Origin of the sequence: Aquirufa rosea (assembly GCF_004118285.1) — a bacterium.
GTDB classification, from domain to species: Bacteria; Bacteroidota; Bacteroidia; order Cytophagales; family Spirosomataceae; genus Aquirufa; species Aquirufa rosea.
Window position 1 is genome coordinate 1 of sequence record NZ_SDHY01000003.1, and the last position, 115,343, is coordinate 115,343.

101 protein-coding genes and 1 tRNA gene (1 of these 102 running past the window's edge) are annotated in these 115,343 nt (G+C 38.5%); 49 read left to right on the plus strand and 53 right to left on the minus strand.

All coding sequences use genetic code 11. The annotated features are described in order from the left end of the window. Nucleotides 1-855: 855 nt before the first annotated feature. Nucleotides 856-2,301, plus strand: a complete 1,446-nt coding sequence (locus tag ESB04_RS05205; RefSeq protein WP_129026673.1) for a Kelch repeat-containing protein — start codon at nucleotides 856-858, stop codon at nucleotides 2,299-2,301. On the opposite strand, the gene ESB04_RS05210 is transcribed toward ESB04_RS05205, so the two are convergent. The 4 genes from ESB04_RS05210 to ESB04_RS05225 are packed head-to-tail and all read right to left on the minus strand — an operon-like array spanning nucleotide 2,298 to nucleotide 8,197. After that, complete coding sequence (locus ESB04_RS05210) at nucleotides 2,298-2,726, minus strand: Fur family transcriptional regulator (RefSeq protein ID WP_129026674.1); 429 nt, start codon at nucleotides 2,724-2,726, stop codon at nucleotides 2,298-2,300. The two genes, ESB04_RS05205 and ESB04_RS05210, sit on opposite strands and share 4 nt — an antisense overlap. 4 nt (nucleotides 2,727-2,730) lie before the next feature. After that, complete coding sequence (locus ESB04_RS05215) at nucleotides 2,731-4,530, minus strand: ABC transporter ATP-binding protein (protein WP_129026675.1); 1,800 nt, start codon at nucleotides 4,528-4,530, stop codon at nucleotides 2,731-2,733. Between the two features lie 4 nt (nucleotides 4,531-4,534). Next, nucleotides 4,535-5,572 (minus strand): gliding motility protein GldB-related protein, encoded by a 1,038-nt coding sequence (locus ESB04_RS05220; RefSeq protein ID WP_129026676.1) that lies wholly within the window; start codon nucleotides 5,570-5,572, stop codon nucleotides 4,535-4,537. Further along, nucleotides 5,573-8,197 carry a valine--tRNA ligase gene (locus ESB04_RS05225; RefSeq protein ID WP_129026677.1) on the minus strand — a complete coding sequence of 875 codons (2,625 nt, stop codon included), beginning with the start codon at nucleotides 8,195-8,197 and terminating at the stop codon, nucleotides 5,573-5,575. Between the two features lie 130 nt (nucleotides 8,198-8,327). Between ESB04_RS05225 and ESB04_RS05230 the strand changes: the two genes are divergently transcribed. Continuing rightward, a complete protein-coding gene (locus tag ESB04_RS05230) occupies nucleotides 8,328-8,759 on the plus strand; it encodes a sterol desaturase family protein (protein WP_235832177.1) in 432 nt (143 codons plus the stop codon). A 2-nt stretch (nucleotides 8,760-8,761) separates the two neighbouring features. Here the strand turns inward: ESB04_RS05230 and ESB04_RS05235 are convergent, their stop codons facing one another. The 3 genes from ESB04_RS05235 to ESB04_RS05245 are packed head-to-tail and all read right to left on the minus strand — an operon-like array spanning nucleotide 8,762 to nucleotide 11,659. Next, nucleotides 8,762-10,012, minus strand: coding sequence for a sulfate adenylyltransferase subunit 1 (locus ESB04_RS05235; RefSeq protein ID WP_129026678.1), 1,251 nt, complete (start codon nucleotides 10,010-10,012; stop codon nucleotides 8,762-8,764). A gap of 17 nt (nucleotides 10,013-10,029) precedes the next feature. Next, nucleotides 10,030-10,950 carry a sulfate adenylyltransferase subunit CysD gene (cysD, locus tag ESB04_RS05240; protein ID WP_129027032.1) on the minus strand — a complete coding sequence of 307 codons (921 nt, stop codon included), beginning with the start codon at nucleotides 10,948-10,950 and terminating at the stop codon, nucleotides 10,030-10,032. Between the two features lie 16 nt (nucleotides 10,951-10,966). Further along, nucleotides 10,967-11,659: a phosphoadenylyl-sulfate reductase gene (locus ESB04_RS05245; protein WP_129026679.1), complete on the minus strand. Its 693-nt coding sequence runs from the start codon at nucleotides 11,657-11,659 to the stop codon at nucleotides 10,967-10,969. 126 nt (nucleotides 11,660-11,785) lie between these two features. Here ESB04_RS05245 and ESB04_RS05250 point away from each other — a divergent pair, with 126 nt between their 5' ends. The 5 genes from ESB04_RS05250 to ESB04_RS05270 all read left to right on the plus strand — a co-directional run bounded on the left by ESB04_RS05250 (nucleotide 11,786) and on the right by ESB04_RS05270 (nucleotide 17,440). Further along, nucleotides 11,786-12,481 carry an AlbA family DNA-binding domain-containing protein gene (locus tag ESB04_RS05250; protein ID WP_129026680.1) on the plus strand — a complete coding sequence of 232 codons (696 nt, stop codon included), beginning with the start codon at nucleotides 11,786-11,788 and terminating at the stop codon, nucleotides 12,479-12,481. Further along, nucleotides 12,478-13,851 carry a monooxygenase gene (locus ESB04_RS05255; protein WP_129026681.1) on the plus strand — a complete coding sequence of 458 codons (1,374 nt, stop codon included), beginning with the start codon at nucleotides 12,478-12,480 and terminating at the stop codon, nucleotides 13,849-13,851. Before ESB04_RS05250 ends, ESB04_RS05255 begins: the two co-directional genes overlap by 4 nt. Nucleotides 13,852-13,895: 44 nt before the next feature. Continuing rightward, a complete protein-coding gene (locus ESB04_RS05260; protein ID WP_129026682.1) occupies nucleotides 13,896-14,756 on the plus strand; it encodes a dienelactone hydrolase family protein in 861 nt (286 codons plus the stop codon). 328 nt (nucleotides 14,757-15,084) lie between these two features. After that, nucleotides 15,085-17,046, plus strand: coding sequence for a KUP/HAK/KT family potassium transporter (locus ESB04_RS05265; RefSeq protein WP_235832178.1), 1,962 nt, complete (start codon nucleotides 15,085-15,087; stop codon nucleotides 17,044-17,046). A gap of 1 nt (nucleotide 17,047) precedes the next feature. Then, complete coding sequence (locus ESB04_RS05270) at nucleotides 17,048-17,440, plus strand: HIT family protein (RefSeq protein WP_129026684.1); 393 nt, start codon at nucleotides 17,048-17,050, stop codon at nucleotides 17,438-17,440. Here ESB04_RS05270 and ESB04_RS05275 read toward each other — a convergent pair whose 3' ends face one another. From ESB04_RS05275 to ESB04_RS05290, 4 genes are read right to left on the minus strand one after another with little or no spacing between them, the layout of a single operon-like run. Next, nucleotides 17,441-18,466 carry an NAD(P)H-dependent glycerol-3-phosphate dehydrogenase gene (locus ESB04_RS05275; RefSeq protein ID WP_129026685.1) on the minus strand — a complete coding sequence of 342 codons (1,026 nt, stop codon included), beginning with the start codon at nucleotides 18,464-18,466 and terminating at the stop codon, nucleotides 17,441-17,443. A gap of 33 nt (nucleotides 18,467-18,499) precedes the next feature. Then, a complete protein-coding gene (locus tag ESB04_RS05280) occupies nucleotides 18,500-20,179 on the minus strand; it encodes a hypothetical protein (RefSeq protein WP_129026686.1) in 1,680 nt (559 codons plus the stop codon). Further along, the gene (locus ESB04_RS05285; protein WP_129026687.1) at nucleotides 20,180-23,473 is read right to left on the minus strand and encodes a tetratricopeptide repeat protein; all 3,294 of its coding nucleotides are present in this window, start codon (nucleotides 23,471-23,473) and stop codon (nucleotides 20,180-20,182) included. Between the two features lie 21 nt (nucleotides 23,474-23,494). Continuing rightward, nucleotides 23,495-24,256, minus strand: coding sequence for a hypothetical protein (locus tag ESB04_RS05290; RefSeq protein ID WP_129026688.1), 762 nt, complete (start codon nucleotides 24,254-24,256; stop codon nucleotides 23,495-23,497). A gap of 443 nt (nucleotides 24,257-24,699) precedes the next feature. On the opposite strand from ESB04_RS05290, the gene ESB04_RS05295 reads away from it, so the two are divergent. Next, nucleotides 24,700-25,137 carry an Lcl domain-containing protein gene (locus ESB04_RS05295; RefSeq protein WP_129026689.1) on the plus strand — a complete coding sequence of 146 codons (438 nt, stop codon included), beginning with the start codon at nucleotides 24,700-24,702 and terminating at the stop codon, nucleotides 25,135-25,137. A gap of 1 nt (nucleotide 25,138) precedes the next feature. On the opposite strand, the gene ESB04_RS05300 is transcribed toward ESB04_RS05295, so the two are convergent. The 4 genes from ESB04_RS05300 to ettA all read right to left on the minus strand — a co-directional run bounded on the left by ESB04_RS05300 (nucleotide 25,139) and on the right by ettA (nucleotide 28,764). After that, nucleotides 25,139-25,597 carry a DUF1569 domain-containing protein gene (locus ESB04_RS05300; protein WP_129026690.1) on the minus strand — a complete coding sequence of 153 codons (459 nt, stop codon included), beginning with the start codon at nucleotides 25,595-25,597 and terminating at the stop codon, nucleotides 25,139-25,141. A gap of 137 nt (nucleotides 25,598-25,734) precedes the next feature. Further along, on the minus strand, nucleotides 25,735-26,694 hold the full coding sequence (locus ESB04_RS05305; RefSeq protein ID WP_129026691.1) for an AAA family ATPase: 960 nt from the start codon (nucleotides 26,692-26,694) through the stop codon (nucleotides 25,735-25,737). Between the two features lie 30 nt (nucleotides 26,695-26,724). Further along, a complete protein-coding gene (locus ESB04_RS05310) occupies nucleotides 26,725-27,096 on the minus strand; it encodes a DMT family protein (RefSeq protein ID WP_129026692.1) in 372 nt (123 codons plus the stop codon). Then, entirely contained in the window at nucleotides 27,097-28,764 is a 1,668-nt protein-coding gene (gene ettA / locus ESB04_RS05315) for an energy-dependent translational throttle protein EttA (RefSeq protein ID WP_129026693.1), read from the minus strand. It abuts the gene before it with no gap. Nucleotides 28,765-28,984: 220 nt separating this feature from the next. Here ettA and ESB04_RS05320 point away from each other — a divergent pair, with 220 nt between their 5' ends. Continuing rightward, nucleotides 28,985-30,259 carry a DUF349 domain-containing protein gene (locus ESB04_RS05320; RefSeq protein WP_129026694.1) on the plus strand — a complete coding sequence of 425 codons (1,275 nt, stop codon included), beginning with the start codon at nucleotides 28,985-28,987 and terminating at the stop codon, nucleotides 30,257-30,259. Here the strand turns inward: ESB04_RS05320 and ESB04_RS05325 are convergent. After that, nucleotides 30,245-31,615 carry a UDP-N-acetylmuramate--L-alanine ligase gene (locus ESB04_RS05325; protein WP_129026695.1) on the minus strand — a complete coding sequence of 457 codons (1,371 nt, stop codon included), beginning with the start codon at nucleotides 31,613-31,615 and terminating at the stop codon, nucleotides 30,245-30,247. The two genes, ESB04_RS05320 and ESB04_RS05325, sit on opposite strands and share 15 nt — an antisense overlap. Before the next feature lie 101 nt (nucleotides 31,616-31,716). On the opposite strand from ESB04_RS05325, the gene ESB04_RS05330 reads away from it, so the two are divergent. After that, nucleotides 31,717-33,198, plus strand: coding sequence for a type III PLP-dependent enzyme domain-containing protein (locus ESB04_RS05330; protein WP_129026696.1), 1,482 nt, complete (start codon nucleotides 31,717-31,719; stop codon nucleotides 33,196-33,198). Between the two features lie 10 nt (nucleotides 33,199-33,208). After that, complete coding sequence (locus tag ESB04_RS12645; RefSeq protein WP_262707678.1) at nucleotides 33,209-33,331, plus strand: hypothetical protein; 123 nt, start codon at nucleotides 33,209-33,211, stop codon at nucleotides 33,329-33,331. On the opposite strand, the gene glpK is transcribed toward ESB04_RS12645, so the two are convergent. Continuing rightward, the gene (glpK, locus tag ESB04_RS05335; RefSeq protein WP_129026697.1) at nucleotides 33,328-34,818 is read right to left on the minus strand and encodes a glycerol kinase GlpK; all 1,491 of its coding nucleotides are present in this window, start codon (nucleotides 34,816-34,818) and stop codon (nucleotides 33,328-33,330) included. The genes ESB04_RS12645 and glpK overlap by 4 nt on opposite strands. 4 nt (nucleotides 34,819-34,822) lie before the next feature. Beyond that, entirely contained in the window at nucleotides 34,823-35,527 is a 705-nt protein-coding gene (locus tag ESB04_RS05340; protein ID WP_129026698.1) for an MIP/aquaporin family protein, read from the minus strand. A gap of 162 nt (nucleotides 35,528-35,689) precedes the next feature. On the opposite strand from ESB04_RS05340, the gene ruvB reads away from it, so the two are divergent. Then, nucleotides 35,690-36,715: a Holliday junction branch migration DNA helicase RuvB gene (ruvB, locus tag ESB04_RS05345; RefSeq protein ID WP_129026699.1), complete on the plus strand. Its 1,026-nt coding sequence runs from the start codon at nucleotides 35,690-35,692 to the stop codon at nucleotides 36,713-36,715. Between the two features lie 250 nt (nucleotides 36,716-36,965). Here the strand turns inward: ruvB and ESB04_RS05350 are convergent, their stop codons facing one another. After that, nucleotides 36,966-37,772 (minus strand): T9SS type A sorting domain-containing protein, encoded by an 807-nt coding sequence (locus ESB04_RS05350; RefSeq protein WP_129026700.1) that lies wholly within the window; start codon nucleotides 37,770-37,772, stop codon nucleotides 36,966-36,968. A 137-nt stretch (nucleotides 37,773-37,909) separates the two neighbouring features. Between ESB04_RS05350 and ESB04_RS05355 the strand changes: the two genes are divergently transcribed. Together ESB04_RS05355 and ESB04_RS05360 are read left to right on the plus strand one after the other, a co-directional pair. After that, a complete protein-coding gene (locus ESB04_RS05355; protein WP_129026701.1) occupies nucleotides 37,910-39,805 on the plus strand; it encodes an ATP-binding protein in 1,896 nt (631 codons plus the stop codon). Nucleotides 39,806-39,817: 12 nt separating this feature from the next. Further along, nucleotides 39,818-40,528: a response regulator transcription factor gene (locus tag ESB04_RS05360; protein ID WP_129026702.1), complete on the plus strand. Its 711-nt coding sequence runs from the start codon at nucleotides 39,818-39,820 to the stop codon at nucleotides 40,526-40,528. Here ESB04_RS05360 and serS read toward each other — a convergent pair. The 4 genes from serS to ESB04_RS05380 all read right to left on the minus strand — a co-directional run bounded on the left by serS (nucleotide 40,521) and on the right by ESB04_RS05380 (nucleotide 44,371). Beyond that, nucleotides 40,521-41,792, minus strand: coding sequence for a serine--tRNA ligase (gene serS, locus ESB04_RS05365; protein WP_129026703.1), 1,272 nt, complete (start codon nucleotides 41,790-41,792; stop codon nucleotides 40,521-40,523). The two genes, ESB04_RS05360 and serS, sit on opposite strands and share 8 nt — an antisense overlap. A 10-nt stretch (nucleotides 41,793-41,802) precedes the next feature. Further along, on the minus strand, nucleotides 41,803-43,125 hold the full coding sequence (locus ESB04_RS05370; RefSeq protein WP_129026704.1) for an aspartate kinase: 1,323 nt from the start codon (nucleotides 43,123-43,125) through the stop codon (nucleotides 41,803-41,805). Between the two features lie 19 nt (nucleotides 43,126-43,144). After that, nucleotides 43,145-43,621, minus strand: coding sequence for a 6,7-dimethyl-8-ribityllumazine synthase (ribH, locus tag ESB04_RS05375; protein WP_129026705.1), 477 nt, complete (start codon nucleotides 43,619-43,621; stop codon nucleotides 43,145-43,147). Between the two features lie 72 nt (nucleotides 43,622-43,693). Then, nucleotides 43,694-44,371 carry a tetratricopeptide repeat protein gene (locus ESB04_RS05380; RefSeq protein ID WP_129026706.1) on the minus strand — a complete coding sequence of 226 codons (678 nt, stop codon included), beginning with the start codon at nucleotides 44,369-44,371 and terminating at the stop codon, nucleotides 43,694-43,696. A gap of 187 nt (nucleotides 44,372-44,558) precedes the next feature. Between ESB04_RS05380 and ESB04_RS05385 the strand changes: the two genes are divergently transcribed. Continuing rightward, nucleotides 44,559-46,142, plus strand: a complete 1,584-nt coding sequence (locus ESB04_RS05385; protein ID WP_129026707.1) for a glycerol-3-phosphate dehydrogenase/oxidase — start codon at nucleotides 44,559-44,561, stop codon at nucleotides 46,140-46,142. Here ESB04_RS05385 and ESB04_RS05390 read toward each other — a convergent pair. Then, nucleotides 46,139-46,360, minus strand: a complete 222-nt coding sequence (locus ESB04_RS05390) for a DUF2795 domain-containing protein (RefSeq protein ID WP_109324052.1) — start codon at nucleotides 46,358-46,360, stop codon at nucleotides 46,139-46,141. The two genes, ESB04_RS05385 and ESB04_RS05390, sit on opposite strands and share 4 nt — an antisense overlap. 177 nt (nucleotides 46,361-46,537) lie before the next feature. Here ESB04_RS05390 and ESB04_RS05395 point away from each other — a divergent pair, with 177 nt between their 5' ends. After that, complete coding sequence (locus ESB04_RS05395) at nucleotides 46,538-47,296, plus strand: copper homeostasis protein CutC (protein WP_129026708.1); 759 nt, start codon at nucleotides 46,538-46,540, stop codon at nucleotides 47,294-47,296. Here ESB04_RS05395 and ftsZ read toward each other — a convergent pair. The 5 genes from ftsZ to ESB04_RS05420 form a co-directional block, all read right to left on the minus strand. After that, nucleotides 47,293-48,579 carry a cell division protein FtsZ gene (gene ftsZ / locus ESB04_RS05400; protein ID WP_129026709.1) on the minus strand — a complete coding sequence of 429 codons (1,287 nt, stop codon included), beginning with the start codon at nucleotides 48,577-48,579 and terminating at the stop codon, nucleotides 47,293-47,295. The two genes, ESB04_RS05395 and ftsZ, sit on opposite strands and share 4 nt — an antisense overlap. A 54-nt stretch (nucleotides 48,580-48,633) precedes the next feature. Continuing rightward, nucleotides 48,634-50,124 carry a M20/M25/M40 family metallo-hydrolase gene (locus tag ESB04_RS05405; protein WP_129026710.1) on the minus strand — a complete coding sequence of 497 codons (1,491 nt, stop codon included), beginning with the start codon at nucleotides 50,122-50,124 and terminating at the stop codon, nucleotides 48,634-48,636. A 99-nt stretch (nucleotides 50,125-50,223) separates the two neighbouring features. Then, nucleotides 50,224-51,237 carry a thioredoxin domain-containing protein gene (locus ESB04_RS05410; RefSeq protein ID WP_129026711.1) on the minus strand — a complete coding sequence of 338 codons (1,014 nt, stop codon included), beginning with the start codon at nucleotides 51,235-51,237 and terminating at the stop codon, nucleotides 50,224-50,226. A 24-nt stretch (nucleotides 51,238-51,261) separates the two neighbouring features. Further along, on the minus strand, nucleotides 51,262-52,800 hold the full coding sequence (locus ESB04_RS05415; RefSeq protein ID WP_129026712.1) for a YifB family Mg chelatase-like AAA ATPase: 1,539 nt from the start codon (nucleotides 52,798-52,800) through the stop codon (nucleotides 51,262-51,264). A gap of 38 nt (nucleotides 52,801-52,838) precedes the next feature. Then, nucleotides 52,839-53,735 carry a S66 peptidase family protein gene (locus ESB04_RS05420; protein WP_129026713.1) on the minus strand — a complete coding sequence of 299 codons (897 nt, stop codon included), beginning with the start codon at nucleotides 53,733-53,735 and terminating at the stop codon, nucleotides 52,839-52,841. 190 nt (nucleotides 53,736-53,925) lie between these two features. Between ESB04_RS05420 and ESB04_RS05425 the strand changes: the two genes are divergently transcribed. From ESB04_RS05425 to ESB04_RS05435, 3 genes are read left to right on the plus strand one after another with little or no spacing between them, the layout of a single operon-like run. Then, the gene (locus tag ESB04_RS05425) at nucleotides 53,926-54,567 is read left to right on the plus strand and encodes a glycosyltransferase (RefSeq protein WP_129026714.1); all 642 of its coding nucleotides are present in this window, start codon (nucleotides 53,926-53,928) and stop codon (nucleotides 54,565-54,567) included. Beyond that, nucleotides 54,564-55,355 (plus strand): polysaccharide deacetylase family protein, encoded by a 792-nt coding sequence (locus ESB04_RS05430; protein WP_129026715.1) that lies wholly within the window; start codon nucleotides 54,564-54,566, stop codon nucleotides 55,353-55,355. The genes ESB04_RS05425 and ESB04_RS05430 overlap by 4 nt, the downstream gene beginning before the upstream one ends. Continuing rightward, entirely contained in the window at nucleotides 55,345-56,514 is a 1,170-nt protein-coding gene (locus tag ESB04_RS05435; RefSeq protein WP_129026716.1) for a glycosyltransferase family 87 protein, read from the plus strand. Before ESB04_RS05430 ends, ESB04_RS05435 begins: the two co-directional genes overlap by 11 nt. Here the strand turns inward: ESB04_RS05435 and ESB04_RS05440 are convergent. Further along, nucleotides 56,492-56,821, minus strand: coding sequence for a DUF721 domain-containing protein (locus tag ESB04_RS05440; protein WP_129026717.1), 330 nt, complete (start codon nucleotides 56,819-56,821; stop codon nucleotides 56,492-56,494). The two genes, ESB04_RS05435 and ESB04_RS05440, sit on opposite strands and share 23 nt — an antisense overlap. A gap of 355 nt (nucleotides 56,822-57,176) precedes the next feature. Here ESB04_RS05440 and ESB04_RS05445 point away from each other — a divergent pair, with 355 nt between their 5' ends. The 8 genes from ESB04_RS05445 to ESB04_RS05480 all read left to right on the plus strand — a co-directional run bounded on the left by ESB04_RS05445 (nucleotide 57,177) and on the right by ESB04_RS05480 (nucleotide 64,049). After that, the gene (locus ESB04_RS05445; protein WP_129026718.1) at nucleotides 57,177-58,013 is read left to right on the plus strand and encodes a MotA/TolQ/ExbB proton channel family protein; all 837 of its coding nucleotides are present in this window, start codon (nucleotides 57,177-57,179) and stop codon (nucleotides 58,011-58,013) included. Between the two features lie 71 nt (nucleotides 58,014-58,084). Further along, complete coding sequence (locus ESB04_RS05450; protein WP_129026719.1) at nucleotides 58,085-58,690, plus strand: ExbD/TolR family protein; 606 nt, start codon at nucleotides 58,085-58,087, stop codon at nucleotides 58,688-58,690. Nucleotides 58,691-58,714: 24 nt separating this feature from the next. Next, nucleotides 58,715-59,230 carry an ExbD/TolR family protein gene (locus tag ESB04_RS05455; RefSeq protein WP_129026720.1) on the plus strand — a complete coding sequence of 172 codons (516 nt, stop codon included), beginning with the start codon at nucleotides 58,715-58,717 and terminating at the stop codon, nucleotides 59,228-59,230. Between the two features lie 44 nt (nucleotides 59,231-59,274). Next, entirely contained in the window at nucleotides 59,275-60,096 is an 822-nt protein-coding gene (locus tag ESB04_RS05460; protein ID WP_129026721.1) for an energy transducer TonB, read from the plus strand. 80 nt (nucleotides 60,097-60,176) lie between these two features. Then, nucleotides 60,177-60,419 (plus strand): hypothetical protein, encoded by a 243-nt coding sequence (locus tag ESB04_RS05465; RefSeq protein WP_129026722.1) that lies wholly within the window; start codon nucleotides 60,177-60,179, stop codon nucleotides 60,417-60,419. Continuing rightward, nucleotides 60,409-61,353 (plus strand): PstS family phosphate ABC transporter substrate-binding protein, encoded by a 945-nt coding sequence (locus ESB04_RS05470; RefSeq protein ID WP_164969600.1) that lies wholly within the window; start codon nucleotides 60,409-60,411, stop codon nucleotides 61,351-61,353. The genes ESB04_RS05465 and ESB04_RS05470 overlap by 11 nt, the downstream gene beginning before the upstream one ends. A 150-nt stretch (nucleotides 61,354-61,503) precedes the next feature. Further along, on the plus strand, nucleotides 61,504-63,210 hold the full coding sequence (locus tag ESB04_RS05475) for a tetratricopeptide repeat protein (RefSeq protein WP_129026724.1): 1,707 nt from the start codon (nucleotides 61,504-61,506) through the stop codon (nucleotides 63,208-63,210). Nucleotides 63,211-63,275: 65 nt separating this feature from the next. Next, nucleotides 63,276-64,049, plus strand: coding sequence for an SDR family NAD(P)-dependent oxidoreductase (locus ESB04_RS05480; protein ID WP_129026725.1), 774 nt, complete (start codon nucleotides 63,276-63,278; stop codon nucleotides 64,047-64,049). A 95-nt stretch (nucleotides 64,050-64,144) separates the two neighbouring features. Here the strand turns inward: ESB04_RS05480 and ESB04_RS05485 are convergent, their stop codons facing one another. The 6 genes from ESB04_RS05485 to ESB04_RS05510 form a co-directional block, all read right to left on the minus strand. Then, nucleotides 64,145-67,375, minus strand: coding sequence for a T9SS type A sorting domain-containing protein (locus tag ESB04_RS05485; protein WP_129026726.1), 3,231 nt, complete (start codon nucleotides 67,373-67,375; stop codon nucleotides 64,145-64,147). Between the two features lie 153 nt (nucleotides 67,376-67,528). Next, nucleotides 67,529-68,425: a hydroxypyruvate isomerase family protein gene (locus ESB04_RS05490; protein WP_129026727.1), complete on the minus strand. Its 897-nt coding sequence runs from the start codon at nucleotides 68,423-68,425 to the stop codon at nucleotides 67,529-67,531. A gap of 24 nt (nucleotides 68,426-68,449) precedes the next feature. Further along, nucleotides 68,450-68,809, minus strand: coding sequence for a TM2 domain-containing protein (locus ESB04_RS05495; RefSeq protein WP_129026728.1), 360 nt, complete (start codon nucleotides 68,807-68,809; stop codon nucleotides 68,450-68,452). 10 nt (nucleotides 68,810-68,819) lie between these two features. After that, complete coding sequence (locus tag ESB04_RS05500; RefSeq protein ID WP_129026729.1) at nucleotides 68,820-70,478, minus strand: complex I subunit 4 family protein; 1,659 nt, start codon at nucleotides 70,476-70,478, stop codon at nucleotides 68,820-68,822. A 22-nt stretch (nucleotides 70,479-70,500) separates the two neighbouring features. Next, nucleotides 70,501-72,396: an NADH-quinone oxidoreductase subunit 5 family protein gene (locus ESB04_RS05505; protein WP_129026730.1), complete on the minus strand. Its 1,896-nt coding sequence runs from the start codon at nucleotides 72,394-72,396 to the stop codon at nucleotides 70,501-70,503. Nucleotides 72,397-72,440: 44 nt separating this feature from the next. Beyond that, entirely contained in the window at nucleotides 72,441-72,686 is a 246-nt protein-coding gene (locus ESB04_RS05510; protein WP_129026731.1) for a MoaD/ThiS family protein, read from the minus strand. A gap of 80 nt (nucleotides 72,687-72,766) precedes the next feature. Between ESB04_RS05510 and moaA the strand changes: the two genes are divergently transcribed. Further along, nucleotides 72,767-73,747 (plus strand): GTP 3',8-cyclase MoaA, encoded by a 981-nt coding sequence (gene moaA / locus ESB04_RS05515; protein WP_129027033.1) that lies wholly within the window; start codon nucleotides 72,767-72,769, stop codon nucleotides 73,745-73,747. 2 nt (nucleotides 73,748-73,749) lie between these two features. Beyond that, nucleotides 73,750-74,733: a bifunctional heptose 7-phosphate kinase/heptose 1-phosphate adenyltransferase gene (locus ESB04_RS05520; protein ID WP_129026732.1), complete on the plus strand. Its 984-nt coding sequence runs from the start codon at nucleotides 73,750-73,752 to the stop codon at nucleotides 74,731-74,733. 92 nt (nucleotides 74,734-74,825) lie between these two features. Here the strand turns inward: ESB04_RS05520 and ESB04_RS05525 are convergent, their stop codons facing one another. The 3 genes from ESB04_RS05525 to ESB04_RS05535 are packed head-to-tail and all read right to left on the minus strand — an operon-like array spanning nucleotide 74,826 to nucleotide 78,094. Beyond that, entirely contained in the window at nucleotides 74,826-75,215 is a 390-nt protein-coding gene (locus ESB04_RS05525; RefSeq protein ID WP_129026733.1) for a RidA family protein, read from the minus strand. Beyond that, entirely contained in the window at nucleotides 75,205-76,002 is a 798-nt protein-coding gene (gene cobA, locus ESB04_RS05530; protein WP_129026734.1) for a uroporphyrinogen-III C-methyltransferase, read from the minus strand. Before cobA ends, ESB04_RS05525 begins: the two co-directional genes overlap by 11 nt. 1 nt (nucleotide 76,003) lies before the next feature. Then, the gene (locus tag ESB04_RS05535; RefSeq protein WP_129026735.1) at nucleotides 76,004-78,094 is read right to left on the minus strand and encodes a HEPN domain-containing protein; all 2,091 of its coding nucleotides are present in this window, start codon (nucleotides 78,092-78,094) and stop codon (nucleotides 76,004-76,006) included. A gap of 250 nt (nucleotides 78,095-78,344) precedes the next feature. Between ESB04_RS05535 and ESB04_RS05540 the strand changes: the two genes are divergently transcribed. The 10 genes from ESB04_RS05540 to ESB04_RS05585 all read left to right on the plus strand — a co-directional run bounded on the left by ESB04_RS05540 (nucleotide 78,345) and on the right by ESB04_RS05585 (nucleotide 90,118). Continuing rightward, a tRNA-Ser gene (locus ESB04_RS05540) sits at nucleotides 78,345-78,432 on the plus strand. Nucleotides 78,433-78,531: 99 nt separating this feature from the next. Continuing rightward, nucleotides 78,532-79,152 (plus strand): FMN-binding negative transcriptional regulator, encoded by a 621-nt coding sequence (locus ESB04_RS05545; protein WP_129026736.1) that lies wholly within the window; start codon nucleotides 78,532-78,534, stop codon nucleotides 79,150-79,152. A gap of 27 nt (nucleotides 79,153-79,179) precedes the next feature. Further along, entirely contained in the window at nucleotides 79,180-79,881 is a 702-nt protein-coding gene (locus ESB04_RS05550) for a response regulator transcription factor (RefSeq protein WP_235832179.1), read from the plus strand. Continuing rightward, a complete protein-coding gene (locus tag ESB04_RS05555; RefSeq protein WP_129026737.1) occupies nucleotides 79,871-81,244 on the plus strand; it encodes a sensor histidine kinase in 1,374 nt (457 codons plus the stop codon). Before ESB04_RS05550 ends, ESB04_RS05555 begins: the two co-directional genes overlap by 11 nt. 133 nt (nucleotides 81,245-81,377) lie before the next feature. Next, the gene (locus tag ESB04_RS05560) at nucleotides 81,378-82,595 is read left to right on the plus strand and encodes a TolC family protein (RefSeq protein ID WP_205749476.1); all 1,218 of its coding nucleotides are present in this window, start codon (nucleotides 81,378-81,380) and stop codon (nucleotides 82,593-82,595) included. Between the two features lie 2 nt (nucleotides 82,596-82,597). Beyond that, the gene (locus tag ESB04_RS05565; RefSeq protein ID WP_129026739.1) at nucleotides 82,598-83,680 is read left to right on the plus strand and encodes an efflux RND transporter periplasmic adaptor subunit; all 1,083 of its coding nucleotides are present in this window, start codon (nucleotides 82,598-82,600) and stop codon (nucleotides 83,678-83,680) included. A gap of 14 nt (nucleotides 83,681-83,694) precedes the next feature. Then, on the plus strand, nucleotides 83,695-84,951 hold the full coding sequence (locus ESB04_RS05570) for a carbohydrate porin (RefSeq protein ID WP_129026740.1): 1,257 nt from the start codon (nucleotides 83,695-83,697) through the stop codon (nucleotides 84,949-84,951). Nucleotides 84,952-84,961: 10 nt separating this feature from the next. Beyond that, complete coding sequence (locus tag ESB04_RS05575; protein ID WP_129026741.1) at nucleotides 84,962-88,078, plus strand: efflux RND transporter permease subunit; 3,117 nt, start codon at nucleotides 84,962-84,964, stop codon at nucleotides 88,076-88,078. Between the two features lie 81 nt (nucleotides 88,079-88,159). Then, on the plus strand, nucleotides 88,160-89,482 hold the full coding sequence (locus ESB04_RS05580; protein ID WP_129026742.1) for a Gfo/Idh/MocA family protein: 1,323 nt from the start codon (nucleotides 88,160-88,162) through the stop codon (nucleotides 89,480-89,482). A gap of 3 nt (nucleotides 89,483-89,485) precedes the next feature. After that, nucleotides 89,486-90,118 (plus strand): 3-keto-disaccharide hydrolase, encoded by a 633-nt coding sequence (locus ESB04_RS05585; protein WP_235832180.1) that lies wholly within the window; start codon nucleotides 89,486-89,488, stop codon nucleotides 90,116-90,118. Here the strand turns inward: ESB04_RS05585 and lpdA are convergent. After that, nucleotides 90,113-91,507, minus strand: coding sequence for a dihydrolipoyl dehydrogenase (lpdA, locus tag ESB04_RS05590; protein ID WP_129026744.1), 1,395 nt, complete (start codon nucleotides 91,505-91,507; stop codon nucleotides 90,113-90,115). The genes ESB04_RS05585 and lpdA overlap by 6 nt on opposite strands. Before the next feature lie 80 nt (nucleotides 91,508-91,587). Between lpdA and prfB the strand changes: the two genes are divergently transcribed. Then, nucleotides 91,588-92,662 (plus strand): peptide chain release factor 2 gene (gene prfB / locus ESB04_RS05595; RefSeq protein WP_129026745.1). Its coding sequence is split into 2 segments (ribosomal slippage): nucleotides 91,588-91,647 and nucleotides 91,649-92,662, totalling 1,074 coding nucleotides; the frame shifts between segments, so codons are not numbered across the junction. Between the two features lie 102 nt (nucleotides 92,663-92,764). Here the strand turns inward: prfB and ESB04_RS05600 are convergent. From ESB04_RS05600 to ESB04_RS05630, 7 genes are all read right to left on the minus strand, one after another. Then, nucleotides 92,765-93,115 (minus strand): hypothetical protein, encoded by a 351-nt coding sequence (locus ESB04_RS05600; RefSeq protein WP_129026746.1) that lies wholly within the window; start codon nucleotides 93,113-93,115, stop codon nucleotides 92,765-92,767. Next, a complete protein-coding gene (locus ESB04_RS05605) occupies nucleotides 93,112-93,465 on the minus strand; it encodes a phage holin family protein (protein WP_129026747.1) in 354 nt (117 codons plus the stop codon). The genes ESB04_RS05600 and ESB04_RS05605 overlap by 4 nt, the downstream gene beginning before the upstream one ends. Further along, nucleotides 93,466-93,849: a TraR/DksA family transcriptional regulator gene (locus ESB04_RS05610; protein ID WP_129026748.1), complete on the minus strand. Its 384-nt coding sequence runs from the start codon at nucleotides 93,847-93,849 to the stop codon at nucleotides 93,466-93,468. Nucleotides 93,850-94,004: 155 nt separating this feature from the next. Beyond that, nucleotides 94,005-94,577, minus strand: coding sequence for a nicotinamide riboside transporter PnuC (gene pnuC / locus ESB04_RS05615; protein ID WP_129026749.1), 573 nt, complete (start codon nucleotides 94,575-94,577; stop codon nucleotides 94,005-94,007). Continuing rightward, a complete protein-coding gene (gene nth, locus ESB04_RS05620) occupies nucleotides 94,574-95,224 on the minus strand; it encodes an endonuclease III (RefSeq protein ID WP_129026750.1) in 651 nt (216 codons plus the stop codon). The genes pnuC and nth overlap by 4 nt, the downstream gene beginning before the upstream one ends. 48 nt (nucleotides 95,225-95,272) lie before the next feature. Further along, entirely contained in the window at nucleotides 95,273-95,485 is a 213-nt protein-coding gene (locus ESB04_RS05625; protein WP_164969602.1) for a hypothetical protein, read from the minus strand. Further along, nucleotides 95,460-96,059, minus strand: coding sequence for an RNA polymerase sigma factor (locus ESB04_RS05630; RefSeq protein WP_129026752.1), 600 nt, complete (start codon nucleotides 96,057-96,059; stop codon nucleotides 95,460-95,462). The genes ESB04_RS05625 and ESB04_RS05630 overlap by 26 nt, the downstream gene beginning before the upstream one ends. Before the next feature lie 226 nt (nucleotides 96,060-96,285). Here ESB04_RS05630 and ESB04_RS05635 point away from each other — a divergent pair, with 226 nt between their 5' ends. Next, nucleotides 96,286-96,897, plus strand: a complete 612-nt coding sequence (locus ESB04_RS05635; protein ID WP_129026753.1) for a DUF3471 domain-containing protein — start codon at nucleotides 96,286-96,288, stop codon at nucleotides 96,895-96,897. 336 nt (nucleotides 96,898-97,233) lie between these two features. Here the strand turns inward: ESB04_RS05635 and ESB04_RS05640 are convergent, their stop codons facing one another. The 4 genes from ESB04_RS05640 to ESB04_RS05655 form a co-directional block, all read right to left on the minus strand. Then, nucleotides 97,234-97,950 (minus strand): pyridoxine 5'-phosphate synthase, encoded by a 717-nt coding sequence (locus ESB04_RS05640; RefSeq protein ID WP_129026754.1) that lies wholly within the window; start codon nucleotides 97,948-97,950, stop codon nucleotides 97,234-97,236. A 40-nt stretch (nucleotides 97,951-97,990) separates the two neighbouring features. After that, the gene (locus ESB04_RS05645; RefSeq protein ID WP_129026755.1) at nucleotides 97,991-98,983 is read right to left on the minus strand and encodes an aspartate-semialdehyde dehydrogenase; all 993 of its coding nucleotides are present in this window, start codon (nucleotides 98,981-98,983) and stop codon (nucleotides 97,991-97,993) included. Between the two features lie 10 nt (nucleotides 98,984-98,993). Next, nucleotides 98,994-99,500: a hypothetical protein gene (locus tag ESB04_RS05650; RefSeq protein WP_129026756.1), complete on the minus strand. Its 507-nt coding sequence runs from the start codon at nucleotides 99,498-99,500 to the stop codon at nucleotides 98,994-98,996. A gap of 72 nt (nucleotides 99,501-99,572) precedes the next feature. Continuing rightward, the gene (locus ESB04_RS05655; protein ID WP_129026757.1) at nucleotides 99,573-100,151 is read right to left on the minus strand and encodes a 5-formyltetrahydrofolate cyclo-ligase; all 579 of its coding nucleotides are present in this window, start codon (nucleotides 100,149-100,151) and stop codon (nucleotides 99,573-99,575) included. Nucleotides 100,152-100,320: 169 nt separating this feature from the next. On the opposite strand from ESB04_RS05655, the gene ileS reads away from it, so the two are divergent. Genes ileS through ESB04_RS05670 form a run of 3 tightly spaced genes read left to right on the plus strand, consistent with a single transcriptional unit; the run spans nucleotide 100,321 to nucleotide 106,219 of the window. Then, nucleotides 100,321-103,722 (plus strand): isoleucine--tRNA ligase, encoded by a 3,402-nt coding sequence (ileS, locus tag ESB04_RS05660; protein WP_129026758.1) that lies wholly within the window; start codon nucleotides 100,321-100,323, stop codon nucleotides 103,720-103,722. A gap of 21 nt (nucleotides 103,723-103,743) precedes the next feature. Further along, entirely contained in the window at nucleotides 103,744-105,135 is a 1,392-nt protein-coding gene (locus ESB04_RS05665) for an MBOAT family O-acyltransferase (protein WP_317127020.1), read from the plus strand. Nucleotide 105,136: 1 nt separating this feature from the next. Beyond that, nucleotides 105,137-106,219 carry a hypothetical protein gene (locus tag ESB04_RS05670; protein WP_129026760.1) on the plus strand — a complete coding sequence of 361 codons (1,083 nt, stop codon included), beginning with the start codon at nucleotides 105,137-105,139 and terminating at the stop codon, nucleotides 106,217-106,219. Here ESB04_RS05670 and ESB04_RS05675 read toward each other — a convergent pair. Further along, nucleotides 106,216-107,328 (minus strand): amidohydrolase family protein, encoded by a 1,113-nt coding sequence (locus ESB04_RS05675; RefSeq protein WP_129026761.1) that lies wholly within the window; start codon nucleotides 107,326-107,328, stop codon nucleotides 106,216-106,218. The genes ESB04_RS05670 and ESB04_RS05675 overlap by 4 nt on opposite strands. Nucleotides 107,329-107,432: 104 nt before the next feature. On the opposite strand from ESB04_RS05675, the gene ESB04_RS05680 reads away from it, so the two are divergent. Genes ESB04_RS05680 through ESB04_RS05690 form a run of 3 tightly spaced genes read left to right on the plus strand, consistent with a single transcriptional unit; the run spans nucleotide 107,433 to nucleotide 111,446 of the window. After that, entirely contained in the window at nucleotides 107,433-109,154 is a 1,722-nt protein-coding gene (locus ESB04_RS05680) for a tetratricopeptide repeat protein (RefSeq protein WP_129026762.1), read from the plus strand. Between the two features lie 28 nt (nucleotides 109,155-109,182). After that, nucleotides 109,183-110,025, plus strand: a complete 843-nt coding sequence (locus ESB04_RS05685) for a DUF4292 domain-containing protein (RefSeq protein ID WP_129026763.1) — start codon at nucleotides 109,183-109,185, stop codon at nucleotides 110,023-110,025. Between the two features lie 11 nt (nucleotides 110,026-110,036). After that, complete coding sequence (locus ESB04_RS05690) at nucleotides 110,037-111,446, plus strand: murein hydrolase activator EnvC family protein (protein WP_129026764.1); 1,410 nt, start codon at nucleotides 110,037-110,039, stop codon at nucleotides 111,444-111,446. Nucleotide 111,447: 1 nt separating this feature from the next. On the opposite strand, the gene ESB04_RS05695 is transcribed toward ESB04_RS05690, so the two are convergent. Beyond that, nucleotides 111,448-113,781, minus strand: coding sequence for a TonB-dependent receptor (locus ESB04_RS05695; RefSeq protein ID WP_164969603.1), 2,334 nt, complete (start codon nucleotides 113,779-113,781; stop codon nucleotides 111,448-111,450). Between the two features lie 196 nt (nucleotides 113,782-113,977). Here ESB04_RS05695 and ESB04_RS05700 point away from each other — a divergent pair, with 196 nt between their 5' ends. After that, the gene (locus tag ESB04_RS05700; protein ID WP_129026766.1) at nucleotides 113,978-114,481 is read left to right on the plus strand and encodes an RNA polymerase sigma factor; all 504 of its coding nucleotides are present in this window, start codon (nucleotides 113,978-113,980) and stop codon (nucleotides 114,479-114,481) included. 135 nt (nucleotides 114,482-114,616) lie between these two features. After that, on the plus strand, nucleotides 114,617-115,343 hold the 5' portion of the coding sequence (locus ESB04_RS05705; RefSeq protein WP_129026767.1) for a phytoene desaturase family protein. 749 nt of this gene lie beyond the right edge of the window; the window shows 727 of its 1,476 coding nt (coding positions 1-727); its start codon is at nucleotides 114,617-114,619; its stop codon lies off the right edge, out of view.

A 115,343-nucleotide genomic window follows, 5' to 3' on the forward strand; every position in this document is an offset into this window, starting at 1 on the left:
CTTTTTTTATGCCCTAATGGAATGGAGATTTCCATCAAACAATTATCGTTTAAAATCTGCTGTTGGACATGTTCCGTAGGGTCATGTCGAATGACAGATAATTGGAATTTGTAATTCCATTAAATGACTTATTATTTTAGAATAACATCACTTCATAGCTCTTCTTTAGGTATTTCTTTTTTGGGAGAAAAAAGAAACAAAAAACTTATTTTAATACAGTTAATCCAACACAAATTCCGCGTTGCGGAACCGATGTTCACTCCGCATACGGCTTTAATTTTTGACGCTTGGCTAAGTCCAGCGCAGGGGTCAAAAATGCGCCTGCCGCTTCGCTCATGCTCCGTTGCCATCTTTCGTCGGGATTAACCGCTGGTAGCAGATACACTCATGTAAATATATCCTAATTTATCATTGGTTAACGTATTTTAATAAAGCTGTTCGACATGTTCCGTAGGGTCACATGTCGAATGACAGATAATTGGAATTTTTAATTCCAACAAATGACTTATTGTTTTAGACTAACATCACTTCAAAGCACTTCTTTAGGTATTTCTTTTTTTGCTAAAAAAAGAAAATTCTAGGTACTGGATGAAAAGAAAAGTTAGAGGCTAAAAATTTTAATTATTCTGAGTATTTAAATCTTATGGCATTTCTTTTTTTGTTAAAAAAAGAAAATCCTAGATAATAGCTGAAAAGAATTGTTTGAGGGAAAGGATTTTAATTTTCCTGTGTTTTTTTTAAAAGGAAACCATATTCGAATTATTTCTAGATTTTAACTAGTTTATTTTTTTTAAATCCACACCTATTGCACCCTTACTTCCCATGCAATTACTCTTATTTTAATACTTTTACTGTATGAAAGTTGCTGGGTTCATTTTATCTTTCCTATTATTACCACTTTTGCTTTGGGCAAATCAATATGTATACTATCTGAATCCAAAGGATAAGAAAGCCTATCGAATTGATTTAATAAAAAAAGAAATTGCTCGCCTTGATTCTAATTCTAATTGGGTTTATTATCATAGCCTGTTAGCTGATTCCTCTTATCATCCTGATTTAATGAAAACAGGAGAGTTTACTATTATTCAAAAAAAGAATACTAATCGCTTACATATTTTTCAAGAATGTACTAATCAGATATATGTTGTAGACCTTACTAGTTTTCAATTAAAACGTCAGGATGAGACCTATTACCGAGGTGATAATTGTTCTTCATATCGATTCTTTAGAGGAGATTTGGTTTATTCCATTGGTGGATATGGCTTTTGGAGAACCAATAACCACTTGATATATTTTGATAAGAAAACCAAAGAATGGGAAGCCGTAAATTCTTATGGAGAATCTCCTGAAGGGATATATCATGGTTTTGTTAGTTTTATTCCCGAAAAAGATGTGCTTGTAACTTTTTCTAATTACCACACGGATGTAAATCATGAATATGGTAAATTGAAACTTGACAACTCAATATATCAGTTTTCTTTTTTTACTAAATCATGGAAAAAATTAGGAGAAGTAACACATCCTGAAATTTCTAAAATACTCGAGGAGTATAGTTATGAAGATAGACAATATCTTTTTTTTACTGGGAAGTATTTTGTATTTGAATCTCCCAATAATACAAATGGAATTCATAAATACTATTTTATTAATCCCAGGACTTTAGAGGTATTTTCTTATGATGATTTAGAGCTGAAATATTCAAGAATAGATTTGCGCTCTATTCAAGTAACTAATACCACTGTTTTCAAAAATGGCCCTTGGGTACTCACTGTTCTACAAAATCAGAATACGAATTCCTCTAACAGCTTTATATTAATTAATTTTGATGACCTCGCAAAAAATGCCAGGTTTATCGGTTTTTTAAATGATTTACCTTGGTATAAAACGGATTGGTTTTATGGCTTAATCCTTTTTAGTCTTGTCGCATTGCTTTTAATTTTTACGAAAAACTTGAAACTGAGTAAGGGAAAAAAAGAACCGAGGTATACTGCTTTACAAGAATCAAAGCTTGAGTTGGAAAATTCTTCACTGCTATTGTTAAAGTCTATAATGGATAGCCAACAATCAGGAGGTATGGCCATTGAGGAGGTGAACCGAATATTAGAAATTGATAATTTGGCATTTGATACGCAACGTTATCGTCGAAGTGCCATCATCAATCAAATTAATCAAACGCTTACTTTATTGACGGGGGAAAAAAACACCATTGTTAGGATCAACTCAGAGGATGACCGAAGGCAGAAACGCTACAAAATAAACTCTAACTGTCTAGAAATATTACGTAAGAAATTAAAGGATTAAGAAGGATTATTACAAAGATTACAAATTCCCTGAATAAGTAAATTGCTTTCTTTCTTGATGAAATTCTTCGGTAAATTGATGGCTGGTATATGTACCAATTCCAAACAAGTAGTTTGACCACATTGGTCACATTTGAAGTGAACGTGGTCATGCTGATGTACATGACCACCTTGGTGGCATAATTCTTTACAGAGAGCGTATTTAGTGCCACCTATATCATCCAATACTTTATGAATTAATCCCTGATTTAAAAAGGTCTTTAAAGTTCTATATACCGTAACTCGATCAAACTGACTACTTAATTCTTGTTCAATATCACTTTGACTCAAAGCGTATTCATGGGATTGTAATAAACTAAGTACTTCCCGCCTACATGGAGTGGGACGGAGATCAAAGTCGGATAAACTGAGTGATGACTGCTCCATGTATTTAAATTAGATCTGATTGCAATTTGACCATTTTTTGATAAATTCCATCCTTCCGATTCATCAATTCCTCGTGATTTCCAGTTTCCACAATTTGCCCCTCTTGCATCACCAATATTTTATCAGCCGTGCGAATAGTGGAAAGTCGATGTGCTATAATCAAGCTAGTTCTATTTTTCATCAATTCCTCCAAAGCAGATTGCACCCATTTTTCCGATTCAGAATCTAAGGCACTAGTAGCCTCGTCTAGCAGTAAAAACTTTGGGTTCTTCAAGATAGCTCGAGCAATGGCAATTCGCTGCCTTTGACCTCCAGATAATTTTACTCCTCTTTCTCCCACCAAAGTATCCCATTTTTCAGGGAAGGATTCTATGAATTGTTTGGCAAAGGCCAATTCCGCGGCCTTAGAAATTTCCTCAAAAGTGGCATCTGGTTTACCGTATGCAATGTTTTCCCGAATGCTTCCTCCAAATAATAAAACTTCTTGAGGTACTAATGCCACCAACTTTCTCCAATCACTTACATCATAAGATTGAATATCAGTTTCTCCCAATAAAATTTTACCTGAATTTGGTTCATAAAAACGCATAAATAACTGCACTAATGTAGATTTACCTGTCCCAGAACTCCCTACTATTGCTACTTTTTCCCCAGGTTCAATCGTGAAATTAATTCCTTTCAAAATAGGAACATTGGGTCTACTTGGATAAGTGAAATGCACATCTTTTATCTCTATTTTGCCAAATGGAATATCCATCTTTTGTTCATGTTGGATATTAATCTCAGATGGGTCATCCATGATTTCTAATATCCTCTCTGAAGCCCCAATCGTTTTTTGCAATTGTGCATAAATATCTCCTAAGCCCCCTACAGAGCCTCCAATAAAGGCAGTATAAAAAATAAAGGTCAATAACTCTGCCAAAATCAAATCACCTGATGCCACTAGTTGAGCACCGTACCAAACCACCCCCACAATGCCGCCAAACAAGGCAAATATGATGAAACTGACAAAACCTCCACGGAAGGTTGCCGCCTTTAATGATTGTTCCACCACCCGATTGAGAGAATTCACATAGCGATTGACTTCCCATTTTTCATTGGTAAACGATTTTACCGCTTGAATGGATTGGAATGTTTCTTCTACGATGATATTGGTGGATGCCAACTCGTCTTGGGATTTTTTGGACACCTTACGGATAAATCGACCAAAAACCAATGCAGCAATTACTAATACCGGGAATGTGGCCAACATGAACAAGGTCAATTTCCAGGATAAATACGTGATTAATGCGATACCACCAACCAAGGTGAATATTTGCCTAAAGAATTCAGCTAATGTGATGGAAAGTACATCTTGAAGTTGGGTGATATCCGAAGTAATCCTACTCATCATTTCACCTACACGTCTTTTTTCAAATTGAAATATGGGTAATGTGATGATTTTAGAATAAAGGTTCAATCGCACATCTCTCATGGCTTTCTCTGATACTTGTGCAAAAGTGTAGATTCGGAAAAAGGATAAAATGGCTTGAATTACCAAGATCAAAAAGAAAAAGATTGTAACCTGGTTGATTGTGAAGTTAGATTTCCCTTCCATCACTTTGGTCATTTCACCAATCAACAAGGGGAAACTTAAAGTGGTCAAATTGGAAAAAAACAAAAAAAACATTCCTGTTATAAATGTCCATTTGTATGGGAGAATGAATTTGTAAATTCTTAATGCTTTACGAATACCCTCTTTGTTAATTTTTCTAGCATCTTTGGGGTCAGCACCTTCACCAAATTTCTCGTGTCTCTTGGCCATATATTTATTCTTTCGCTTTGCCTCTATATCCTGAGGCCTGGAATAATTGGTTGGCATCTGGTTTTGCCATTACCTCTGCCAAACTTTCATTCGGGTGATTTGTTTGATAGGCTTCAATGATTTTCCATCCTAACCAGCGACCAATGGACCCTGGACATGCCGGTCCTATTTCAATGGTCTTAGGTCTCTCTCCCAGATATTTAGCTTTGGTAAATTCATCCTGTTTGTACAACAAGGATTGATCAATGAAATGTTCCCAAATTTCTTGTTGAAACATCTCTGACTCGGTTAATTCTTTGTTGGTATAGCCAAAGAGCAAAGTGTCAGCAAGTGCTGGAGCCATTTTTTTAGCAAAGGCATAACTTTTTCCATACCAAATCATATCACTCAACATGGTGGCGTTTTGTGCGACATGTCGGTTAAAAAAATTGGAATACAACAGTAAAACTTGCCCAATTAGAGCACGAGGTTCTAATCTCCTCAACTGATAATCATAGGCATCTTGGGGTAAATACATACCTTTTTTTCCCATGAAATAATCTAAACCAATCACAATTAAGCTATCACTGACAATGACATGTTGACTTTTAAATTTACCAATGGCACCAAAGCCTGTAAAAACGGTGCGAACTTTCGGGATTTTAGCTTGAGGAAATTCATTCTTTACCTCTTGAAAAGCAGCTTGCAATTCTTTTTCTAAAACCTGACTTCCAAAAAAGGTTTCTTGTTGACTTTGTTCATAAAACTTACGCAAAGCTGGATTTTGAAATAGTATATACAAGTTTTTTGCAAGTTCCGGAGAGCGTTTTACAGAAGCCCCGAAATACGCTTCCATCACTTCAGGGTATTTTTGGAGGATACTATCAATCTGCTTTTCATTTCGACAATCCGCAATGCTTCGATCTAGTCGTTGAATGTCTAAACTAATCTTAGTTAACACCTTAGGAGCTGCGGCTTTTTCTTCCTTTGAATCGCAGGAACCCAAAGAAAAAAGTAGAATGATTATTCCTACATATCCACAAATACTTCGAAAGTTATTCATTTAGCTTAAGCGGGCTAACAATTCTTTTAAGGACTTAATTTTATTCTCAGCATCAGCCAATTTTTGCCTTTCTCTTTCTACTAAATCGGCTTTAGCATTTTGAACAAATTTTTCATTGGCTAATTTAGCTTCTACAGATTTTTTGAATCCTTCTAAATAAGAAAGCTCTTTTTCAGATTCTGCTCGCAATACAGCCGGATCCTCATTGCTTTCTAATGGAACAAAATATTGGTCTGATTTTACCACAAATGATTGTGCCTCTGCCATTGGCTCCTGAATAAACTGAATAGACTCCAAATTGGCCAGTTTTACCAAAATAGCCTGTATAGCTACATAAGCCGAAGGCTGCTCAGTTTTGATGCAAAGAGTCAAGGCTAATTTCGGAGATAATTGCTTGCTGTTTCTGATTTCTCTGATCTTCGTAATGATTTCAAATAACACATCAAATTGTGCAACCAAAGAAGAGTCTATACTTTTTGCTTGTGGAAATTCAGATCGACATATACTGATTCCCTCAGCTCTATTCTCCATATTTTGCCAAATTTCTTCAGTGATAAATGGCATATATGGATGTAACAAACGCATCAACTGATCAAAGAGACTCAAGGCAGACGACAAAGTATCTGATTCAATGGGACTTTGATAAGGCGGTTTGATGATTTCTAAGTATTTCCCACAATAATCATCCCACACTAAATTGTAAATACTTAATAGGGCATCTGAAATTCTGAATTTAGAAAAGTGATCCTGAACGTCAATGATGGTTTGAGATAATTTGGATTCAAACCACTGAGTAGCTAGTTGATGTTCTGGCAAGGAAGCTGCCTGAATAAGATCCAGTCCTTTCAAAAGGCGAAACGCATTCCATATTTTATTGGAGAAGTTTCTTCCTTGTTCACAAAGTTTTTCATCAAACAATAAATCGTTACCCGCAGGTGCAGAAAATAAAAGACCTGAACGCACCCCATCGGCACCAAACTTTTCAATTAAGTCCAAAGGATCCGGAGAGTTCCCTAATGATTTAGACATTTTTCTTCCCTGCTTATCCCTAACGATACCTGTTAAATAAACATTTTTAAAGGGTAACTCACCTCTCCATTCATAACCAGCCATGATCATTCGAGCGACCCAAAAGAATAAAATATCCGGACCCGTTACCAAATCATTGGTTGGGTAGTAATATTTAATGTCTTCATTTTCAGGGTTTTCTATTCCGTCAAATACCGAAATTGGCCATAGCCATGATGAGAACCAGGTGTCCAGAACATCAGGATCTTGGCTTAAATCATCCTCCACCAAAGCAAATAATTGGTATTTGTCCCGAGCAATTCTCAAGGCTTCTTTTTTATCTTTGGCCACAATCAAGGTGCCGTCTTGTAGATAAAATGCAGGGATTTGTTGACCCCACCATAACTGACGAGAAATACACCAATCGTGCACATTTTCCATCCAAGAACGGTACGTGTTTTTGAATTTGGCAGGATGCAGCTGTATGTTGTCATTCATGACATTTTCTAAAGCTGGTTTCGCCATTTCCTCCATTTTCAAGAACCACTGTAAGGATAATTTAGGTTCTATTACAGCACCTGTTCTCTCGGAAGTACCTACCGTAGATTTATATTCTTCTGTATGTACTAAATAGCCTTCTTCTGTCAATTGTTTAACAATACGTTTTCTAGCTTCAAAACGATCTAGCCCAACGAATAATACGGCTTTTTCGTTTAGGCTTCCATTGTCATCAATGATGTCAATGACAGGTAATTTGTGCTTGATACCCAGTTCGTAATCATTCAAATCATGGGCTGGTGTTACTTTTAGACAACCTGTTCCAAAGTCTGTGCTTACATAATCATCCGGAATAATACTGATTTCTCGATTGATCAATGGAATAAACACTTTTTTGCCATGCAGGGATAGGTAACGCTCATCCGATGGATTCACGCAGATAGCAGCATCGGCCATGATGGTTTCCGGACGAGTCGTGGCAATAGTTACATGCCCTGTTCCATCCACTAAAGGGTATTGGATATGGTATAATTTTGCCTGAACATCCTTATAAATAACTTCCTCATCAGATAGGGCGGTTTTGCCCTGAGGATCCCAATTGACCATTCTTACGCCACGGTAAATTAAACCCTTATTGTATAAACGCACAAAAGTATCAATGACCGCCTCATATAATTTAGGCTCCATGGTGAATCTTGTACGATCCCAATCACAGGAAGCTCCTAATTTTTTTAACTGATCTAGTATGATTCCACCATATTTATCCTTCCATTCAAAGGCATATTTCAGGAATTCCTCTCGACTAATATCTTTCTTTTCTATTCCTTTTTCTTTGAGCATTGCCACAACTTTTGCTTCCGTGGCAATGGAGGCATGGTCCGTTCCCGGAACCCAACATGCCTCTTTTCCCTCCATTCGTGCTTTTCTAATCAAGACATCTTGGATGGTGTTATTTAACATATGACCCATGTGCAAAACTCCCGTAACATTGGGAGGAGGAATGACGATGGTATAAGCCTCCTTGTTGGGATCAGGTTTGGAAGCAAAAAGCTTATTTTCCAACCAATAGGCATACCATTTTTGTTCTATTTCTTGCGGGGCGTAATTTTTGTCAATCATAAACGAATGGGGATTCCGTTTTCTGTACGGATTTATTATAGCCTACAAAGATAATTGATTTAGCTTAAAGAGGAAGGTGGTATTTTAAAACAATTCAATGTAATTTGGGTTTCGATTTAAAAGAAAAAGTATGGAAATTTTGCTTTGGCTTGGGACATTTATTTTGATGGAAGCCCTGGCTTGGTTTACGCACAAATACATCATGCATGGTTGGATGTGGACCTGGCATCAGTCGCACCATGTGCATCATAAAAATGTCTTAGAAAAGAATGATTTATTTTCGGTAATTTTTGGAATATTATCCACCCTAACCATCATCCTGGGTGCCGAAATTGAAGAATATCGGGCCTTGCTTTGGATTGGATTAGGTATTGCAACTTATGGATTATGTTATTTTGTTTTTCATGACGTAATCGTTCACCGACGAATAAAAATCAAGTTCAAAGCTCAAAATCGCTATTTAAAACGCCTGATAAAAGCACATTATGTGCATCATGAAGTACATGAAAAAGAAGGCGCAGAAGCTTTTGGATTCTTGTACGCCCCTAAAAAATACGAATAGCTTTATTTAATAAAACCCACTCCAACGGTTGAGTTCGAAAATTCATCAATCAAAATAAAGGCTCCATTGGCAGGGTTTTCTGCATAGGCATCTGCCACAATAGCTTGGGCAGTTCTCAACTGAATACCACCAATTTCATTTAATTTCAAGGAATCTACTTCATGTGTGGAAGTTTGTGCTACCACGTCTAATTTCTCCGTGATTTGTGAAATTTTGGCTTTTGTCTGATGTACTCCGTGTTGTAATAGGTAGGTTTTTCCGGGACTTAATGCCTGATGGTCGAGCCAACAAATATGAGCAGCAAAATCTTTTAAGAGGGGAGCCTCTTTGTCAGAGGCAAGTACGATAGAATTACCTCTCGAAATATCTACGTCGGTAGTCAAAGTGATCACGACAGAATCACCTGCCACCGCTTGCTGCAGTTGCTCGCCAAATTTTTCAATGGAAGCAATGGTACTTTCCTGACCTGTTGGTAAAGCGCGAATAACATCTCCTACTTTAAATGTACCAGAACTTACTTTTCCGGCATATCCACGGTAATCATGATATTCTTCTGTCTTTGGGCGAATCACCCACTGAACAGGGAAACGCGCAGGTGCATGGGCTAAACTCTCTGCAAACTCGAAAGCTTCTAATTCTCCCAAAAGTGTATTTCCTTGGTACCAAGGCATCTTGTCAGTAGGCTTGGTGATATTTTGTCCGAATAACGAAGAAATGGGCAAATAACTTACAGCTTGCCCTTCAAAGGTAGTTTGTGCCACTAATGAACCCAAACTAGCTTTAATGGCTTCAAATTTGGATTCGTCATATTGGACTAAATCCATTTTATTCACACAAATGATCACCTTAGGGATACGAAGAAGGGCTGCAATGGATAAATGGCGTGCAGTTTGTTCCACTACCCCTTGACGGGCATCTACCAAAATCAAAGATACTTTAGCATTGGAAGCGCCGGTAACCATGTTACGAGTGTATTCCACATGGCCAGGTGTATCCGCTATGATATATTTTCGGCTGGGTGTGGAGAAATAAATATGTGCCACATCAATGGTGATACCTTGTTCTCTTTCCGCGATTAAGCCGTCTGTAAGCAAAGAAAGATCTAAAAAGTCTAATCCTTTTCTTTTGGAAGCACTTTCCAATGCCTCTATTTTATCCTTCGTGATGGAGTTGGTTTCGTATAATAATCGGCCAATTAACGTGCTTTTGCCATCATCGACAGATCCTGCTGTAGCTATGCGTAAAATATCCATATTCCTTATCTCTCCAATTAAAAATACCCCTGTTGTTTTCTTTTTTCCATGGCAGCTTCCGAACGCTTGTCATCAATTCTAGCTCCTCTTTCTGAAATTTCTGCTGATAGAATTTCCTCGATTATGATGTCAATTTCAGCGGCTTCTGATTCAACGGCAGCTGTACAGGTCATATCACCTACTGTTCTGAAACGAACAGTAGCCTCAAACGGAATTTCATCGGCCTCTTTATTTAAGTACTCAGAATCTGCCCATAACATGCCATCTCGCTCAATCACTTGTCGCTGATGAGAAAAATAAATGCTCGGGATTTCCATTTTTTCTTCTTTAATATAATTCCAAACGTCTAGTTCAGTCCAATTGGAAATAGGGAAAACGCGCACATTTTCACCGATGGCAATGCGGCCATTTAACATATCAAACAATTCCGGTCTTTGCCTTTTGGCATCCCATTGTCCAAAATCATCGCGAACGGAGAAAATACGTTCTTTGGCTCTGGCCTTTTCCTCGTCTCGTCTTGCCCCTCCGATACATGCATCAAATTTGAATTCCTCGATGGTATCCAAAAGTGTTACGGTCTGAAGTACATTTCTGGAAGCATATTTGCCCGTCTCTTCTTTGACTTTACCTTGATCGATGGAATCTTGAACGTATCTAACAATTAATTCTGCGCCCGTTTCTTTAGCTAACCAATCTCTAAACTCGATGGTCTCCGGAAAATTATGCCCCGTATCTATGTGTACCAAAGGAAAAGGTATTTTTCCTGGGAAAAATGCTTTTTGTGCTAATCTAACCAGAGTGATGGAGTCTTTTCCTCCCGAAAATAAAAGTGCCGGTCTTTCAAACTGAGCGGCTACTTCACGCATGATATAAATAGATTCATCTTCCAGTCTTCTGGGAAATTGGCCTATTTTGTCTTTAATGGTTGAATCTGTCATGGTAATTACAAATAAATTAGGCATGCAATCCACATTCTTTTTGCGAATTTTCCCACCACCATCTTCCTGCTCTTGGATGCTCTCCTTCGGTAATGGCTCGGGTGCATGGGGCACAGCCTATCGATACAAATCCTTTCTTATGCAAAGGGTTTTGCGGTATTTTATGTTGGTTCAAGTATGCTGTTAACTGTTCAAATGTCCAATCAATCAAGGGATTTATTTTGAATAATTGTCGCTGCTCATCCCATTCAATCATGGGCATATTTGCCCGATTATCAGATTGTTCTGCACGTAAACCAGTTATCCAAACTTTTGCACCTTGTAACGCGCGATTTAAAGGTTCTATTTTTCGAATAAAACAGCACTCCTTGCGATTATCAACCGAACTATAAAAAGAGTTGAATCCTTTTTCTTTGACCAATTTTTCTACGGATTCGGTTTTTGGGAAATAGGTATCTATGGAGACTGCATATTTATTAATACTTAAATCCATCAATTCGTAGCTTTCCTGAAACTGCCTTCCGGTGTCTAATGTGAAAATCTGAATGCCTAATGACTGAGTAGCTATAGCATACAAAATAGCCTGATCCTCTTGTCCAAAAGATGTAGAAAATACCAATTTATCCTTAGGAAATAATTGAATAATCGCTTGTAGCCGTTCTTCTAAAGATAAATTTACTAAGCTGTTTTCTACGTTTAAAATATCCATGCACTCAAATTTTTGACAAAAATACATAATGTCTATTGAATTAATATACTTTAATTAAAAAAAGAATTATTGCTCTCTGAGTTGTGGCCTGCAAATCTTTTGTAAATTCAACATAAAAATTTTAGAATGTTGCACGGCTCTGAGATAGTATGGAATGATGGATTAGAGGATGAAAAATCGCCTTTGCTGGATTTGAGGTCGATCAAGAATCTAGTTAAGCAGGGTGAGGGGCAACAATTAGAATTCAAAATGAAGGTCAAATTTCCTGAAAAAATTATCAAGGAAATGGTGGCCTTTGCGAATACTGACGGGGGAATCCTCCTGGTAGGCGTAGGCGATGAAGGTCAAGTGCAAGGTGTGAAATTTGTGGATGAGGAGCAATATCTGTTGGAAAAGGCAATTGAAAAATATTGTTTTCCTGTTTTTTCATACACCAATTATCGGGTCGAAATTGACTCTCAAAGAGCTATTTTAGTTTATCATGTACTACCAAGTATTGACAAACCTCACTTGGTGCAGCTGGATGATGATTCCCAGCCGAAGTGCTATGTTCGTATTAAAGATCGTACGGTGCAGGCTAGTAAAGAAATGAGGCAAATTTTACGGAGAGAAAATGAGGAGGGAGTTCGCTTTAGTTTTGGAAATTCCGAAAAGTGGTTGATGGAATATTTGCATGAAAATCAACAGATTACATTAGCTTTGTTTGCAGAGAAGCAATCAATACCCCTATGGCTAGCATCTAGGAAATTAGTCCTTCTGGTTTTGGCTAGGGTTTTACGTATACTACCAGGTGAAATGCACGATATTTATACACTGAGATGAAAAAAATCGTATTAGGAATGCTGGTTTTGATAGTGTCTTTGGTCGCATGTACCAAGCAGGCTCTTGAACCTGATCAGACTACTAAACCAACCAGTACTGCTACTTCTTCTTTTGATTTAATTCAAGACCGTATTTTTACCCCCTCTTGTGCCACTGCTGGATGTCATTTATCCGCTACAGACCCATCATATGCTCAGCATGGCTTGGTTTTGGCTAAATCCAGTTCTTATGCGCAACTTGTGGGAGTAAGCGCCAAAAATCCCAATGCTCAAGCAAATAAAATATTACGCGTCACTAAATACCAATCGGCTCAAAGCTTATTATACCACAAATTAAACTGGGATGCCGCCCATCATTCTAGCGTAGATTATGGAGTTCCCATGCCATTGGGGGGTAAACCTCTGTCGGTTGGACAATTAAAATTCATTCAAAATTGGATAGAAGCAGGAGCTCCAGAAAAGGGTGAGGTGGCTGATGCTAAATTGTTGGATGACACCACACCAAGCTATGTTCCAAGCTCAGACTTTAGTCCATTAGCAGAACCTTCCGCAGAGGGGAAAGAAGGTTTGCAATTGAAAATTGATAAGTTTTCCGTTGCGCCTAATTTTGAACGGGAATTGTTTGTTCGCAAACCTCTCAATAATACCGCACCTATTTATATCTCTCGGATAAAGTTGAAATCAAGGCCTAATAGTCATCATATGGTTTTGTATGATTTTGAGAATAAGCAATCTCTGCCGAACTTGAATGAAATTAGGGATTTAAGAAATAGTGATAATAGCATTAATGTCTTTACATTTCTGCAAATGCAAAATCACATTTTCTTGGGTGGAGGCACTGATCCTAACTCAGATTATACCTTTCCAGAAGGTACGGCTCTAATGCTCCCAGCCAACAGTTCCATTGATCTAAACCCTCATTATTTCAATAAAACCAACGAGGTGATTTTTGGTGAAAATTATGTCAATCTATATACGGTAAAGGCTGATCAGGTGAAAAAGGTCGTAAAAATGATTGATTTTAATCAGACTAATCTGACCTTGCCCCCCAATCAAAAGACGATAGTAACTAAGGATTTTATATTTGATAAGCCTGTGGCTATAGTTTCATTGACCTCTCATACTCACCAATGGGGAAAGCTATTCCAAATCAAAATCAAAGGTGGATCGAGAAATGGTGAAGTAATCTATGAAAGCACCGATTGGGCTCATCCAGCTGTGATTAATTTTACCAAGGTCATTGAGCTGAAGGCTGGTGAAGGATTAACATCTGTGGTGACCTATGATAACAATACCAATCGCACTATTCGTTTCGGACTCACTTCTGAGGATGAAATGAATATCATTTTTGGATATTACTATGAACTTTAAAACAGAGCCTCATTTAATTTATTCACTCGTTTAATTTAATATGTATGGATCAGAAAATTATTGACCTGTTTGATGAGTACACACATAAACCCTTGAAAAGGGAAGTATTTTTAGCCAAGTTGAGTAAACTGGCTGGAGGAACTGCAGCTGCTCTGGCTATTTTACCCTTATTGGAAGGCAATTATGCTATGGCCAACCAGGTATCTGTTCAAGATGCCGATTTACTGATGGAGGAAATATCATATCCTTCCAAAAACTGCACCATGAAAGGTTATTTAGTACAACCTAAATTGGCCAAAGGTAAATTAGGTGCTGTATTAGTGATTCATGAAAATCGTGGATTAACTCCACATATCAAGGATGTTACCAGGAGAATTGCCAAAGCAGGATATATCGCCCTGGGTATCGATGCACTATCTCCTTTTGGTGGCACCCCAAATAATGAAGACGAAGGAAGAGCTTTATTTGTCAAATTGGATGTGGTTCAGAATTTAGAAAACATTAAAAGTGGACTCGATTATCTTCGTGGCTTGAAAAATAGTAATAAGAAAACGGGTGTAGTTGGTTTTTGCTGGGGTGGAGGCATGGTGAATTCCATGGCTGTGATGGATCCAGAATTAAATGCGGCAGTGGCTTATTATGGTAGGCAAGCCGAGGTAGCAGATGTTCCCAAGATAAAAGCGAAGCTTATGTTGCACTATGCTGGTATGGATGAAAGAATCAATGCTGGTATCCCAGCTTTTGAGGAGGCCCTAAAAAGTAATAAAAAGGATTATCAGCTATTTGTGTATGAAGGTGCGCAGCATGCTTTTAACAATGATTCCTCTCCTGCCAGGTACAATGCCGAAGTGGCTAAATTAGCCTGGACTAGAACCATGGGACTATTTGATCAAATTTTAAAATAAAAAGGCACAGAGGGAGGCGATGGTCTCCCTCTTTCAATAAATAAATGAATGAGGATTTCTTTATACGAATAATTAGTAAGTTTGGGAGTATAAATTTCATTTTTCCGAGGGTTTTTAAGCTTATTTAGGTGCTGTAAATCAATTTTTTAACTCCACATTAAGAAAAAGAAAAATTGCTATTTTTTATATCAAAATTGAAGGTATATTTGCAGCCGCTTCTTGAAATATTTCAAGAAAACAGCAATAAATAGTACAATTTTTTGCATTAATTGCATTCTTACGATAAACAGTTTCGCTTGGTAATAATTTTACGCTCCCGCAATTCATAATGGAACAAAAACACAAAAACACGGCTACTGCAGCTGGACTGCTCGTGGCCATGGGTATCATCTACGGAGATATTGGGACATCGCCGTTGTATGTAATGCAAGCCATCATAGGAAATGACCCTATCAATGAGCTTATGATCTTGGGCGGATTGTCTTGTATATTTTGGACGTTGACACTTCAAACTACTTTAAAATATGTCGTATTAATTCTCCGTGCAGACAATAAAGGGGAGGGAGGAATATTTGCGTTATTTGCATTGGTTCGTCGCCATGCCAAATGGCTTACTCTTCCTGCCATCATAGGAGGTGCCACTTTGCTGGCGGATGGTATCATTACACCTCCCATTTCAGTTTCTTCTGCCGTAGAGGGATTGAAAATGCTAAAAACCAAGGAAGGTTTGCCCTATGTAACAGACACTGTACCCATCGTATTGGTGATTTTAACGGGTTTATTTATTTTTCAAATACTAGGCACCAAGGTAGTAGGTAAATTATTTGGTCCTATCATGTTATTATGGTTCAGTATGTTGGCCGTAACGGGATTACTTTGGATAGAAAATGATTGGAGTATCTTGAGAGCGGTTTCTCCACATTATGCCTGGGAATTGTTGACATCACATCAAGCAGGAACAGCCGGTTTTTGGACATTAGGTGCAGTGTTTTTATGTACTACTGGAGCCGAGGCTTTGTATTCGGATTTAGGGCACTGTGGAAGAGATAATATCCGTATCAGCTGGGTTTTTGTTAAGATTGCTTTATTACTTCAGTATTTTGGACAAGGAGCATGGTTATTGCACCATCAAGGCATGTTGTTGGCAGGAAGAAAACCGATATTCGAATTACTTCCAAGAGAGTTTCTATTTACTGGAATTTGTATTGCCACGGCAGCTGCCGTAATTGCCAGTCAGGCTTTGATTTCAGGTTCTTTTACTCTCATTTCAGAAGCTATTCGTTTAAACTTTTGGCCTAAAGTACGGTTGATCTATCCATCTGATCAAAAGGGTCAATTGTACGTTCCTTCCATCAACATCTTTTTATGGTTGGGTTGTGTAGGCGTAGTACTATGGTTCAAAGAATCTTCTAATATGGAGGCTGCCTATGGTTTAGCGATTACCTTGACTATGCTCATGACGACCTCCTTGATGGCTTATTACCTACATATCAAGAAAATTGACATGTGGTGGATACTTCTGTTTTTGGTGGTTTATATTTCTCTGGAGGGAGCTTTTTTAGTAGCCAACTTGCAGAAGTTTTCGCATGGTGGTTATGTGTCTTTATTCATTGCCGGCATCATTTTATTAGTGATGTATGTTTGGTTCCGCGCTACTCGTATCAAAAAAGATTTGACTGAATATGAGAAATTGGCGGATTATGTGGAGCCATTGAAGGAATTAAGCCGAGATGAAACTATTCCAAAATATGCCACCCACTTGGTATTTATGTCCAATGCCGGTCGAGTTTCCGATATCGAATCCAAGATTATTTATTCCATCTTTCAAAGACGGCCGAAACGTGCCGATATCTATTGGTTTGTACATGTGGATACTTTGGATGAACCTTATACCATGGACTACAAGGTGACGGTAATCGAACCTGATGACATCATTAAGGTGAATTTCAAATTAGGTTTCCGGGTGGAACAGCGGATTAATTTATATTTTAGGAAAGTGGTAGAAGAAATGGTGGCCAGGGGAGAAGTGGATATCACCTCCCGTTATAAGTCATTGAATGAACAAAATGTCATTGGTGATTTCCGCTTTGTGGTTTTGGAGAAATTTCTTTCATTTGATAATGAATTACCTTTGATGGACCGACTGGTGATGAAGTTTTATTTCTTCTTGAAACAGTTTATGAATTCAGAAGATAAATGGTTTGGTTTAGATAGTGATGCGGTGAAATTGGAAAAAGTACCGTTGATTATTAAACCTATTTCAAAATGTAATTTGAGACGCGTAGATTAATATGAGCACGATATTCAGTAGAATTATTTCAGGTGAAATCCCTTGCCATAAAATTGCAGAAAATGAGCAATTTCTAGCTTTTTTGGACGTCATGCCTTTGGTGGAAGGGCATGTCTTGGTGGTTCCTAAACAAGAAATAGATTACATCTTTGATTTGTCTCCAGATCAATTGGGCGGTATCATGCAATTTGCTCAAACCGTTGCCCCTGCGATACGTAAGGCAATTCCATGCAAAAGAATTGGAGTAGCTGTTATAGGTTTGGAGGTGCCGCATGCTCACGTACATTTAGTGCCCATGAATACAGCCAATGACTTGAACTTTACTCAAGCCAAATTGCAAGTTAGTCAGGAGTCACTCGCTAAAACAGCGGAATTGATTCGTTCCTTTTTGTAATTATTTTAAAAAGGTCTTTAATTTATTCATCTCAGCCTGAGGATTGGCCTTTTCATAAACGATGGCATATACGGCCTCTATGATAGGTAATTGTATATGATGTTGTCTTGAAATATGATAAATACTTCGTACAGCATAATACCCTTCAGCAATCATGTTCATTTCAATCTGAGCTGATTTGACAGAGTATCCTCGGCCTATCATGTTCCCAAATGTTCTATTCCTGGAAAATTGAGAATAGGCAGTTACCAATAAATCCCCTAAATAGCCAGAGCTATTTAAGTCCCGATTCGCCTCAGGATAAACCGCATCTAAAAAGATTTTAATTTCTTGCATGGCATTACTAACCAATACCGCCTGAAAATTATCTCCAAATCCTAGTCCGCGCGTGATACCACATGCCATGGCGATGATGTTTTTGATAACGGCGCAATATTCCACTCCATATAAATCATCAATGGCATGGGATTGCAAAAATCTGCTATTCAGTAAATTGGAGAAAGATTGAGCTAAAGCTATGTTGGGAGAGGCAATGGTCAAATAGGATTGTTTTTCCAAAGCAACCTCTTCCGCATGACATGGCCCAGCAATGACGCAGGTTTGTCCCAAGGGTAAATTAAATGCTCGCTCAATCCAATCTGTTACCAGTAGATTTTCTTCAGGAATCATCCCCTTGATGGCAGAAACCACTTTTCTGCCTTCAAAGTGCTTTTTATTTAGGTCTTTTAATGTGCTAGGAATAAATGCTGCAGGAACTGCTAAAATGATGTATTCAACTCCGTGCAAGGCGTCAGACATTTTATGGTAGGTCTTAACTTTTCTTGGATTGATAGCCACATCAGTTAGGTAGCTGGGGTTATGATTATATTTACGAATGAAGTCAACATCCGATTTTCTGCGTATCCACCACTTAATTTTTACTTGGTTTTCAGATAAAATCTTGACCAAGGCCGTGGCCCAACTACCTCCACCTAACACAGCAATTTGTGTGGGAATTTTTTTCTTCAGTTCTTCGATTTGACTCATACTGCAAATTTATGGCTAAAATATGATATCTGATTAGAACGAATAGGTAAGTACTCCACCGAAATTATATCCTAGACTAGGGTAGTTCAAGTAGCGCTGAAAATTTCTATTCAGCAAATTGTTCAAATTGAGGCCTAAACCTACTTTTTGATTGAAGGTAAAGTTGACATGACAATTTAAATCGAAAATCTCATTCATAGCCACTACCTTAGCTGCACTTGGACTCCAAGCGTATAGACCATTCATGTATTCGATGGTCGGAATAATGGAAAGTTTATTTCCTAACAAAATAGTACCAACCCAATTTACTTTCCAAGCTGGCCGGTGAAATGCTTTTTCCAAGTCGCCCAAAGAATCATAATTATCATAGTTAAACCTGACTGCGCTTTTGATAGAACGACTGATTTGCAAATCAAAGTTTCCAGAGAAAGTGGTGACTTGCACCTTTTTTAAACCTCCTACATAGCTCATCACAAACTGGGTTGGGTCACTGGAGGCATTGGAAATAATGGGTAAATCAGTGTACTCAGAATAGGCAATTTTAAATTCAAAGTCGATGTCCCCTGCTTTATCTTTATCCGTACGGTTAGTTCCTTTAATACCGGCATATAGATTCCCTACTTGGGAAGAGTTTTTTAACAGTATGCTGGATGCCATCCAAGGGTTTTGTCTGACATAATTTGCAAAGGTGTTAAATTGAACGTCTCCGCCCAAACCAGCAAAGAAATGGATGTAATCTAAGCTGGAAAAGTCGATTAAAAACTGAGGATAAAAACTGGAATTGGCTGGTTCTGGTCCGTCTGTAGTTTCCTGCAGAAAATGGGCACCTGCTGATACCGTCACAAAGTAATTGGAGAAGGTATAAAAAGGTCGAATTCGGGAAAAACTTCTGGTCAAAGTAAGCCCCTGAGTTTTATATTCTGACAAAATCATTTCCCCACTAATATTGATAAAGGAATTAGATTTTAATTTAATCTTCGAGTAAAATGATCCATTGCTGGTTATCTCGCTGACTTCGTCAAACTTAGATATGCGAGAGACATCCAAACTAGCATTAAAATCAAAATTGGACTTTGGTAAATTGGTGCCAAATTTCCCATAGAAATTATAGATATCATACACTAAACGCTGATCCCTAAAACTGGGTATTTTCTGGTTTGCTTCAAATCCGTAATAGTTAGATCCCAGCTGACTAAAGGCTAAATGTGTTTCTAAGTCCAATTTGCTATCTGCTCTAGATCTGCTCCATACTTTGACGTTGTTCGATTTTTTCCGAGAAAATATATCGGCAACTGGTCCTTCGGCATAAGCATCATGAGACAGGTAAACCCCTAGTCTTTGATCCGCCTTATTGAGATTTAAGTTCAAATAGGTGTAACCATAACTTCCTGCACCTACCCGAATCACATTGTTATTCAAGGAATCATTTACAAACACTTCTCCCTCTCTCGGATTAATTTTAGTCCAAGTAAGTTGATGTTCTTCTTTGCCATTCCAAGACAATGGAACCTCCACAGGTTTTTGATTAGTTTTTTTGTCGCTAAAATTGGGTAATTGAATTCTTTGCTGAGAAAGTTTTAGTTCACCTAAATTTATTTCACGATTAATTCGAATGGTATCCACTTCTTGCGAAAGGGCAACTGGCACCTGCAAGATAAAGGCGATGAATAAGAATATATATCGTTGGTAATTATTTATCATGGTCGTTTCCATCTATCTTAATCGGCTTTTAGCTTGTTTTCTGACATCGTTTTCTTTGGTCATGTTTTGGGCTAATGCCGTATAATATCCCATGGCTTTGTCTTTTTGGTCCAATGCCATCAGATTATCTGCATACAAAAGTAATGCTCTGAAATAAGTCTTTTTAGTTCTTATGTTCGTAGGAACTACTTTTCTGATTAATGTCTTATCTAATAATTCATCTAATTCTGAATGTTTCTTTTCTTGGAATAATATCTGGGCCAGCTTCAACTCGGCCTCTGCCCCCAACACAATTTGTCCTACAATGGGACTCCCAAAGTTATTCTCACTAATTCGTTGTAGCCATTTTTTGGCCAGTTCTCCTTGGTGGGCCTCTTCAGATATTTGTAAGAATTTCTGATACCAAGTATTTTTTTCATCTACTTCATACAAATCACTCCAAGTGGCTGTTAGTTGATACAAAGAGTCCAATTGATTATTTGCTAGATAAATATTGACTAAATTCTCATTCGCCATTTTTTGATGACGACTAACCTTCGTATAAGATTTGATGAATTGGAAGGCTTGAATGGCAAGGTCTGCTTGATGGCTTGACCAAGCTAATTCGCCCGAGCGTTTTGCCGCAGCTATGACCTCGGTAGCTTTAAATTTATCTTTTTTCTGTAGAATTTCCTGGTAATTGGCTATAGCTTGATTGACGTCTCCTAAGCTATCAGAACATGCAGCAATATTTTTAAGTAAGGCATTACTGTTGGTCGAATTAGGGTAGATTTTTTGGAATTCCAAGAAGGTAGTTCGGGCTACATCCCAACGTTTATTTTGGAAAAGTTCCATGCAATCTTCCCAAAACTTCTCTTCACCTCCATATTCTTGGTAATGTTTTTTAACCCATTCCACCTCCAAGTTCAATCGCTTGTACAAGTTTTTTAACTTATTGACCACACTTACTCGCAAGGTATCACCCGTATTGCTAGCCAATTGTTCCTCCTTATCTTGAATAGCCAATCTACCCCAATTCATCAGTTCTTCCCCTTGGGATAAAATGGAGAGTTTATCATAAGACTGTGAACGGAAGTCCAGCGCTCTTTTGTAGTTCGATGAGTTTTTGGAATTATTTTGTAAAATTTGAGTAAAGCCATTGATGGCCTGATATAAATTTTCTCTTCCTCCTTTTTGATATAGGCTAATCCATTGGTTTAAGGTAGCAAGTTCCTTGTTAGGTGAATTAGGGAATTCTTTTAAAAATTTTCCATACAAATCGCTAACATCCTCATAGCGTCTCAGCTTTTCTAAAATTTTGATTTTATCCCACAAAAAGATCTCTTTTTCTGAAGCATTAGCCTTTTCATAAGCCTTCTCCAAAAATGGAATAGCTTGACTTAAAATGACATTTTCTTGGTATTCACTGGATTCTTGAGTGGCATTGTATTTCCAGACTTCAATGACCTTTCTTCTAGTTTCAGCATTGGCTTTGGGTGATTGAAACAAATATGTGGCTAAACTGAGCTGAAGAGGTCTTTGTTGTTTTAAGTCGATTAAGGTATTCAATAAGGCAGATTTAATTTGAAAGGCCAGCGATAAACTATCGATACTTAATTGTCTTCCAGGATTCTCAGGTACGGGAATTTGATGGATGCCTGAATAAATTTGAACTACTTGATTCAAGTAAAATTGATACACTTTTTCTTCTTCCTTGTTGAGGGAACGATTTTTCTTGGTCATGTAAGACTGGGCCAAAATGCCATATGTTTCAGCCTGCAAAACCTTGGCCAAATAAACCAACTGCCCGTTGTAAGGATAAGCTTTCACCTCTTCAATTAAATTCAAGATTAAATCGCTTTGCTCAGTAGCTTTATTTTGGTTAAGCAATTCATTGGCTAGGAAATAAGCTCTTTCTTGGTAAGCTTTTTTGAAATCTTCTGTGGCAAGGGTATTAAAGGTGAAATATTCCTTTACTTGAAATATACCTGATGCTTGTGTACTAGACTCTTGGATGGCATGGACGATCAACGTATTCAGAGAATTCGTGTGTTTGCCCATAGGATAGTGTTGTAAATAGATTTTTGTTTTTGACAATAATTCGTCAAACAAGCCCTGGTTTTCAAGGCAAATAAGTTGGTTATAAAGGGCATCTTCTGCCAAAGCTTTATTCCAATTGATTTCCCAGGCTTTGGTCAGATTTTTTCTGGCAGAATCTAATTGGTTTTGGTGGAATTGAGCCATTCCTATTTGGTAATTAATCAATTGACTCAAGGAGTCAGACAAACTTTGAGTTTGAGCGATTTGTTGGTATAGCTTTTCACTAGCAGCATACTGGGTCGACTTAAATAATGAAAAAGCTTGTTTCAAGGAAAGGTCAACTTCGTTCGATTGATAAATGGATTTTTTCTTTTCATTCAGCGCTTGAAATTGGGCATATAGTTCGGCCGACTTTGAAAAATTGCCTTGATTAAAGTAGATATCTCCCAATAGTTTAGCGATGTCTGATTTATCTACAGGTCTCGTGTCATGAAGTACGATAGGTTCTGCATAGGCGATTAAATCCGCATATTTTTCTCGGCCCATTTGGTAATAGGCTTGGGTAATCATCGTAGGAATTTGTCGTTTAATTTTTACCCAAACGGAATCTGATAGGGGAATTTGGGCCAAATGAAAGGCTGCTTCATCGGCTTTTTTAAGATCAAAAATAGCAGCAGAATATTGTTTTAGATTGAGTTTCAACAAACCCGAGTAATAGGAGGCCGCATATGCTACCGATTCATTATCATCGTTACTCAATAATTCAAATAAGCTTAAGGCTTTGGTTTGAAGTCCAACTTGCAAATAACAAATAGCCAATTGAAATCTGATTTCAGGATCTAAAATTGAAACACGTTGTTCAATGTACTGGATTGCCTCTTGGTATTGTCCAGCTTTATAAAGGTAGCTACCAATTTCTTTGACCAAAATGGAGGTTTTTAAACTGGAAGGGTGGTTGGCAATAAAACGTTCTACTGCCACTTTAGCTCGTGAAGTATTAATGTAGAAATCGCATAAAACAATAAAAAATTCGGCATCAACGATCTCATTTGAGTTTCGGTCAAAGTCCTTGGCATTTTTTTCTAAAAAACGGGAGAACTCCATGCGGGCTGCCGCATAATTGGCAGCATTGAAATATTCTTTAGCTACTCTAAATTGCTCAGAGGCACTTTTGTTGATATTAGAATCTTGAGAAATACCCTTTTGAGGCAACAAAGCACCAATTCCTAGGTATAAGAATAGAAAAAAATAAGTAAAGAAAGGGGCTGATTTATATGCCTTTATCATGTCAATTATCAAATACTGACGTTAGTTCAAAATATATTCTTTTTTTGAAGTAACAGCTATGGCAGAACCTACCTTTTGGGTGCCTTGCAGAACAAAGCGGTGGGTCTTGAAAAAATTAGTTAATATTCCCTCAACATTGCTTTCACAATCACTATTGGCTTGGATTTCTTTGACTGTACCATCTGCTTTAATTTTAATTTTAAAGTCGATGGAACAAGCAGTAGAACCACCAGGAATTAAGCTTTGCAGGCTTTTACCTGATGGCCACTCCCAAATTCCGTTGTTCATAGGAAAAGCTGGTATAGGTGGATTGGGTTCTATTTCGGGTCCATCCGCTTGACCTTCCGTTACGTCTCCAAGAGCATCTATACGTCCTGGATTACCCTTAATCTTATCTTGTTCAGGCGGTCGAACCACTGGGTCTGGATCATCATCTGGTCTGATTTCCGGGGGTAAAAATTTGGTAGTAGTTACCTTGGGAATTTCTTTGGGAGGTGGTGGGACTAATTCCTCATGTTTTTTTACTGGGGGTGGAGGAGCTAATCGCATGACTTCTGCCGTTACTTCTCTGCTTAATTCGCTTTTATCTTGGTTGGCTTCTAGCCATAAGTGGTAACAAAATATAAGTAGTATCCCGACGGTAAATATGGCTGCCCCTTTCACCATGGATTTGAAAAGGGTAGAAGAGTAATTACGCCTTAATTGAAAAGCTCCATAGGCTTGATTCCTATGTTGAAAAACAATTTCATCTAAAGTAGTATGTTCTTCTATTTGTATAGACATAATCAATTTGGCTAACAATGCATGCTGGGTTATTCACGTATTAACGTTTAGTCATTAAAACGTAGGCAAGTTCCACATATTTTTTATGAGACTTCCTGATTTTATACGCCCCATTGGAAAGGGAAAATCTTAGGGCTTTAGGGTGTAATTATCTTTGAAAATAAATTAGGCAGACAAGTACTTTTCCAATTACCCACTCGAATTACCCATCAAGTATAAGGCAAAGCAATAGTTATTTGGGTTTTTGTTTAGGTCAACATAAAATTACTTCAAAATACGGCTTTTGGAGCTTATTTCCAATATAAATAGACCAAAGGATATAAAATTTGTATAATTGGACTTGTATTGAAGAGTAAATGATCCTTAAGAAAATCTATGTATTTCCTTTCGGGATGAAATGATTGTAGGAAATATTTTAGAACTTTGAAGGGAAAATCGGGTATATGTACAGTAGGATTCTAATAATTTTAGTCATTTTTATAAGCAGTAATGTAGTTAGTTTGGCCCAAAGGGCTAATGTTAGAGCACCTCAGGAAAAATGGGGAGGCTATGTCATTTTTGAAAAAGAAAATCATGGATTGATCGCCACGACTAAGGATGTAGGTCAGTTTGATTATAACCAAGCTATAGCTGCATGTGAAAATCTAAGTTTGAATGGATTTGATGATTGGCGATTACCTACCCAGGAAGAGTTTGAGTTGATTCATCAAAAATTGAATTTCAAAAAAATGAAGTCCAATAATATATTAAAGTCGGCCTGGTACTGGACATCTACCGAGATAGATCAACAGCATGCGGTGACTCATAATCTCAATACGGGAATGCAGACTCATTACTTCAAGCGTCTTAGTATGCGGGTTTTGGCAGTCCGGACGTTTTAAGTTATACTCCAAATTGCCTTAAGTGGTGGTCTAGGTGCTTATATAGCATATTGTTCCATTCTTTTTCCTTCAGAATGCCTAAGCTAAGCGAGGGTATGGAACAAAGTTTTTCAGCTCCCATTTTTTCAATTTCCTTGATGTAGTTTTTAAGTCGGGCTTTCTCTTTCTCAAACTCGTGGGTATCTACTTTAAGAAAAGCGGGGGCAGTGGGAGAATTTTTCTTGTAAGGTACTTCATTGGTTAAAGTTCTTTTGAGAAAAATCTGTACAAGAATACGAATATACCAAGGAGATTGTTCTGTATTTTCTCCCATAATTTGTTCATAAGGAACACATAGATGTGCCAACATTTGGGCCACATTCATCTTTCCCCAAAGACCTTGACTTTGGGCATCCAATGCATCAATTCTTTTGAAGATTTTTTCAGTGGTTTCAGGTACGAAAATAGATGGGAATGCCATAAGAATATGTTTATCGTATTAATATTAATTTTTTATACATATATTCTCAATCCCTCCATGGAAAATCACATGTTTACTCGTTGCAATATAAACACAACTTATTATTAATCAGTATGTTTGAAACTGATTTTTGTCGATTATCGGTTGATGGCTACGCTACTTAAAATGGATTGGATGATTTGAAGCGTATTGATGCCGTCTGCTTCTGCCACATAATTTAATATAATTCTGTGATTCAATACATCAGGAGCCATCTCTTTGATATCTTCTGGCAGAACATAATCGCGACCTTCTAAATAGGCCAATACTTTAGCTGCTAAATTTAAATGAATACTGGCACGGGGTGAAGCACCGAACTGGATGTAATTAGCCTCTTGAACAAGGCCGTATTCTGCTGGATTACGTGTCGCAAAAATTAATTCGATGATGTACTTTTCCAGTGTTTCGCTGATGGTTATTTGGTTGATTTCTTTCCTAATTTTCTGAATATCTTCCAAATTCATGATGGTTTTCACCTCATACTGAAAGTCCATGTTTGACATTTTGCGCATAACCTCTAATTCTTGTTCCTTGTCTAGGTAATTTAGGAAGACTTTTAGCATGAAACGGTCCACTTGGGCCTCAGGTAGTGGGAAGGTCCCTTCTTGTTCAACTGGGTTTTGTGTGGCAAGTACCAAAAATGGTTTGTCTAATGGATAGGTGGTGTCACCAATCGTCACTTGTTTTTCTGCCATGGCCTCTAGCAAAGCAGATTGAACCTTGGCAGGAGCACGGTTAATCTCATCGGCTAAAATGATTTGAGCAAAAATGGGTCCTTTTTTTACTTCAAATTCATTTTTCAAGGGATTGAAAATCATGGTGCCTACTAAGTCGGCTGGGAGTAAATCGGGGGTAAACTGAATGCGATGAAAATGCAGGTCTAAAATCTTGGCAAGGGTATTGATCGTAAGCGTTTTAGCTAGTCCTGGAACACCTTCCAACAGCACGTGTCCACCCGTAAATAAGCCTACGAGTAGCCGGTTTATCAGTCTTTCCTGCCCCACCACTACCTTACTCATCTCATTAAATAGGGCATTTATTTTTTCTCTTGGTTCCATTGTATTGATTATTAGGTGATGCCTAAACGCTTACCATTTTTTAAAAATAACATAAACTGCCAGAAGTATCAGTCCAAAACCCAAGAAATGATTCCAGGCTAATTTTTCCGATTTCACCACGAAAATAAGAAATAGGGTGAATACCACTAAGGAAATGGCTTCTTGAATGGTTTTGAGTTCAAAAAAAGTAAAGGGGCCTCCATTCTCCTTAAAACCTAATCGGTTGGCAGGTACTTGCATCACATATTCAAAAAAGGCTAAGCCCCAGCTGAAGATGATGATACTCCAAATACCAGCATTTTTTAACCAAGAGCTATCTTTCCATTGTAAATGCCCATACCATGCCAAGGTCATAAACACATTGGATAGGATGAGTAAAACAAGGGTAAAAAGGCCTCTCATTTAGTTGAGTTTTTTGTATCGAATACGTTTAGGGACTAAATCATTACCTAAGCGTTTTTTTCTAGCTTCTTCGTATTCAGAATAGTTTCCTTCAAACCAAGTAACTTGAGAATCCCCCTCAAATGCTAAAATATGCGTAGCAATACGATCTAGGAACCATCTGTCGTGGGAAATAACTACCGCACAGCCAGCGAAGTTCTCTAGGCCTTCTTCCAATGCCCGTAAGGTATTAACATCCAAGTCGTTGGTAGGTTCATCCAACAATAATACATTGGCACCTTCTTTTAACATCATGGCTAAGTGAACACGGTTACGTTCTCCACCGGATAGGTTACCTATTTTTTTCTCTTGATCGGCCCCGTTAAAGTTAAATTTACTTACGTAAGCTCGGGCATTACTTTGTTTACCTCCCAACATCACCCAATCATTTCCATCTGAAATGGTTTCAAAAACGGATTTCTCTGCCTTTAATTGATGATGTTCTTGGTCCACATAAGCCAATTGAACAGTTTCACCAACTTCAAATGTCCCATTGTCCGGCTTAATTTGACCTGTAATGAGTTTAAATAATGTGGTTTTACCCGCACCATTGGGTCCAATGATACCTACAATTCCGGCTGGAGGAAGAGAGAAGGTAAGGTTTTCAAATAGTATTTTATCTCCGAAGGTTTTGGATACACCCTGTACCTCGATGACCTTGTTTCCTAATCTTGGTCCCGCTGGAATAAAGATTTCTAATTTATCTTCTTTCTGTTTGTTTTCTTCTGAGAGCAATTTTTCATAGGCCCCAATACGTGCTTTGGATTTGGCCTGACGAGCTTTTGGAGCCATTCTAACCCATTCCAACTCACGCTGTAGGGTTTTCTGGCGTCTGGATTCCGTCTTTTCTTCTTGGGCTAATCGATTTTGTTTTTGTTCTAACCAAGAAGAGTAATTTCCTTTCCAAGGGATTCCCTCTCCACGATCCAATTCTAAAATCCAACCAGCAACGTTATCTAAAAAATAACGATCGTGAGTAACTGCGATAACGGTTCCTTTGTATTGACGTAAATGCTCCTCTAACCACCATACTGATTCGGCATCTAAGTGGTTGGTTGGCTCATCCAATAATAAAACATCGGGTTCTTGAAGTAAAAGTCGACACAGAGCAACGCGTCTTTTTTCTCCACCAGATAATGTACTGATCAAAGCGTCTGAAGGTGGGCAACGTAGCGCATCCATGGCTTTTTCAAGGCGATTATCTAGTTCCCAAGCATTAAAATGATCAAGTTTTTCTTGTACCTCACCTTGACGTGCTAATAATTTGTCGAAATCTGCATCAGGATCTGCAAAGGCCTCATTAATCTGGTCAAATTCTTTAAGGAGGTTTTTGATTTCGGCTACACCTTCCTCTACTACCTCCAATACAGTTTTATTGGGATCCAATTGAGGTTCTTGTTCCAATAAGCCTACTGTGTAACCCGGAGAAAAAACCACTTCACCGGTGTATGATTTATCAATTCCTGCAATGATGCGTAACAAGGTAGATTTACCAGAACCATTGAGACCTAATACCCCAATTTTGGCGCCATAAAAAAATGACAGGTAAATATTTTTTAGAATAGTTTTCTGAGGTGGAATGGTCTTGGAGACCCTCTCCATGGAAAATATGATGGTTTCGTTGCTCATGCGGGAAATAAAAATTATTTAATGGACTGCAAATATCGGAAAAAGCTGTTAACAGTTTTCTGATTATTTTAACAAGTATATTTTTTTGCAAGATTATTCAGGTGAAATGTTTAGAGATTTATTAAAATTTAAATAAATTAGTGCCTTGTAATATTTAATTCAAACCACACTAAATTTTTGAGCCATAGCATTTGCTTGAAGCTCTCTCATATCAAGAACGATGGAAGCAACCACCTCCAATGAATTCGGATTTTGCCGAGACGGCAAAGTCTATATCAAAGCATTTCTAAACTTTCCTGAGCGTGAAATTGGTTTTGTTCGCAATACCGAACAAGAAGCTCTTCAGTATTTTGTTAATCGATTCGAATTAGCGAAGAAAAAAGTGGCTGATTTATCCAATGAGGTAAAGGAAGTACAAAACAAAGGTTCATTTCTGACCAAAGTAGTTCAAATGAAAGCCTATTTGGCTGATTTTGATGGTTTAGGGGATTTTAAACCTTTATTTGATGAATTAGATAAGATTGAAGAATATTTACGCTCTTTGATTCAACAGAATCAAGTGAAGAATCTGGAAATCAAGCGAGCCTTGATTGAAGATGCTAAAGTGGCCGCTCACGGAGATGATGTATTGGTGGCAACTGAACAGTTGGTAGAAATAAAATCGAAGTGGGTTAAAACAGGACCTGTTGACCGTCAATATCAAGACGAATTGAATGCTGCTTTTCAATCCATTATGGAGGCATTCTTCCTAAGAAGAAGGGTGTATTTTGAGGAAAAGAATCGAGTGATTGATGAGAAGATTGCTAAGTTGCAGGGCTTCATTGATAGTGTACATCAATTAAGAAAGGCTCCAGACATCGATGATTCTGTGGGCAAAGTGAAGGAGTTACAAAAAGAATGGAAAACCGTTTTAGGTTTACCTCCCAAAAAACAGTCTATGCTTTGGAAGAATTTCAAAAAAGCCAATGACATGTTTTTTGAAAAATATAACCGCATCAAGGGTATAGAAGTGAAACCAAGGATAGATCCAAGAGTTCAGGAGTTGATGGCGATGACGCAGGAACTAGAGTCTAAGCTAGGTGATCAGGTAAATATGCCAGCTATCGCTGAAAAGGCGAAGGCCTATTTAGTGAAATGGAAAGAGATTGCCGCACAGGTAAAGTCTCTGGATCGTAGTCTAGCGGAACGTTTTAGAACTATTTGTGATAAGATATTTGAGATGAATTACTTATTACGTGTAATATCCTATAGACATCCGGCTTTGAATGATAAGCCAAGAATTGAGCAACTGAAAATCATGATTAATCAGATGGATTACATGACTAAAAAGGAGCGCAGTGAATTGGAGAGCTTTATCGCTCAAGCGGAACAGGATCGTCAAATGGAAGAGAAGCCTGTTCAAAGTAAGATTAATACCCAAAAACGTAAAATCAGCATGAAGGAAATTCTTTTGGCTGGATTTAAGACGGAATTGGATCAATTATTGAACGCTTAAATTCATTTGTTTGGCCAAATCAGTTAAGTCTAGGCCATCGAATGTTCCGGACGACATCATTAAGAGGTTGGTATCCATCCAAGCATGTTGTAAAAGCCATGCTTTTAGGTCATTAGCCTCTCTGAGAATGGTCAAATTTGGGTGCTTGAAGTAGTTTTGTACTTGACCCTCATCTAATCGATCCATGCGTTTGATTTCTCTGGCATGCTCACTCAGGTAAACTACAGCTATGTCTGCGGAGTTTAAGCTATGAGCATATTGTGGCAAAAAGGCTGGATTTAAGCTACTGAAGGTATGCAATTCCAAACAAGCAATTAGTTTACTTTGAGGATATTGCTTTTTCAAGGCTTCCGTTGTAGCCATTACCTTGGATGGTGCATGTGCAAAATCTTTATATAACAAGCAATTGTCGGATTTGCCTACTAACTCCAGGCGCTTGGCTGCTCCTTTAAAACTTTGAATTGATTTATAGAAGTCGGTGTTGGAGACTCCCACTTGTTCACAAATTAATCGGGCCCCATTCAGATTCTTAAGGCTATGGTCCCCAAAAATTTGAATTTCATAATCTGTTCCATCTAAGCCTTTTAAAATGGTTTTCCCATTTTTGATATAAGAAGGATGAGCAGAATAGCCTGTTTTGTCGGTATGGTCCGGACAAGATTCACTCAATTGATTTAAGATTTCATCGGTTTCATCATATAGAAGGCTACCGGCTTTTGGCATAGACTGAATTAGCTCTTTAAAGGAGCTGGTATAAGATTCAAAGGTCGGGTAGACATTAATATGATCCCAAGCAATACCTGAAATAAGGGCAATATGGGGTTGATACAACAAAAATTTGGCTCTTCGATCTATGGGAGAAGCTAAATATTCATCTCCTTCGATGACAATGATAGGGGCATCTGAAAGGGAAGCCATCAATTCAAATCCTTCGATACGGGCACCAACTAAATAATCAAATTTTTTGTGTAGGTTTTTCAATACGTGCAAAACCATGGAGGTAATGCTGGTTTTTCCATGGCTACCTGCAATGACAATCCTTTGTTTATTTTTGCTGTGTTCGTACAAGAAAGATGGATAAGATTCTATACGAACGCCTAATTCTTGCGCTTTCAATAATTCTGGGTTATCAGACCGAGCATGCATGCCCACGATCACACAGTCCAAGTCTTTGGTAATTTTTTCAGGAAACCAACCGAATTTTTCAGGTAAAATACCCTGTTGGTCCAGTAGGCTCTTGGATGGTTCATAAATCTCATCGTCAGAACCAGAAATTTTATATCCTTGAAAATGAAGTGCTAGTGCTAGATTGTGCATGGCTGCACCACCGATCGCAATAAAATGAATTTTTGGCATGTAACATTGTATAGAATAGTTTGCAAAGTACATACTTTTATTGCAGTTTTGCACGTTTTTCCACAATTCGAGAGTACTCGTTTTTTAATTTGGTATAATCCATGAAAAATTACATCGATCTAATTGATCAAACCATTGAATTTCCCACTCGTGAGTTTAACATCAATGAGAACAATGAATTATTGTTTAACAATGTGCCTTTGATGGAGATTATCAAGCAATATGGAACACCCTTAAAATTATCCTATTTGCCCAAGATTGGTGAACATATAGATAATGCCAAATTATTGTTTAGAAATGCCATAAAGAAATATAATTATAAGGGAAATTATACTTACTGTTATTGCACCAAATCATCTCATTTTTCCTTTGTCTTGGATGAAGTAATTAAGCAGCATGTTCATCTAGAAACGAGTAGTGCTTTTGACATCCCGATTATTCGTGACATGTATAACCGTGGAAAAATCACCAAATCCACCTACATCTTATGCAATGGCTACAAGCAGCCATTGTATACGCAATATATCTCTGAGTTTATTAACGAAGGCTTCAATTGCATCCCTATTCTGGATAATTTGAAGGAAATTGATTTTTATGAGAAGTCGGTAACGGCGGATAAAGTTAATTTAGCCATTCGCATTGCAACGGACGAGGAGCCAGATTTTGCGTTTTATACCTCTCGTTTAGGAGTTCGATATTCAGATGTAAATTCTTTGTATTTGGAGAAAATCAAACCCAATCCTCGATTTAATCTGAAGATGTTACATTTTTTCATCAACACAGGAATTAAGGATAGTGCTTATTATTGGTCTGAGTTAAGTCGCTTCATTTATAAGTATTGTGAAATCAAAAAGATCTGTCCAGAATTGGACTCCATTGATTTGGGTGGAGGGTTGCCGATTCAGACGTCACTTCAGTTCAATTATGATTACCAGGCTATGGTAGATGAAATTGTAGAGTCTATTTCCTGGATTTGTAATAAAAATAATGTTCCAGTTCCTAACATTTTTACGGAGTTTGGTTCTTATTCTGTCGGGGAGAGTGGTGCTGTTTTGTATGAGATTATCGACCAAAAGTTGCAAAATGATAAAGAACTTTGGTATATGATTGATGGTTCCTTCATAACCCAGTTGCCAGACTCTTGGGGTATGAATCAAAAATATATTATGTTGCCAGTGAATAATTGGGGTTCTCCTTATCAAAAAGTGAATTTGGGGGGGCTAACTTGCGACTCCATGGATTTTTATAATACGGAGGCGCATAGTTCTGACTTATATTTACCTATTTTTGAGGAAGCTACTGAGCGACAGTACGTTGGTTTCTTTCATACTGGTGCGTATCAAGAGTCATTAGGAGGTTATGGGGGTATTCAACATTGTTTAATTCCGGCTCCTAAGCATGTGATAATTGATCGTTTGGAGGATGGAACCGTGACAACTCGTTTATTTTCTGAGGAGCAGAATAGTAGCTCTATGTTAAATATATTAGGTTACAATCAAGCTGCTGAGCTTGCCAATGATGAAGAATCAAAAAATGGTAAGGAGCTTGAGATTAAAGCAAAAACTAAATTAGTGTCTGTTTAAATCAAATTATATGAAAAAATTATTGGCCGTCGTGTTGCTTGCTACATTTGTTTGTGCAGCTTGTTCACAAAATACCAATTGTCCGGCTTACGGTACTACCCGTGCAGATGCACCCAAAGTGAAAAGAGGTTAATCCTCCCAGTTAAAACTTTTTGAAACGGCTTTTTTCCATTGTTTTTTCAAATGGCTGCGTCGACTTTCATCCATTTGGGAATTCCAACGGTGTTGAATAGCCCAGTTTTTCTTCAAATCGTCTAAATTTTCCCAATAGCCAACGGCTAATCCGGCGGCATAGGCGGCACCCAAAGCGGTGGTTTCTATGATTTTAGGGCAAATTACTTCTTGTCCCAAAATGTCCGATTGGAATTGCATCAATAATTGGTTGACCACCATGCCTCCATCTACTCGTAAGGAAGAAATGGAAATACCAGCATCTTTTTCCATAGCCTCCAGGACTTCCCATGTTTGGAAAGCCGTAGCCTCCAAAGCAGCACGAGCAATATGACTTTTATTGACATAACTGGTTAATCCAACCAATACACCACGGGCATCTTGTTTCCAATATGGGGCATACAATCCTGAGAAGGCAGGTACGAAGTAGCAACCGCCATTGTCGTCCACTTCCTTCGCTAAACGCTCAATGTCTGGACTTTGCTGAATGATGCCTAAATTATCTCTTAGCCATTGTACCAGGGAACCAGCAATAGCCACCGAGCCTTCTAAGGCGTAATGAACGGGTTCATTTCCTAACTGATAGGCTACCGTAGTTAACAATCCAAATTGAGAAGGAATAGCTTGTTTACCTGTGTTCATTAAAAGAAAACAACCTGTTCCATAGGTGTTTTTACCTTGGCCTGGATCAAAACAAGTTTGTCCTACTAAGGCAGCTTGTTGGTCTCCTAATATTCCAGCTAAAGGGACACCTTCCAAAACTCCCTTTGACTTACCATATACAGCTGAGCTGGCTTTGATTTCTGGAAGCATCGATTTAGGGATTTGAAGAACCTGGAGGATCTCATCATCCCAAGTGCAGCTGGACAAGTCCATTAATTGGGTTCTACTAGCATTGGTTACATCGGTGATATGAATACCACCCTCAGTACCACCCGTTAATTGCCAAGAAATATAAGTGTCCATAGTGCCAAAAAGGGCTTCACCTCGCAAAGCATCTTCTCTTAAACCAGGCACGTTCTGAAGTAGCCAGCGTAATTTTAAACCACTAAAATAAGTAGCTAATGGTAATCCGGTTTTGGCTCGAAAACGGTCCATTCCTCCATCTTTAGCCAATTCAGCTAGTTCAGATCCCACCCGGGTATCTTGCCAAACCAAGGCATTATAATAAGGTTTCCCCGTTTTTTTATTCCATATAACCGTGGTTTCTCTTTGATTGGTTATCCCCACAGCAGCGATATCCCCGGCAGATAATCCTGCTTTACCTAATGCCAGACCTATCACCTCCTGAACATTTTGCCAGATCTCTTCTACATTATGTTCTACCCAACCTGCTTGAGGATAAATTTGTTCATGTTCCTTCTGGCCCATGGAGATTATTTCGCCCGCTTTATTGAATATAATAAATCTAGAACTGGTTGTTCCTTGGTCAATGGATCCGATATACATAAGTTTATTGATTTAATGTCAGTAAATATGCGCCAATCAAGGCACCCGTTGCTGGACCAATTACAGGAATCCAAGCATATTCCCAATCGCTTTTACCTTTGTTGGGAATAGGTAAAATGAAGTGCATAATTCTTGGGCCTAAATCCCTAGCTGGATTTACGGCATAACCAGTAGTTCCACCTAGTGCTAGACCTACTGCCCAAACTAAAATACCCACAATGAATGGCCCTAGGCCATGTTCTATGCTAGAAAATGTACCTAATGCAACGATGATTAAGGCAGAGGCAAAGGCCTCAGAAATAAAATTAAACGGCCAATTTTTGATGGCTGGATCAGTACAAAAAGAAGCCTTAATAGCTCCAGGGTCTTCAGTAATTTGATAATGAGGATGGTAATGAATCCAAACTAATAATTGGCCGATCATGGCGCCGATTAATTGTCCTCCCACATAGGTAGGGAATAGAGTCCAATCACCTGACTTAGCACATCCTGCTATGGTTACGATGGGATTTAGATGAGCGCCTGGACTACCAAAATAAGTGGAAACAAAAACACCAATGGTAACGGCAAAAGCCCAAGCTGCAGCAATTGCCAGTAAACCAGTTTGATGTCCTTTGGTATCTTTTAACAATACGTTAGCCACCACACCGTTTCCTAAATAAATCAAACAGGCTGTTCCTGCTAATTCGCCGATAAAAATAGAACTCATTCTTTCAAATTTAAGTATCTTCAAAAATAGAAAATTTATCGAGAAAAATAGGCTTTTTTTTAGGAGGTATATTTTTATTTCTCGAATTTAATTTTAGCCATAATGTCCATTTATTGCGGGCTAAAATTTATCTTTGATTTATATTTTATAATTTCAATGGATATGCGTGAAGACTATTTGAAGGGCGATTCGGAGTCATTACCTCAACAAGACAAGGAGATAGATAAGGCATTACGTCCGTTGAGTTTCTCCGATTTCACGGGTCAAGGAAAGATAGTTGAAAATCTAAAGATATTTGTTGGAGCAGCTAAGGCCCGTGAGGAGGCATTGGATCATGTTTTATTGCACGGCCCTCCAGGTTTAGGTAAAACGACGCTTTCGCACATCATTGCCAATGAGTTGGGATCTACTTTGAAGATCTCTTCTGGTCCGGTATTGGATAAACCTTCTGATTTAGCAGGTTTATTAACAAATCTACAGCCATTTGATGTTTTATTTATTGATGAAATACATCGCTTAAATCCCATTGTGGAAGAATATTTATATTCTGCGATGGAGGATTATAAGATTGATATCATGTTGGATTCAGGTCCTAATGCTCGAAGTATTCAGATAGGATTGAATCCTTTTACTTTAATTGGAGCAACCACCCGAGCGGGATTATTAACTTCCCCATTACGAGCTCGGTTTGGTATAAATGCACGTTTGGAATATTACGATGCTCAGTTGTTATCTAGTATTGTCAAAAGGTCTGCTAATATTTTAAACATGCCCATTGATGAAACAGGAGCATTTGAGATAGCCAGAAGGAGCCGAGGCACACCACGTATAGCGAATAATTTGTTGAGGAGAACTAGGGACTTTGCTCAAATCAAAGGAACTGGAAATATAGATATGGAGATAGCTAAATTTGCACTTGAGGCCTTAGATGTGGATATGAACGGTTTGGATGAAATGGATAACCGCATTTTATTAACAATTATAGAAAAGTTCAAAGGAGGGCCTGTGGGATTAACAACTATTGCCACAGCATGTGGTGAGGAGGCCGAAACCATAGAAGAAGTGTATGAGCCTTTTTTAATTCAGGAGGGCTTTTTGAAACGTACTTCAAGAGGAAGAGAAGCTACCGAAAAGGCATATCGACATGTGGGGCTTGAACCTAGATCGCAGATGGGGACCTTATTTTAATTTTTTTTACTTAACGCTGTCAAGGTTTAAAACCTTGACAGCGTTGGATAAAGCTCCGTAATTTTTTTAAAACTCTCAATCAGTTTTATGGTAATTGACAGACTAAATCAAGTGATTGATTTAATTTGAAGTTTATCTATTTCTTGATGATCTTGGGAGTTGAAAATAGCTAGATTTGAGTAACGCTGTCAAGGTTTTAAACCTTGACAGCGTTGGAAATTTCGAATTTTTAACTTAGGCGGATTGAATATTAGTCTATTTTCACTCGGATGGTGGATCCGTCATTTCCTTGACTAACCAGTACGAAATAAACCCCCGAACCGGCTTTCTTTAGATCAATCTGACCCAAATAGCGACCTTGAAATTCTTTAACAATTTCATCAGCAATTTGTTTTCCATTTACGTCAAACACCCTAATATAAACTGTACCTTTCTCTGGCGCATTGAAACGAATATTAAGTTTTCCATTAAATGGGCTATTCGGATTTGCAAATAAGCCTTTGATGTTTTTGGAGCCTTGGCCTCCCGCAAAATGCTGATCCAAAAATGGGAATCCATCCTCTTGAATTCTTCTCAATTCTTTCATACCTGGGCCATTTTCATCCAAATCAAATTTGAAGTTTTTGCCATCTGGCATTTGTTCTACATGTATTTCCATGTCCTCTGGGCCATGTCTGAAAATTCGAATTTGCTTATCATCCATATCTCCTCTGAGCTTTCTCATTCGTTTTTCTATGCGTGCCATCTTATCCCTTTCCATAGTCGGGACAGATCCCATCGGGTTCATTCTCAATCGGTCACCACCTCTTTTTCTGATGTCCATGGTGATGATTTTAGTTTTTCCCTCTGACTTACTTATCTCCTTGTTCAGCGAGTCATTTAATTGCTTAATCCCAGCTTCTGCTAAGTCAGGATTCGCAAAGGTTCTCTCAATGGTTTTCTGTTTCCCGTTTTCTTCCACTACAATTTTAATAGTGGACTCTGATTTTTGCACTTCTTGTGCCATAGCGAGACTTCCCATAGTACCCAGTAGGGCAGATAAAACAATTGTTTTCATAATTTTGAAATTTTGTGACAGCACAAACTTAGATAAAGCATTCAATAATTGATTGTTAAAGAATGTTAAGTAGTATTAAGGAAGGAAATTGGACGAATAATTCATGTAATTTTGTCCCTACAATTGTTTGAAAAGATATGTCTCAAAAGAAAATTCGACTCATTATTGGCTTGATGACCTTAGCTCTGATAGGCTTAATATCTTTCCAATCCTATTGGTTAGGTTTTATGTTAGAAACCAAAAAAGAGCAATTGGCAGCTGATATTCGGGATGGTATGGAGAAAGTGGTTAGGAAGCTCGAGAAGCAGGAGCTATACGTCCTATCTCAAAAACAAAGAGAATATGAAAATCAGCAAAAAGAAATAGCCGCTTTGGAGAAGAAATTGGCTACGAAGGATCTTCCTACTCCGCCTAAAACTCCTCAATTAAAAGATGTACCAACACCTCCTCATGATCCTTTAGAATTACTTACAGAGGATATAGCACATGAATTTAAGTTTAATCAATCAGAACTTCAAGCTCTTAAGAAATTTCAGCAAAATGAAATGCCAAATGATATTTTATATGTTAGGAAGTCATTCATGTTGCCCAACGGACAAATTGCCGAGGTCACAGAGGAGTACCAAATCAATGCTGATTTAAAAGGCATCAACCGTAGATTAAGAGAAGAAAAGCAATTGAACGAGATGATGGGTGTAGTGAGGCCACGTGTTTTACAAGAGTTAAATCGTTTAAAAGAAAGTAATCGTCTGAAGGCCAGAGAGGCCAAGCGTTTGAGTGAATTGAATCGTATACGCCCCAAGCTTTTGGCGCAATTACATAAGGAAGATCAACAAAAAACGCAGAAAATTAATGACCTGACTATTAATGCTGAAAAGTTGAAAGAGGAGAAAGCAGAATTAAAAAAGGTACTGAAAAAGACAGAAATGGCTAAGGAGGTTTTTGCAGATTTCCTTTTCAAAGAAAGACCCATTACACAGCGTGTTTCGACAAAACATATAGATAGTTTAATCAAGCAAGAATTAGCTGCCAAAGGTATATCCATGCCTTATGTTTTTGGTATTGGACCTAAAGAGTCTCAGGAAAATAAAAATTGGGTATATACCTCTGCAGGTCTTATGAAAACGCCCAGAGCCAGAGCTGCTTCTTTTTCTACTGCTTTATTTCCTAATGATTTAAGACCTAGTGGTCAATATTTGCAAATATATTTCCCTAGCCAAGAAGCTATGGTTTGGAAGGCGATGAGTCTAAGTTTTTTAGGTTCAGCCTTACTTTTGTTAACTATGTTAGGTTGTTTTTACATTGCTGTTACTACAATTCTAAAACAAAAAAAATTGGCTGAGATAAAGAATGACTTTATCAACAACATGACGCATGAGTTTAAAACTCCAATTTCCACCATTTCTTTGGCAGCCCAATTGATTCAGGAGGAATCTAATGGCATTAATAATGAATCTATCAATCGTTATGTAGGTATTATCAAAGAAGAGAATATTAGATTAGGCAGGCAAGTGGAGCGAGTATTACAAACCGCTCAAATGGAAAAAGAAAACATCGTTCTGAAAAAGAAAGAGGTTAATATGCATACTTTAATCCAGCAAGTGGTCGAAATGAATGGGCCATTGATCCAGTCACAAGGTGGCAACTTACACGTACTATTAGATGCCGCTCAATGCATCATTGAAGTGGACGAAGTTCATATCTCTAATGTACTATTTAATTTATTGGATAATGCTATCAAATACAGCAAAGAGAAGCCAGAAATTACCATTAGTACAAATTCCACTGGCAACTCCTTCAGCGTCCATATTTCTGATCAAGGTATTGGAATGGCGAAGGAAGTTTTAGCTTCTGTGTTTGAACCCTTTTATCGAGTGCCTACTGGTAATGTACATAATGTGAAAGGCTTTGGTCTAGGACTTAGCTACGTTAAGAAGATTGTGGAGGCACATGGCGGCACGGTTAATGTGTCCAGTTTACTTCAAATTGGGAGTACTTTCGAAATCAATTTACCTTTCAACCCTACCGAATAGTTTGATCTGATTATGGAAAATACAAATCATCCATCCATCTTATTGGCTGAAGACGATCCTAACTTAGGACTATTACTTTCAGAATTTTTAAAGAAAAAGGGCTACCAAGTCCAGTGGGCTCAAAATGGAGATGAGGCTTTGGACTTATTTGTCAAGGAATCATTTGATTTATGCTTATTGGATGTCATGATGCCTAAGAAAGATGGTTTCTCTTTGGCCAAAGATATTCGGGCGACACACTTAGACGTGCCCATCATTTTTTTGACGGCCAAATCCATGGAAGAGGATACCTTACAGGGCTTTAAAGTGGGAGCAGATGATTACTTGACGAAACCATTTTCCATGGATGTATTGGTGGCAAGAATCGAGGCTGTCTTGCGTAGAACCCATTCGGGTAAATCTGTTCCTAGCTTAGCCGAAGAGCTAAAATTGGGGGATTTTGTATATTATCCGAATAAAATGAAATTGATTTTGGGAGATAACGAACAAAAGTTTACTCCCAAGGAAAATGATTTGATGAAACTGCTCTGTGAAAATTTAGGAAGGCCAGTAAGTCGGAGTTATGCCCTAAAACTCATTTGGGGAGATGATACTTATTTCAATGCTAGAAGCATGGATGTCTATATGACTAAATTGCGAAAAATGTTAAAAGAAGACCCCCGCGTGCAGTTAATTAACCTGCACGGTGAGGGTTTTCGATTAAGTGTTGAAGGTCTTAGTTGATGTACTCAAATCCACAATAAGGAACTAGCACATGCGGGATTTTAATTCCTTTAGGTCCTTGGTTGTTTTCTAGAATAGCTGCCACGATACGTGGTAGAGCCAAGGCAGAACCATTTAGCGTATGACAAAGTATGGATTTTCCATCGATCTTCGTTCTTAATTTTAAACGGTTCGCCTGGAAAGTTTCAAAATTTGAAACAGAACTTACTTCTAACCATCGTCCTTGGGCAGCTGACCAAACCTCCATATCATACGTTAAGGCAGAAGCAAAACCCATGTCACCACCGCAAAGTCGCAATACGCGATATGGAAGTTCCAACTTTTGCAATAATCCTTGAACATGCAGAGACATCTCTTCCAAAGCTTGATATGATGTTTCAGGTTTGTGAATTTGTACAATCTCAATTTTGTCAAATTGATGCAATCGATTTAATCCGCGTACATGTGCCCCCCAAGAACCTGCTTCACGACGGAAGCAAGGGGTATGACCTACGTTTTTGATCGGCAATTCTTTCTCGTTGACAATTACGTCTCGGTACAAATTGGTAATTGGAACTTCGGCTGTAGGAATTAAGTACAATCCTTCCTCCTTGGTTACATACATTTGTCCCTCTTTGTCTGGAAGTTGACCTGTACCAAAACCAGAATCTTCATTAATTAATATGGGTGGCTGAATTTCATAATAGCCTGCCTGAATGGCTTCGTCTAAAAAGAAGTTAATTAAGGCCCTTTGTAAACGAGCACCTTTCCCTTTATACACTGGAAAACCTGCTCCCGTTATTTTATTACCTAAATCAAAATCGATGATGTCGTATTTTTTGATTAAATCCCAGTGCGCCTGTGCATTTTCTCCTAAATCTGGGATTGTCCCCCAGCTTAAAACTACCTCATTATCCTCCGCTGTTTTGCCTTCAGGTACAGAACTGTGAGGAAGATTAGGCAAGGTTACCAATAGGTCATATACCTCCTGCTCGGCAATTTTGGCGGCCTCTCCTAATTCCTTGATACTTGCTTTTAAATTAGCTGTTTCAGCTTTTTTGGATTCAGCTAAATCCACTTGACCATTCTTCATAAAAGCTCCAATCTCCTTAGCGGCAGCATTGGATTTCTCTAAAGCTTGTTCTGCTTGTTGTAATAAAGCTTTACGTTTGTCATCCAATGAAATCAGTTTTTCTACAGCTTTTTCTGCATCAAAAAAGCGTTTTTTCTTCAAACCTTGAATGGATTGTTCGGTATTGGCACGAATAAAAGCTAAGGTTAGCATAAGATCAGTTTTAGAAGAATAAACCTTCGTTTAGGGCATTTAATGATTCATTTTTATGTTTCGCATCAACTAACAATGAAATATTGTGTTCAGATGCACCATAAGAAATCATACGAATTGGAATGTTTTTCATGGCATTTAATACCTTGATGGCAATGCCTTCCTTGTCTGCCCAAAAATTACCCACTATACAGATAATGACTTGGTTCTTATCAGGATCTTCCAATTCGGCAAATTCACGTAACTCCGACATAATGGAATCTAAATGAGTAGTTTGGTCAATGGTAACCGAAACTGACACCTCTGATGTAGTGATCATGTCAACAGGAGTCTTATATTTTTCGAAAACCTCAAATACTCTTTTCAAGAAACCGTAGGCATTCAACATGCGAGTTGAATGAATATAAATGGCAGTAATATTGTCTTTGGCAGCAATTGCCTTAATTTCAACATCCGTAGATTTTTCTGAAATCAAGGTACCGTAGGCACTTGGCTCCATCGTATTTTTTAGTCGAACCGGCACTCCTTTTAACTTAGCAGGAGTAATGGTACTCGGATGCAAGATCTTTGCCCCAAAGTAGGCTAGCTCAGCTGCTTCTGCAAAAGATAATTCACGGATAGGAAAGGTGTTCTTAACAATACGTGGGTCATTGTTATGCATTCCATCAATATCCGTCCAAATTTGAACTTCTTCTGCTGAAATGGCTCCACCAATCAAGGAAGCCGTATAATCTGAACCACCACGTTTTAAGTTATCGACTTCTGCCTGAGGATTTCGACAAATAAATCCTTGAGTGATATAAATTTGCTTGTTGGGTTCTTTGGCCAAAATAGCCTTTAATTTCTCTTCAATGACAGATAAAACGGGTTCATTGTCTTCGTCAATGACCATAAAGTCTAAGGCAGGTAACAACAAGGAGTTGACTCCTTCTTCTTGTAAATAGGCTTCAAATATCTGGGTAGATAAAAGTTCTCCCAAGGCAACCATTTCTTTTTCTTGCTTTGTTCCGAATCCTTGGGTAGCGATTAATGTATCAATAAATGCAAACTCTTGATCTACGATGGACTTACCTTTTGCTAAGCCTTCTGCTGTTTGGTATAATTCAGACAAAAAGATATCATAATGCTCACGTAATGCTTTCGCTTTATCTTTTGCTTCAGCAATTTGGCCAGCCAATATAGATTCTGAGATTGATAATAAGGAATTGGTGCTTCCTGAAAGAGCGGATAAAACAACGATCTTGGCTTTTCCATCTTCGGTAATCAGTTGACGGATCGACTTCATTCTTTCTGGTTTTCCAACGGAGGTACCTCCAAATTTCCAAACTTGCATATGGGTTTAAATTATGGGTTTAAATAGCTAGCATTTTAATCGCAGTTATGGCCGCTTCATCGCCTTTGTTACCATGTTTTCCTCCCGCACGGTCCATTGCCTGCTCTTGGGAATTGGGAGTAAGTACACCGAAGATGACAGGTTTATCATATTTTAGGCTAACATCGGTAATTCCTTTGGCAACGGCATCGCAGATAAAATCAAAATGACGAGTTTCTCCTTGAATCACACAACCTAAGCAAATAACCGCATCAATTTCAGGCTTTTGGGCTTGTTTTTGTGCACCTAAACTTAATTCAAAACTTCCTGGAACCTGTACCCGATGGATGTTTTCTTTTCGGGCACCATATATCAATAAGGTATTTATACAGCCTTGGTATAGCGCTTCGGTAACTTCTGTATTCCACTCAGATACCACCACTGCGAACTGCTTGTTCTGAATTTGCGGTAGGCAATCCGTTGAAAACTCACTTAAATTTTTATGTTGAGATGACATCTTGTTTGGATTAAAACAATAAGGGATAAAAGCTGATGCCCTTATCCCTTACTGATATAACATGTTATCTAATTATTCAGAGATAGAGCTTTCTAATTGAGCTTTGTACTTTTTAGCAGGAACCGACTCAGCAGATTCTGGGAATTTCTCTGTGATATCCGTGTAGGTTGCCAAAGCTTCTTTACCCTGTTTGTTAGCTTCATAGGCTGTAGCTAATTTTAATAAATAGGTAGGAGTAAAGAACTTGTTAGGCTTATAATCAGCCGCTTTTTTATAGTAATCAATAGCCTCAGCATATGATTTTTTCTCTACATAGGCATCTCCAATCAAAGAATAAGCTCTAGCTTGAACCAATAAATCTGAGCTACTAAAATTCTTTAATTTTTCAATCGACTGATCAAATTTACCTTGCTTAAGCAAAGCAATACCTTGGTATAAATCGGCTAAGTTTTGTGTGTTTCCACCAAACTCATCTGAGATTTTGTTGAATTCCTTGGTAGCTTTAGATAAAGAGTCAGCTTCGAAAGCATAAACTGCTTTAAATAATTTTTTCTCACCCTCCTCATCTTGGGTTTGTGTATACCATTTATATCCCAATGTACCTACGACCACCGCTATAATGACAGCTCCTAATCCTAAAACTGTAGTTTTGTTACTTTCAAAAAAGCCAGTAACCTTGGTTAGTTCTTGCTGTAGCGCCTCTGGGCTTTCAATAATTTCAATTGATTCTTTAGTTTCTTTCTTTGCCATAATACATCCTTATTGTAAGAGTCTACTTGTATTTAACTAATTTTTATGGGGTAGACTCATCAAAGGTTTGCAAAATTATAAAATCTCTTTCATTTATATCAATATTAATAGAATCTTTTCGGTTTTATTTTCCTTAATCTTTAGTAAATTCGTCGGATTCTGCATTTCCCAAGTATAAATTTAATTCATGGCATTTTCCCGTTTAGATCAATTTCAAAAAATTAAAGCAAATGAGGCAAAATATGACATTTGTATCATAGGAGGAGGGGCCACTGGAGCAGGTGTGGCATTGGATGCCGTGTTAAGAGGTTACAAGGTATTGTTGATTGAAAAAGGGGACTTCGCAGGTCAAACATCTTCTAAATCAACCAAGTTGGTCCACGGTGGGGTTCGATATTTGGAACAGGCAGTAAGAAATTTGGATTGGCAACAGTTCAAAATGGTATACAAGGCCTTGCATGAAAGAAAAGTCATGCTTCAGAATGCGCCCTATTTAGCGCACCCTTTGGCCTTATTAACTCCTTGTTATTCTTGGTGGGATCGTGTCTATTATGGGGTAGGTATGTGGCTTTACGACCGAATTTCTGGTGTGACGAATTTAAAGTCGAGCCAAGGATTAGGTAAAAAGCAGATGGAGCAGTTAGTTCCTAACTTGCAAGTGAAGTCTATGTCAGGGGGAATTTTGTACTATGATGGTCAACTTAATGATGCTCGTTATGCTTTAGCCATTTTGCAATCTGCCGAGAAAGAGGGGGCTGCTATTTTAAACTACTGTGAGTTAAGTCATTTTACGCTTAGTCCTAAGAGTTTGAAAATCAAAAGAATACATTTTAAGGATTTAGTTGCTGGTGAGGAATATGAGGTAGATTGCAAAGTTGTGATTAATGCCACGGGGCCTTTTACGGATCATATTAGGCAATTGGCCAATTTGAAATTGAAACCGCGCATGAAAGTGTCACGAGGAGCACATATCGTTTTGCCGAAGTCATTTTGGCCAGGCGAAACAGCCTTATTAATCCCTAAAACCGATGATGGGCGTGTTGTATTTGTTATTCCATGGCGAGAATATATTCTGGTAGGTACTACGGATGAGCCAGATGAACTGACAGAAAATCCTCCTATTAAAGAGGAGGAGGAGGATTATTTGTTGGATTATTTCAATCGATTCGCTCTTCAAAAGGCTAGTAAATCAGACATTTGCTCAGGTTTCGTTGGGCAAAGACCCCTATTACAAGTGGGCTTATCGGATGCTATGCAATCAGATACCAAGTCATTGGTGAGAGATCATGAGGTAGAAGTAGATCAAAGGAGTAAATTGGTGAGTATCATGGGGGGGAAATGGACGACCTACCGAGTGATGGCAGAAGATACAATGGATGTGGTGGAGGAAGAGGTTTTACATCGTAAAAGGCAGCCTTGTCGGACAAAGGATTATGCTCTATTTGGGGCTGAGCCAGTAGATGAGTTGAAGTGGCAACAGCGAATTTTGGACTTACAGGTAGGCCAAGAAAGTGCCCGGCATTTAAGAGAAATTTACGGTTCACACGCCTGGGATGTTTTGGCATATTGTGAATCATCAACAGGAGGTCTTGACCTCATCCATAGTTCATTACCATATTTACAAGGAGAGTTGAATTATTTAAAAAACTTTGAAATGGTGGAGTGTTGGGAGGATATTTTATACCGTCGGTGGGGAATTAGTTTGCGAGATCAGGCTAAGGGACAATTGATAAAGGATATAAAAAAAGAGGCTTTCGCCTCCTTTATTTAATATTCATCTTCATTAAAGAAGAAATCGTCTTTGGTTGGGTAATCAGGCCAAATCTCTTCAATGCTTTCAAATGGTTGACCATCATCTTCTAACTCTTGTAAGTTTTCAACTACTTCTAAAGGAGATCCTGTACGAATAGCGTAGTCAATTAATTCATCTTTTGAAGCAGGCCATGGTGCATCTTCTAAATAGGAGGCAAGTTCTAGTGTCCAGTACATATGTTTAATTTTAATTCTTAAAGATTCAAATTCTCCTTTAACTCTTACAGATTCTTAAGAATCAAAGATTTATCGGACTGCAAAAGTATAATAAAAAAATATTTATGAAAGATTTATTTTTTAAATTTTATATAAATAAAAGTAATCCTAACTTAACGATTCTAAAGCCCCATTTTTATGTCTGATTTCCGCCCTATTTCCCTGGAAGTTTGTAGTTATTCCCTTTATTCTTGCCTTGCCGCTGATCAAGCGGGGGCAGACCGAGTAGAGCTTTGTGCCTCTCCTTGGGAAGGAGGTACTAGTCCTTCGGCAGGGGTAGTATCAGAAGCATTAACGCTCACTTCTTTGGGAATTCATGTGATGGTTAGAGCCAGGGGAGGAGATTTTTGTTATGATGCATGGGAGAAAAAAACTATGCTGGCCGAGGTTAACCAATACCTTTCCATGGGGGTACATGGAATAGTCGTAGGCGCATTAAATCCGAAAGGAGATTTGGATATTGATTTTTTAAAAGAAGTTACTTATATCGTGGGAGATTCTGCCGAACTGACTTGCCATCGGGCCATTGATGTTTCCAGGCAGCCATTGGAAGTGATGGAGGCTTTGATTGAATTGGGTTTTACTCGTATTTTGACCTCTGGACAAAAAAATAAGGCGATAGAAGGAATAGATGCTATAGCCAACATGGTGGAGGCGGCACAAGGAAGAATTCAAATTATGGCGGGAAGTGGTGTCAATCCACAAAACTGCCTTCAATTGCTGGATGCCGGAGTAGACGCACTTCATTTAAGCGCGCGAACTACGCGTGAATCAGATATGGTTTACCGCAGACCAGGGATATCCATGGGAGGAGTAGCAGAAATTTCTGAATTTGAAGTGGCTTATGCCAGCCCAGAAATCATTCGAGCTGTGGTGTCGAAAATTAAAAACTATTAGTCTTCGTACAAAGGAGTTTCGATCCACTCATCTTGTGGTATTCTACTCAAATCATACAAAGGAATTTGATTTCTTTGGTAGGTAGGAATGGAGAAATCATTTTCATCTGGACCACCCTTCTTGAAATGATCCACCATTTTTTGGAATCGTACTTCATCACTTTCCGTATTGGATGAACTATTCGCACCAAATTCGTCAAATTCTACCGTAGCTCCTGAAGTTAATGATGCTGGTTTGTTTGCTGTTCCATAATGCCTGGTGTCGCTTAATAAGAAATCATCCAAGGCATTTTGTTCATGCTCAAATCCTGCAGCAATTACCGTCAAATACAAATCCTCACCCAAGTCGTCATCGGTTGAAAAACCAAATTTGACCATATCAGCCTGATCGTTGATTCTTTCATTTAGATATTCAATGATGGTATTTTGCTCACTCATCACCAAAGCATGATCCGTGCTGGTGGAAACAGTTACCAAAATCCGTTTGGCGCCTTTGATTTCTTGTGAGTTCAATAGAGGTGATTCTAATGCTTCAGCAATGGCTTGAAATGCTCGGTCTTCTCCTTTCCCTAAAGCTGAACTCATCATGGCTTGACCCGCATTTTTTAGGACTTTTTTCACGTCCATGAAGTCTGTGTTGATATCACCTGGCTTGGCAATTACATCCACCACACTTTTTACTGCTTTAGCTAAGACGTCATCGGCCTTGGCAAATGCATCCTTAACTGCCAATTTCTCATAAATTTGAGCCAATTTATCATTCATCACGACTAAAACTGTATCGCAATAATTCTTCAATTCTTGAATACCCGTAAGGGCATATTGGATTTTTTCTCTTCCCTCCCAGGCATAAGGTGCAGTTACCACCGCAACGGTTAATAATCCTCTTTTGCGAGCAATTTCAGCCACTACTGGAGCTGCGCCAGTTCCTGTTCCTCCTCCCATACCAGCGGTAATGAATAGCATTTCAGTGCCCTCCGTCAGAACTGAATTTATTTTTTCTAAACTTTCCAAAGCCGCAGTCTTACCTACCTCTGGATCAGTTCCAGCACCTAGCCCTTGCTCACCTAATTTGATTTTTGTCTTCACAGGATTAGAGGCCAATGCCTGTGAATCTGTATTACAAATAATCAAATCCGCTCCTTTAATTTTCATATTATCCATGTGGCGTACCGCATTGGACCCTCCGCCACCGATTCCAATAACCTTGATGATGGATTTAAATGAAGATTCAGGAACAATTTCCATTTTATGATCGAAAAAGGAAGGGTTCGGGTTATTCATAAGTTTAATCTGCTTTTTGGGAATAATTTAATTAATTCAATAATGCTGGAGAGTCTATTCTTTTCCCCAGCGCCAGTCATTACCGAGTTCTAAATCTCTTCGTAAATTTTGCTTAATGAAGAAATCTCGGGTCGAGTAAAAATCAAGTTTTTTAGCTGGAATGACAGGTGCGTTGGCCATTCCATATAAGAGCATAGCTGTATACTTAACAGTATTTTCTAATTCTTTTTTATTGACTAAGTCAAATGAATCGCAGTTGGCATGATAGCAATCTAACACTTTACGTTCTAATCTTCCCATAGGGGCACTGGCTGGAATGCCTTCTAACAAGAAGGATTGGTGGTCCGAATGTAACCCAGCCGCATTGCTGATTTCATTGGCAAATGAAGGGTCTATGGATTTGATTTTATTACCTATTTCTTTTAAAACAGCGACCAATTCATCTCGGCCACCGGCATTAAAACCGTAGACATTGTTTGTCATGTCTAAGTTGATCATGTACACGATGTCATTGATTTCTCCTGTCTTCTTCGCTCTCTCGATATAAGCTCTAGAACCAAGTAGACCTTGTTCTTCTCCCATGAATGCCACAAATTCAATAGTTCTTTTACTCTTTAACCCTAGTGCCTTGAATGTTCGAGCAATATCAATAACCGAAAAGGATCCAATCCCATTGTCAATAGCTCCTGTAGCTAAGTCCCAGGAATCTAAATGTCCCCCGATGATGATTTTTTCACGGCGATATTTTTTGTTATCCCCTTTCAAAGTAGCCACCACATTACGTGCTTTGATAGGCTTACTAACATTATGCATTTCTATTAAACCGAGAAGGCCCGGTTGTTCTACCAACCATTTTCTAATTTCCAATCCACTTTCCCAAGTGATACAAACAGCAGGAATAGAGATTAAATTTCCTGTAACAGAGGCTGTTCCAGTTAATAATACCTGTCCTTTAACGGTATTGATAAAAATAACTCCGATGGCTCCGTATTGAATAGCCAATGCTGTTTTTTCTGAACGATGAAGGTTTTTTTCTCCAGGTTTGCCATCCACCAAACCAATATTCATTAGTGCAACTTTGCCCTTGATTTGTTCTTTTTTCGCCTCAAAATCTGCATCCAAACCATTTCCCATGTCGACGATGGTTCCGGTGATATTAGCCTCTACCGGAGTCATAGCTAATGAAACCACAGGCACTTCTCTGAAATCATCGGATTTGGGTGGGGCCACTGATAAAGTTACCGTATCTCTAGCCCATGCCTCTACTTGAAAGCCTTGATATTTGGTATCTCGGAAACCATATTTTTTGAATAGATTGAATGCGAACTCCTCGGCTCTTTTTCCTTTTTCACTACCCGTTAAACGATGACCAAGACTTTGGCATGCTGTTCCTAAGGAAGAATAGGCTAAGGAATTTTGTTCTACCTCATCTTTGATTCGCTTAAAGGCCGATTCTATACTTTCTTCTCCCCCTATACTAGGGCTAAAGCCAAATGAGCCAAGTATTAAAATACACAAAATGAGGGACAATATACTTTTCTTCATAGATTAGCTTTGGTAGGATGAAGGCTTACGATTCAGAAAATTACTTTTTTTTTCGCCAAATAACAATTCAGATCTTTAGGAATTTATTGAAATGAAAAATTAAGGAAGTAGGCAGTCTTGGCTACCTGGTTTTTTTAAAAGCTTACACCAAAATTCTTTTTCCTTTTCAGGTATGACCTTGCCTCCATAGAAATTTTTTACACGAGTAGCAGCCTGATCCAAGGAATTGTTATCCAAATCAATTAATACCTCCAAATAAATAAACCTCGAGGCAATTTGTTGAGGTTTTATACCAATATTCTGCAATCCTTTTTTCAGGCTTTCAAGTCTCTCTTGGCTATATTTACGGGCTCTGCTGCTATACAAGCTGGTCATAATGGTATTTTCTGCCGTTTGTCTCACATCTAAGCTGTCATATTTTTTTTCATAGTTCTTGATATGGGATATAAAATATTTAAACAGGGGATTATCGTCATCCATCATTACTTTTTGCATGAGAAGAAAGCTAGTTTCTCCTTCATATTCTTCCGGCTTGATTAATTCTACTAAATCATTGACCAAGGCCACATTCTTTAAAGTATCCAAACTCAGACGAGTAAAAAATGCGGCTGAAATCATATTCTCTTTGTTTCGCTCCCCTTGCGCATACCTTGTAAGTAATTGTGCTTGATTACTTGATGGATTTTTGGCTCTGTCTAATAGCTGAATGATACCTTGCACAGAATTGCTATTTTCTCCCACTGGTTCTATGTTCCACACTTTCCCTTGTGGAGAAAATACAATGAAGGAGGGGGTGGAAGGGATAAATATCTTTTTTGAGCGTAAAAACAAAATGTTCTCTCTTTTGCTTAAATCCAACTGATAAGCATGAAAGTTTTGATCCAAGTAGGCTTTGACACTAGGGTTACTCAAGGTTTTGTCGTAGGCAATACAATGGGCACAAGTAGGGAGAAAAGCCTCAAAAAAAATGGGCTTATTTTCTTTCTCAGCCTTTTTGAAAATCTCATCAAAGGCTATAATTGGTCTGAATGATTTATTATGGTCAATTTTCTGGGCGGATAGGTTTTGACCTAGGCAGAAGAAACAAATAATGATAAAAAGAGATAGGCGCATATAATTATTTTTTTCAAAAATACATTATCCAGCCCAATTTTCTCTATCTAAATTTCGGTAGGCAATAGCTTCAGCAATATGGGTCGCTTGAATTTCTTCTTCCCCAGCTAAGTCGGCAATTGTTCTTGCCACTTTTCTTATTTTATCAAAAGCTCTCGCTGATAGTTGCAGTTTATTCATGGCTATAGACAAAAGCTGTTGTGATGCCCCATCCAAGTTGCAAAAAGTATTTACTTGAGTACTGCTCATCATGGCATTGGAATGAATTTTGGGGAATGGGATAAATCGTTCTTGCTGGATTTTTCTGGCTTTTAGTACTCTACTTCTGAGCTGCTCACTGGTTTCTGAGCTATGTTTGGCTTGCATCTTATCGAAAGGTACAGGGACGATTTCAATATGCATGTCTATTCTGTCCAACAAGGGGCCAGATATTCGATTTAGGTACCTTTGGACTTGCCCTGGCCCACATACGCAGTCCTTGGAAGGGTGATTGTAATAACCACATGGACAAGGATTCATGCTCGCTACCAGCATAAAATTTGCGGGAAATTCCAGAGACCATTTGGCCCTAGAAATATGTACTTTTCTGTCTTCCAAAGGTTGGCGCATGACTTCAAGCGCATTTCTGTTAAACTCAGGTAGTTCATCTAAAAATAAAACACCGTGATGGGCCAGAGATATTTCTCCAGGTTGAGGGAAGGAGCCTCCACCTACCAGCGCAGCATTGGAGATGGTATGGTGGGGGCTTCGGAAGGGTCTGTGTGTTAAAAGCGCATGTTTGCCCATCAGTTTACCTGCTACGGAATGGATTTTAGTAACTTCCAATGCTTCCGCTAATGAAAAGGGGGGCAATATCGTGGGCAGTCTTTTGGCCAACATGGTTTTGCCAGCCCCAGGTGGACCTATCATAATGAGGTTATGGCCTCCTGCTGCTGCGATTTCAAAGGCCCTTTTGACATTTTCCTGCCCCTGAACCTGAGAGAAATCTACCTCAAATTCCTCATGAGATTGGTTGAATAAGGAAGGTATATCCACCTGAAGAGGTTCTATTGCCAATTTTCCCCGGATGAATTGTATGGTTTCCCTCAAGTGAGACAGTCCATATACTTCCAACCCATCGACAATGGCGGCTTCCAATGCATTTTCCTTGGGTAAAATAAGTTTCTTAATCCCTCTATTTTGCGCTTCCACAGCGATAGGCAAGGCGCCTTTGATGGGGCGAATTGTTCCATCCAAGGCAAGCTCACCCATAATGGCAAAGTGGTCAAGGCCTTTTAGCTCTACTTGTTCCGAGGCTTCTAAGATGGATAGCGCAATAGGCAAATCGTAGGCTGACCCCTCTTTTCGAATGTCTGCAGGTGCTAAATTAACAATGACTTTTCTTCTCGGGAAAAAGAATCCGTTGTTTTTAAGGGCAGATTCTACCCTTTGTATGGACTCTTTGATAGTGGAGTCGGGTAAACCTACTAAGTAACATTTGCTTCCTTGCCCTACATGGGTTTCAATCGTAATGAGATTGGCGGATACTCCAAATACGGCACATCCAAAAGTTTTTGCTAACATGGTTTTTGTTAGCAAATTAGTTCAAATACCTTCTCGACTTAATCAGTTAATTGAACATTGTCTTTATTTACCAATAGCTTGATTTTTTTGCCAAAGACTAATGGGAAATTTTGGGCAATGTGCCCAGAAGGAAATTCGAAAGCAATGGGGTATTTTGTACCTGCAGTATGCTCAAGAATGATTTCATTGATACTTTTTCCCACCGTTAGGCTTGCTTCTTTACAGTCGCTAAAACTTCCGACTATCAAACCCGCTAATCCATTCAGTAAGCCGGCACGTTTTAATTGTAGGACCATTCGGTCTACATGATATAAGTTCTCTCCCACATCTTCTAAAATTAAAATACGCCCTTTGAAGCTGGGAAGGCTAGCACTACCAATAAGGTGCACAATTAAAGATAAATTCCCTCCAATGATTTCTGCCTCCGCTTGACCTGGTCTATTTTCTGCTTCCGCTGGTAATTCGATGTCCGTTTTTCCCTCAAAGAGTAAGCATCTTAATTTCTCAAGAGCTTCATCTCCGCCCACTTGACAGAAATTATGGGGCATGGGACCGTGGATACTTGCGATACCTAATTGGGTTACGTGATTCAATATGGCTGTGATGTCTGAAAATCCGATTATCCATTTTGGGTTGGCAACAAATCTTTCAAAATTCAATTGATCCAAAATCCTGCTTGAGCCATATCCGCCGCGAATAGGGAAGATGGCTTTTATGTTGGGATCGTCTAATGCCAGTTGAAAATCGCTGCTTCTCTCCACATCGCTTCCACCAAATCCGAAATAATGAGATAAGGCATGGGGTGCCATTCGTACTTGTAGGTCCCAAGACTCCAATATTTCAACGCCTTGTTTCCATTGATCGCTCTTTGGGTGGGAGGCTGGAGATACCAAAATCACTTCATCGCCAGGACGTAATAAAGGAGGAGTTTTCATGTGCTGTAGAATGGTAGACAAATATGAATGATTTTTCGCTTTAACCCAAGGTTTAATTTTCGTATTATTGCAAAAAATATTAGCCTTTTTGACTATTCTTAGGACAAATAAATGCCTGGACTTGGTTCATCCCTGTTATAATCCGCATGTAGGTTGGGCACAGGAATTATGTAGTCATTACACACTTTTTATGTCCAAAATTCCAAAGGATGTAGTGGTACATGTGTACGTGGTAGATGATGGGAGTAAGTACGGAGTAAATCCTAAGGATATTCAGTTTTTAGAACAATCTATTCCCCATTTTACATTTATACCCTTAAGTCAGAATTTAGGTAAAGGTGGAGCCCTGCGGCAAGCAATCCAACAGACCCAAGGAGATTGGGTCATTTACACGGACGCGGATTATCCTTATCGCATGGAAAATGCCTGGGAAATGTTCCAAATCTTGACATCAGGTAAATCGGATGTTGTGGTAGGTGTTCGAGATGAGCAATATTATGACCAATTGCCTTTACGTAGGAAAATATTTTCATTGTCACTCAAATTGATGAATTACTTATTTTTTCCAAGTTTAAAAGTAAAAGATACTCAATCAGGTCTAAAAGGTTTCAATGCCAAGGGGAAGGAATTATTTCTGAAAACCAAAATTTCTGCCTTTCTATTTGATATGGAATTTTTGGTTTTGGTATCCAAGGAGAAGGATATCAAGTTGGACTGGATTTATGTGCAGGTAAGGGATGGAATTCAATTTTCCACCATGCGTACCCAGACAATTCTCATCGAGTTATTTAATTTTGCTTCTATTTTACTCCGGGGTATTTTGACCAAATGAAGCCAGCTCCTGCCATTTTATTGACCATTGACGTAGAGGAATGTGATATTCCAATAGAATATGGGTATGCCATGGAATTGGAGGAACAATTGGAGCAGTCAAGAAAAGGCTTGAAGGAGTTTATGTCGGTGGTCACTCAGGCGGAGGTCCCCTGTACTGTATTTTGTACTGGGGTTTATGCCCAACATAATTCGGATTGGATAAAGAAATTGGAGCAACAGCATGAATTAGCCTCTCATGGATTTTATCATAGTCAATTTCAGGTAGCAGATTTATTATCATCCCGACAATTGCTGGAAGATTTAAGTGGTAGAAAAGTAACAGGATTTAGAATGGCTAGGATGCAGCATATAGATGAAAAGGAAATTCTAAAAGCAGGTTATCAATATCACTCGTCATTGAATCCCACTTGGATTCCAGGTAGATACAATCATTTGAGCGCATCCAAGCTGCCTTTCTTTGAACAGGGATTGTGGAATATTCCCGCCTCTGTGACTCCCAATTTTCGGATACCCTTGTTTTGGTTGGCCTTTAAAAATTTCCCATTGTTCGTATTTAAACAGCTTTGTCGTGAAACCTTAAAAAAGAACGGATTTCTTAATTTGTATTTTCATCCTTGGGAGTTCTCGGACTTATCAAAATACCCTTTACCTGCCCATGCGAGTCGAGGGTCCAAGGGGGAGCTAATAAAGAAATTGAAATCTTTAATTCAGTATTTTCAAGAGGAGAATCTAGGGGAATTTATGACGATGCAAGATTTTGTAAAGCAATTAGAAAATGGAAAATAAGCCCGCATTCTATGCTCGATTTGAATTCTTACTGGGACTTTGGTTACTGGTGGGGTTATTCACGGGCATTAAGCAATACAATCTAGGAGAATTATACTCTCACATCAACAATTTTATCATTTTTAAATCAAGTTATGGGCATTTTTTGCAACGAATGCCCTTGTATTTGGAGTATCCCAAAGAATATTTTGATTTGTATTTATACGGGCCCATTTTCGCCATTTTAATGGCGCCATTTTCGTGGCTACCCACTAGTTTGAGTGTGAGCTTGTGGAATGTCATGAATGCTCTGGTCTTATTTTTAGCAGTGTGGAATTTACCCTTAGATCAAAAAAAGCGAGTAGCCATCCTTTGGTTGATCTTGAATTCAACTGTGACTGCATTACTTAATACTCAGTTTCATCCACTTTGTATAGCACTTATTATATGGAGTTATATCTGTATTCAGCGAGGTAGGGATATATGGGGAGCCTTATGGATTGTGCTGGGTATTTGTATCAAATTATACGGCGTGGTAGGCTTGGCTTTTTTCTTTTTTTCAAAAAAGCCCTTGCGCTTGGCAGCTTATTTAATATGCTGGATGCTACTCGTATTAATGATTCCACTGTTATTGGGTGGTTGGGAGTATGGAATGTCGACCTATCTCGGTTGGAGGGAAGTGTTGTCACACAAGAATGAACTTAATGTGGATATTCGCAATCTACGTACAGATGTCTGCGTGATGGGGATGATTCGTCGGTGGACGGGCGATGGATCCTTATCTAATTTATGGTTTTTGATTCCTTCCATGTTGATCAATTTGCTCGTGTATTTTCAAATGCAGAAGTGGAAGGACGAACATTTCCAATTAAGAATATTGGCATTTGTTAGCATCTATTTAATGTTGGCAAGTACAGGTACGGAATCTCCAACGCTAATTATGGCTTTCCCCGGAGTTGGAATATGGTTCGTATTAAGTAAGCAAAGTAAGATGGATTGGGTATTGCTGGTGCTTACACTGCTCATTTCGAGTTTTTCCCCAACTGATTTGTTCCCGAAATGGATTAGGAATGAATGGGTTAACCCATTGGGATTGATGATATTGCCCTTGCTGTTGGTATGGCTAGCCCTAGCTAAGGATTTATTATTCGCCAAACCTAAAGAAACACCACATCTTTAATTAGATCTGTTTTAGCGTGTTGATTGATGAGGTCAATCATTTTTTGTTTTGCCATCATGAGCTCTTTTTTGAGAGGAGCGGAATTAAGTTGTAAAAATAGCTTTTGTTGGTGTACATACACTTTCTGCGTTCTGGCGGCAATGGGCTTACCCATAATTTGCTCCCAGTGTGCACTCACGAAAGTTTCCTCGTATTTTCCTTGAATTCGATAAACCTTCAACATGGTTTCGATCACCTCTTTTAAAGAATGACTTGATTCTTTTCGGGTAGAGGCTTTAATTCGTTTTGGATAATAGGGGGAATCCATGTGATAAAAGGTTGTTTTGGAGTTTAAAGTTAAAATTTTTGAGGTGGACTTTCGGTGATTTAAGGGTTTAAATTAATTTTTTTTCATTTTTTTTTCATTTTTTAATTCTCGAAAAAGTACCTAATAATACGACATATTTACTTTAAAATATCAAGATAGTACAATAGCATGCTTTTGGATATGAAAAAAATGAGAACTTTTTAGATAAACCCGTGTAAAAATTAATTAAGATTTGCATTACTTTTGCCTTTACTGAAAAAGACAGCGGACGCTTAGAAAACCTATGAAAACTGTTACGTTGTATTTTCGCGAGTTTTATTTTTAAATAATTCTTTAACCCCAAATTACCAAACTAATGAGTACACAACAACCAAAGCCAGCTGCTAAGCCAGCTGCACCCCAAAAAAAATCTGGTGGAATTCCAGCAGGATTAATTCTTGTCATCCTATTTGTCATTGCATTATTGATTTTCCAATTCATTATGGGTGATGGCTCTCACTTCGAAGGTGGAACCAATGAAGGACACCCAATTCCAGGCGATTACTTTGGTATCGTGTACAAAGGTGGTGTGATTGTACCCGTGTTAATGACTTGTTTCTTGACAGCTTTAACATTCTCAATTGAGCGTTTAGTAACTATTGGTAAAGCTAAGGGAACTGGTGATGTAAATGCATTTGTTCGTGGTATCCAAGCTGCTTTAGACAAAGATGATGTTGATGCTGCATTGAAAGCTTGCGAAAAGCAAAAAGGTTCAGTAGGAAACGTTACCCTTTCTGCTGTTAAAAAGTATAAGCAATTAACTACTGATGGTTCTTTAGATAAAGAGCAGAAGTTATCTGCCTTAAGCAAAGAGGTAGAAGAAGCTACTTCATTGGAATTGCCAATGTTGGAGAAAAACTTAACTATCATTGCAACATTAGCGTCTGTATCAACATTATTGGGTCTATTAGGAACGGTAGTTGGTATGATCAAGGCGTTCTCCGCATTAGGTAACTCAGGTGGATCAACTGATGCTACTGCTTTAGCAAACGGTATCTCTGAGGCCCTTGTAAATACAGCATTGGGTATTGGTACATCAGCTATCTGTATCATTGCATATAACTTCTTCACATCTAAAATTGATGAGTTGACTTATAGCATTGATGAGATTGGTTTGAGCGTAAACCAAAACTATGCTACGCATCACAATTAATATTTGAACCATTGCGAAGTGTGATAGACATTTCGATGTATTAATTTTTCACCGTTCAAAATAAAATTGTTATGCCAAAAGTTAAAGCCAAACGACAAAGTGTTTCACTCGATATGACAGCGATGTGTGACGTGGCTTTCCTTCTGCTAACGTTCTTCATGTTAACCGCGAAGTTCCGTCCAGAAGAGGCAGTTACGATTACACCACCGTCTTCCATTTCAGAGAAAGCTCTGAATGCGAAAGATGGTATGTTAACCATCAGTGTTTCCAATGAGGGAGGGGTCTATTTGGCAACTGATGATCAAATGGCTAGGGAATTTATGTTAGAGCGCATGGCGAATCGCTATGGAGTAGCTTTAACAGCCGAAATGAAGAAGAACTACATGGGTTCTGAAATCGTTGGTTACCCAGCTGGTGCGATGCGTCAGGTGTTGAATATGAAGCCTTCAGAAGCTAAGGACAAAGGATTTATTAAAGGTATACCTATCGATTCATCTAACAATGAATTGTCTTATTGGGTAGGATATGCCAAATTGTCCAATCCTGAGTTGAAGGTTGCTATCAAAGGAGATCAAAATTCTAGCTACAAAGTATTTGCTGATATCATCGGTACTTTGCAGGCTCAGAACATTAACATCTTCCAGTTGATTACAGCTCCTGAGAATAAACCAAAATAATTTACATTCTAATTCGAAAAAGAAATGGCAGAAATAGATAGCTCCGGTGGGGGTAAGAAAGGCGGGAAGAAGCGAAGTAAAAAGATGTCGACCAAAATCGACATGACACCTATGGTGGACTTAGGCTTCCTTCTTATTACTTTCTTTATGTTGACGACTACGTTGGCAAAGCCCGTTACCATGCAATTAAACATGCCTGATAAAACGGATACAAAAGAGACATCACCTGTTAAATTATCTGAAACACTAACCGTGTGTCCAGATGAGAAAAAGGTGTATTACTATCAAGGTATCCCAACTGAAGCAGGCACCAAGTTAGAGGTGACCGATTATTCTGATACAGGAATCCGTAAGGTTATTGCGGATTTAAAGGCTAAGGTTGGTAACAACTTTACTCTGGTAATCAAGCCAACAAAAAATGCCAAGTACCGTAACATGGTAGATATGTTGGATGAGTGTGCAATTACCAATAACAAGCGTTACGCCTTGTTGGAGATTGACCCAGACACAGAAGCCCTAATCAAACGTTCAGGAAAATAATTTGGTCAAAGGCCTTTTAAATTAATTTTTAAATAACATAAACTATGTCACAAGTAATAAGCCAAGATGCTACATTAGATGACATTATCTTTAGAGATAAGAACCGGGAGTATGGTGCTTTTCTTTTAAGGACAACGTACCCTAAGGTCATCAAGCGGTCTGTATTACTAGGCTCAGCACTTTTTGTTGGTGCATTGTTATTGGCAGCATTCTGGAAACAGTTAACTGCCTCTAATACTGAGAAAACAGAGGTGACAGCTGAAGTAATGAAATTGGACACTCCTCCTCCACAGAAGAAGGTAGAGTTACCACCGCCACCACCGCCGCCACCACCAAAGGAAATCCCTAAGGTGACGACAACTAAATTCTTACCTCCTGAAATCAAACATGATGAAGAGGTAACTAAGCCTGAGCCACCACCAGAAGAGGTACGTGGTAATACAGCGAATGAAACAGTAAAAGGTGAAACTGAGAATTATGAACCTCCAGTTGATCCAGATGCTAAAGGAAAAGAAGAGCCAGTTGAGCCACCAAAGCCTGCTGAAGAGGAAATCTTCACAGCGGTAGAGCAACAAGCTGAATTCCCTGGTGGACCAGCGGCTTTCGGACGTTTCTTGCAGAAAAATTTGAAATATCCATCTGCCGCACAACGTGCCAACGTAGGCGGTAAGGTATATGTTCAATTCGTAGTAAATACGGATGGATCTATCCAGGATGTTACAGTATTGAAATCTGTAGGATTCGGTTGCGATGAGGAAGCAGTTCGTGTAATTAAGTCTGTACCAAAATGGACTCCTGGTAAGCAATCAGGTCGTGCGGTACGTTCTCGATTCACTCAGCCGATTACCTTCGTACTTTCCGAGTAATCAATACTTTTACCATTTTTCAGACCTGCTAAATTCCAAATTTGGCAGGTCTGATTGTTTAATCGTTATCCGTTTTATCTATGGCACGTCCAGTTGCAATTTGGATTAATATATTTTTTCGTTTTTTCGCAGCTATATCCTATTTCCTACTTGGGTATTATATTGGATTTTGGTCAGAGTTTCAATTAGGTATGATGTTGACTATGCCTACTACCTTTTGGTTAGGGATCCTATTTATGTTGTACGGCCTATTTCGTGTTTGGCGTGCTTTTATGTATATTAAGGAAACAAAAGATGCAGACTATGGATATTATGAAGACTAGATCAATTGTTATAGGAACATTTTTATTGGCTGGTTTATTTTCTTGTGGTAAATCCAAAGAAGGTAAATTTTCAGATGGTCCCGCTCAAGGCGAAATCACAATTGCGGTGGATGAATCCTTCCAGCCTTTGTTGATAGCGGAGAAAACTGCTTTTGAAAATAATTATCATTTTGCGAAAATCAACTTTGATTTTCATGCGGAGAATGAAGCTATTGCCGATTTGTTAAATGAAAAGGTTAGAGCCGTGGTGGTTACCCGTGATTTGACTGAAAAAGAAAAGGAGATTTTTACCCGAGAAAAAGTTACATATCGTAGTTTTAATTTTGCGGCCGATGGATTAGCCCTTTTGGTTCATCCACAAAATGTAGATACCTTATTATCTCTTCCTCGTTTGAAATCCTTATTGACAGGTGAGCATAAAACTTGGGAATCTTTGGGTGCGATAAGCATTAAAGGAGATGTAGCTTTGGTGGTAGACAAGGCTAATTCAAGTAATATCAAATATTTGGTAGATAAGTTTGGCTTAGATGTGAATAAGCCTCTACCCATTTTTGCAGCGGGTTCTAACAAAGCTGTTATTGAATATGTCAAAACCCATAAGAATGCCTTGGGATTAATTGGTTCCAATTGGATAAGTGATGGGGACAATCCAACATCTTTAGGATTTATTCGTTCGGTTAATGTGATGTCTCTAAGTGAAAAGGACAATTCATTGCCTGCTGATTATTATCAACCTTTTGGATATAATTTGGCATTGAAAAAATATCCTTTACGTCGAGATGTAAAGATTATTTTGAAAGAATCACATATGGGACTAGGAACAGGCTTTGTCAATTACGTTTGTGGGGATATGGGGCAGCTTATTGTCTTGAAGGCAGGTTTAATCCCTCTGACCCGACCTATCACGATTAGGCAGTATCAAATTAGTCAATAGACATATTTAATTGGCAATGTCTAATAAAATATTAAAGAATTATAATTAATTTTGTAATTCGTAAAAAAATAAACTTTTACGATATTTAATTGAATTATTTCAATTTAAGGCCTGAGAATTATTAAGAATAGCAATTAATTTAAAATTACAATGAAGAAAATGAAATCGTGGATACTGGGTTTGGGATTATTAGTATCCAATGTGGCCTTTGGGCAAACAATCCAAGATGGTTTGCATTTTTTAGATCGTCATCAGCCAAGTAGAGCCAAGCAAGTGTTTGAGTCATTAGTGGCTGCGGCACCGACTGGTGAGAATTATTATTATTTGGGCTATTATTATTTGAATCTTCGTGATTGGGATAATGCAAAAGCTGCATTCGAAAAAGGTAAAGCGGCTGATCCAAAGAATTACCTTAATCAAGTAGGTTTAGCATCTATTTTGGTTGGTCAAAACAATGTGTCCGCTGCCAAAGTGGAGTTTGACCGTATCATTAAAGAAACTAAGGAAAAGAATCCAGATGTGTTACATCGCATCGCTGAGGCCTATGAGATGTTTTATGTGTTAGGTAAAGAAGATAGCTTCAATGCCAACAACAATGATCCAGGTGAAGCTATTCGATTGATTGATTTGATTCAAGAGAAAACTAAAAAAGTACCTTCTGCGGCACAATATATTGTTAAAGGAGATGCTTACTTGATTAAGAATGATGGGGGAAATGCGGTAACAGCTTATGAGCAAGCCTTGTTACAAGATCCTAAAAACGTGAAGGCAAAGGTTAAGATTGGTGTAGTTTATCTTCGTGGAAAAAATTACAAAGAAACACAAGCCCGTTACAAAGAGGCTATTGATTTGGATTCCAACTACGCTCCCGCTCACCGTCGTTATGGTGAGTATTTAATTGTAGGTAACCAATACAAAAATGCAGCTCGTTATTTCAGAAAATATTTGGAGAAAGCTGAAGCTACTCCAGAAGTTACTTTAGAGACAGCTAAATTATTATTCTTATCCAAGGACTATGAAGGTGCGATGAAATTCACTGACGAGGCGGATAAGAAAGGAGTAAAAGATAATGATATCTACCGTATGCGTGGATATGCTAATGTGGAAATGGGCAATTACCAACAAGGTATTGAGAACCTAGATGGTATGGTGAAGAAAGGAGTAAAACCTTACTTTATGGATGATTTGTATTTTGGAAAAGGTTACCAAGGTTTAGGAAAGGATTCCATTGCTTTACAATATTTAGAAAGAGCAGCTCCTCTGGATACTAACAACAACGTATATTCTATCATCCATGACATTAAGTACAAGCAGAAAAAATATGCTGATGCCGCTAAAGCTGGTATTGGAAGTATCGATTGGAAAAAGAAGAAAAGCCAGACTGTAGGTTCTGGAGATTATTTTAAAGTAGCGATGGATTACTATTTAACTTCAGCATATATGGATCGTGCTGACACACTAGGTCGTCCAGCTATGGCTATGCGTGCAGATTCCATGTTCGCTAAAGCGATTGAAATCAATGATAAATGGCCTCCATTTTATATTAACCGTGCTCGTGCTAATAACTTCATTGATTACACTGGAACTAAATGGTTAGGTGCTCCATACTATGAAAAATTCTTGGCTGCTGTAGAACAACAAAAAGCCGAGAAAAGTACTCAATACAAGGAAGATAAAAACCAAATGTTCGAGGCATTGAAATTCTTAGGAGGTTATCATTTATCCGTAACTAAGGATGAGGCTAAAGTGAAAGAGCTATTCACGAAAGCTCAGGAAATTAAGCCAGATGATCCAGATATTAAAGCTTACTTCAATCCAGCACCAGCTGCACCAGCAGCCGGGGCTCCAAAGAAATAATTCAAATAAAAAGCTGCGTAAGCAGCTTTTTATTTTTAATTCAACGCATTAAATCATACCCCAATATGTCATACGCTATTGTCACTGGTGCCAGTAAAGGAATAGGAAAAGAAATTGCTTTAGAATTGGCTGCTAGAGGTTATAACTTATTTCTTGTGGCCAGGAATGCGCAAGAACTACAACAAGTGAGTGATGAAATAACCTCTCGTTTTTCATTAGAAGTTGATTATTTGCCGCTTGATTTATCTCAAGAAGGAGCTGTTGCTCAATTATATCATTGGGTGGTGGAAAAGCAAGTGGATGTCCGAATATTGGTTAACAATGCTGGCTATGGGCTTGTAGGTGCATTTGAATCATATTCTTGGGAAGAGAATCAGCGAATGATGCAGGTGAACATGAACGCGCTTACTGAGGCATGTTATCGTTTCTTCCCATTATTGCAAGGGAAGGGGCAAGCCTACATTCTGAATATTGCCAGTTCGACTGCCTATCAAGCTATTCCTTTGATGAGTCTATATGCGGCCAGTAAGGTTTTTGTATTGAATTTTTCGCGTGGTCTTTATCATGAGTGGAAATCGAAGGGAATACAAGTAACCGTAGTTAGCCCAGGGGCTACTTCTACCAATTTCAATGATCGCGCCAATTTACAAGAAAAGGCTAGAAAGGCGGCTGAAAAAGTGGTGATGACCCCACAAATAGTAGCTAGACAGGCTGTGGATGGGATGTTCGCTCACAAGCCGGAGGTAATTACAGGTTTCATCAATAAATTAGGCGCTACTTTGGCTTGGTTAATGCCTAAATCATTAAGTGAAAAAGTTGCCAAAGGGATTTATGAATAATTCTGTTGAAATTATTCAGGGGGTAATTTTTATTCCAATTGGATGATTCATCAATCCTTCGCATTCTCCTTTTTTTATTTGGCAAACTGTATTCATTATGGTGTTAATATAATGATTTTCTCCTTTTGGTAATTGTTGGCAATTATCTTTAAGATGTAACTACCTGCCGGTAGGTCTGGTAATTGTAATTTGATTGGATCTACACTGGAGGGTAAGGGGTATCGGATAAGTTCATTTCCTTGTAAATTCAGGATGATTGCTTCTGCTCCGATCAGGTTCTCCAATAATTCTAATCGGAGTATACCATTTTTATTGGGATTAGGGAAAATGGATATTCCTTGTAAGTCCTCTGGAATACTCATAATAATGGCTTGGAAAGGCGAAAAACATTCGATACTTGTACCATCATTCATTGAAAATTTCTTTTTTGCTCTAACCTGATAAAGTCCTGCTTCTTGAATTTTGATTAAAGCTAGGGATGAGGGATATTTCTTTTGATCTTTGAGCCATTCATATTCATCTGGTTTATCCAGGCTGATGGCTTCCGCAAAATATATCCCAGATTTTTTTAGTGCTGGAAGCATAGGTTTCTCCCTTCTGTATACTGATATTTCGTCGCTGTTTTTTGACCAACAGCCAAAACTATTTTGCACTTTAAGCCAATAATTTCCTGATTCTTTAATACCAATACGGGAAGTATTGGATCCATTTTTCCACTGATAAGTATGGGCGTTACTTGAAAGAAGGATAATGCTATCGCCAGCACAAAATTGCCTACTTGGAAATGCTAGAATGCTAGGCTTGGGCATTTCAGGATAATAGTAACTTTGCAAGGTATCGCTAGAATTTGACCAACAGTTAAATTGATTTTGTATTCTAATCCAATGTTTACCTGGCTTTTTACTATGGATGGCAGATTTATTTTCCAAAGTATTCCATTCATATTGATGATAAGATGCTGGAACCATTAGTTGAATGGAATCCCCTTCACAAAAGCCTAATGCAGGAGTGGCTATTATTTTAGGTGCTTCTGGTTGCTCATGAACCTGAATGGAAAAGGGGGCAGACCAATCTGACCAACATTGCTGATCTAAGCTGATTTGCGCCTGAAAATTAAAGTTGCCAGGCTTTTGAGCCTTAAAAGTAAAAGAATGATGACGTTCATGATGCTTCCACCTAACATAGGGATAGTTATCAGCTACGTAAATGCTTGTACTATCTCGTAGACAGAGGGATGATTTTTTTGATAAAATATGTGGTGACTGCGGTAGTGCTTTGACTTCTAATACCAATAGCTCGCTTCGGTAAAAACAGGATTCATTTTGGATAATCGCTTGATATTCCCCCGCCTCCAAAATTTGATGTAAAATAAATGCCTCTGAGAAAAAATGACCATCTTTTTCCCAACCTATAAACTGATTTTTATAGGCATGATCAATTTCTATTTGTGCAATTTGATTTTCACAAACGTATTTTTCAAAGTTTTTGATAATGGGGATTATGGGCTTTTTTAATGGAGGGATGCGTAGGTCAATTTTGTTGCTGTTAGGATCTGAGCATCGTACTTGGACAAATAATTCATATCGAGCATCTACTATCCATTCAGCCCCTTGGGCTCTCAATTGTTCCGGTCCAAATTGATTAAAATACATGACATTTCCAGGGCATCCTGATACCAGTATTTTATAGGCATCTTGTTGGCACAATGGCTCCATAGTATAGCTTATTTCATGCCATTGAGGAACCTGAGTTTCCAGTATTTCCTCTTCCAAAGGGGGTATTAAGTCTTCATTCGGTAAGGATTCATTTTTCTCATCATCTGAAATTTGGGTACTATCCGTAGGAATTGTTGGTGTGGATACGCTGTCTGTTGGTACGACTTGAGTTTGATTTTCCCATTGAATGAATACGGAGTCTTTAGCGATGCAGTTGGACTGGTCTCTTATTTGAAGTTTGACGTATCCGGAGGAACGGAATGGCCCAATGGTAGGATTACTTGCTTGGGAATTAGTTATGGGTGTGCTAGTAGGGGCAGACCAAGTGTAGGAATAGGGAGGGGTTCCTTGGCTTGCTGTTAAGTACTTTCCAGTTTCATATAATTCATCTCTATATACTTGTTTGTTTTCTCCTGCATCAGCCAAGATGGATGGAGAAATATTGACTCGAATGGCTGTTTTATTGCTTTCACATTCGTTGACTTTCTGTGATACCCAACGCGTTATTTCTAGCATATTTTGGCTGGAATTGACTTGACTGACTTGAATAGAAGTGGCAGTGCTGATGGGAGATTTGTCTGTGGAATTTATGTACCAAATATTATTGCTTCCTCCAGAGGCTTTGAAGGTAATTAGACTGCCACTACATACTTGGCTGGGTGTTCCGCTATTGCTAGGGGCTGCCGGAATAGGAAATGCTTGAGCATAAGTTCCCAAAGAAGGCAAGCTTTCGCACCCATTTTTGAAACAAGTGGCCTTGTATTGTACTGCGGTATTATTTGGTAAGATTACGCTTAATCTAGCGCCTTCACCCAATTTTTGGCCATTGGTATCATACCAAAAGGTAGAATATGGTGAGCACCCTGTTGAATTGACGGAAATGGTACCATCAATGCACCCTTTGTATACATTGGAAGCATGTGTAGGGATGGGGGCATTTTTGATTTGTAAGCTCACCTCAGAGGAAGTTCTGGGGCAAGTACTTGATTGGTTGTCATTGGTCAAAGAGCCTTCATTATCATTATTGGGGCTAATGATAAAATTGATTCTGACCTTAATTTTCTGACTATTCAGCGCCATGGAAGCATTGGAAATACTTAATTCTCTTGTCTTTGTTCCTGAAAAATTAGTATCATCCATCATATCTTCAAATGGCCCTCCATTGATAGAACGTGTCCATTGAAAGCTTAGAATCTGGCTAGATGAAGTTTCTGGAATCTGTGGAATTAATTTACCTGTAGCCCTTTCACAAATGCTTGGATTCAGAATGGAATTGATTGCATGTAAAGTTATACTTGCTTCTTGGGAATAAACTTGACAGGAATTTTTGGTAATCTTTACACGATATAATGTACCAGATGGGTTGCTCGTTCCCCCCGTGGGATATATTTGATAATTGGGACTTGTTGCTCCACTTATCAGACTAAAATTAGCATCGCCAGGCCGCTTTTTCTCCCATTGAAATGTATCTCCATCGCTTTTAACGATCATTCGGATACTATTCCCATCGCAATCTGATTGGGAAGCAGGATGAGTTTGTATGACAGGACATTGACCAAATATTTCCCAATGGATGACACAGCTTAGGACTAGAATCAAAACTTGTTTCATGTTTAGCTCATATATTAGAGCTCAAATCAATGGACAAAGCATGACATGAAAATGCTAGCAAGTTGATTGCTTAGTTCAATTCCAAATACTTGATAAAAAAAATACGCAAGCTACTGGTAAACAATAGCTTGCGTAATAATCAGGGATTTGATATTATATGTCGCAGATTTTAACGGCTTGCTCTAAAGATGCCATTTTATCCGCACGAGCAGGAATGAACTCCTGTCCAATAAAGCCTTTATAACCTGTATCGTAAATAGCTTTGATGATAGCCGCATAATTTAATTCTTGCGTATCATCAATTTCGTTACGACCTGGAACTCCTCCAGTGTGATAATGCGAAATGTATTGGTGGTGTTTTTTAATGGTAGCAATTACATCACCTTCCATGATTTGCATGTGGTAGATGTCGTAGAGTAATTTAAACTTATCAGAACCTACCATCTCGCAAAGCACAGCTCCCCATTCTGTATGGTCACATTGGTAATCCTTGTGATTGACTTTGGAATTTAATAGTTCCATAGAAATGGTCACATCATGTCTTTCGGCTGTTTTCATGATGCGCTGAAGGCCTTTTTTGCAATTCAATAAGCCTTGTTCATCGCTTATTCCATCTCTATTTCCAGAAAATGTAATCAAGTTTTTAACGCCAGCTTTGGCAGCTCTAGGAATTAAATCCTCATAAAAAGCTACCAATTGATCGTGGTTTTTTACTTTATTGAAGAAATTAGTTAAGCCCATTCCCTCTGGATATTTACCCCAACCAATGGCAGCAGTCATATCGTGTTTTTTTAGAATATCCCACTCTTCTGGCCCTGTCAGCTCTATGGATTGTAAACCTAATTTTTTAGCATTTACCACTAATTCTTCGAATGGAATAGCTTGGTAGCACCAGCGGCATGCCGAGTGATTTACTTTACCTTTTAAGTCAATTCCAGCTTGTACATCAGCTTCCTTAAAACGATGCTCCATGGATTCGCTAAAGATTCCTAGACCCGCTAATCCCATGGAATTTTTGATGACATCTCTTCTTGTAATGTTAGTTTTCATGGTTATTTTTTTCAAAAATTTATCTTAGTGCTGCCAGTTTCCAATAAGAGCACTAGTTTCTTTTAATACATTTAAATTATATTTCAAGGCAATTTTTTTGTATTTCACTAAATCTACGATGGTTCCTATGAGTAGTAAACCTCCTGTGAAAAAATAGAGCAGTCCTAAACCAATCCGATTGGTTACTAAACGTTGAACTCCTGCAAAGCCAACAAAGCCCATCAGCGTGCAGAGTAAAATAAGTAATGTATCACGCCTTCTTGCGAGATAAATACCTAAAAATTGTTCTTGCTGGCTATCGCTCAAACCATGTAGTTTTTGTTTGACAGCAATCATTTCCTCCATTTCTAACTGAGAAATCAAGGGCAAAAATCTTGGGTTCATAAGTTGCTTGTTAAGGTAGGGTGGTCAAGAAATTGGCCACAAAGCTATTGGACCAATCCAAGATTAATTGTGGAAATATACCGAAAATGATGCTTAAAATCCCAAGACTAAACAAACTTATTATTTCTAATCGGTTCAAATCGGTCAATTGCCACGAAGAATCAAAAAGATATGTTTTTCCTAAATAGACTTTTTGAAAGGTCCATAAGAAATACCCTGCTCCCAATAATATGCCAAATGCACCCAAAATAGCCCAGGCAGGGTGGATGTGTGGACTTGTAAATGCGCCTAAAAGGCTAAAAAATTCACCAATGAAACCAGAAAACCCAGGTAGTCCTAAAGAAGCAAATATAGCAATTCCCGAAATAAGCGTGAAGCGAGGCATCCATTTGGATATGCCTGAATAATGATCAATTTGGCGATCATGGGTTCTTTCATATAATACACCTACCATTAAAAATAAGAGCGAAGATAAAATACCATGGGACACCAATTGAAATATAGCACCTTGCCAACCTTCAGCTTGAAAAGAGGCAATCCCAACCAACACAAATCCCATGTGTGAAACTGATGAATATGCCACTAGTTTCTTCAAATCATTCATGGCTAGGGCATTATAAGCTCCATAAAGAATAGAGATGGCACCTAAGGCTGCCATGATGTTGGCCGATTCTAAGGCTTCTGCAGGGAAGAAAGGAATAGCTGTCCTAAGCCATCCATATGCTCCTATTTTTAATAATACTCCAGCCAAAAGTACCGAAATGGGAGTGGGAGCTTCTACGTGTGCATCCGGTAACCAAGTATGTAAAGGTGCCATGGGCAATTTGATGGCAAAACCAATAAACAATAGCCAAAAGCCCCACATTCGGGCACTCATTCCTTGTAATAACCAGCCTGAATTGGGATGTAGAATACTGCTGGGTTGACAATTATTTACATCACTCAATGCTTGCATATCGAAGCTATGAACTATATCGAATGATGCAATTTCTTTGTTGGCTATGGATAATTGAAGATTTTTTAATGCTTCCAAATCAAAATTTTGCCCTTCTTGAATAAGCCCTAAATGTCGGGCAGTTTCATAGGGATCGATATAGGCCAAGGCGATTCCCAACATCACAATCAAAATAAACAGGGAGCCTATTAAGGTATATATAAAGAATTTGATGGATGCGTAGTTTTTTCGAGGCCCACCCCAAATTCCAATGAGGAAATACATGGGTAATAACATGAATTCAAAAAACACGTAGAAGAGGAACAAATCTCGAGCTAAGAAACAGCCCATCAATGCGGCATTAAGCAATAAAATCAAAGAAAAGTATCCACTTTTTTTCTCCGTAATAGTATGGGAATTGAGGATTGCTAATAAGGAGATAAGTCCAGTAAGTGCAATTAATAGGAAACTCAATCCATCTACTCCCAAGGAATATTTGATGATAAAATTCCCCAATGAACCTAAAGGTAATTGTATCCAAGTAACTTCTTCTTTCCATTGGAAGGATGAGCTAGTCTGGTCAAATGTGCTGCCCATGTAAATTAAAGCGAGCAATTGTAGCATGGAAATGCCTGTAGCTCCAAGCTTAAGTCCTTTTTCCCATTTACCCACTGCGGATAGAAGGGAACCTAACAAGGGCAATAAAATTATAAATGATAGAAGCGGTAAACCCATTATGTCATTTTCTGTGGCTCATTTACATCCAAAGGTAGAGTAAAAATAGGCCAAACGTTATAAATACCATTATCCAATATTGTTGAATTTTCCCTGATTGCCACTTACTCAGTAATTGCCCGGCTGATTGATATATTTTAGTATTAAGTCCAACTAAAATACCATCTAAAGCATATTGATCTGCCCATGCAAAAATATGGCCACTAATTACCTGTAATTGTGCTAACCAAATTAAAAATCTGTCTAAGATAAGTGAGTCTAAAAGATAGGCCCAGCGGGCTTTCCAATGGGTAAGTTCAAAAATAGAAGGCCAAAAATTAGACCAAAAACGATAGTTTTCAAGAGGAATCCAAGCCTTGGTAAACCAGGTCAAACTTAATCCCAGCACCCAGCTGAGAAAGGATATGATTAACCAAAAAGAAGGTACTTCGAAGGTTTTAAGGTGAAACCAGTTTAAGAGTGAAGATTGCTGGAAATGCAAGACATTAGGGCTAATCCAGAAGAATAAGCTGAATAAAGCCAATATTAGAATAGGAAGATTTTGATGGAAGTTCCAAGTTGTATTTTTTTCAAAATGTAATCCTTGACGGTTTTCTCCCATAAAGATTAGGTAAAACTGTTTGCTGATGTACCAGTTACTAAGTAGCATACCTAATCCCAAGCAGCCTAATAGGGCCCAATAAATCGGATAATAGGGACTGTTTTGCGCATTTTCCCAAAGAAGTCCAGCTAGATTTTCTTTACTGTAAAAACCATTGCTTAGGGGTAAGCCCATCAAGCCGGCTGCAAAAATTCCATATCCTAAGGTGGTCCAAGGGAGGTGTTTTCTGAGTCCGCCCATGTTACTCAGGCTTTGACTGTCCAAATGATGACTGGATTTTTGTTGGTGTAAAAAGTGTATGACTGAACCTGCTGAGAGAAACAATCCAGCTTTAAAGATGCCATGCACAAATAAATGCAATAAGGAGGCATCAGAACCCATCCCCATCCACATTAGTCCTAATTGGGAAATGGTTGAATAAGCCAATGCTTTTTTAATGTCATTTTGAAATAGAGCAAAAACGGCCCCACTGAGTAAGGAAATAGCACCAATTCCTGCCATCAATAAATGTAGATCCTCTCCAGTAATTGGGAAAATTTTGATTCCTAAATAGACACCTGCTGCCACCATGGTTGCCGCATGAATCAAGGCGGAAGCAGGAGTGGGGCCTTCCATGGCATCAGGTAGCCAAGACATGAGTGGGAATTGGGCAGATTTTCCCATGGCTCCTATTAACAATCCTAAACCAACAAGGATTGGGGCTGGGCCATAACTACTCACCTGCATCTGTGAAAATTCCAAAGTATGAAAATGCATAGATAAACCCATCAAACCCAATAGCAAACCGATATCCCCTAAACGATTTAATAAAAAGGCTTTTTTTGCAGCTTTAATGGCAGCCTGTTTTTGATGCCAAAAACTGATAAGTAAGTATGAACAGGTACCCACTAGTTCCCAAGAAGCATAAAATATCCAAATTTGATCTGTAAATAGCAATAGGTACATGGAAGCTGCAAATAAGTGCAGGTACAAATAATATCGGGCTAGTTGAGGTTCATCTTTTAAGTAAGATTGGGAGAATTGCTGAACCAATAAGGCCACAATACCTACCAAAAGAGCAATAAGCTGTGCAGAGGAAGTCGCTACAAAACTGGCACTAAATGTAATATCACCCACATTAAACCAATTCCCCTGCCAAGAAGTACTCTCACCCCCTAGTTGAAGGATAAAATATCCAATGATGCTCAATTGTAAAAGGGATAAACCAATAGAAAAATAAACGATAATCTGTTTGGGCAGACTAGAAACCACCGCGATGAGCATGGCCGAAATCCAAGGAAATAGGAGGAGGCCCATAAATAAGGAGGTTAAGCCCATCGGGTTACACGAGTTTAATTTGCAAATATACAGTTCTTTGTCGGTTAACCGCCACTAACTGGAGGAATTAGAGCAATTTCCATGCCTTCTTGAAGGATAAATTGAGCATCCGGGAAATGGTGTTCTGCAGCTATGCGAAGTGAAGGAAGATTGGCAAGAGAAGGATAGTTCATTTTTAATTCCTGCAATAATTCATCCACCGTTTTGATTTCGGAGGTGCTAAATACAATTTCCTTGTTTTGCAGTAAATCCCGAGTTAAACCAAAAAGGAGAATTCGATAGTTTGGCATTCGTTTGAGGGCGATTTTGTACCTTTGTAATTATTGCAAATATATTGGATAATTCTCAAAGCTTAACTTCTTCTCGACCTATTCTCTATGATAACCACGGTAGAGAAATGACCTATTTACGTTTGGCCGTAACAGATAGGTGCAATCTGCGCTGTTTTTACTGTATGCCTGAGGAGGGAATTCACTATTTACCCGAAAAACAATTGTTGACTTGGGAAGAAATGCTTCGAATTGTTCAACAATTATATGCCTTGGGACTAAAGAAAATACGACTTACAGGTGGGGAACCTTTATTACGTTCCGGAATTATCGAGTTTTTAGAAGAGCTTAGCCGGCTAGATGGCTTAGAAATTTGTTTGACGAGTAATGGGGTACTTTTGGAAAAGCATATTCCCAAATTACTCGACCTTGGGGTTAGGTCTGTAAATTTGAGTTTGGATTCATTGGATAGGGATCGCTTCCGTCAAATTACTCGGCGTGATGATTTTGAAGTAGTTTACTCGGCCATGTTAGCCTTGATTCATGCCCAATTTCAGGTGAAAATCAATGCCGTGGTTATGGAGGGTAAAAACGAGCAAGATATTTTACCTTTGGTAAGGTTGACCGATAAATTCCCCATTTCTGTCCGATTTATAGAAGAAATGCCCTTTAACGGTTCGGGTAAAGAAGCCCCTAAATTAACTTGGGACTTTATTAAAATATTAGAACATATTCGTAGTCATTATGGCGCTTTGACTCCACTGGCATCGCATTATGGAGAAACATCAACCAGGTATCAGATATCAGGGTATAAAGGAGATGTGGGAGTGATAGCGGCTTTTAGTAGGACTTTTTGTGGTACTTGTAATCGTATTCGCTTGACTGCCATGGGGGAAGTGAAGACTTGTTTGTATGATGATGGAGTCTTTAATATGAAAGCCTTTCTTAGAAATGGTGCTAGTGATCAAGAAATTAGGCAAACCTTCTTGGCTTTGTTCGGGAATAGACCTAAAGATGGTTTTGAAGCAGAGAAAAATAGAAAAGGAATTATAAACGAGTCGATGACAACCATTGGCGGATAGCGATGAAAACAGTGAATGATATTTTTAAAGGCTTTAGCCAATTACAAGTGTTGGTAATTGGAGACTTGATGATAGATGCATATACCTGGGGTAAGGTTAGTCGGATTTCACCTGAGGCTCCAGTGCCTGTGGTACAAGTAATTAAGAAAGAAGCCAGATTAGGAGGAGCGGGTAATGTGGTGATGAATATTGCAAGTTTAGGTGCAAAACCTTGGGTGGTTTCTGTGGTGGGTGACGACGAAGCTGGGGAACTAGTGAAATCATTGTTGGAGAAAGAGGGAATTGCTACTACTGGAATTGTAGAGGAAAAAGGTAGGACTACATCCATCAAGGAGCGGGTGATTGCGGGTTCTCAGCAGTTATTACGCGTAGATTCGGAAACGGATAAATTAGTGCAAGAATCTAGTACTGCAGAACTATTGAATAAAGTAAATGCCTGTATCAAGGAAGTTGACGTGGTGATTTTTGAGGACTATGACAAAGGCGTTTTGCATGAATCATTCATTCAAGAAGTGATTACTTTAGCTAGGGAACATGGTATTCCAACTGTGGTAGATCCTAAAAAGCGAAATTTTTTCAGTTATCGCGGTGCTACTTTATTCAAGCCTAATTTACATGAATTAAGAGATGGCTTGGGCCTATTTCCAGAAGATTTGGAAGGACAAAAATTACAGGAAACAGTTCATGGATTTAAAGTGAGTCAAGGATTTGAAGGAGTATTTGTGACCTTATCTGAGAAAGGTGTGCTGATGGATTTAGGGAATGAACAAGTAAGAATACCTGCACATATTCGTCAGATCGCTGATGTTTCAGGGGCAGGAGATACGGTAATATCCATTGCTGCCTGTGCACTTGCATTAGATTTGCCTGCTAGACAAATTGCTTCTTTGGCGAATTTAGGTGGGGGGCTAGTTTGTGAATCTTTGGGAGTAGTTCCTATTGATAAGGAATTATTGAAAAGGGAGGCAGAGAGCCACTTAATGTAAGCTTGATTTTTTTAACGCTGTCAAGGTTTCAAACCTTAACAGCGTTTGTCTAACGACATATATTTTTATTATTGTATCAAGAAATTGATAAGTTATTCCTTCACCCAAGCGGTGAATTCAATTTCAACCTTGTATTGAGGTGCAATCAGCGCAGAAATTTCATAAATTCCAGTAGTTGGCTTGATCTTCGAAAAGAAGTGAGCATGAGCCTTGGCAATATCCAGATTTTTGGAAATATCCGTTGTGAAAATACGGGTTCTTACCACGTCTTCAAGCGAAGAACCTGCTTCTTCTAAAACTACTGCTATGCGCTCAATGATGTTATAAGTTTGGGCATATAAATCATCTTCCTTTACTTTATCTCCATCCACCAGGGCCACTGTTCCTGATATTTCTAATAAATTTCCAGTTTTTACCGCACGGCAGTAACCAAATACATCTTCGAATGGAGAACCACTTGATATTGAAATTCTATTGCTCATTTTTATTGATTATATGTGACACTTTTTCCCAGATATCACCTACCGAGTGGCGTACAACCTCTCCTATAATGATTACCGCAGGGTTGCTAAGGTCTTCATTTTTTGCCAAATTTTCAAGCTCTCCCGCCAAACCTACACCCAGCTTTTGCGCCGAGGTAGTTCCTTGCTGAACAATAGCCGCTGAGATATGTCCTTTACCTGCCTCTTGACAAATTCTTGAAATTTCCCCTAAACGATGCATGCCCATTAAAATGACAAGAGTTGCCGTAGATTGTAATCCTAAATGTAAATCATTGCTGAGGGTGCCATCTGACTTAGTTCCAGTCATGACCCAGAAACTTTCATTTACCCCCCTGATTGTCAGAGGAATATCGGCAGCTCCTGCAGCGGCATAAGAAGAGCTGATTCCCGGAATATAGGCAGTTTGAAGTCCGAACTGGCGGGCATAATCAATTTCCTCTTGGCCACGACCAAACACAAAGGGATCGCCACCTTTTAATCTCACCACATGTCCCAACTCATAAGCTTTCTTTACAATTAATTCATTGATCTGATTTTGGGAATGGCTTTCCCCTGCTTTTTTGCCCACAAATATTTTTTCACAAATGGGTGAACAGTAGTCGAGAAGACTGATATCTACCAAGGAATCATATAGTACAGCTTGAGCTTTTTCCAAGGCTTTGATGGCTTTTACAGTGATTAGTTCCGGGTCGCCAGGACCTGCACCTACTACACTTAGTTGAGGCTGAGGTTCTAATGATTTAAATCGACTTAATTGTTGGATCATCTTAATTACTAGCAAGAGATTGGCGGAATGAACTGGCAGTTTCTAAAAAAATCAAAGCTTGTTGGGCATAAGTCTTCGCGAACTCCTCGCTTGGTTCATGCTGATTGATTTGTAGGACTAAGTCGGTAAAGCTTTTACCATTTAAATCAAACTCTCCACTCTGAACGTAATGTTCATCAAACTTCGTAATTACTGCATGCTGGGTGGAGGATTGTACACTTTTGTCTAATAACAAGGCTTTGGCTGCTGATATAAATACGCTATAAGCATGATAGATGGCATCGGCCCAGCGTTTATCTTCTAAAGCACTTTTACACCAATCGTACTTTTCTTCTGATTCAAAAAGCAAGGTTGCCACCAAATCAATAATGACACTGGCACATTCCCCAACCCCAATTTCAGTTTGAAAGCTCTCAGCCGCACCCCAGTCGATGAAATCATCATCTTCAAGTGTCTGTAAATCGGCGATTGGTTTCAATAAAGCATAAAAATATTTTTCACCTTGACGGTCATAGTATTCATGGAAATATTCTCCTTCTTGGGAATTTTCTTCATAATTATTTAGGATAACTCGTAACACCTCGGGACCTCTTTTGGAAGGCACTTTGATGACTTTATCCGCTATTTTACCTTCACCATTTCCTAATGTGGCCCCACCTAATAAAACTTGAAGGGCAGGGAGCACTCGTTTGTCAGGTGCTTTTAACGAAGATCCATGGAATCCAATACTTGCCATGCTGTGTTGTCCGCAGGCATTCATGCAACCCGAAATTTTGATTTTCATTTGGTTGTCAAGAATTAAATCTGGGAAATCTTGAGATATCACTTCCTCCAATTTCGAAGTGATATGGGTAGAATCAGAAATGGCTAAATTACATGTATCTGTACCCGGACAAGCAGTAATATTGGCTACCGAATTAGCACCTGGAGCTGCTAATTGATGATCTTTTAATACTTGATAAACGTAAGGAAGGTTTTGTTGAGGTACAAATTTCAACATTAAACCCTGGTTAATGGTTATGCGCACATCATCTCCTACATAACCCTCCAAAGCTTTCATTAGACTTCTTGAGGTATCGCTGGAAATGTTACCATTTAGGATGCGCACATATACACCAAAATACCCTGCTTGTTTTTGTTCAAAGGTATTGGAGCTTAACCAAGTTTGATATTCTGCCGAATTGTCTGCAGGAATATCAGCTAGTTTATTGGGTAAGGCAACTTCCCAGACGCCATCACTAGGGATTTCAACGATCTGATTTTTTAATGCCTTAGTTTCAGCCTGAACCAAATCCATGAAGGCTTCAAATCCAATTTTTTGAATTAAAAATTTCATGCGGGCCTTGTGGCGAGAATTTCTCTCCCCATGGCGGTCAAATACACGCAAAACGGCCTCCATGAACGGAATAATTTTATTTTCAGCTAGAAATTCAAAGGCTGTATATGCCAACATGGGTTGAGCACCTAGTCCTCCACCTACTACTACTTTAAATCCACGTACACCCTCTTGGATTTTGGGAATAAAGCCCATGTCGTGTAAATAGGCTAAAGAGGTGTCTTCATCGGTGTTGGAAAAGGAAATTTTCACTTTTCTTCCCATTTCTTGACAAATGGGATTACGAAGTAAATACCTGAATGCCGTATCGGCATGGGCACTCACATCAAATAACTCTTTCGGGTCTATGCCCGAGGTAGGTGAAGCAGTGATATTTCTTACGGTATTTCCGCAAGCTTCACGCAGAGTAATATCATCTTGCTCCAATTTAGCCCATAATTCAGGCGTACGATCCAAGGAAACAAAGTGAATTTGAATGTCTTGACGGGTCGTTAAATGCAAATTTCCAGTAGAATATTCATCCGAAATATCCGCGATTCGCTTCCATTGGTTGAACTTGATCTTCCCGTAAGGGAGCTTGATGCGAACCATCTGAACCCCTTGTTGTCTTTGACCATAAACGCCACGAGCCAAGCGCAAACTTCGGAATTTTTCTTCATGAATCTCCCCAGCTCGGAATTGAGCAATTTTTTTGGCAAGATCAAGGATGTCTTTTTCTACTACGGGATTTTCTATTTCTGAGCGGAAACTTTGCATAAGGAAACGTATTTAATCTGATATACTCTATATAATATATAGATTTTAAGCAAAAGTACAAATTACAAGTAATTCAACAAAGAATTTTGAGCGCTAATGTCAAAACTTTTCCCAATTAATGACTTTTTTAATGGACTATATCTTGAGTTTTAAGGCATAAACAAAGCGGAAATAATAAACTTTAACTAAGGATTAGAAATCAGACTGCTTCCATTCTTCAAAAGAATTGATTACTTTTGCCCACCCAAACAGAGGGGTGTCCGAGTGGTTGAAGGAGCACGCCTGGAAAGTGTGTATAGGCCTAAAGCTTATCGAGGGTTCGAATCCCTTCCCCTCTGCAAAAAAGACAAATCTATACAAGGTTTGTCTTTTTTTTATGTTTGAATGAGCGTATCCATAGGAAATCAATACATTTGTTCACATAAATCCGCTGAACTTTGTACATTCCTACCATCAATCATCTGACCGATTTATCCGAAATACTTGAATTCATTCAACGATTCAGTTTTGGGACAATTATAACCAGCGTAGAGGGAAAGCCTATTGCTACTCCATTACCTTTTCTTGCTTCCGTTCAAGATAATCAAATTGTTTTGCAGGCACATTTTGCCAAAGCCAATGAACATTGGAAGTACATAGTTGATCAGGAAAGTTTAATCATTTTTCAAGAACCACATGCCTATATTTCTCCTTCTCACTATGAAAAGGAGCAAAATGTGCCAACTTGGAATTATATTTCCGTGCATTTATATGGTAAAGCTATTTGGGCTCCTTCAGAAGAAGTATCTCAACGTATCTTGGAGGCAAGTATAGATTTTTATGAAAGTACTTACCAAAAACAATGGTATGGTCTTTCTGAGGACTATAAATCTCGTATGTTGAAGGGGATTGTCGCATTTGAATTTTTTGTTTCCGAAATTCAGGCTAAAAAGAAAATAAGTCAGAATAGAACGGAAAAGGAACAAGTTCAAATAGCTGAAGCATTATCCAAGAGTTCATCTACTCAAGATCAACTCATTGGAGAATACATGAGTAAAAACTTTAAAAAGAGTAAATAGAGCATCATTATTTTAAAATGATCATCCATGAAAAGTCAAATGAAAATTCTTTTAGTAGAAGATGATCCCAGAATATGTCAAAATATTCATGACTATTTTTTTCAAGAAGGATTTTTAGTTGAAATAGCCAAAGATGGCTTAGTAGCCAAGAGGTTAATGGAGGAGAAAAGCTATGAGGCTATTGTCCTGGACATCAATTTGCCTTTTATCGATGGTTTAACACTTTGCAAAGAATTCAGACAGTACAATACACATACTCCTATATTAATGCTGACAGCATTTGATGATTTAGATGATAAAATGCACGGTTTTGATGTAGGGGCCGACGATTATTTAACTAAGCCCTTTTACATGCGGGAAGTGATGGCTCGCATCAAATCATTATTGAAAAGGGCTAAAAATCAAATTCCATCTGAGCAAGAAACTTTCATAAGGGTGGAGGATTTGTTAATTGACTTAAGTACAAAATCAGTCAGAAGAGGAAAAGTAGATATCAATTTGACCCCCAGAGAATTCAATCTACTGCTTAAATTAGCAAGAGCCAAAGGAAAATTGGTCACGAAAAGGGAATTGAACAAGGATATTTGGGGAGGGTCTTTGGATGAAAATAATAATACCATTGAGGTGTATATTAATTTTCTACGCAAAAAAATTGATAAACCTTTTGCTTCAAATCTAATCAAAACCAAGGTGGGTTTTGGTTATTACTTGGGAACTCATGAGCATTAGACAAAGGATTTTAATTTATTTTTCTGTCTTATCCATCACTGTGGTAGGGATAACCTTTTTACTGCTTTACACCGTATTCAAGAATTACCGTCGGGAAGATTTTCAGCAGAGAATCAAAGATCACATATTTTCCACCATGGGTATCTTGGCTGAAGTCCGAGAGTTAGACCAAGACATTATTCAGTCGATGGGGGAATTAACCGTCAATAAATTATTCAAGGAAAAGACTTTACTTTTTGACGAACAGAAAAAATTGATTTACTCAAGTTTGGATGATACCAAAATTGAATTCTCTTCCGACTTGTTGAATGAATTGAATGCTGAACGCCCCATCATAGAAACTGTAGAAGGGGAATTTGATGTGGTTGGGGTAACTTTCCGAATTCGAGGGAAGCAATTTTATGGTATTTCTAAGGCTTATGATAAATTTGGTCATTCAAAACTAGACTTTTTAAGAAATATTCTTTGGGTGTTTTTTGTAATAATCTCATTGGTCATTTTGTTGACATCCTTTATTTTATCCAAGCAGATTACCCAGCCCATCATTAAAATGGCGAGTGCCCTGAGAGTTATCAACATGGAAACTGCTCAAAATTTGTTGCCTATCCCGGAGAAAAAAGATGAAATATATTTGTTAGCCCAGCGATTCAATGAATTGATGACAAGATTACAGAGTTCATTTGCTTTTCAAAAGCATGCCGTACATCATATTTCTCATGAACTCAAAACGCCAATAGCCATTTTGGTCAGTAATTTGGAAAACCTAGAAAAGGAAAAAGATCCAGTGCTTTTGAAAAAGGGAATTCAAAATCAAAAGGAAGATACCAAGTTGTTAGGTGATATGATTAATGCCCTCTTGGAGATTGCGAAGGTAGAAACTCATGCCAATTTGAGTTTTCAACGTATTCGACTAGATGAAGTGGTTTTTGATGCATGTTCGGAGGCCAAAAAATTATATCCTCAATTTAAATTTGATATAAAAATTCATCCCAATATTGAACAGGAAGATAAATTGGAGATTGAAGGCAATAATCGCTTGATTCAAATGGCAGTCCAAAATTTATTGTTGAACTGCATTCATTATTCCTCTAATAAAAGAGCAGAAATTATGTTTCAATACCAATATGGCGAATTGAAAATTTTGTTTTGTAATGAGGGACAAGCCATTTCAGCCTCTGAAGTGCCCTTTTTATTTCAGCATTTTTTTAGAGGCTCTAATAGTCAGGGGAAAAGGGGGTTTGGTCTGGGCTTGGTACTAGTAAATAAAATCATTCAACTACATGGAGGTAAGATCGATTATCATGTTGATACCCAATCTCGCAATGTTTTTACGCTACATTTTCCTGAAAAAATAACGGTCTAATAATCTGTTATTCAGACACTTGTAAAATTAAAATTCTTTTTAAGTTCTTTTTAAGTCTAATTATTTCAGTTTTGTGGACATAATATGATTAGCTATGTCCATTTTCAGAAAATTTAGCCTTATTCTCCTGTCCATGTTTGCTTTTAGTGCATGGGCTCAATCTGATACCTTATCCATCACCATAGCTCAAGCAGATAAGATTTTCCTCCAATCGAATTATCAATTGCTGGCGACCTCCATGAATATTGATGTTCAAAAGGCCCAAGTATTACAGGCTTCCTTATATCCTAATCCTGTTTTGACGGTAGATATGAACGCTGTTGATCCAGAAAATAATAAAATTTTTCATTTGGGTAATGCAGGCCAACAAAGTGTTCAATTGGAACAACTAATCCTCTTAGGTGGAAAGAGGAAAGCTCAAATCGAATTAGCCAAGACGAATGTCGAGATGGCAGAGCTAGCATTTCAAGATTTGATTCGTCAATTGAAATTTGAATTACACACAGGTTTGTATCTTTTGAACCAACAACAAATACTGATAGGTAAGTACAACAAGCAACTTAGTATGGTCGATAATATTTTGACCACTTACGAATATCAAGCCCAAAAAGGTAATATTCCTTTGAAAGATGTGGTTCGCTTGAAAGGGGTTTATTTGAATTTGAGTAATGAAAGAGCGGCCATTTACAGTGATTTTTTTCAGGTTCTTTCTAAAGTTCAAACTTTATTACAAACCAAAAGTGTTGTGTTGCCTATAGTAACCGATGCTGAAATCCAAAGCTTTATACAGCCTTTTAACGTTCAACTTCTAATCGATCAAGCCTTAGAAAATCGTCCAGATTTACTGCTGGGAAAGAAAGATGCTGCATTTGCGGAGCAGTATTTTAATCTTCAAAAGAAATTGGCTAAACCAGATATCACTCTGTTCTCTTCCTATGATCAAAGGGGTGGAGCTTTCCAAAGGCAAGTGAATCTGGGGGTGGCCATTCCTCTAATGTTTTGGAATAAAAATCAGGGCAATATCAAATCTGCTGAGGCTCAAATTAAGGTGAAGAACTATTATGTGGAAGGGCTTAAAAGTCAGGTAATAGCCGAGGTACAAAGCACCTATCTTCATTACAAGCAAACGGTGGATGAGTTTTTGAAGAATAATAAATTATACAATGATGAATTCGAAATCACCCTGAAGGGAATGACGGAGAATTTTCAAAAAGGGAACGTCAGTGTGCTGGAATTTGTCGATTTTTTTGAATCATATAACAACGCACTTTCGGAAATATCCCGTATCAAAATACAATTGGCCACCTCGGCAGAACAAATAAAATTAAGTACTGGTAAAGAACTATTCTAAATATGAAAAATGTAGTGTTACTGGCTTTTGCAGCCACCTTTCTGATGCTTTCATGTAATATGGAAAACAAGGAGTCTACCCAAGCTGTTGCTTTTCGTTTGAGTGATACCATGATGGCTCATTGTGAATTTTACACCGCGGATTTACAAGAGGTGAAAAATGAGATTCGATTATTTGGTAAAATTCAGGCAGACAATAATAAGTTGGCACAGGTCTATTCCATTGTGGGAGGAAATGTCATCAAGATTAATGCCGAATTAGGAGATTATGTTAGAAAAGGACAAGTGTTGGCCGTAATTCGAAGCGGGGAAGTGGCTGGTTTCGAGCGAGATAGATTGGATGCTTTGGGGGATGTTGCTGTGGCGGAAAAAAACTTACAAGTGGCTAGAGATTTATTCAAAAGTAAATTGTCTTCTGAAAAGGATGTGGTTGCGGCGGACAGAGAATTGGAAAGGCAAAAAGCTGAATTAGCTCGAATTAATGAGGTTTTCAGCATTTATAATTTGAAAAAAGGGTCACTATATAATGTGACAGCTTCTATGAGTGGTTTTATTGTTCAAAAGGAAATCAGTCCAAATGAGCAGATACGTCCAGATAAATCGGATGCGCTATTTTCTATTGCAGAAATTAATGAAGTTTGGGCGATGGCTAATGTTAACGAAAGTGACATTCCTAAAATACAAGTAGGCTATGAAGCAGATGTTCGCACATTGAGTTATCCGGATGATGTGTACAAAGGGAAAATTGACAAAATTTTCTCAGCCATTGATCCAGAAACCAAGGCGATGAAGGTGCGAGTTCGTATTCCTAATGCTTCCTATAAGTTAAAGCCTGACATGAACGCCACGGTGGATGTGCGTTTCTCCGAGCATAATCAAATGATAGCTGTACCTTCTTCTTCGGTCATTTTTGATAAAAGTAAAAATTGGGTGATGGTATTCAAAGATCGTGCCAACATAGAAACGCGTCAAGTGGAAGTTTACCGTCAAATTGGAAATATAACCTACCTCTCAAATGGTTTAAATAAGGGGGAGAAGGTGATATCTCAAAATGGCATGTTGGTCTATGATGCCTTGAATGATTAATCTTGGAAGAATACATGCGCTCTAATCTATTCTTTTTATGTTTTTGTTTGACTGGATGGACAGTTAAAGCTCAGTCAGATTCTACTCATCGGCAATGGAGTCTTCATTTTCAGCAAACCGCTGTTTATCAATATCATGCCGCATTTGATGCGCTGTATTCCGGTGATAATAGTTTGCAAAACAAGGAGGAGAGTGCCATGTCCTTGACATCTACCTTATTTTTTGATGCTCCACTTTGGAAAGGCGCCACTTTTACTTTCAATCCAGAGCTTTCAGGGGGAAAAGGGCTTTCTCAGGCCAAAGGCCTAGGAGGATTTACCAATGGGGAGACATTTAGAATTGGAAATCCTGAGCCAGTGGTTTATGTGGCAAGATTGCTTCTAGAACAGAATTTTGATTTGAAAAACCAAAGATCCATCAAATTGGTGATTGGGAAATTTGGCTTAGCCGATTATTTTGATTTCAATGCCTATTCACATGATCCTCGTGTGCATTTTATGAATTGGTCATTGATGAACCAAGGAAGTTGGGATTATGCAGCCAATACCAGAGGTTATACGTCTGGGTTTTATGCCGAATATAAAACGGCTCCATTGGAATTGCGCGCTTCTTTTTCTGCTGTACCTACTTCAGCCAACGGGCCAGATTTGGATTATCAATACGATAAAGCCAACGGTATTAATGTGGAATTGACCAAGCCTTTTCAAATTAATAAAGATTGGAATGGATTTTTACGGGTACTGGCTTACCGAAATCAGGCAGGCATGGGAAATTATGATTTGGCCAACGCGAGTCAAGGAGTTCCCGATATCACTAGTACAAGAAGTCCATTTAGAACTAAATATGGCGTTGGACTCAATGTGGAATTGAGTTATTCCGATATCATAGGCCTGTTTGCTCGTTACGGTTGGAGTGATGGAAAGAATGAGACTTGGGCATTCACAGAAATTGATCAATCGATCTCTTTAGGATTTCATTTTTGGGGAAAATCCTGGCACCGAGAACAAGATTTTGCTGGTATTGCTGTAGTGGCGAATGGATTGTCTGCTTCGCATCAAAAGTATCAGCAGTTGGGCGGAAATGGCTTTATGATTGGAGATGGTAATTTGAATTATGGACAGGAGTGTATAGTGGAGGCATTTTACAGTTTTCAAGTTCCTCACAGTCCTTTCGCTCTTTCTCCAAATTTTCAATGGGTGGTTAATCCCGGTTACAATATAGATCGTGGTCCAGTTTCCGTTTGGGGGCTACGTGTACATACAGAATTTTAATTTTTAACTTATGAATAAGTTCATTAAAAATATCCTAGCATTCTCCTTAAAGAATCGGTTTTTTACTTTTTTCTGGGTTAGCCTTTTAACTATAGGAGGAGTAGTTTCCTATATCAATATCCCCATCGAGGCATTTCCTGACGTGACTAACACCCAGATTATAATTGTGACTGAATGGAATGGTCGTAGCGCTGAGGAAGTAGAGCGATTTGTGACCACACCTATTGAAATTTCCATGAATAGTGTGCAAAGAAAGACCAATGTTCGAAGTATTACTATGTTTGGACTTTCTGTCATTAAGGTCATTTTTGAAGATGATGTCGACGATTTTTTTGCACGCCAACAAGTAAATAACCTTTTGCGAACAGTAAAGCTCCCTGAAGATGTGGAGCCCGATGTGCAGCCACCTTATGGTCCTACCGGGGAGATATTTCGATACACTCTACAAAGTAAAGACCGAGATTCCAGGGAATTGTTAACTATCCAAAATTGGACGATTGACCGCCAATTGCGGGCAGTGCCAGGAGTAGCAGACATCGTGGCTTTTGGAGGAAGAGAAAAGACTTATGAAATAGCCATTGATCCAGTGAAATTGCAGAAATATGATTTGACGCCACTAGAATTGTTTAATGCTGTTTCTAAGTCAAATTTAAATGTGGGAGGGGATGTGATTGAGAAAAATGGACAGGCCTTTGTGGTACGGGGAATAGGTTTGCTTAAAACTATTGCTGATATCGAGAACACCATTGTAGATAATTATAATGGCAATCCATTATTGGTAAAAAATGTGGCATCCGTGATTGAAAGCAATATGCCTAGGGTAGGTCAGGTAGGTCTAAATAATAATGATGACGTGGTGGAAGGAATTGTGGTGATGAGAAAAGGAGAGAACCCTTCGGAGGTATTAGCCCGATTAAAAACTAAAATAGACGAATTAAATACGCGAGTGCTTCCTTCTGACGTGAAGATGGTGACATTTTATGATCGGGATAATTTGATGGCTTATTGTACCAAAACGGTAATGCACAACCTATTGGAGGGAATCATCTTGGTTACGGTGATTGTGTTTGTGTTTATGGCTGATTGGCGGACCACCCTGATTGTGTCCATTATCATACCTTTAGCACTTTTATTTGCCTTTTTCTGCTTGAAGCTGAAGGGAATGAGTGCCAACTTATTGTCATTGGGTGCAGTCGATTTTGGTATCATCATCGATGGTGCTGTGGTGATGGTGGAGGGTTTGTTCGTGGCCCTAGACCATCGTGCGCAGAAAATAGGAATGCCTGCTTTTAATCGATTGGCTAAAATGAGCTTGATTAAAAAGACAGGAACCGAATTAGGGAAGGCTATTTTCTTTTCCAAGCTTATCATTATTTCGGCTTTGTTGCCCATATTTTCCTTTCAAAAAGTAGAGGGGAAAATGTTTTCTCCTTTAGCCTATACCTTGGGTTTTGCTTTGTTGGGGGCTTTGATTTTTACCCTGACCTTGGTACCTGTATTGAGCTCCGTTTTGTTGAATAAAAATGTCAAAGAGAAGCATAATTTTTTTATTGATTTCATCAATCGGATAGTTGGAAAGGCATTTCAATGGACCTTTCAGCATCAAAAAATAACTTATTTAGTCGCAGGTGTATTATTTGCAGCATCCATTTTTTCCACAAAATGGCTTGGCTCTGAGTTTTTACCACCACTCAATGAAGGGGCTCTATGGGTAGAGGCAAAATTGCCTATGAGTTCTTCTTTGCCTGAAACCGTTAAAATGGTGACCACCTTGAGAAATGAGCTAAGAAAATTCCCTGAGGTCAATGGCGTATTATCTCAGGTGGGTAGAAGTAATGATGGCACAGACCCTAGTGGCTTTTATTATGTCCAAATGCAAGTAAATTTAAAACCCAAAGAAGAGTGGGAAAGGAAGTTGACCGTGGATGGATTGGTGAATGAAATGGACAAACGTCTGAAAAATTATCAGGGAATTAATTACAATTATTCTCAACCCATTATTGATAATGTGGCGGAAGCAGTGGCGGGAATGAATGCTTCTAATGCGGTTAAAATTTATGGTGATGACTTAGGTAAATTAGATCAATTGGCCAATCAAGTTTTGGATCAGATCAAGGATGTTCCTGGAGTAAAAGATGTAGGTATTTTAAGAAATATTGGTCAGCCAGAGATCAGTATTTTGTTGGACGAAGAAAAAATGGCCATTTATGGAGTAACCAAGGCGGATGCACAGGCGGTAATTGAAATGGCTATTGGAGGTAAAACGGCTTCCTCTAAGTATGAGGGAGAAAAGAAGTTTGATATTCGTATTCGCTTTTCTAAGGAGTATCGTAAAAATGAAAATGACATCATGTACTTGATGATTCCTACCATTAAAGGAACAAAGATTCCTTTAAAAGAAATTGCGGTATTAGAAAATGCCACAGGGCCAGCATTTATTTATCGTGATAATACCAAACGATTTATTGGGGTTAAATTCTCCGTACGTGATCGTGATTTGGGTAGCACTATCGCGGAGGCTCAGAAAAATGTTTCTAAAAACATTAAATTACCTGTCGGTTATTCCATTGGTTGGGCAGGAGAATTTGAGAATCAAGTGCGTGCAACTTCCCGCTTAGGTCAGGTTGTCCCTATCAGTTTGATATTAATTTTCGTACTATTGTTCATCATGTTTGGGAATGCCAAAGATGCGGGTTATGTGTTGATCAACGTGCCGTTTGCAGTGATTGGAGGAATTTTTGCCCTACATTTAACTGGGATCAATTTCGGTATTTCGGCAGGAGTGGGCTTTATTGCCCTCTTTGGTATTTGTATTCAAAATGGGGTAATCTTAATTTCAGAAATCAATCAACAAGCCAAGGAATTGCCTGATTTGGCTTTGGCTATTAAACAATCGGTACAGGCTCGTACGCGTCCCGTGGTTATGACTGCCTTGATGGCGGCCATTGGATTATTGCCGGCGGCATTGAGTACAGGTATTGGCTCGGAAAGTCAAAAACCATTGGCAGTAGTCATTATTGGAGGATTAGTGACAGCAACTCTATTTATATTACTGGTCTTCCCATTGATTTATCATTCGGCTTTGAAAAAGCGTCATGTGGTTCGCTCTGCTAAGTCTAATCGATAGTCAAAGTTCAGGTAGATAAATAGTGTTTTTTATTTGGCGAAATTCGTTTACATTTATGCCAATTAATTAACCTATTTGAATATGAACAAAAAGCGTATCGATGGCTTGAATCGAAGGGATTTTCTTTCGAAAGCCAGTTTGGCCTTTGGCTCAATCATGATTGTTCCAAGGCATGTTTTAGGCGGTAGGCGACCGGATGGAAGTGCTTATTTAGCTCCAAGTGATGTACTTAATTTAGGATTTATTGGAACTGGAAAACAGGGTCGAGGTCTTTCGAACTCCTTTCTGTCCACTGGTCAGGTAAGAATTAGTGCCATCAGCGAGGTTTACCAAGCCAAAGCCAATTTATTCATTGATCGTGTCAAGGAAAATTATTCCAAAAACCCATCTTGGGGGACATTTTCTAATTTTCCTGTTTATCAAGATTACCGAGAATTACTAGCGGCTAAAAATGTGGATGCAGTAGTTATTGCTACTCCAGACCACTGGCATGCAGCTATGGCTGTAAAAGCAGCGGAGGCCGGAAAAGATATTTATTGCGAAAAGCCTTTGTCCTTAACGGTGAAAGAGGGAAGAGCTATGGTAAATGCCGCCAGAAAACATAAAAGAGTATTTCAGACGGGAAGTATGCAACGATCTTGGCCAGAATTTCGTCAGGCAGTAGAATTGATTCGGAATGGATATATTGGAGAAGTAAAATCCATCAAAGTGAATGTGGGGCCACCTCCAGAAGCCTATCATTTACCGGCTCAAGCTATTCCGGAAGGATTGGATTTTGAGAAATGGTTAGGGCCCAATGATGCCGTTGCGTTCAACTCAGAATTGGCACCTCCAATTTCACAAGATGTATTCCCCAACTGGAGAAAATACAAGGAGTTTGGTGGTGGTGGAATGACAGATTGGGGAGCTCATATGTTCGATATCGTTCAGTGGGCTTTGGATATGGATCATTCGGGACCGGTGAAAGTAAGTGCTCCCAATGGAAAAGATCAGCCATATTTGACCTATACTTATGCGAACGGTATCACCATGACTCATCAGGCTTGGGAATGGAATAGTGGGGTAGAATTTGTAGGAACTGAAGGGACATTACGCAGCGCCAGAAAAAAACTAGAAACTTCTAAACCAGAATTGAAGGACCGTGTCATTGGGCCTAATGAGAAACGCGTCTATAAAAGTGAAAATCATTACTTGGATTTTATTCAAGCTATTCGAAATAGAAGCATGCCAATTTGTGATGTTGAAATTGGACATCGTACAGCTTCGGTATGTAATATTGGAAATATCGCATATGCCACCAACAAGTCATTGGAATGGAATCCAAAAACGGAGAAATTTAATGATGCAGAAGCTGATGCTTTATTAGGAAGAAAATTGAACAAAACTTGGGGAATTAAAATTTAAACTATGAAAATGAAAAAGATTGCATTGACCGTGATGTTTGGCCTGATGGCCTGTACCCTAGGATTTTCTCAAAAGGGGAAATGGGTTGAATTATTTGATGGTAAAAGCTTAGATGGCTGGAAAGCTAGTGAAAGACCAGAATCTTTCCGCGTGGAAGATGGCAATTTAGTGGTTGAAGGCCAGCGCGCACATTTGTACTATGATGGAGCATTTAACAATCACAATTTCAAGGATTTTGAAGTTCAAGCGCGCATCATGACTTTTCCTGGAGCTAATTCTGGACTTTATGTACACACCGATTTTTTACCGGGAGATTGGCCAAAGCAAGGATATGAAATACAAGTGAACAATTCACATACCGACTGGAGAAGGTCAGCCAGTTTATACAATGTGGTGGATGTAGCCGAGGTATATGTAAAGGATAATGAGTGGTATGATATGACAGTAACGGTAAAAGGAAACCGCATAGTTACAAAGATCAATGGAATCACCGTGGTAGACTATACTCAACCAGAAAACCCTTTGAGAAATAAAGGACAGGAATTGAGACTAATAAAAAATGGGACCATCGCTATTCAAGCACATGATCCCAAATCTAAAGTAATGTATAAGTCGATTAAAGTTCGACTATTATAAATCAACTGCTTCACCATAGGCCGCTTCTGTTGCACCTTTAAACGCTTCAGAAATGGTCGGGTGAGGGTGTACAGATTTCATGATTTCATAAGCTGTACTTTCTAGTTTACGTACTACCACTGCTTCTGCAATCATTTCGGTAACATTGTAACCAATCATGTGCGCACCAAGCAATTCGCCATATTTGGCATCATAAATTACCTTCACAAAGCCATCGCGAGCTCCGGCAGCGGTGGCTTTTCCAGAAGCTACAAAAGGGAATTTGCCCACTTTGATATCATATCCAGCTTCTTTCGCCTTTTTCTCTGTCATACCTACTGAAGCAATTTCTGGCGTACAATAAGTACATCCTGGGATGTTGGTATAATCCAATGCTTCTGTTTTATGACCAGCTATTTTTTCCACACAAATGATTCCTTCTGCAGAAGCAACGTGCGCTAAGGCAGGGCCTGGAGTAACGTCACCAATGGCGAAATAACCAGGAATATTGGTTTCGTACCAAGCATTTACTGGGATTTTACCTTTGTCAACGATGATACCTACTTCTTCTAAACCAATGTTTTCTAAGTTAGCAATAACACCAGCAGCTGACAACACGATGTCGCATTCAATTTCTTGATTACCGCTAGGTGTTTTAATAGCAACTTTGCAACCCTTGCCTTTGGTATCTACTTTTTCAACACTGGAATTGGTTAAGATATCAATTCCCATTTTCTTATATTGCTTAGCTAATTCTTTAGAAACATCTTCATCTTCGACTGGCACTACATTAGGTAAAAATTCTACTATTGTCACCTTCGTTCCCATAGCAGCATAAACATAGGCAAACTCTACTCCAATGGCACCAGATCCGATGATCACCATGGAATCAGGTTTTTTGCTTAGGCTCATCGCCTTACGGTATTCAATTACTTTTTCTCCATCAATGGGAATATTAGGCAATGCTCTAGCGCGAGCACCGGTAGCAATCATCACATTTTTGGCCTCATAGATCGTCGCTTTTCCTTCGGCATCTGTTACTTCTACTTTTTTGCCAGGTTTGATTTTTCCAAAACCCATAATCACATCGATTTTGTTTTTTTTCATCAAAAACTGAACGCCTTTACTCATGCTATCTGCAACGCCACGAGAACGTTGAATCACCGCATTGAAATCAGCTTCCGCTCCTTTAACGGTAATTCCATAATCAGCAGCATGTTTGATGTATTCAAAAACTTGAGCAGACTTTAATAATGCCTTTGTAGGAATACAACCCCAGTTTAGGCAGATACCACCTAAAGATTCTTTTTCCACTACTGCACATTTTAAGCCTAATTGAGAAGCTCGGATTGCGGCTACATAACCACCAGGGCCAGATCCAACCACAATTAAATCATATTGTTGCGCCATTGTATTGCTTGAATTAAATGAATTTCTCCGCAATTTAGCACAAAACCGGGTATATTTGTAGCTTAATTACACATTTAGGTATGACAAAAGACAGGTTCAATGACCTGAAAGCCAGAATTGAGGCTTTGAGGAGGTATCTTTGACTACGATCACAAAAAATATTTGATTTCCGAACTTGAAACGGTCACTTTAGATCCCAATTTTTGGAATAACCCTGAAAAAGCAGAAGGTACCATGCGAGAAATGCGTGGATTGAAGTTTTGGACTGATGGGTTTGATAAGCTTAATTCTTCTTTGGGAGATTTAGAAACTATTTGGGAATTTTATGAATTAGGTGATGCCTCCGAAATGGAGGTAGATTTGGAAGGGGCAAAACTGGAAGAACAGTTGGAAGCCTTGGAATTCCGAAAGATGATGTCTGAAGAGGGAGACCAAATGAGTGCTGTATTGGAGATAAATGCAGGGGCAGGAGGTACAGAATCTCAAGATTGGGCAAGTATGCTTTTACGCATGTATACTATGTGGGCGGAAAAAAACGGATTTAAAGTTCGTTTAGTAGATTCCAACGATGGGGATGTGGCGGGTTTAAAATCGGTAACGATTGAAATTGAAGGGGAGTTTGCCTATGGTAATTTACGGTCTGAAAATGGGGTACATCGATTGGTTCGTATTTCTCCATTTGATTCGAATGCCCGACGACATACTTCTTTTGCTTCCGTGTATGTTTATCCTTTGGCTGATGATTCCATCGAGATAGAGGTGAATCCGGCAGATATAGATTGGGATACATTTAGGTCTGGAGGTGCTGGTGGACAAAATGTCAATAAGGTAGAAACTGCAGTGCGATTGACTCATAGGCCATCTGGTATTATCATTGCTTGTCAGCAAGAAAGGTCTCAATTGCAAAACAAAGAAGTTGCTCTCCGTTTATTAAAATCTAAATTATATCAAATTGAGATTGATAAGCGCAATGCTGCGAGAGCTGAGGTGGAAGCTGGAAAGAAAAAAATAGAGTGGGGTTCTCAGATTAGGAGCTATGTGCTCGATGATCGTAGAGTGAAAGATCACCGTACCAATTACCAAACCTCAAACACGGAAGCTGTTTTGGATGGTGAAATTAATGAATTCATTAAGGCCTATTTGATGGGGGAGTAATTACTTCGTTTAGATTCAGGTTCAGGTTTAAGTTTAGATTTGACAACTTTTAAAAAGTTGTCAAATCTAAACCAAATCCAGTTTCAAAATTATCAACCAACCTTATTTTTCAGATGTAACTTCTTGATTATTTTCTTCTAACTGCTGGAGATATTCAAGTAACTTATCTTTGGCTAAAGAAAGTGCTAAGGCAATGGCATAAGATTTAATCGCACCTCCCAAAAAAGAACCCCCTTCTTTTGATTCAGGTTTACTTTTTTTCTCTGATTTATCAGAATCAGAAAATAAGGAATACACTAGATAAGCACTGAGTAATACGCCACCAATGAGTAAGACTTGACTACCTTTTTCCTTGATTTGTTGTTTGATTTCTCCTACTTCAGAGGAAAGCTCTTTTTCGTAGATTGCGGCTTGGGCAATTAAATCTTCCTTCTTAGTTTTGGCTCTGCTCATAGCTCTATTTCTTCTTCAGAGGTGTAGGAATGCTGCACTTCATCGTGCTCTTCCTTGATTTTTTCTTTTTTGAGACTTTGAATTAAAATCAGGCTTACCAAAGCACTTATTCCAGCTACGATGAGGTAACCCAAGTAGGGACTATCAAGCCATTGATTTAAGAAATTAGCCATTGCCATCAGGGCAAAAAACAAGGTAATCAATATGGCAAAGGCTGTCAGGAAAAAAGAGAAAATTCGAGACAATAGCTCTTCAATTCGCTCTTGGATATCAAGTTTCACCAATTCGAATTGCGTCTTGAGGTAATTACTCAAGAGGTCGATTAACCTATTGTTATCGAATAGCCCCATTTATTTTTGTTTCAATTTAGCCTCAATTGAATGCTGTGTATGAGGAACTAAACGTAATCTTTCTTTCGAAATTAATTTGCCACTTTCGACACAAATACCGTAGGTTCCGTTCTTGATTCGCATTAATGCTTTTTCTAGGTTACTTGCAAACTTTTGTTGACGCACAGCCAATTGATTTAAATTCTCCTTTTCTGCTGTATCTGCTCCGTCTTCCATCACCTTGGAATTTCCTGCCGTGTCATCGGTACCCGGATCATTCTTCTTACTTAAGGTTTCTCTTAAGTAGGTTAATTCTGCTTTTGTTTCTTCTAGTTTTTTTAGAATGATTTCTTCAAACTCCTTTAATTCTTCTGCTGAATACCTTTGCTTTTCTTCGTTTCCCATGTTCTAAATAATGCTTAATCTGAATGTTGAATAAATATTTTGCTGTCGCAAGTATTTGTTAATCAGTGATTTAGTTTCGTTTCTTATAATGATAGCACAAATATAAATTTATCTATTTGAATTAGGTAATTATTACAAAAAATTGAAGATAAATTTTAGGTCTGGAGATTTTTTTTCCACTGCAAAAGTCCCCGAAAAGCCAAGAAGATATAGAGGAAATACAGCAAACTAGTTCCCCAAAGTTCTTTCTGAAGATACATGATTACGTAGATAAAATCAATCATAATCCACAATTTCCAGTTTTCTATTTTTCGATTAATTGCCAGCCAAGTTCCAAAAATACTCAAACCGGTTAATGTAGCATCAAGGTAGGCAAATGAAACCCCGAGGGTCCATTGGGTATGGAAATATCCCATGAATATCCCATAAATTATGGAACAGCTTGTGCCAATAATTAATGTCCGCTTACTACTCTTTTCAGCTTGCCAGTCGAGTTCTTCCTTTTGCCAACGATAAAACCCGTAAATGGCTAATAAAACAAAGAAAACTTGTAATTCCATGTCGGAATACAAGCCATGCTGATAAAACAATATACCAAATAAAATGGAGGCAATCATATTCCAAAGCCAAGCAAAAACACTTTTTTGAATGGAGAAATGAACACCTAACAGAGAACACAGGATACCACTAAACTCCCAAATATTTTCTACAATCCATGAAAAGATCATGTTTTTAGAGTGTTTTTTTCGAAGTACAAACAAAAATGACTGATTGGACAAGCTCTGCACATGGGTTTTCTGGCTAAGCAAATGTAACGGCCATGTAAAATTAACCAGTGATGCGCTTTGGCTATCACCTCAGTCGGTAAGTTTTTTACTAATAATTGTTCTACTTTTAAGGGAGTATTTGCGGTTTGTGGAACAAGCCCCAATCTTCTGGAAACCCGATATACATGGGTATCTACTGCCATGGCGGGTTGCTTGTAGATGACAGACGCAATGACGTTGGCTGTTTTTCGTCCTACACCAGGTAAGGTTTGCAAATCCTCTAAAGATTCGGGCACTTCTCCTTGAAAGGAGTCAATTAATTTTTGTCCCAAACCCAGTAGGTGCTTCGCCTTGTTATTGGGATAGGAAACAGAACGAATATAGCTAAATATCTCGTCGACGGAAGACTGTGCTAAATCCTTGGGTCCAGGAAAGCGCTTGAAAAGGGCAGGAGTAATTTGGTTAATTCTCTTGTCAGTGCATTGGGCGGAAAGAACTACGGCTACCAATAACTCATACGGATTACGGTAATGTAATTCCGTTTCTGCCTCCGGGAATGAGCTGGAAAAATGATTAACAAATGCTTGAAATCGTTCTTTTCTCTGCATGAAAAATGCTTTCACCAAAGGTAAGAAAAATTCAAGAAATGCCCATTCTTAGGATTGAATGGGCATTTGGTGTTTAGAATAGGCTAAAATAGCCTCTATTGCTCTACTAGGGGGTTCTAGTAGGGCATTGTCCAAAGACAATTTGACCTTTTGTAAGGAAGCCAATTCCAATTGATCTTCCCATGTTAAAACGGATGTCTGGCCCTTTTTAGGCTCATAAAGGTTTTTGACTAGGTCATTTGGGGTAAAGTTTTGCGTCATAGGCATTCTCTTGTTTTTCTAGCATTTTTCTTAGGTTGATTAATGCATAACGCATTCTACCTAAGGCCGTATTGATGCTAACTTGAGTTTGTGCCGCAATTTCTTGGAAACTTAATTCTTCGTAATGACGCATCACAAGGACCTCTCGTTGTTCATCAGGCAATTTTTTTATTAATTCTCTGATATTAACGATTTGATCTTCTTTTAATTGTATTTCTTCTGCAGAATCTTCTGCAAACTCAAAACTATTGAATACTTTCGACCCATCCTCTAAAACAATGGTCGGGTAACGCTTATCTTTTCGGAAATAATCAATAGCTAAATTGTGCGCTATTCTAACCACCCAAGGCAAAAATTTGCCCTCTTCATTGTAACGTCCCGACTTCAATACGTCGATCGCTTTGATATAAGTTTCTTGTAAAAGATCTTCGGCAATGTACCTGTCTTTCACAATTAAATAAATGGTGGTATATACTTTGGATTTACTTCTTTTAACCAAGGTTTCAAAAGCCTGGTCGTTGCCTTGGATGTACGCTGACACCAACGCTGCATCGTTAACTTGATTTTTGATCATAAAAATTCAAAATTGTTAACGTAGAGTTTTATCTCATGCAGGGTCTTGTTTTTTTTGGCGAATTGATTTCGATCCAAAAATAAATAAAACTTTTTTAAATCAAAATGCACAGTGAAACTTTAGATATAAAATTTTTAATATTTTTTTTTATCATTTCAAGCTACCACATGTTATGCAGGCATCATTTTTTTAGTAGATTTGTTGAACAAATTAAAATTAACGCCCAATGAAAAAATTTAAAAATATCGCTTTAGGCTTATCTATGGCGCTTTTCGCTTTTGTAGCAAATGCTCAAACTTCGGTTGCAGATTATGCTGGTAATTATAAATTACAAGAGAATCCTTATGTGAAATCAGTTAAAATGACTTCAAAAGATGGAAAATTGGTGATGTCTGCCGAAGGATTTCCTGATGCAGAATTGGCTACAGGTAAAAAAGCTGACGAGTTTATTTTAGAGAGTATGGGAGCAACCATCACTTTTGAACGTGTGAATGGTCAGGTGACTTCTTTGAAAATTGATGCTCAAGGACAAGTGTTAGCTGGACAAAAAGAAGCTTCCAAATCATCTACTGATGAGTTTGCAGGTTCTTTTAAAATGGCAGAAAATGAATACGTAAAGAAAATTTTAATCGCCGCTAAAGAAGGAAAGCTATTTTTAAGTTCTGATACTGGTGGTGAACCTGCTGAATTAAAGCCATCTAAAGATGCTGATGTTTTTACAGCTACTATTCAAGGATATGATGCTGATATCATTTTCTCTAGAACAGATGGAAAAGTGGCTGCCATTAAGCTTTCTGTAGCAGGTGGTGCTGTTGTTTTGACAGGTCAAAGAGATTAATTATTGTTAAATGGAATGAAAAGGAGCAATCAATCGATTGCCCCTTTTTGTTTTATAATAAACTAATTTTCAGTTAGTTGATTTTATTACATTGCATTTTGTTGATTTAACGCAATTTTATTTATTGATTTTTCGCAAGACGATTTTCCTCAATTATGGTCAATTTTGTACTACAAGGAACAGGAAATCAGCGAAAGCTGATTAGCTGATGATTAGCTGGGTGTTCTCATGAATGCCTAACCGCTTTTAATCTAAAATGATGAATTTTTTAGATTCACTCATTTTCAATTAGGATGTTTTTGTTGTTTAAAGGACGCTTTAAATAACAGAAATGTCCTATTTTAATTGCCTCTTATACAGCTGAATTGTATTTTCCAATCCGTAATATAAAGCATCGCAAATCAATGCATGGCCTATGGAAACCTCATCTAAAGGTTGCACATGGGCGTGGAAAAATGCTAAATTTTCTAGACTTAAATCATGGCCCGCATTCACCCCTAAGCCTATTTGATGTGCCCTGAATGCCGCTTTTCTGTAGGCAGCCACAGCTTGAGTGGGTTGATCAGGAAATGATTGCGCAAATGGTTCTGTGTATAGTTCAATGCGATCTGCCCCAGTGCTTTTTGCCGCTTCTACCATGTCTATATCGGGATCTACAAATATCGAAGTACGAATACCAGCTGCTTTGAAAGGAGCAATTAGTCGAATAAGTAAATCTTGGTGTTCAATGGTGTCCCAACCATGATTGGAGGTGATTTGTTCCAAAGCATCAGGCACTAAAGTGACTTGCTTTGGTTTTACTGCTAGTACCAGTTCGACAAATTTTTCTTCCAGTGGGTTACCTTCAATATTGAATTCCGTTTGAATTACCTTCTTCAAAGCATATACATCTTCATAGCGAATATGCCTTTCATCTGGTCTTGGATGAACCGTAATTCCCTCGGCACCAAAGCGTTCACAATCCAAAGCCACTTGGATTAAATCTGGGTTATTGCCTCCCCGAGAATTTCTTAGGGTAGCAATCTTGTTAATATTTACACTGAGTCTAGTCATGACAAAAAAAAGGCCGGATAAACCGGCCCGTTTCTACTATTTAAATCAATTGATGCTTGGCCAAGTATTCTGCGATTTGAACGGCATTAGTAGCCGCTCCTTTTCTTAAATTGTCGGCAACAATCCAAAGGTTGAGGGTATTCGGCTGGGTTTCATCTCTACGAATACGTCCTACGAAAACCTCGTCTTTTCCGTGTGCCGTAATTGGCATTGGATAAAGGAAGTTTTTTGGATCATCCTGCACAATCACCCCTTCTTCTTGAGCTAAGATATTTCTAACCTCTTCTAAATCGAAATCGTTTTCAAATTCGATATTCACAGATTCTGAATGTCCTCCTATGGTAGGGATACGAACAGTGGTGGCGGTCACTTGAATGGAGTCATCCATCATGATCTTTTTCGTCTCGTTGACCATTTTCATTTCCTCCTTGGTGTATCCATTATCTAAAAACACATCAATGTGAGGAAGTACATTTAAGTCAATTTTGTGTGGATAAACTTTATCATATTCGCTTTTGCCTGCACGCTCATTGAACAATTGGTCTACCGCTGCTTTACCAGTACCCGTTACCGACTGGTAGGTAGAAACCACCACGCGCTTGATTTTGTATTTTTTATGCAATGGGTTCATGACTACCACCATTTGAATGGTTGAGCAATTAGGGTTGGCTATGATTTTATCTTCTGGAGTTAAGGTAGAAGCATTGATTTCTGGTACCACTAATTTCTTGGTAGGGTCCATTCTCCAAGCAGAAGAGTTGTCAACAACCGTAATACCTGCCTCAGCAAATTTCGGAGCGATAGCCAAGGAAGTTCCACCGCCTGCAGAGAAAATAGCCACATTCGGTTTCTTGGCAATAGCGGTATCATAACCTACTACATCGTATTCTTTACCTTTAAAACTAACTTTTTTACCGATAGAGCGCTCGGAAGCAACTGGGATTAACTCACTTACAGGAAAATTTCTTTCCTCCAATACTTTCAAGATTTCGCCGCCAACTAAACCCGTGGCGCCCACTACTGCAACTTTCATTGTATAATCGTTAAAATTGATAATTCCATACTAAACCCACAGAATTCCCTGAGAACCCATGAGTATTCATTTGCAAACTGATTTTACTGTCGGTTTGCGCTAATTCATTGTAGCGTTTCAATGCTCGATTGAAATGCTTCATACTTACGGCGCCTAAATATAAGTTCAGCACAGCGGCTCCTCCCACAACTGACCAATAAAAGCCATCTGATACCTGACCTTTACTTAAAAAGGTGTAAATTGAAAAACCAGTTGTGATAGCTGAGATGATTTCGGCACCCCTTTTTTGACGTTTATAAGTCAAAAATTCATAACTCACCTCTGGGTCTCTTGCTTCTAACAAAGGTATTTGCAAGGCCATGGGACTCTCAATAATTTGTCTTTTGTAGGAGAACTTTTTTCTCCAACTACCTTCCAACTGTTCAATCGGATACAACTTCATTTTTCCTTCTTCCTGTCCAAATGATGGTAGGCTCAGTAAACCAAGGAAAAACACAAATAAATGCCTGATTTTCACAGAAAAATATTGATAAGACAACAAAATTAGGGCATATATCTTGAACTAGAAAGGATTTTTTGGACTAATTCCTCACATCAAATAGACTCGGGTAGGACTGATGACTACCTGTAAGGGAATATCCCATGCTTGAATGTCGTCAATTTTCTCTAAAGGCTCTTCCAAACTAAGTCCTATTCTTATACATGTAGGATCACATTGCGCTAAATATCGGTCATAAAAACCCTTGCCAAAACCTACTCGATGGCCTTGTAAATCACAGGCGATTAACGGCACTAGAACTACTTGGATATTTGTAGGTTCTAGTTTTTGTGCAGTGGAGGGATCTGGTTCAAGGATATTCCAATTGGAAAGATTCCAATGAGTATTTTCCCGACATAAATAGGCTGTCATGATTCCTTCTCCCTCCACTCTTGGGAAGGCTAGTTGAAATAAATATGGCGATTTAATTAAACGCTCGTGAAGGGTATTCGTCTCCACTTCCCTTTTATCTAAAATCGATTGAAAGCTTAGTACGATGCTTTGTTGAGGGAAAGAACATAAATAGTCCAATGCATTTTTCATCAGCTGCTCATGGCGACTTTGCCATTCCTGCAATGTCCAAGACTTACGCTGACTTAGATGTAAATTTCTGATTTCCTTCTTTTTCATAAGTTAACAAGGGCCAAATTAGCCAATATGTCTCGGAATTCAACATAAATCCTTTTCCTCTAATCATGAAATTAAATAAATGCTAATTCGGTCAAATTACGATTTCAGGCTAAATTTTACTACTTTTGCCTCAATTTTGCCTACCATATATTATTAAATCCCCTCATACGTGAAATTCAAGGAATACAAAAATTTAGACTACGCGCAAGTTGCTGATGAAATTTTAAATTTCTGGAATCAAGAGCAGATTTTTGAGAAGTCAATATCTACTCGTGCTGGACATCCAAGTTTTACCTTTTACGAAGGTCCTCCCTCAGCCAATGGTACTCCAGGTATTCACCACGTGATGGCTCGTGCGATCAAGGATATTTTTTGTCGTTACCAGACTTTGAAAGGAAAACAGGTCAAAAGAAAGGGAGGTTGGGACACGCATGGATTACCTGTTGAATTGCAGGTAGAAAAAGAATTAGGCATTACCAAAGAGGATATAGGTAAAAAGATATCGGTGGAGGAGTACAATCAAAAGTGCCGCGAAACCGTCATGAAATTTACCGGGCAATGGAATGATCTGACTCAAAAAATGGGATATTGGGTGGATCTTGATAATCCTTACGTTACCTACCAAACTCCTTATATCGAGAGCGTATGGAATTTGCTCAAAAGACTTTATGACAAAGGATTGTTGTATAAAGGATATACTATTCAGCCATATTCACCCGCGGCAGGAACAGGTTTGTCTTCCCATGAGTTGAACCAACCAGGTTGCTACAGGGATGTAAAAGATACTTCTTTGACTGCCCAGTTTAAAGCTAAGCAACAAGAAAAATCACAGTTTTTATTCGATTGGAGTCAAGGAAACCCGGTGTATTTATTGGCCTGGACGACTACTCCTTGGACTTTGCCTTCCAACTCAGCCTTAACAGCGGGTAAAAACATCAGCTATGTTTTGGTAAAGACCTTTAACCCCTATACCTATTTACCAGTTCATGTGGTGCTTGCGAAAGATTTGGTTAAAAATTATTTTCAAGCATCTGCAGAAAATGGTGATTTTGAGGCATATGTATCATCAGAAAAGAAGCCTAATTCCATTCCTTATAAAATAGTTGGCGAGTGTAAAGGGGCCGATTTGGAGGGAATTGAGTACGAACAATTAATGCCTTATGTTCAACCTTCTTCCCCAGCTTTTCGGGTGATTTTAGGGGATTTTGTGACAACAGAAGATGGTACGGGTATTGTGCATACAGCACCGACTTTTGGAGCGGACGACTTCCGGGTGGCACAGCAGAACGGCATTCCAGCTATTTTAGTGTTAGATGCGGCAGGGAAGGAGGTTCCATTGGTGAATCGTCAGGGTAGATTTGTAGAGGAAGTAAGTGACTATGCCTTGGAGCCGGTCAAGGAGGCTTATCTTAGTGATGAAGAGAAAGAGGAAGCTAGAATTAAACAAGGTAGAGATAAGTATTTGTCGGTGGATGAGCGCATTGCTATTCAATTAAAGACCGAGAATAAAGCCTTTCAAGTTCAAAAATTTGATCACCCTTATCCGCATTGTTGGAGGACGGATAAGCCTGTTTTGTATTATCCGCTTGACTCTTGGTTTATCAGAACAACAGCAGTTAAAGACAAATTAATTGCATTGAATCAGAGTATTCAATGGAAACCAGAATCTACGGGTACTGGACGTTTTGGAAATTGGTTGGAAAATTTGGTGGATTGGAATCTTTCACGTTCCCGTTATTGGGGAACTCCACTTCCCATTTGGAGATCTGAAGATGGTTCGGAAGAGATTTGCATTGGTTCTTTGGCACAACTTTCTGCTGAATTAAATAAAGCTAACACCTCAGGAAAATTGGATGCTGAGAAAATTAAGAGTAATCAGGAATTTTTAGCAGCCTTGGAAGCAGGAAAGGCAGATTTGCATCGTCCGTACGTGGATCAAGTATATTTGATAGGTGAATCAGGCGCTATTTTAAGTCGTGAGCTGGATCTAATCGATGTATGGTTTGATTCTGGTGCTATGCCTTTTGCACAATGGCACTATCCATTTGAAAATCAAGATATTTTTAAAGAATCTTATCCGGCTGATTTTATTTCTGAAGGAGTAGATCAAACAAGGGGCTGGTTCTTTACTTTACATGCCATCTCAAGCATGGTGGAAGAATCCGTAGCCTTTAAAAATGTAGTTTCCACTGGATTGGTGTTGGATAAAAATGGAAATAAAATGTCCAAACGATTGGGCAATGCCATTGATCCTTTCGAAACTTTAAAGAAATACGGTGCTGACCCTACCCGTTGGTACATGATCACCAATGCACAGCCTTGGGATAACTTAAAATTTGATTTAGCAGGAATTACTGAGGTCAGAAATAAATTTTTTGGAACATTAACCAATACCTATAATTTCTTCGCACTGTATGCTAACTTAGATGGATTTGAGCCTCAATTTGAGACCTTGGATGAGGCAAATTTAACGGAATTAGACCGTTGGATATTATCCAAATTAATGCATTTGATTCAGGAAGTGGATGAGGCCTATGGTACTTATGAGCCAACGAAAGCTGGGCGTGCCATCCAGGATTTTGTATGTGATCATTTGTCTAACTGGTACGTGCGCTTGTCTAGAAGAAGATTCTGGAATCCGGAGTTTACCGATAAGGGCATAAATCCTGATAAGCAAGCGGCTTACCAAACATTATATACTTGTTTGGAAACAGTGGCACAATTAATGTCTCCAATCGCTCCTTTTTATGGAGATTGGTTGTATAAAAATTTAAGTAACAAAGAGTCAGTTCATTTAACTGATTTTGTTGATGTAAATCCTACTTGGATCAATCCTGATTTAGAAGCGTCCATGGATTTAGCCCAAAGAATTTGTTCTTTAGTACATTCCATCCGTAAGGTGCATAAGTTAAAAGTACGTCAACCTTTAGCTCAGGTATTGGTGCCTGTTTTACAAGAACAAGTGAGAGATCAAATCCGACGGGTAGAGGATTTAATCAAGTCGGAAGTGAACGTGAAGCAAGTGAATTACTTGGATGATGCTTCGGGCGTATTGAGCAAAAAGGTTAAACCTAATTTCAAAGCTTTGGGACCTAAGTTTGGCAAAGACATGAAAGTAGTTGCGGAGGCTATTAGTTCCATGACAGCCGAAAATTTACAGGAATTGGAGGCAAAAGGGGTTATTTCATTAGAGCAATTCTCCATTGCATTAGGTGACGTAGAAATTTTGACTGAAGATATGCCGGGTTATTTAACAGCCAGTGAGTCGGGATTGACCATTGCTTTGGATAGCCAATTGAGCCCATCTTTAATCCGTGAGGGTATGGCTCGTGAATTTGTCAATCGAATTCAGAATCTAAGAAAGGACTCAGGTTTTGATGTGATTGATAAAATTCGAATTGAAGTAAAGAAAGGAGAAAAGATTTGGGAAGAAAGTATAGAAGAGTTTGGAGCTTATATTTGTCAGGAAGTTCAAGCTTTGAGTATAGCTTGGAAAGACCAGCTGGAAAATGCTTCTGAAATTGCCATGGATGATACGATTTTATGGGTTGAGGTAGCAGTAGATAAATAATTCGATATGGTATTCAATTCCTTGCAGTTTTTAGTCTTCTTTGGAATTGTTACCAGTGCTTATTTTTTATTAGCTCCCAAATTTCGTTGGTTCTTACTGTTAGCAGCATCATGCTACTTTTACATGGCCTTTGTGCCCATGTATTTAGGTATATTGGGCTTCACGATCGTCATTGATTATTTAGCTGGAATCTACTTGGAGCGCTTTCAAGGAAATGCCAAAAAGCTTTTTCTGGCTTTGAGTTTATTGGCCAATGTGGGTGTTCTGGTCATTTTTAAATACTATCATTTTATTGACCAAAATATTTCTTGGTTATCTGCCAGTTTAGGCAATCCCCTGAGGCTACCAGTCCTGGATATGATTCTTCCCATTGGATTATCTTTCCATACTTTTCAGGCCATGAGTTATACCATTGAGGTCTATCGTGGGCATCAAAAGGCGGAAAGGAATTTTGGGATTTATAGTTTGTACGTGATGTTTTATCCTCAATTGGTGGCTGGGCCTATTGAAAGGCCGCAAAATTTATTGCATCAATTTTATGAAGTACATGCCTGGGATTGGAATAGAGTCAAATCTGGTTTATTACAAATGGCCAGTGGTATTTTCAAGAAAGTAGTTATTGCGGACCGCTTGGCTTTATTAGTTGACCCTAGCTATCAACAAATTACGGAGCAATCTAGCGGCACCTTAGCCTTGGCGGCTGTTTTTTATTCCTTTCAAATTTACTGTGATTTCTCGGGTTACTCGGATGTGGCAATTGGTGCCGCCCGAGTGATGGGATTTAATTTGATGAATAATTTCAATGTGCCATACATGGCTAAATCATTGCCAGAGTTTTGGCGTCGTTGGCATATTTCCTTATCCACTTGGTTTAAAGATTACGTGTATTTCTCTTTAGGAGGAAATCGGGTGTCCGTTCCGAGATGGTACATGAATATCATGATTGTATTTGTCTTCTCGGGAATATGGCATGGCGCTAGTTGGAATTTTGTGATTTGGGGAGCCTTGCATGGATTGTTTCAAATCATCGGCTTGAGCATTAATCGAGTGGCCCCTAGCTTAGCCGCGGAGGCACAGAAGAGTGAGCTTGTTCGTTGGGCTTATCGATTATTTACCTTTGTTTTGGTCACATTTGCTTGGGTATTTTTCCGACTGAGAAGCTTTTCCGAAGTGAAGCAGTATTTTAAATCCTTGCTAAGTTTAAATCAAGACGGTTTGCCCTTGGCCATGCATATGAATGAAGTCGTCTTGTCGATTGTATTAATTATAGGTTTAAGTATTTGGGAGTATCGACAAAAGATGTTAAAGATATCCCAATCAGGTTCATTTACTTGGCAGTTTAGTTTTTTAGTCATTGCTATCTATTTTTTAGGAGTATTTAGTTTGAAGCAATTCATCTATTTCCAATTCTAACATGCGTCGATTGATTGCCCTTTTATTGTTTTTGAGTAGCGTTATCATCCTGTGCCTGAGCAGTTCTGACCTGGGTATGCGATGGATTACTCATACACGATATGCCAGAAATGATGCTTGGGGGGCTGATAAATATCGGTATGGAGATTTATATGGACTTTCCTATTTGTCTGACTTCCGAATACTCCAGGATACTAATAAATTAGCTCTACCTTCTCAGGTAGATACCCTCCCAAAATCCTATGATTTGACCATTTTAGGAGATAGTTATTTGTATAGCTTTTTTCATGAGAATCCAGCTTATTTTAACCGGGTTAGTTCTGTGAATTTATACCGATGGTCTGATACCATGCAACATTTGATTCGTCCTAAATCGAAGAATAAACAAGTTTTATTGATAGAATGTGTGGAGAGAAACATGTGGGCTCGTGTGAATCTCGCAGATGCTCGCCTGCGATTGGATGTACAAAAAAGTGACCTGCCCAAGGTAGGAAATAATTCACTAAAAGATGTATGGTTATCTCAGTTGGACCGATTTGATGCCTCCGTCAGAAAAGCGCTATATCATCCAAGCTTGGAGTCAAATTTAGACTTTGTTTTGTTTAATTGGGGATTATTGGGGCCTATCAAAGAGCTGAAAGCGGATTTTATTTGGCATGTATTGGGACGCACCAATCCAGATGTACAAGTTTCACAAGATGCCCAATTTTTGTATTTGAGAGAAACTGTTGATGTGAACAGCCAAGGTTCGTCCTTCAGAAGTCTTAATAAAGAAGAGATTGATCAGATGGTTCAAAAGTTAAATGAAATTCAGGCCTATTATCTGAGGTATGGTTTTGATGAGGTCATCATTTCATTGATACCTAATCCTGTGTCCATTTTAGCCACAGAAAACGGAAGTCTGAATAGGGCTATTCCCCAAATAAAAGAGCATCCAGCATTAAAGGTCAAATTCCTTGACCCAACTTCTTCTTTGAAGAAAGGGGCTGAGCTTAATTTTTCCAAGTCAGATTCCCACTGGACCTTAAGAGGAGCACAGATTTGGTTAAATGATTTAAATCAAATCTTGAATCAATTGCCCTAGTTGGGAAACCAACTTTTGTCAATCTTCGGTAATAGACGAAGCGCATTTTTGTAATACACTTTCTTCAATACCTCATCCGGTAAATCTAATCCGTATATACGCCAGAAGGCATGTCTTTTCCGGTAATATGGAAAATATTCGTCGTCGGTTTCAAGCAATCTAAAATAGGTGTAATATTCTGATGTGGCCCAGATATCTTTTCCAAATAAGACACGGTCTTGGTATTGAATCATGAATTTACGGGCATTTTTTGGTTGTCTTCCCAGCTCATGAATAACAGCTCCAATCTCCGTGTACATATTGGGATAGGTATCTAGTAGTCTGCCTAATTCCGTTAAATCATTTCCTCTCCAAGCCAAGTGAGCAGCTATGAATTTTGTTTTTGGATGCTTACGAATGATGTCGGTAAGTTCATCCATGACCACTTGCCAAGAAGGATATTTAGATGCGGGTCGGGCTCTACTAGGGAACTGCTTTAATTCCAACCAGCGCTCATTGGTTTTATCATGTACATCAAAAAAAGAAATAGGTTCTCCGGTATGAATCAAGACAGGGATATTTAGTTCGCCACATTTGGCCCAAACAGGATCCAGTCTTGGGTCATTGGTGGGTAATCTATTTCCTTTAGAATCTTTTACCTCCAGTCCTAAATCCTTATAAATTTTGAGGCCCATGGCACCGGCTTTCACTTCTGCTTCCAGTGCGGCCACTGTTTTGGAAGTCCAATCGGGACTATCAATATTCGCAAAACTTAAATTGGTAAATACCACCACTCGGTTATTTGTTTTTTCCTTACCTGCTCGTGCTGATTGGGCTAGGTACTCAGTACCTGCAGCGATATCCGCGCCTCTTTGAGATCCCTTACCACTTAAGTTTACCATCACTTTCATGTTCAGGCTATCCATCTGTTTCAGCAGATAGGCTAGGTCCTGATTCGGCATATTGAATTGATGGTTGTGAATATCGATGAAAGGATACTTAGCTCTTTTTACTTGATGCTCGGGAACTTTTAAGGTTGAAATAGGGTCATATTCTTCAAAGCTCATGGTTTTTTCCTGGGCGAACAAGGAGCTACTGAATAGGAGAGAGGCAAAGAAAAGGTACTTCATAAGAAAAATTATTTTAACGAAACTATGGAATTCTATTTAAATACAGCGCATTTCATGGCAAATTTTGAAAAGGATTCAGTGTATTTCGGTATATTCGAACTTTTATGAAATACCTTTATTTACTATTTTTTGTCGGTTTTCTTTCTACACCGCTTTTTTGCCAGGATTCGGCCAAAAAGGTCAAGAAAGCTAGTAGTTCGGCATTTTCTCCAGCCCGAGCGGAGGAATGGATGGCAGAGGCTATGCGTCATTTTTTAAAAGAGGATTATGATGAGGCCATTTTGGTTTGGGAACAATTGTATGCCGAAATGCCCCAAGAAGCTTCTATTTCCTATTATTTGGCAAAGTCGTATTTGGCACAAAATAAGCCAGTAAATGCATTGAAATACGCTCAAAAAGCGAATGAGCTTTCGCCATATTCTTTGGATTATGGATTGTTGTATGGCGACTTACTATTGCAAGATCGTAAGGCAAAAGAAGCAATTGCCTGTTTTTTGAAACTGATTCAATATGATTCTAACCAGCCGGATGTCAACCTGCGACTTGCTCAGGCCTATCTTTGGAATAATCAAGGAGATGAGGCATTGAGAGCCTTGAAATCCGCAGAACCCTGGATAGGGGATTTTCCAGAGATTATCCGCACCAAGCAATACATTTATTTAAAGAATGAACAATGGGAGGATGCGATCCGAGAGGGAGTAGGGATGATCGCCAATAATCCCGAGGAGCCTTTATTTGCATGGGAGCAAATGGAATATTGGTGGCATTTGAGTACCTGGAAGGGTGCCAAGCCAGCTTTGGAGCAGTTGTCGAGAGATTTCCCTATGGACGGTCAGGTGGCCTTATTGAATGCCAATGTTCGGGTACATGAAAAGAATTTCGGAGAGGCATTGGGCTTTTTGGAGAGGTGTTTAAGTGATTCGGATCTGCATATTGAATTATTTAGTCAGGTTTGTTTGGAGACCTTTGAGTTAATGAAAGGCCAGGCGGACTGGGACAAAGCCTATGCCTTTTTGCAAAGAGCAGTGAAAGCATTTCCGAAGGAACCTCGTTTTATGGCCATGCAGGGTGATTTGTGGATGAGTGTTTCTAAGTTTTCGGAAGGGCAAAAAGCCTATTTGCATGCTGCTAGAAATGGAGGGGGAAAATTTGAAGTTTGGACTAGAATTATTCAAATTGACTTTGAAATGAACGTATTGGATAGTGTGATTGTACATGCACAAGAGGCTTTGGAAGCATATCCGAACCAAGGTTTTTTATGGTTTCAGATGGGATTTGCGCAGTATTTGCAAGGGAAAAGCAAAGAAGCGATAGTCTCTTTTGAATCAGCCATCCCTTATGCTCAAGAAAAAGATGCTTGGTATATACAATTATACGCTTTGATGGGAGACGCCTACCATTCAGTAGGTAAATATCAAGATTCAGATGCAAGTTTTGAGAAGGTGTTAGCTAAAAATCCTGCGGAAGAACATGTCTTGAATAATTATAGTTATTATCTGTCTTTGCGAAAGGAAAAATTGGAAAAGGCATCTAAAATGGCCAAGCAGTTGACCGATAAATTTCCAAGTAATGGAACTTATTTGGACACTTATGCTTGGGTACTATATCAGCAAAAAGAGTACAGTAAAGCTTTGCAAATGGTGGAGCAAGCCTTGAAAGATGAAAAGCAGAACAGTTCCACGGTTTGGGAACACTATGGAGATATTTTATATCAATTAAAGAGAATAGAGGAGGCCGTGAAGGCTTGGGAAAAGGCAAAAAGTCTAGAGGGGGCTAGTCCCAATTTATTTAAAAAGATTCAGATGAAGCAAATTATCGAAAATTGAGATAATTTTGTAGCTTAAAAATAGATGCATGCCTAGTTTACATCCTTGGAGATTTAGTTTGTGGGTCATTGCTTTCCTTTTTTTTCAATCATGTGGGAAAAAAGTGGTGGTTCCGCCAGTGGTAGCTGTGGCAGTTGTTGATAGCGTGGTTCAAAAGGATACGCTCGTAGTCGAAGAAAAAAAGCCTGAACCAGAACCAATTCAAGTAGCCGAAGAGCCCAAAGTATCAACGGAAGATCTGAATTTCAACTACCTTAAAGCGAAGTCGAAAGTGCTCTGGAAGACTAATTCCAATTCAGACACGTATACGGTTGATATTCGAATGAAGAAAGACAGCCTGATTTGGATGAATATTTCGGTCTCTATGATAACCGGAGCAACAGGCTTATTTTCTAAGGATAGGGTTCAATTTTTTCATAAAATCAATAACGAATATTTTAATTTGACCTATGATAGTTTAAGCACTAAAATGGGTTTTAAAATCAATTACGAGATTTTGCAGTCGCTCATTGTGGGAAATCAGCCATTTAAGAAAAACAATTCCAGAGTGATTCGAGAAAATGAAAATTATATTTTGAAACAAGATGAAGGGCGTATTCAAATTGATAATTATGTTGGACCCAACAGAAAATTGAAAAAATTGTTGGTGAATGACGGTCCCACTCAGAATAAATTGACCTTGGATTATGAAGATTTCGCTTCGATTAATCAATTCCTATTTCCTTTTTCTAGTCAAATTACCCTGGATGTGAATGATAAGGATAATGTGAAAGTTAAAACGCTCATTAGTATTAAGTACTCTAAAGTAGAACTGTTAGATACACCCTTGGATTTTCCATTTAAGGTACCTGTCAAATATTTAAACAAATAAACCCCAAGACCTTGAAATACCTAGTAGCTATATTGAGTTTATTTTTCGCTTTTTCTCTTTCTGCGCAAGTAGATAAAAGAGAGCAGTTAGAGCGTCAAAAGAAGGAGAATTTAGCCAAGATCAAGGAATTGAACAGTATTATCTCCAGAACTACCAAAAAAAAGAAAGCATCCCTAGGGAAGCTAAATGTCTTGAAGGAGCAAATTGGTGTTCAGAAAAAGCAAATTGGTATTCTGAGTGAGAATCAAAAATTGTTAGCGCAGGAAGCTAATAAGCTACGTCAAGAGAGTGATATTTTAGCTGCCAAACTAAAAAAGTTGAAACGTATGTATGCCCAAATGTTGTTTGAGGCTCAAAAAACTTCTACAGTTTATAATAAACTAAGTTTTTTGTTGCTTTCGTCGAATTTGGGGGAGTTCACGAGAAGGTTTGATTATTTACGTCAATTTACTAGTAATAGAAAAGCTCAAGCGCACAAGATTTTTCAGACTCGTCAAGATTTGATGAGCAAAGAACAGCAAGTGATTTTTAAGAAAACGGAAGAGAAAAAGGTGTTGATTGAGAAGGAGAAGGAGAAGAAAAATTTGGAAGTTCTAAAGACCAAGGAAGATAAGGTAGTAACTGTATTAACTCAACAGGAAAAGAAGTTACGTATTGAGTTGGAGCGTAAAAAGTTAGCGATCCGTAAATTGGATAATTTGATTGCGGGGATTGTGGCGAGGGAGATTCAGAAAAGCCAAGAAAGGGAGCGCCGTTTACGTTTAGCCCAACAAGCTCGAAAGCTAGAGGTAAATAAGCCGGCACTGCCCACTTTAAAAGGAGATGGAACATTACCTAAACTCAGTGATCGCTCGAATACCGACGAAAGTAAATCAGAAACACGGGTAGAAACTTCCGAGGAGAAGAAAGAGCTGGCCAAGAGTAAGGCCGCTACCAAAGTGGAAGAGGCTAAAACGGCAGCACCATTGGAAAAGAACATATACTACATGAATGCGGAGGAGGCTAAGTTGGCCAGCTCATTTGGGGCATTAAAAGGTAGAATGCCATTCCCTGTACCCTCTGGATTTATCTCTGATCATTTTGGCGTTCATAAACATCCTATTCTAAAAGGAGTGATGATTAATAATAATGGAATTGATATTCAAACATCACCAGGCTCACCTGTGCATTCTGTCTATGAGGGTATTGTACAATCTGTAGTGAATATTCCGGGAATCAACATGGTGGTGGCCATTCAGCATGGAGATTATTTTACAGTGTATAGTAAATTAGATAATGTATCTGTTAGTACTGGTCAGCGTGTTCGTACTGGACAGCGGATTGGATCTGTTGCCTCTGATGAAGATGGTACAGCAGAAATCAATTTCCAAGTATGGAAAAATACGATTCGTCAGAATCCGGAACAATGGTTAAGAAAGTAATTTAACTGAAGCGGTAGGCTACACGTAACTGGATATTTCTTCCTTGATCATCGGCATAGTATCGGAACCTATTCAAATAATCCCGATAGGATTGATTAAGCGCATTGCTCACTCGAATTCCTACATCTAATTTCTTGAATTGAAATCCCCAATTTAATTGAACCAATTGATATCCCGCAGGAGGATTGGTATAATCAGAACCTGGCTCCACTCGACTTTGTTTCGATACTTGAGTTAAGCCTGCACTGATATATTGTTTGTTTTGATTGAATTGGTAACGGATTAAATATTCAAAACGATCGGCTGGGATGTTGACCATGTACTCATTGTTCTTAACATTGAAGGCCCTAACTAAACTAGTTTTTTGCTGAATAGAAATGCGAGGACTCAAGTGATAGGAAACTTGAGCATCCAATCCATTGAATCGGGCATTAATTTGTTCATAGGTGAATCCTGGAAAAATTCCTCTCAGAGTCACAATGTATACTGCTTCTCCATTATTTACCATAGGACGCAAATAAATGAAGTCTTGAATGTAGTTACTATATAAGCCAAGTTCAAAGTCCCATTTGTCTGGGTTGAATTGAGTATTTAGACTAAAATTGGTAGAGGATTCTCCTTTTAAATCAGCCTGACCTATCTCATATGCGGCAGCACCATGGTGAACCCCATTGGAAAATAGTTCATTGGCTCCGGGTGCTCTAAAGGCTTTTGCGACAATGAATTGACTTTCTAGATTTTCCAACCAATGGTATTTGATGCCAGCACTTCCAGATAATCCGGTGAAGTTTCTTAGATCTGTATCAATAACAGCTGAATAATTTTTAATAGGACGGTGAATAAGGATTTGTTTGTGGTCAAGCCTAAGACCTACTTCCAATTCCCATTTTTCTTTCACCATTCTTTCTATACCAAAAAGCCCTAAGTTATTTTGTTCATAATTAGGCAATAAGCTGGTAATTAAAGTAGGGTTGTTGACACGGTTTCCTGAGGTGATATTATCTTGAAGAGAAAAATTCAAACCGAATTGTCCTTTCCATAATTTGCCAGAATTGCTTCCATCCAATAAAAATTCCCCGTTCCAAGTACTTAATTGGAAGCTGAGCGTATTGATGTTCTTACCGGCCCTCAAAACGTCAAACTCTAAGCGTTCGTCAGATTGGTGGGCTAAAGTAAGACGTAAGGTATAATGATCAGAAAGTTTGTAGAAACTTTTAAATTTTAAAAGGTCATGCAGGACATCTTGGTTTGGACGGTCAATATCTCGAATGAATTCATTTGGGGTAAATTGGGCCAGGGGTCTGCTTAACTCAATGGAGCGTTCTAGGTCGTTCACATTACCAATATGGGAACCCAAGAATATACCTAGTACTGTATGGAATCTGCTATAAAATAGGTCAGCTCCAAATTTAGGTGATTTATAACCCATCTGTGCTGAGAAATTTTGTTCTTTTACTCCGGTATTAGCCAAATAATAATTTGCGGATTGAATATTTCCTCCATTTTTTAATGTACCCTGAACACGCCATCCCCATCCTTTGGCTCCTTGAATTCCTCCTTCCAAACTTCCTGAACCTACCCACTGTCTTCCATTTGTGAAATAAATACTTTGTACTTCTCCTTTGATGCCACTAGTATCTGGAAGTGGGTTAGGTTCGAGCATGACGATTCCGCCAATGGCATCTCCGCCATAGCGCAAACCTCCGGGGCCTTTAATGACCTGAATATTTTTGCTGACAAAGGGATCTACCTCAGGAGCATGTTCACTACCCCAGTTTTGCCCCTCTTGTCGAACGCCTTGATTTAGAATAATGACACGATTAGAATGCATGCCATGAATCACGGGCTTGGAAATGGTACTTCCCGTTTGTAGACTTTGAACACCCGTAATGCCTTTGAGCATTTCACCAAGATTCATGCCATCTCTTTCTTTTCTTTCTTCGCTGGAGAGCGTTCCTCTCAATTGTGCACTTGTCTCAGTTCTTTTGCCGCTTACGATAACCTCCTGCAAATGTTCGTCGTGTGCATGAAGCGCAATATTTTCCTCGTGTTTATCTCGGAGATTAATTTTTATTTCTACAGGGTCATAACTACTCATTTCACATACGAGCGTGTAAGTACCTGGACAAATTTTCTGAATGGAGAAGAAACCTATGGAATCCGTTTGGGTTACAAACTTGGTTCCTTTTAAATAAACGTATGCGCCTCTAATTTTTTCCTGATTTTCGATGGAAGATACTTTTCCTTGAAGGGTGCAAAAACAGTTTTTTTGTGAATTTGCCTGGTGGAAAATCAGAATAAAAAATAAAAATATTAGAAGGAACTTATATTTCATTAGCATGCCATCCAGTTTAGATGGTAACTTAAATATACACTCAATTTAGTTTATAGCCCAATTTGCTATAGAAATAGCAGATGATTACTCCATTTGGGGCGACCACCTAGAAGCATGTATCGATATTTTTTTTTCATAAATAATTTGTTTTGTTTAATCTTTTTATAAATTTGTTAAACAAAACAACAAACTAAATATGACAGCTCTTGAATTTACGTATCAGGTTGGAACCTTTTCTAAGTTTCTGAAACCCTTTGCGTTACGTTTAACAAAAGACATGGATGATGCCAATGATTTGGTACAAGATACTTTAGTAAAGGCATTTACCAATCGCGAAAAGTATGCAGAGGGTACAAACTTGAAAGCCTGGTTGTTTACCATTATGAAAAACACGTTCATCACGCAATACCAGCGGATGGTTCGTAGAAATACATTTATCGACACCACTGATAATTTACACTTCATCAACTCACAAGAATCTTTGCAAGCAAATGGTGCTATATCTGAGTTTGTTCGGGAAGACTTAGAGAAAGCTTTAAGTCAGACAGAAGAAATGTACAGATTGCCGTTCCTTATGTATTTCAAAGGATTTAAGTATCATGAGATTTCGGAGGAATTGAATTTGCCGATTGGCACGGTTAAAAACCGTATTCACATTGCTCGCAAAGAGTTAAAGAAGAAATTGCACATGTACGCTTAAAAATTTCAGAATTGATTAGTTTTTTGGTTAACAGAAGAAATAAGTAAAAAGTCAGATTTTATCTGACTTTTTCTTTTAATCTGTAAGCCCTTTTTAAAAGATGTTTATATTTGTTTAGGTTCGAAAATGGAAAGTATGAAAAAGAAAAAGGTGATTGTTATAGGGGCTGGTTTCTCTGGAATATCTGCGGCAACGGCCTTGGCAGATCTTGGATATGAAGTAGAGGTACTTGAGAAAAATGCCGAACCAGGGGGGAGAGCTCGCGTATTTAAAGAGAAGGGATTTGTATTTGATATGGGGCCAAGCTGGTATTGGATGCCAGATATTTTTGAAACTTACTTCGGCAAATTTGACAAAAAACCATCTGACTACTACCATTTAAAAAGATTGGATCCTTCTTATTCAGTCATATTATCAGATAAAGAGGTGATTGATATCCCGGCTCAACTGGAGGGAATAAAAACATTATTTGAATCATACGAGCCTGGTTCAGCCGCACAATTGGATAAATTTTTAACACAAGCGGCTTATAAGTATCGGGTGGGAATTCAAGATTTTGTTTGGCGTCCATCTGTGAAAATTCAGGAATTTTTGAGTTTAAAATTGTTGCTAGATGCCATCCGCATGGATGTATTTTCTTCTTTTTATAAGCATATTCGTAAGTTTTTTAAATCGGGCACGCTCTTAAAATTGATGGAATTTCCCATTTTATTTTTGGGGGCAATCTCTCAAAATACACCAGCCATGTACAGTTTGATGAATTATGCTGAGATTACCTTGGGAACTTGGTATCCCATGGGTGGCATGCATCAAATTGTGAAAGGCATGGTGAGTTTAGCGGAGGAAAAACAAGTAAAGTTTA

Bases quoted from the DNA above. Each gene is read 5' to 3' on its own strand.
- ESB04_RS05205 (WP_129026673.1), top strand. From the start codon at position 856: ATGAAAGTTGCTGGGTTCATTTTATCTTTCCTATTATTACCACTTTTG.
- ESB04_RS05210 (WP_129026674.1), bottom strand. From the start codon at position 2,726: ATGGAGCAGTCATCACTCAGTTTATCCGACTTTGATCTCCGTCCCACT.
- ESB04_RS05215 (WP_129026675.1), bottom strand. From the start codon at position 4,530: ATGGCCAAGAGACACGAGAAATTTGGTGAAGGTGCTGACCCCAAAGAT.
- ESB04_RS05220 (WP_129026676.1), bottom strand. From the start codon at position 5,572: ATGAATAACTTTCGAAGTATTTGTGGATATGTAGGAATAATCATTCTA.
- ESB04_RS05225 (WP_129026677.1), bottom strand. From the start codon at position 8,197: ATGATTGACAAAAATTACGCCCCGCAAGAAATAGAACAAAAATGGTAT.
- ESB04_RS05230 (WP_235832177.1), top strand. From the start codon at position 8,328: ATGGAAATTTTGCTTTGGCTTGGGACATTTATTTTGATGGAAGCCCTG.
- ESB04_RS05235 (WP_129026678.1), bottom strand. From the start codon at position 10,012: ATGGATATTTTACGCATAGCTACAGCAGGATCTGTCGATGATGGCAAA.
- cysD (WP_129027032.1), bottom strand. From the start codon at position 10,950: ATGACAGATTCAACCATTAAAGACAAAATAGGCCAATTTCCCAGAAGA.
- ESB04_RS05245 (WP_129026679.1), bottom strand. From the start codon at position 11,659: ATGGATATTTTAAACGTAGAAAACAGCTTAGTAAATTTATCTTTAGAA.
- ESB04_RS05250 (WP_129026680.1), top strand. From the start codon at position 11,786: ATGTTGCACGGCTCTGAGATAGTATGGAATGATGGATTAGAGGATGAA.
- ESB04_RS05255 (WP_129026681.1), top strand. From the start codon at position 12,478: ATGAAAAAAATCGTATTAGGAATGCTGGTTTTGATAGTGTCTTTGGTC.
- ESB04_RS05260 (WP_129026682.1), top strand. From the start codon at position 13,896: ATGGATCAGAAAATTATTGACCTGTTTGATGAGTACACACATAAACCC.
- ESB04_RS05265 (WP_235832178.1), top strand. From the start codon at position 15,085: ATGGAACAAAAACACAAAAACACGGCTACTGCAGCTGGACTGCTCGTG.
- ESB04_RS05270 (WP_129026684.1), top strand. From the start codon at position 17,048: ATGAGCACGATATTCAGTAGAATTATTTCAGGTGAAATCCCTTGCCAT.
- ESB04_RS05275 (WP_129026685.1), bottom strand. From the start codon at position 18,466: ATGAGTCAAATCGAAGAACTGAAGAAAAAAATTCCCACACAAATTGCT.
- ESB04_RS05280 (WP_129026686.1), bottom strand. From the start codon at position 20,179: ATGGAAACGACCATGATAAATAATTACCAACGATATATATTCTTATTC.
- ESB04_RS05285 (WP_129026687.1), bottom strand. From the start codon at position 23,473: ATGATAAAGGCATATAAATCAGCCCCTTTCTTTACTTATTTTTTTCTA.
- ESB04_RS05290 (WP_129026688.1), bottom strand. From the start codon at position 24,256: ATGTCTATACAAATAGAAGAACATACTACTTTAGATGAAATTGTTTTT.
- ESB04_RS05295 (WP_129026689.1), top strand. From the start codon at position 24,700: ATGTACAGTAGGATTCTAATAATTTTAGTCATTTTTATAAGCAGTAAT.
- ESB04_RS05300 (WP_129026690.1), bottom strand. From the start codon at position 25,597: ATGGCATTCCCATCTATTTTCGTACCTGAAACCACTGAAAAAATCTTC.
- ESB04_RS05305 (WP_129026691.1), bottom strand. From the start codon at position 26,694: ATGGAACCAAGAGAAAAAATAAATGCCCTATTTAATGAGATGAGTAAG.
- ESB04_RS05310 (WP_129026692.1), bottom strand. From the start codon at position 27,096: ATGAGAGGCCTTTTTACCCTTGTTTTACTCATCCTATCCAATGTGTTT.
- ettA (WP_129026693.1), bottom strand. From the start codon at position 28,764: ATGAGCAACGAAACCATCATATTTTCCATGGAGAGGGTCTCCAAGACC.
- ESB04_RS05320 (WP_129026694.1), top strand. From the start codon at position 28,985: ATGGAAGCAACCACCTCCAATGAATTCGGATTTTGCCGAGACGGCAAA.
- ESB04_RS05325 (WP_129026695.1), bottom strand. From the start codon at position 31,615: ATGCCAAAAATTCATTTTATTGCGATCGGTGGTGCAGCCATGCACAAT.
- ESB04_RS05330 (WP_129026696.1), top strand. From the start codon at position 31,717: ATGAAAAATTACATCGATCTAATTGATCAAACCATTGAATTTCCCACT.
- ESB04_RS12645 (WP_262707678.1), top strand. From the start codon at position 33,209: ATGAAAAAATTATTGGCCGTCGTGTTGCTTGCTACATTTGTTTGTGCA.
- glpK (WP_129026697.1), bottom strand. From the start codon at position 34,818: ATGTATATCGGATCCATTGACCAAGGAACAACCAGTTCTAGATTTATT.
- ESB04_RS05340 (WP_129026698.1), bottom strand. From the start codon at position 35,527: ATGAGTTCTATTTTTATCGGCGAATTAGCAGGAACAGCCTGTTTGATT.
- ruvB (WP_129026699.1), top strand. From the start codon at position 35,690: ATGCGTGAAGACTATTTGAAGGGCGATTCGGAGTCATTACCTCAACAA.
- ESB04_RS05350 (WP_129026700.1), bottom strand. From the start codon at position 37,772: ATGAAAACAATTGTTTTATCTGCCCTACTGGGTACTATGGGAAGTCTC.
- ESB04_RS05355 (WP_129026701.1), top strand. From the start codon at position 37,910: ATGTCTCAAAAGAAAATTCGACTCATTATTGGCTTGATGACCTTAGCT.
- ESB04_RS05360 (WP_129026702.1), top strand. From the start codon at position 39,818: ATGGAAAATACAAATCATCCATCCATCTTATTGGCTGAAGACGATCCT.
- serS (WP_129026703.1), bottom strand. From the start codon at position 41,792: ATGCTAACCTTAGCTTTTATTCGTGCCAATACCGAACAATCCATTCAA.
- ESB04_RS05370 (WP_129026704.1), bottom strand. From the start codon at position 43,125: ATGCAAGTTTGGAAATTTGGAGGTACCTCCGTTGGAAAACCAGAAAGA.
- ribH (WP_129026705.1), bottom strand. From the start codon at position 43,621: ATGTCATCTCAACATAAAAATTTAAGTGAGTTTTCAACGGATTGCCTA.
- ESB04_RS05380 (WP_129026706.1), bottom strand. From the start codon at position 44,371: ATGGCAAAGAAAGAAACTAAAGAATCAATTGAAATTATTGAAAGCCCA.
- ESB04_RS05385 (WP_129026707.1), top strand. From the start codon at position 44,559: ATGGCATTTTCCCGTTTAGATCAATTTCAAAAAATTAAAGCAAATGAG.
- ESB04_RS05390 (WP_109324052.1), bottom strand. From the start codon at position 46,360: ATGTACTGGACACTAGAACTTGCCTCCTATTTAGAAGATGCACCATGG.
- ESB04_RS05395 (WP_129026708.1), top strand. From the start codon at position 46,538: ATGTCTGATTTCCGCCCTATTTCCCTGGAAGTTTGTAGTTATTCCCTT.
- ftsZ (WP_129026709.1), bottom strand. From the start codon at position 48,579: ATGAATAACCCGAACCCTTCCTTTTTCGATCATAAAATGGAAATTGTT.
- ESB04_RS05405 (WP_129026710.1), bottom strand. From the start codon at position 50,124: ATGAAGAAAAGTATATTGTCCCTCATTTTGTGTATTTTAATACTTGGC.
- ESB04_RS05410 (WP_129026711.1), bottom strand. From the start codon at position 51,237: ATGCGCCTATCTCTTTTTATCATTATTTGTTTCTTCTGCCTAGGTCAA.
- ESB04_RS05415 (WP_129026712.1), bottom strand. From the start codon at position 52,800: ATGTTAGCAAAAACTTTTGGATGTGCCGTATTTGGAGTATCCGCCAAT.
- ESB04_RS05420 (WP_129026713.1), bottom strand. From the start codon at position 53,735: ATGAAAACTCCTCCTTTATTACGTCCTGGCGATGAAGTGATTTTGGTA.
- ESB04_RS05425 (WP_129026714.1), top strand. From the start codon at position 53,926: ATGTCCAAAATTCCAAAGGATGTAGTGGTACATGTGTACGTGGTAGAT.
- ESB04_RS05430 (WP_129026715.1), top strand. From the start codon at position 54,564: ATGAAGCCAGCTCCTGCCATTTTATTGACCATTGACGTAGAGGAATGT.
- ESB04_RS05435 (WP_129026716.1), top strand. From the start codon at position 55,345: ATGGAAAATAAGCCCGCATTCTATGCTCGATTTGAATTCTTACTGGGA.
- ESB04_RS05440 (WP_129026717.1), bottom strand. From the start codon at position 56,821: ATGGATTCCCCCTATTATCCAAAACGAATTAAAGCCTCTACCCGAAAA.
- ESB04_RS05445 (WP_129026718.1), top strand. From the start codon at position 57,177: ATGAGTACACAACAACCAAAGCCAGCTGCTAAGCCAGCTGCACCCCAA.
- ESB04_RS05450 (WP_129026719.1), top strand. From the start codon at position 58,085: ATGCCAAAAGTTAAAGCCAAACGACAAAGTGTTTCACTCGATATGACA.
- ESB04_RS05455 (WP_129026720.1), top strand. From the start codon at position 58,715: ATGGCAGAAATAGATAGCTCCGGTGGGGGTAAGAAAGGCGGGAAGAAG.
- ESB04_RS05460 (WP_129026721.1), top strand. From the start codon at position 59,275: ATGTCACAAGTAATAAGCCAAGATGCTACATTAGATGACATTATCTTT.
- ESB04_RS05465 (WP_129026722.1), top strand. From the start codon at position 60,177: ATGGCACGTCCAGTTGCAATTTGGATTAATATATTTTTTCGTTTTTTC.
- ESB04_RS05470 (WP_164969600.1), top strand. From the start codon at position 60,409: ATGAAGACTAGATCAATTGTTATAGGAACATTTTTATTGGCTGGTTTA.
- ESB04_RS05475 (WP_129026724.1), top strand. From the start codon at position 61,504: ATGAAGAAAATGAAATCGTGGATACTGGGTTTGGGATTATTAGTATCC.
- ESB04_RS05480 (WP_129026725.1), top strand. From the start codon at position 63,276: ATGTCATACGCTATTGTCACTGGTGCCAGTAAAGGAATAGGAAAAGAA.
- ESB04_RS05485 (WP_129026726.1), bottom strand. From the start codon at position 67,375: ATGAAACAAGTTTTGATTCTAGTCCTAAGCTGTGTCATCCATTGGGAA.
- ESB04_RS05490 (WP_129026727.1), bottom strand. From the start codon at position 68,425: ATGAAAACTAACATTACAAGAAGAGATGTCATCAAAAATTCCATGGGA.
- ESB04_RS05495 (WP_129026728.1), bottom strand. From the start codon at position 68,809: ATGAACCCAAGATTTTTGCCCTTGATTTCTCAGTTAGAAATGGAGGAA.
- ESB04_RS05500 (WP_129026729.1), bottom strand. From the start codon at position 70,478: ATGGGTTTACCGCTTCTATCATTTATAATTTTATTGCCCTTGTTAGGT.
- ESB04_RS05505 (WP_129026730.1), bottom strand. From the start codon at position 72,396: ATGGGCTTAACCTCCTTATTTATGGGCCTCCTCCTATTTCCTTGGATT.
- ESB04_RS05510 (WP_129026731.1), bottom strand. From the start codon at position 72,686: ATGCCAAACTATCGAATTCTCCTTTTTGGTTTAACTCGGGATTTACTG.
- ESB04_RS05520 (WP_129026732.1), top strand. From the start codon at position 73,750: ATGAAAACAGTGAATGATATTTTTAAAGGCTTTAGCCAATTACAAGTG.
- ESB04_RS05525 (WP_129026733.1), bottom strand. From the start codon at position 75,215: ATGAGCAATAGAATTTCAATATCAAGTGGTTCTCCATTCGAAGATGTA.
- cobA (WP_129026734.1), bottom strand. From the start codon at position 76,002: ATGATCCAACAATTAAGTCGATTTAAATCATTAGAACCTCAGCCTCAA.
- ESB04_RS05535 (WP_129026735.1), bottom strand. From the start codon at position 78,094: ATGCAAAGTTTCCGCTCAGAAATAGAAAATCCCGTAGTAGAAAAAGAC.
- ESB04_RS05550 (WP_235832179.1), top strand. From the start codon at position 79,180: ATGAAAAGTCAAATGAAAATTCTTTTAGTAGAAGATGATCCCAGAATA.
- ESB04_RS05555 (WP_129026737.1), top strand. From the start codon at position 79,871: ATGAGCATTAGACAAAGGATTTTAATTTATTTTTCTGTCTTATCCATC.
- ESB04_RS05560 (WP_205749476.1), top strand. From the start codon at position 81,378: ATGTTTGCTTTTAGTGCATGGGCTCAATCTGATACCTTATCCATCACC.
- ESB04_RS05565 (WP_129026739.1), top strand. From the start codon at position 82,598: ATGAAAAATGTAGTGTTACTGGCTTTTGCAGCCACCTTTCTGATGCTT.
- ESB04_RS05570 (WP_129026740.1), top strand. From the start codon at position 83,695: ATGCGCTCTAATCTATTCTTTTTATGTTTTTGTTTGACTGGATGGACA.
- ESB04_RS05575 (WP_129026741.1), top strand. From the start codon at position 84,962: ATGAATAAGTTCATTAAAAATATCCTAGCATTCTCCTTAAAGAATCGG.
- ESB04_RS05580 (WP_129026742.1), top strand. From the start codon at position 88,160: ATGAACAAAAAGCGTATCGATGGCTTGAATCGAAGGGATTTTCTTTCG.
- ESB04_RS05585 (WP_235832180.1), top strand. From the start codon at position 89,486: ATGAAAATGAAAAAGATTGCATTGACCGTGATGTTTGGCCTGATGGCC.
- lpdA (WP_129026744.1), bottom strand. From the start codon at position 91,507: ATGGCGCAACAATATGATTTAATTGTGGTTGGATCTGGCCCTGGTGGT.
- ESB04_RS05600 (WP_129026746.1), bottom strand. From the start codon at position 93,115: ATGAGCAGAGCCAAAACTAAGAAGGAAGATTTAATTGCCCAAGCCGCA.
- ESB04_RS05605 (WP_129026747.1), bottom strand. From the start codon at position 93,465: ATGGGGCTATTCGATAACAATAGGTTAATCGACCTCTTGAGTAATTAC.
- ESB04_RS05610 (WP_129026748.1), bottom strand. From the start codon at position 93,849: ATGGGAAACGAAGAAAAGCAAAGGTATTCAGCAGAAGAATTAAAGGAG.
- pnuC (WP_129026749.1), bottom strand. From the start codon at position 94,577: ATGATCTTTTCATGGATTGTAGAAAATATTTGGGAGTTTAGTGGTATC.
- nth (WP_129026750.1), bottom strand. From the start codon at position 95,224: ATGCAGAGAAAAGAACGATTTCAAGCATTTGTTAATCATTTTTCCAGC.
- ESB04_RS05625 (WP_164969602.1), bottom strand. From the start codon at position 95,485: ATGACGCAAAACTTTACCCCAAATGACCTAGTCAAAAACCTTTATGAG.
- ESB04_RS05630 (WP_129026752.1), bottom strand. From the start codon at position 96,059: ATGATCAAAAATCAAGTTAACGATGCAGCGTTGGTGTCAGCGTACATC.
- ESB04_RS05635 (WP_129026753.1), top strand. From the start codon at position 96,286: ATGAAAAAATTTAAAAATATCGCTTTAGGCTTATCTATGGCGCTTTTC.
- ESB04_RS05640 (WP_129026754.1), bottom strand. From the start codon at position 97,950: ATGACTAGACTCAGTGTAAATATTAACAAGATTGCTACCCTAAGAAAT.
- ESB04_RS05645 (WP_129026755.1), bottom strand. From the start codon at position 98,983: ATGAAAGTTGCAGTAGTGGGCGCCACGGGTTTAGTTGGCGGCGAAATC.
- ESB04_RS05655 (WP_129026757.1), bottom strand. From the start codon at position 100,151: ATGAAAAAGAAGGAAATCAGAAATTTACATCTAAGTCAGCGTAAGTCT.
- ESB04_RS05670 (WP_129026760.1), top strand. From the start codon at position 105,137: ATGCGTCGATTGATTGCCCTTTTATTGTTTTTGAGTAGCGTTATCATC.
- ESB04_RS05675 (WP_129026761.1), bottom strand. From the start codon at position 107,328: ATGAAGTACCTTTTCTTTGCCTCTCTCCTATTCAGTAGCTCCTTGTTC.
- ESB04_RS05680 (WP_129026762.1), top strand. From the start codon at position 107,433: ATGAAATACCTTTATTTACTATTTTTTGTCGGTTTTCTTTCTACACCG.
- ESB04_RS05685 (WP_129026763.1), top strand. From the start codon at position 109,183: ATGCCTAGTTTACATCCTTGGAGATTTAGTTTGTGGGTCATTGCTTTC.
- ESB04_RS05695 (WP_164969603.1), bottom strand. From the start codon at position 113,781: ATGAAATATAAGTTCCTTCTAATATTTTTATTTTTTATTCTGATTTTC.
- ESB04_RS05700 (WP_129026766.1), top strand. From the start codon at position 113,978: ATGACAGCTCTTGAATTTACGTATCAGGTTGGAACCTTTTCTAAGTTT.